124 protein-coding genes and 26 pseudogenes (2 of these 150 cut by a window edge) are annotated in these 107,280 nt (G+C 73.9%); 65 read left to right on the top strand and 85 right to left on the bottom strand.

Annotated elements, in window-relative coordinates:
- The 4 genes in view from U6N30_RS18995 to U6N30_RS18980 are tightly spaced (at most 55 nt apart) and all read right to left on the bottom strand, a layout consistent with a single transcriptional unit that may run on beyond the window.
- Positions 1 to 8, bottom strand: the beginning of a protein-coding gene (locus U6N30_RS18995) for a hypothetical protein (protein WP_324273486.1). Its footprint begins 238 nt before the window's first position; only the first 8 of its 246 coding nucleotides appear in the window; its start codon is at positions 6 to 8; its stop codon lies off the left edge, out of view.
- A gap of 55 nt (positions 9 to 63) precedes the next feature.
- Positions 64 to 561 (bottom strand): hypothetical protein, encoded by a 498-nt coding sequence (locus tag U6N30_RS18990; protein WP_324273485.1) that lies wholly within the window; start codon positions 559 to 561, stop codon positions 64 to 66.
- Complete coding sequence (locus U6N30_RS18985) at positions 558 to 980, bottom strand: hypothetical protein (RefSeq protein ID WP_324273484.1); 423 nt, start codon at positions 978 to 980, stop codon at positions 558 to 560. The genes U6N30_RS18990 and U6N30_RS18985 overlap by 4 nt, the downstream gene beginning before the upstream one ends.
- Positions 977 to 1,327, bottom strand: a complete 351-nt coding sequence (locus tag U6N30_RS18980; RefSeq protein WP_324273483.1) for a hypothetical protein — start codon at positions 1,325 to 1,327, stop codon at positions 977 to 979. The genes U6N30_RS18985 and U6N30_RS18980 overlap by 4 nt, the downstream gene beginning before the upstream one ends.
- Positions 1,328 to 1,424: 97 nt before the next feature.
- Here U6N30_RS18980 and U6N30_RS18975 point away from each other — a divergent pair, with 97 nt between their 5' ends.
- On the top strand, positions 1,425 to 2,006 hold the full coding sequence (locus U6N30_RS18975; protein ID WP_324273482.1) for a DUF4234 domain-containing protein: 582 nt from the start codon (positions 1,425 to 1,427) through the stop codon (positions 2,004 to 2,006).
- Between the two features lie 64 nt (positions 2,007 to 2,070).
- On the opposite strand, the gene U6N30_RS18970 is transcribed toward U6N30_RS18975, so the two are convergent.
- Complete coding sequence (locus U6N30_RS18970) at positions 2,071 to 2,967, bottom strand: isocitrate lyase/PEP mutase family protein (protein ID WP_324273481.1); 897 nt, start codon at positions 2,965 to 2,967, stop codon at positions 2,071 to 2,073.
- 103 nt (positions 2,968 to 3,070) lie between these two features.
- On the opposite strand from U6N30_RS18970, the gene U6N30_RS18965 reads away from it, so the two are divergent.
- The 9 genes and pseudogenes from U6N30_RS18965 to U6N30_RS18925 all read left to right on the top strand — a co-directional run bounded on the left by U6N30_RS18965 (position 3,071) and on the right by U6N30_RS18925 (position 9,164).
- Positions 3,071 to 3,775: a GntR family transcriptional regulator gene (locus tag U6N30_RS18965; RefSeq protein ID WP_324273480.1), complete on the top strand. Its 705-nt coding sequence runs from the start codon at positions 3,071 to 3,073 to the stop codon at positions 3,773 to 3,775.
- Positions 3,772 to 4,263: a hydantoinase/oxoprolinase N-terminal domain-containing protein gene (locus U6N30_RS18960; RefSeq protein WP_324273479.1), complete on the top strand. Its 492-nt coding sequence runs from the start codon at positions 3,772 to 3,774 to the stop codon at positions 4,261 to 4,263. Before U6N30_RS18965 ends, U6N30_RS18960 begins: the two co-directional genes overlap by 4 nt.
- A gap of 285 nt (positions 4,264 to 4,548) precedes the next feature.
- A pseudogene (locus U6N30_RS18955) lies at positions 4,549 to 5,163 on the top strand (hydantoinase/oxoprolinase family protein); the annotation flags it as partial.
- Between the two features lie 428 nt (positions 5,164 to 5,591).
- The gene (locus U6N30_RS18950) at positions 5,592 to 5,831 is read left to right on the top strand and encodes a hypothetical protein (protein ID WP_324273478.1); all 240 of its coding nucleotides are present in this window, start codon (positions 5,592 to 5,594) and stop codon (positions 5,829 to 5,831) included.
- A 5-nt stretch (positions 5,832 to 5,836) separates the two neighbouring features.
- Positions 5,837 to 7,030: pseudogene (locus tag U6N30_RS35575) on the top strand (hydantoinase B/oxoprolinase family protein); the annotation flags it as partial.
- A gap of 32 nt (positions 7,031 to 7,062) precedes the next feature.
- Entirely contained in the window at positions 7,063 to 7,707 is a 645-nt protein-coding gene (locus U6N30_RS35570; RefSeq protein WP_479690518.1) for a hydantoinase B/oxoprolinase family protein, read from the top strand.
- 50 nt (positions 7,708 to 7,757) lie between these two features.
- Positions 7,758 to 8,327: an isochorismatase family protein gene (locus U6N30_RS18935; RefSeq protein ID WP_324273477.1), complete on the top strand. Its 570-nt coding sequence runs from the start codon at positions 7,758 to 7,760 to the stop codon at positions 8,325 to 8,327.
- A complete protein-coding gene (locus U6N30_RS18930) occupies positions 8,328 to 8,825 on the top strand; it encodes an NUDIX hydrolase (protein WP_324273476.1) in 498 nt (165 codons plus the stop codon).
- 135 nt (positions 8,826 to 8,960) lie between these two features.
- Entirely contained in the window at positions 8,961 to 9,164 is a 204-nt protein-coding gene (locus tag U6N30_RS18925) for a hypothetical protein (RefSeq protein WP_324273475.1), read from the top strand.
- Between the two features lie 101 nt (positions 9,165 to 9,265).
- Here U6N30_RS18925 and U6N30_RS18920 read toward each other — a convergent pair whose 3' ends face one another.
- Both U6N30_RS18920 and U6N30_RS18915 read right to left on the bottom strand, forming a co-directional pair.
- A complete protein-coding gene (locus U6N30_RS18920; protein WP_324273474.1) occupies positions 9,266 to 10,117 on the bottom strand; it encodes an MMPL family transporter in 852 nt (283 codons plus the stop codon).
- A 244-nt stretch (positions 10,118 to 10,361) separates the two neighbouring features.
- Entirely contained in the window at positions 10,362 to 11,471 is a 1,110-nt protein-coding gene (locus U6N30_RS18915; RefSeq protein ID WP_324273473.1) for an MMPL family transporter, read from the bottom strand.
- A gap of 103 nt (positions 11,472 to 11,574) precedes the next feature.
- Here U6N30_RS18915 and U6N30_RS34190 point away from each other — a divergent pair.
- The 3 genes and pseudogenes from U6N30_RS34190 to U6N30_RS18905 form a co-directional block, all read left to right on the top strand.
- Positions 11,575 to 11,769 (top strand): annotated as a pseudogene (locus U6N30_RS34190) (helix-turn-helix domain-containing protein); the annotation flags it as partial.
- Between the two features lie 122 nt (positions 11,770 to 11,891).
- Positions 11,892 to 12,323, top strand: a complete 432-nt coding sequence (locus U6N30_RS34185; protein WP_422678127.1) for a TetR-like C-terminal domain-containing protein — start codon at positions 11,892 to 11,894, stop codon at positions 12,321 to 12,323.
- A gap of 180 nt (positions 12,324 to 12,503) precedes the next feature.
- Complete coding sequence (locus U6N30_RS18905; protein WP_324273471.1) at positions 12,504 to 13,478, top strand: ferritin-like domain-containing protein; 975 nt, start codon at positions 12,504 to 12,506, stop codon at positions 13,476 to 13,478.
- A gap of 579 nt (positions 13,479 to 14,057) precedes the next feature.
- On the opposite strand, the gene U6N30_RS18900 is transcribed toward U6N30_RS18905, so the two are convergent.
- On the bottom strand, positions 14,058 to 14,339 hold the full coding sequence (locus U6N30_RS18900) for a DUF427 domain-containing protein (protein WP_324273470.1): 282 nt from the start codon (positions 14,337 to 14,339) through the stop codon (positions 14,058 to 14,060).
- A 529-nt stretch (positions 14,340 to 14,868) separates the two neighbouring features.
- The gene (locus U6N30_RS18895) at positions 14,869 to 15,135 is read right to left on the bottom strand and encodes a PaaI family thioesterase (RefSeq protein WP_324273469.1); all 267 of its coding nucleotides are present in this window, start codon (positions 15,133 to 15,135) and stop codon (positions 14,869 to 14,871) included.
- A 261-nt stretch (positions 15,136 to 15,396) separates the two neighbouring features.
- On the opposite strand from U6N30_RS18895, the gene U6N30_RS18890 reads away from it, so the two are divergent.
- Positions 15,397 to 16,290 carry a potassium channel family protein gene (locus tag U6N30_RS18890; protein ID WP_324273468.1) on the top strand — a complete coding sequence of 298 codons (894 nt, stop codon included), beginning with the start codon at positions 15,397 to 15,399 and terminating at the stop codon, positions 16,288 to 16,290.
- On the opposite strand, the gene U6N30_RS18885 is transcribed toward U6N30_RS18890, so the two are convergent.
- On the bottom strand, positions 16,269 to 16,946 hold the full coding sequence (locus U6N30_RS18885) for a hypothetical protein (protein ID WP_324273467.1): 678 nt from the start codon (positions 16,944 to 16,946) through the stop codon (positions 16,269 to 16,271). The two genes, U6N30_RS18890 and U6N30_RS18885, sit on opposite strands and share 22 nt — an antisense overlap.
- 184 nt (positions 16,947 to 17,130) lie before the next feature.
- Between U6N30_RS18885 and U6N30_RS18880 the strand changes: the two genes are divergently transcribed.
- From U6N30_RS18880 to U6N30_RS18870, 3 genes are read left to right on the top strand one after another with little or no spacing between them, the layout of a single operon-like run.
- Positions 17,131 to 17,556 carry a YciI family protein gene (locus U6N30_RS18880; protein ID WP_324273466.1) on the top strand — a complete coding sequence of 142 codons (426 nt, stop codon included), beginning with the start codon at positions 17,131 to 17,133 and terminating at the stop codon, positions 17,554 to 17,556.
- Between the two features lie 55 nt (positions 17,557 to 17,611).
- Complete coding sequence (locus U6N30_RS18875) at positions 17,612 to 18,220, top strand: RNA polymerase sigma factor (RefSeq protein ID WP_324273465.1); 609 nt, start codon at positions 17,612 to 17,614, stop codon at positions 18,218 to 18,220.
- Between the two features lie 26 nt (positions 18,221 to 18,246).
- Positions 18,247 to 18,858, top strand: coding sequence for an RNA polymerase sigma factor (locus U6N30_RS18870; protein ID WP_324273464.1), 612 nt, complete (start codon positions 18,247 to 18,249; stop codon positions 18,856 to 18,858).
- Positions 18,859 to 18,965: 107 nt separating this feature from the next.
- Here the strand turns inward: U6N30_RS18870 and U6N30_RS34180 are convergent.
- From U6N30_RS34180 to U6N30_RS18850, 4 genes and pseudogenes are all read right to left on the bottom strand, one after another.
- Positions 18,966 to 19,373 (bottom strand): annotated as a pseudogene (locus U6N30_RS34180) (SRPBCC family protein); the annotation flags it as partial.
- Positions 19,292 to 19,567 carry a hypothetical protein gene (locus U6N30_RS18860; RefSeq protein ID WP_324273462.1) on the bottom strand — a complete coding sequence of 92 codons (276 nt, stop codon included), beginning with the start codon at positions 19,565 to 19,567 and terminating at the stop codon, positions 19,292 to 19,294. The gene U6N30_RS18860 and the pseudogene U6N30_RS34180, both read right to left, overlap by 82 nt.
- Positions 19,489 to 20,007: a TetR/AcrR family transcriptional regulator gene (locus U6N30_RS18855; protein ID WP_324273461.1), complete on the bottom strand. Its 519-nt coding sequence runs from the start codon at positions 20,005 to 20,007 to the stop codon at positions 19,489 to 19,491. The genes U6N30_RS18860 and U6N30_RS18855 overlap by 79 nt, the downstream gene beginning before the upstream one ends.
- 40 nt (positions 20,008 to 20,047) lie before the next feature.
- Positions 20,048 to 20,476, bottom strand: a complete 429-nt coding sequence (locus tag U6N30_RS18850) for a MarR family winged helix-turn-helix transcriptional regulator (protein ID WP_324273460.1) — start codon at positions 20,474 to 20,476, stop codon at positions 20,048 to 20,050.
- Between the two features lie 333 nt (positions 20,477 to 20,809).
- Here U6N30_RS18850 and U6N30_RS18845 point away from each other — a divergent pair, with 333 nt between their 5' ends.
- The 3 genes from U6N30_RS18845 (at position 20,810) to U6N30_RS18835 (ending at position 22,690) form a co-directional block, all read left to right on the top strand.
- Positions 20,810 to 21,322: a SigE family RNA polymerase sigma factor gene (locus U6N30_RS18845; RefSeq protein ID WP_324273459.1), complete on the top strand. Its 513-nt coding sequence runs from the start codon at positions 20,810 to 20,812 to the stop codon at positions 21,320 to 21,322.
- Complete coding sequence (locus U6N30_RS18840) at positions 21,319 to 22,203, top strand: hypothetical protein (protein ID WP_324273458.1); 885 nt, start codon at positions 21,319 to 21,321, stop codon at positions 22,201 to 22,203. The genes U6N30_RS18845 and U6N30_RS18840 overlap by 4 nt, the downstream gene beginning before the upstream one ends.
- 79 nt (positions 22,204 to 22,282) lie before the next feature.
- Positions 22,283 to 22,690: a hypothetical protein gene (locus U6N30_RS18835; protein ID WP_324273457.1), complete on the top strand. Its 408-nt coding sequence runs from the start codon at positions 22,283 to 22,285 to the stop codon at positions 22,688 to 22,690.
- A 7-nt stretch (positions 22,691 to 22,697) separates the two neighbouring features.
- Here the strand turns inward: U6N30_RS18835 and U6N30_RS18830 are convergent, their stop codons facing one another.
- Together U6N30_RS18830 and U6N30_RS18825 are read right to left on the bottom strand one after the other, a co-directional pair.
- Positions 22,698 to 22,820 (bottom strand): hypothetical protein, encoded by a 123-nt coding sequence (locus tag U6N30_RS18830; RefSeq protein ID WP_324273456.1) that lies wholly within the window; start codon positions 22,818 to 22,820, stop codon positions 22,698 to 22,700.
- Positions 22,821 to 23,013: 193 nt separating this feature from the next.
- Positions 23,014 to 23,376, bottom strand: coding sequence for a GNAT family N-acetyltransferase (locus tag U6N30_RS18825; protein WP_324273455.1), 363 nt, complete (start codon positions 23,374 to 23,376; stop codon positions 23,014 to 23,016).
- Between the two features lie 205 nt (positions 23,377 to 23,581).
- On the opposite strand from U6N30_RS18825, the gene U6N30_RS18820 reads away from it, so the two are divergent.
- The 10 genes from U6N30_RS18820 (at position 23,582) to U6N30_RS18775 (ending at position 29,683) form a co-directional block, all read left to right on the top strand.
- Positions 23,582 to 23,848: a hypothetical protein gene (locus U6N30_RS18820; protein ID WP_324273454.1), complete on the top strand. Its 267-nt coding sequence runs from the start codon at positions 23,582 to 23,584 to the stop codon at positions 23,846 to 23,848.
- Positions 23,839 to 24,606 (top strand): extracellular solute-binding protein, encoded by a 768-nt coding sequence (locus tag U6N30_RS18815; protein ID WP_324273453.1) that lies wholly within the window; start codon positions 23,839 to 23,841, stop codon positions 24,604 to 24,606. The genes U6N30_RS18820 and U6N30_RS18815 overlap by 10 nt, the downstream gene beginning before the upstream one ends.
- 186 nt (positions 24,607 to 24,792) lie before the next feature.
- The gene (locus U6N30_RS18810) at positions 24,793 to 26,211 is read left to right on the top strand and encodes an ABC transporter permease (protein ID WP_324273452.1); all 1,419 of its coding nucleotides are present in this window, start codon (positions 24,793 to 24,795) and stop codon (positions 26,209 to 26,211) included.
- Entirely contained in the window at positions 26,208 to 27,152 is a 945-nt protein-coding gene (locus U6N30_RS18805) for an ABC transporter ATP-binding protein (RefSeq protein WP_324273451.1), read from the top strand. Before U6N30_RS18810 ends, U6N30_RS18805 begins: the two co-directional genes overlap by 4 nt.
- Positions 27,071 to 27,280 carry a TOBE domain-containing protein gene (locus U6N30_RS18800; RefSeq protein ID WP_324273450.1) on the top strand — a complete coding sequence of 70 codons (210 nt, stop codon included), beginning with the start codon at positions 27,071 to 27,073 and terminating at the stop codon, positions 27,278 to 27,280. Before U6N30_RS18805 ends, U6N30_RS18800 begins: the two co-directional genes overlap by 82 nt.
- 110 nt (positions 27,281 to 27,390) lie before the next feature.
- Complete coding sequence (locus U6N30_RS18795) at positions 27,391 to 27,852, top strand: hypothetical protein (protein WP_324273449.1); 462 nt, start codon at positions 27,391 to 27,393, stop codon at positions 27,850 to 27,852.
- A 49-nt stretch (positions 27,853 to 27,901) separates the two neighbouring features.
- Entirely contained in the window at positions 27,902 to 28,141 is a 240-nt protein-coding gene (locus tag U6N30_RS18790; protein WP_324273448.1) for a hypothetical protein, read from the top strand.
- Positions 28,138 to 28,365, top strand: a complete 228-nt coding sequence (locus U6N30_RS18785; RefSeq protein WP_324273447.1) for an NAD-dependent epimerase/dehydratase family protein — start codon at positions 28,138 to 28,140, stop codon at positions 28,363 to 28,365. The genes U6N30_RS18790 and U6N30_RS18785 overlap by 4 nt, the downstream gene beginning before the upstream one ends.
- On the top strand, positions 28,362 to 29,000 hold the full coding sequence (locus tag U6N30_RS18780; protein ID WP_324273446.1) for an NAD-dependent epimerase/dehydratase family protein: 639 nt from the start codon (positions 28,362 to 28,364) through the stop codon (positions 28,998 to 29,000). Before U6N30_RS18785 ends, U6N30_RS18780 begins: the two co-directional genes overlap by 4 nt.
- Positions 28,997 to 29,683: a glycosyltransferase gene (locus tag U6N30_RS18775; RefSeq protein ID WP_324273445.1), complete on the top strand. Its 687-nt coding sequence runs from the start codon at positions 28,997 to 28,999 to the stop codon at positions 29,681 to 29,683. The genes U6N30_RS18780 and U6N30_RS18775 overlap by 4 nt, the downstream gene beginning before the upstream one ends.
- Position 29,684: 1 nt before the next feature.
- Here U6N30_RS18775 and U6N30_RS18770 read toward each other — a convergent pair whose 3' ends face one another.
- The 4 genes from U6N30_RS18770 to U6N30_RS18755 all read right to left on the bottom strand — a co-directional run bounded on the left by U6N30_RS18770 (position 29,685) and on the right by U6N30_RS18755 (position 33,373).
- A complete protein-coding gene (locus U6N30_RS18770; protein ID WP_324273444.1) occupies positions 29,685 to 31,133 on the bottom strand; it encodes a glycosyltransferase family 39 protein in 1,449 nt (482 codons plus the stop codon).
- Positions 31,134 to 31,238: 105 nt separating this feature from the next.
- Complete coding sequence (locus tag U6N30_RS18765; RefSeq protein WP_324273443.1) at positions 31,239 to 32,330, bottom strand: PGPGW domain-containing protein; 1,092 nt, start codon at positions 32,328 to 32,330, stop codon at positions 31,239 to 31,241.
- A gap of 86 nt (positions 32,331 to 32,416) precedes the next feature.
- Entirely contained in the window at positions 32,417 to 32,686 is a 270-nt protein-coding gene (locus U6N30_RS18760) for a DUF2277 domain-containing protein (RefSeq protein WP_324273442.1), read from the bottom strand.
- 33 nt (positions 32,687 to 32,719) lie between these two features.
- Complete coding sequence (locus tag U6N30_RS18755) at positions 32,720 to 33,373, bottom strand: hypothetical protein (RefSeq protein WP_324273441.1); 654 nt, start codon at positions 33,371 to 33,373, stop codon at positions 32,720 to 32,722.
- A 140-nt stretch (positions 33,374 to 33,513) separates the two neighbouring features.
- Between U6N30_RS18755 and U6N30_RS18750 the strand changes: the two genes are divergently transcribed.
- Positions 33,514 to 33,867, top strand: a complete 354-nt coding sequence (locus U6N30_RS18750; protein ID WP_324273440.1) for a hypothetical protein — start codon at positions 33,514 to 33,516, stop codon at positions 33,865 to 33,867.
- A gap of 42 nt (positions 33,868 to 33,909) precedes the next feature.
- Positions 33,910 to 34,563 (top strand): annotated as a pseudogene (locus U6N30_RS18745) (SDR family NAD(P)-dependent oxidoreductase); the annotation flags it as partial.
- Here the strand turns inward: U6N30_RS18745 and U6N30_RS34175 are convergent.
- The 3 genes and pseudogenes from U6N30_RS34175 to U6N30_RS34165 form a co-directional block, all read right to left on the bottom strand.
- Complete coding sequence (locus tag U6N30_RS34175; protein ID WP_422678126.1) at positions 34,451 to 35,578, bottom strand: response regulator; 1,128 nt, start codon at positions 35,576 to 35,578, stop codon at positions 34,451 to 34,453. The pseudogene U6N30_RS18745 and the gene U6N30_RS34175 overlap by 113 nt on opposite strands.
- Before the next feature lie 157 nt (positions 35,579 to 35,735).
- Positions 35,736 to 36,302 (bottom strand): annotated as a pseudogene (locus U6N30_RS34170) (sensor histidine kinase); the annotation flags it as partial.
- A 505-nt stretch (positions 36,303 to 36,807) separates the two neighbouring features.
- Positions 36,808 to 37,230, bottom strand: a pseudogene (locus U6N30_RS34165) (hypothetical protein); the annotation flags it as partial.
- Between the two features lie 161 nt (positions 37,231 to 37,391).
- On the opposite strand from U6N30_RS34165, the pseudogene U6N30_RS18730 reads away from it, so the two are divergent.
- The 3 genes and pseudogenes from U6N30_RS18730 (at position 37,392) to U6N30_RS18705 (ending at position 40,913) form a co-directional block, all read left to right on the top strand.
- Positions 37,392 to 38,419, top strand: a pseudogene (locus U6N30_RS18730) (Bug family tripartite tricarboxylate transporter substrate binding protein).
- A 90-nt stretch (positions 38,420 to 38,509) separates the two neighbouring features.
- Positions 38,510 to 40,502 (top strand): annotated as a pseudogene (locus U6N30_RS34160) (tripartite tricarboxylate transporter permease).
- 168 nt (positions 40,503 to 40,670) lie between these two features.
- Positions 40,671 to 40,913 (top strand): universal stress protein, encoded by a 243-nt coding sequence (locus U6N30_RS18705; protein WP_324273435.1) that lies wholly within the window; start codon positions 40,671 to 40,673, stop codon positions 40,911 to 40,913.
- Positions 40,914 to 40,979: 66 nt separating this feature from the next.
- Here U6N30_RS18705 and U6N30_RS18700 read toward each other — a convergent pair whose 3' ends face one another.
- The 4 genes and pseudogenes from U6N30_RS18700 to U6N30_RS18685 all read right to left on the bottom strand — a co-directional run bounded on the left by U6N30_RS18700 (position 40,980) and on the right by U6N30_RS18685 (position 43,843).
- The gene (locus U6N30_RS18700; RefSeq protein WP_324273434.1) at positions 40,980 to 42,335 is read right to left on the bottom strand and encodes a sugar phosphate isomerase/epimerase and 4-hydroxyphenylpyruvate domain-containing protein; all 1,356 of its coding nucleotides are present in this window, start codon (positions 42,333 to 42,335) and stop codon (positions 40,980 to 40,982) included.
- A 112-nt stretch (positions 42,336 to 42,447) separates the two neighbouring features.
- A pseudogene (locus U6N30_RS18695) lies at positions 42,448 to 42,834 on the bottom strand (sugar phosphate isomerase/epimerase family protein); the annotation flags it as partial.
- Positions 42,831 to 43,532, bottom strand: a complete 702-nt coding sequence (locus U6N30_RS18690; protein WP_324273433.1) for a LacI family DNA-binding transcriptional regulator — start codon at positions 43,530 to 43,532, stop codon at positions 42,831 to 42,833. The pseudogene U6N30_RS18695 and the gene U6N30_RS18690, both read right to left, overlap by 4 nt.
- A complete protein-coding gene (locus tag U6N30_RS18685) occupies positions 43,445 to 43,843 on the bottom strand; it encodes a LacI family DNA-binding transcriptional regulator (RefSeq protein WP_324273432.1) in 399 nt (132 codons plus the stop codon). The genes U6N30_RS18690 and U6N30_RS18685 overlap by 88 nt, the downstream gene beginning before the upstream one ends.
- Before the next feature lie 123 nt (positions 43,844 to 43,966).
- On the opposite strand from U6N30_RS18685, the gene U6N30_RS18680 reads away from it, so the two are divergent.
- The 7 genes and pseudogenes from U6N30_RS18680 to U6N30_RS34155 all read left to right on the top strand — a co-directional run bounded on the left by U6N30_RS18680 (position 43,967) and on the right by U6N30_RS34155 (position 48,754).
- Entirely contained in the window at positions 43,967 to 44,383 is a 417-nt protein-coding gene (locus U6N30_RS18680) for a TRAP transporter small permease (RefSeq protein WP_324273431.1), read from the top strand.
- A 123-nt stretch (positions 44,384 to 44,506) separates the two neighbouring features.
- Positions 44,507 to 44,824, top strand: a complete 318-nt coding sequence (locus tag U6N30_RS18675; RefSeq protein WP_324278594.1) for a hypothetical protein — start codon at positions 44,507 to 44,509, stop codon at positions 44,822 to 44,824.
- Complete coding sequence (locus U6N30_RS18670) at positions 44,722 to 44,937, top strand: TRAP transporter large permease subunit (protein WP_324278372.1); 216 nt, start codon at positions 44,722 to 44,724, stop codon at positions 44,935 to 44,937. Before U6N30_RS18675 ends, U6N30_RS18670 begins: the two co-directional genes overlap by 103 nt.
- Positions 44,938 to 44,948: 11 nt before the next feature.
- A complete protein-coding gene (locus U6N30_RS18665; RefSeq protein WP_324273430.1) occupies positions 44,949 to 45,779 on the top strand; it encodes a TRAP transporter large permease in 831 nt (276 codons plus the stop codon).
- Positions 45,776 to 46,657: a shikimate dehydrogenase gene (locus U6N30_RS18660; RefSeq protein WP_324273429.1), complete on the top strand. Its 882-nt coding sequence runs from the start codon at positions 45,776 to 45,778 to the stop codon at positions 46,655 to 46,657. Before U6N30_RS18665 ends, U6N30_RS18660 begins: the two co-directional genes overlap by 4 nt.
- Positions 46,658 to 46,704: 47 nt before the next feature.
- Positions 46,705 to 47,736 (top strand): DctP family TRAP transporter solute-binding subunit, encoded by a 1,032-nt coding sequence (locus U6N30_RS18655; RefSeq protein ID WP_324273428.1) that lies wholly within the window; start codon positions 46,705 to 46,707, stop codon positions 47,734 to 47,736.
- A pseudogene (locus U6N30_RS34155) lies at positions 47,733 to 48,754 on the top strand (phosphotriesterase family protein). The gene U6N30_RS18655 and the pseudogene U6N30_RS34155 overlap by 4 nt, the downstream one beginning before the upstream one ends.
- A gap of 125 nt (positions 48,755 to 48,879) precedes the next feature.
- On the opposite strand, the gene U6N30_RS18640 reads toward U6N30_RS34155, so the two are convergent.
- Complete coding sequence (locus tag U6N30_RS18640; RefSeq protein ID WP_324273426.1) at positions 48,880 to 49,059, bottom strand: hypothetical protein; 180 nt, start codon at positions 49,057 to 49,059, stop codon at positions 48,880 to 48,882.
- Between the two features lie 32 nt (positions 49,060 to 49,091).
- On the opposite strand from U6N30_RS18640, the gene U6N30_RS18635 reads away from it, so the two are divergent.
- Positions 49,092 to 49,724, top strand: coding sequence for a hypothetical protein (locus U6N30_RS18635; RefSeq protein ID WP_324273425.1), 633 nt, complete (start codon positions 49,092 to 49,094; stop codon positions 49,722 to 49,724).
- 7 nt (positions 49,725 to 49,731) lie between these two features.
- Here the strand turns inward: U6N30_RS18635 and U6N30_RS18630 are convergent, their stop codons facing one another.
- The 10 genes and pseudogenes from U6N30_RS18630 to U6N30_RS18585 form a co-directional block, all read right to left on the bottom strand.
- Positions 49,732 to 50,286 (bottom strand): dihydrofolate reductase family protein, encoded by a 555-nt coding sequence (locus U6N30_RS18630; RefSeq protein ID WP_324273424.1) that lies wholly within the window; start codon positions 50,284 to 50,286, stop codon positions 49,732 to 49,734.
- A gap of 31 nt (positions 50,287 to 50,317) precedes the next feature.
- Positions 50,318 to 50,839, bottom strand: a complete 522-nt coding sequence (locus tag U6N30_RS18625; RefSeq protein WP_324278370.1) for an ATP-binding cassette domain-containing protein — start codon at positions 50,837 to 50,839, stop codon at positions 50,318 to 50,320.
- A complete protein-coding gene (locus tag U6N30_RS18620) occupies positions 50,776 to 52,266 on the bottom strand; it encodes a hypothetical protein (RefSeq protein ID WP_324273423.1) in 1,491 nt (496 codons plus the stop codon). Before U6N30_RS18620 ends, U6N30_RS18625 begins: the two co-directional genes overlap by 64 nt.
- Before the next feature lie 195 nt (positions 52,267 to 52,461).
- Positions 52,462 to 52,551 (bottom strand): annotated as a pseudogene (locus U6N30_RS34150) (ATP-binding cassette domain-containing protein); the annotation flags it as partial.
- 55 nt (positions 52,552 to 52,606) lie between these two features.
- Positions 52,607 to 53,176, bottom strand: a complete 570-nt coding sequence (locus U6N30_RS18610) for an ABC transporter transmembrane domain-containing protein (RefSeq protein ID WP_324273422.1) — start codon at positions 53,174 to 53,176, stop codon at positions 52,607 to 52,609.
- A complete protein-coding gene (locus tag U6N30_RS18605) occupies positions 53,131 to 53,274 on the bottom strand; it encodes a hypothetical protein (protein WP_324273421.1) in 144 nt (47 codons plus the stop codon). Before U6N30_RS18605 ends, U6N30_RS18610 begins: the two co-directional genes overlap by 46 nt.
- Before the next feature lie 29 nt (positions 53,275 to 53,303).
- Positions 53,304 to 53,642: a hypothetical protein gene (locus U6N30_RS18600; protein WP_324273420.1), complete on the bottom strand. Its 339-nt coding sequence runs from the start codon at positions 53,640 to 53,642 to the stop codon at positions 53,304 to 53,306.
- Complete coding sequence (gene cydB / locus U6N30_RS18595; protein ID WP_324273419.1) at positions 53,639 to 54,655, bottom strand: cytochrome d ubiquinol oxidase subunit II; 1,017 nt, start codon at positions 54,653 to 54,655, stop codon at positions 53,639 to 53,641. The genes U6N30_RS18600 and cydB overlap by 4 nt, the downstream gene beginning before the upstream one ends.
- Before the next feature lie 16 nt (positions 54,656 to 54,671).
- On the bottom strand, positions 54,672 to 54,899 hold the full coding sequence (locus U6N30_RS18590; RefSeq protein WP_324273418.1) for a hypothetical protein: 228 nt from the start codon (positions 54,897 to 54,899) through the stop codon (positions 54,672 to 54,674).
- Positions 54,896 to 56,260 (bottom strand): cytochrome ubiquinol oxidase subunit I, encoded by a 1,365-nt coding sequence (locus tag U6N30_RS18585; RefSeq protein ID WP_324273417.1) that lies wholly within the window; start codon positions 56,258 to 56,260, stop codon positions 54,896 to 54,898. The genes U6N30_RS18590 and U6N30_RS18585 overlap by 4 nt, the downstream gene beginning before the upstream one ends.
- Before the next feature lie 125 nt (positions 56,261 to 56,385).
- Here U6N30_RS18585 and U6N30_RS18580 point away from each other — a divergent pair, with 125 nt between their 5' ends.
- Both U6N30_RS18580 and U6N30_RS18575 read left to right on the top strand, forming a co-directional pair.
- A complete protein-coding gene (locus tag U6N30_RS18580; protein ID WP_324273416.1) occupies positions 56,386 to 56,769 on the top strand; it encodes a BlaI/MecI/CopY family transcriptional regulator in 384 nt (127 codons plus the stop codon).
- A 249-nt stretch (positions 56,770 to 57,018) separates the two neighbouring features.
- Positions 57,019 to 57,324 (top strand): annotated as a pseudogene (locus U6N30_RS18575) (M48 family metalloprotease); the annotation flags it as partial.
- Positions 57,325 to 57,729: 405 nt separating this feature from the next.
- Here the strand turns inward: U6N30_RS18575 and U6N30_RS18570 are convergent.
- The 9 genes and pseudogenes from U6N30_RS18570 to U6N30_RS18530 all read right to left on the bottom strand — a co-directional run bounded on the left by U6N30_RS18570 (position 57,730) and on the right by U6N30_RS18530 (position 63,223).
- Positions 57,730 to 58,101, bottom strand: a complete 372-nt coding sequence (locus tag U6N30_RS18570) for a hypothetical protein (RefSeq protein ID WP_324278593.1) — start codon at positions 58,099 to 58,101, stop codon at positions 57,730 to 57,732.
- On the bottom strand, positions 58,065 to 59,033 hold the full coding sequence (locus U6N30_RS18565; RefSeq protein WP_324273415.1) for an HAD-IC family P-type ATPase: 969 nt from the start codon (positions 59,031 to 59,033) through the stop codon (positions 58,065 to 58,067). The genes U6N30_RS18570 and U6N30_RS18565 overlap by 37 nt, the downstream gene beginning before the upstream one ends.
- Before the next feature lie 229 nt (positions 59,034 to 59,262).
- Positions 59,263 to 60,033 (bottom strand): annotated as a pseudogene (locus U6N30_RS18560) (HAD-IC family P-type ATPase); the annotation flags it as partial.
- A gap of 239 nt (positions 60,034 to 60,272) precedes the next feature.
- Positions 60,273 to 60,614: a heavy metal-associated domain-containing protein gene (locus U6N30_RS18555; protein ID WP_324273414.1), complete on the bottom strand. Its 342-nt coding sequence runs from the start codon at positions 60,612 to 60,614 to the stop codon at positions 60,273 to 60,275.
- Positions 60,615 to 60,821: 207 nt separating this feature from the next.
- Positions 60,822 to 61,541, bottom strand: coding sequence for a hypothetical protein (locus tag U6N30_RS18550; RefSeq protein ID WP_324273413.1), 720 nt, complete (start codon positions 61,539 to 61,541; stop codon positions 60,822 to 60,824).
- 32 nt (positions 61,542 to 61,573) lie between these two features.
- The gene (locus U6N30_RS18545; RefSeq protein WP_324273412.1) at positions 61,574 to 61,786 is read right to left on the bottom strand and encodes a heavy-metal-associated domain-containing protein; all 213 of its coding nucleotides are present in this window, start codon (positions 61,784 to 61,786) and stop codon (positions 61,574 to 61,576) included.
- A 29-nt stretch (positions 61,787 to 61,815) separates the two neighbouring features.
- Entirely contained in the window at positions 61,816 to 62,085 is a 270-nt protein-coding gene (locus tag U6N30_RS18540) for a metal-sensitive transcriptional regulator (protein WP_200814702.1), read from the bottom strand.
- A 133-nt stretch (positions 62,086 to 62,218) separates the two neighbouring features.
- Positions 62,219 to 62,629, bottom strand: coding sequence for a helix-turn-helix domain-containing protein (locus U6N30_RS18535; RefSeq protein ID WP_324273411.1), 411 nt, complete (start codon positions 62,627 to 62,629; stop codon positions 62,219 to 62,221).
- Between the two features lie 78 nt (positions 62,630 to 62,707).
- Positions 62,708 to 63,223, bottom strand: coding sequence for an Hsp20/alpha crystallin family protein (locus U6N30_RS18530; protein WP_324273410.1), 516 nt, complete (start codon positions 63,221 to 63,223; stop codon positions 62,708 to 62,710).
- 179 nt (positions 63,224 to 63,402) lie between these two features.
- Between U6N30_RS18530 and U6N30_RS18525 the strand changes: the two genes are divergently transcribed.
- From U6N30_RS18525 to U6N30_RS18500, 6 genes are all read left to right on the top strand, one after another.
- Positions 63,403 to 63,531 (top strand): hypothetical protein, encoded by a 129-nt coding sequence (locus tag U6N30_RS18525; RefSeq protein ID WP_324273409.1) that lies wholly within the window; start codon positions 63,403 to 63,405, stop codon positions 63,529 to 63,531.
- On the top strand, positions 63,528 to 63,764 hold the full coding sequence (locus U6N30_RS18520; protein WP_324273408.1) for an STAS domain-containing protein: 237 nt from the start codon (positions 63,528 to 63,530) through the stop codon (positions 63,762 to 63,764). The genes U6N30_RS18525 and U6N30_RS18520 overlap by 4 nt, the downstream gene beginning before the upstream one ends.
- A gap of 148 nt (positions 63,765 to 63,912) precedes the next feature.
- Positions 63,913 to 64,224: a hypothetical protein gene (locus U6N30_RS18515; RefSeq protein WP_324273407.1), complete on the top strand. Its 312-nt coding sequence runs from the start codon at positions 63,913 to 63,915 to the stop codon at positions 64,222 to 64,224.
- The gene (locus U6N30_RS18510; protein ID WP_324273406.1) at positions 64,218 to 65,090 is read left to right on the top strand and encodes a YibE/F family protein; all 873 of its coding nucleotides are present in this window, start codon (positions 64,218 to 64,220) and stop codon (positions 65,088 to 65,090) included. The genes U6N30_RS18515 and U6N30_RS18510 overlap by 7 nt, the downstream gene beginning before the upstream one ends.
- A 184-nt stretch (positions 65,091 to 65,274) precedes the next feature.
- Positions 65,275 to 65,766, top strand: coding sequence for a class I SAM-dependent methyltransferase (locus tag U6N30_RS18505; protein ID WP_324273405.1), 492 nt, complete (start codon positions 65,275 to 65,277; stop codon positions 65,764 to 65,766).
- Positions 65,763 to 66,089, top strand: a complete 327-nt coding sequence (locus U6N30_RS18500) for a TraR/DksA family transcriptional regulator (RefSeq protein ID WP_324273404.1) — start codon at positions 65,763 to 65,765, stop codon at positions 66,087 to 66,089. The genes U6N30_RS18505 and U6N30_RS18500 overlap by 4 nt, the downstream gene beginning before the upstream one ends.
- A gap of 52 nt (positions 66,090 to 66,141) precedes the next feature.
- On the opposite strand, the gene U6N30_RS18495 is transcribed toward U6N30_RS18500, so the two are convergent.
- The 8 genes and pseudogenes from U6N30_RS18495 to U6N30_RS18460 all read right to left on the bottom strand — a co-directional run.
- A complete protein-coding gene (locus tag U6N30_RS18495; protein WP_324273403.1) occupies positions 66,142 to 66,522 on the bottom strand; it encodes a hypothetical protein in 381 nt (126 codons plus the stop codon).
- On the bottom strand, positions 66,519 to 66,893 hold the full coding sequence (locus U6N30_RS18490) for a hypothetical protein (RefSeq protein ID WP_324273402.1): 375 nt from the start codon (positions 66,891 to 66,893) through the stop codon (positions 66,519 to 66,521). Before U6N30_RS18490 ends, U6N30_RS18495 begins: the two co-directional genes overlap by 4 nt.
- On the bottom strand, positions 66,776 to 67,102 hold the full coding sequence (locus U6N30_RS18485; protein ID WP_324278592.1) for a glycosyltransferase family 2 protein: 327 nt from the start codon (positions 67,100 to 67,102) through the stop codon (positions 66,776 to 66,778). The genes U6N30_RS18490 and U6N30_RS18485 overlap by 118 nt, the downstream gene beginning before the upstream one ends.
- Positions 67,099 to 68,133, bottom strand: a complete 1,035-nt coding sequence (locus U6N30_RS18480) for a prenyltransferase/squalene oxidase repeat-containing protein (protein WP_324273401.1) — start codon at positions 68,131 to 68,133, stop codon at positions 67,099 to 67,101. The genes U6N30_RS18485 and U6N30_RS18480 overlap by 4 nt, the downstream gene beginning before the upstream one ends.
- Before the next feature lie 49 nt (positions 68,134 to 68,182).
- Positions 68,183 to 68,407 (bottom strand): hypothetical protein, encoded by a 225-nt coding sequence (locus U6N30_RS18475; protein ID WP_324273400.1) that lies wholly within the window; start codon positions 68,405 to 68,407, stop codon positions 68,183 to 68,185.
- 14 nt (positions 68,408 to 68,421) lie between these two features.
- A complete protein-coding gene (locus tag U6N30_RS18470) occupies positions 68,422 to 68,871 on the bottom strand; it encodes a class I SAM-dependent methyltransferase (protein ID WP_324273399.1) in 450 nt (149 codons plus the stop codon).
- A 103-nt stretch (positions 68,872 to 68,974) separates the two neighbouring features.
- Positions 68,975 to 69,621: pseudogene (locus U6N30_RS18465) on the bottom strand (glycosyltransferase family 4 protein).
- Between the two features lie 6 nt (positions 69,622 to 69,627).
- A pseudogene (locus tag U6N30_RS18460) lies at positions 69,628 to 69,966 on the bottom strand (glycosyltransferase family 4 protein); the annotation flags it as partial.
- Between the two features lie 356 nt (positions 69,967 to 70,322).
- Here U6N30_RS18460 and U6N30_RS18455 point away from each other — a divergent pair.
- From U6N30_RS18455 to U6N30_RS34145, 3 genes and pseudogenes are all read left to right on the top strand, one after another.
- The gene (locus U6N30_RS18455) at positions 70,323 to 70,616 is read left to right on the top strand and encodes a Dabb family protein (RefSeq protein WP_324273398.1); all 294 of its coding nucleotides are present in this window, start codon (positions 70,323 to 70,325) and stop codon (positions 70,614 to 70,616) included.
- Between the two features lie 347 nt (positions 70,617 to 70,963).
- Entirely contained in the window at positions 70,964 to 71,428 is a 465-nt protein-coding gene (locus tag U6N30_RS18450; protein ID WP_324273397.1) for a hypothetical protein, read from the top strand.
- 94 nt (positions 71,429 to 71,522) lie between these two features.
- A pseudogene (locus tag U6N30_RS34145) lies at positions 71,523 to 72,585 on the top strand (DUF4192 domain-containing protein).
- Between the two features lie 31 nt (positions 72,586 to 72,616).
- Here the strand turns inward: U6N30_RS34145 and U6N30_RS18430 are convergent.
- From U6N30_RS18430 to U6N30_RS32975, 6 genes are all read right to left on the bottom strand, one after another.
- Positions 72,617 to 73,804: a S9 family peptidase gene (locus tag U6N30_RS18430; protein WP_324273393.1), complete on the bottom strand. Its 1,188-nt coding sequence runs from the start codon at positions 73,802 to 73,804 to the stop codon at positions 72,617 to 72,619.
- A 222-nt stretch (positions 73,805 to 74,026) separates the two neighbouring features.
- Entirely contained in the window at positions 74,027 to 74,680 is a 654-nt protein-coding gene (locus tag U6N30_RS18425) for a TolB family protein (protein ID WP_324273392.1), read from the bottom strand.
- Positions 74,681 to 74,730: 50 nt separating this feature from the next.
- Positions 74,731 to 75,144, bottom strand: a complete 414-nt coding sequence (locus U6N30_RS18420; protein ID WP_324273391.1) for a hypothetical protein — start codon at positions 75,142 to 75,144, stop codon at positions 74,731 to 74,733.
- 28 nt (positions 75,145 to 75,172) lie between these two features.
- Positions 75,173 to 75,526, bottom strand: coding sequence for a VOC family protein (locus U6N30_RS18415; protein WP_324273390.1), 354 nt, complete (start codon positions 75,524 to 75,526; stop codon positions 75,173 to 75,175).
- Between the two features lie 45 nt (positions 75,527 to 75,571).
- Entirely contained in the window at positions 75,572 to 75,703 is a 132-nt protein-coding gene (locus tag U6N30_RS35565; RefSeq protein WP_324273389.1) for a hypothetical protein, read from the bottom strand.
- On the bottom strand, positions 75,700 to 76,296 hold the full coding sequence (locus U6N30_RS32975) for a metal-dependent transcriptional regulator (protein WP_340371371.1): 597 nt from the start codon (positions 76,294 to 76,296) through the stop codon (positions 75,700 to 75,702). The genes U6N30_RS35565 and U6N30_RS32975 overlap by 4 nt, the downstream gene beginning before the upstream one ends.
- Before the next feature lie 258 nt (positions 76,297 to 76,554).
- Between U6N30_RS32975 and U6N30_RS34140 the strand changes: the two are divergent.
- Both U6N30_RS34140 and U6N30_RS18385 read left to right on the top strand, forming a co-directional pair.
- Positions 76,555 to 77,686: pseudogene (locus tag U6N30_RS34140) on the top strand (acetoin utilization protein AcuC).
- A gap of 111 nt (positions 77,687 to 77,797) precedes the next feature.
- Positions 77,798 to 80,355: pseudogene (locus U6N30_RS18385) on the top strand (bifunctional acetate--CoA ligase family protein/GNAT family N-acetyltransferase).
- 152 nt (positions 80,356 to 80,507) lie between these two features.
- Here the strand turns inward: U6N30_RS18385 and sigB are convergent.
- From sigB to U6N30_RS18370, 3 genes and pseudogenes are all read right to left on the bottom strand, one after another.
- A complete protein-coding gene (gene sigB, locus U6N30_RS18380; protein ID WP_324273386.1) occupies positions 80,508 to 81,494 on the bottom strand; it encodes an RNA polymerase sigma factor SigB in 987 nt (328 codons plus the stop codon).
- Between the two features lie 273 nt (positions 81,495 to 81,767).
- Positions 81,768 to 82,229, bottom strand: coding sequence for a D-aminoacyl-tRNA deacylase (dtd, locus tag U6N30_RS18375; protein ID WP_324273385.1), 462 nt, complete (start codon positions 82,227 to 82,229; stop codon positions 81,768 to 81,770).
- 1,090 nt (positions 82,230 to 83,319) lie between these two features.
- A pseudogene (locus tag U6N30_RS18370) lies at positions 83,320 to 83,382 on the bottom strand (DUF305 domain-containing protein); the annotation flags it as partial.
- A 562-nt stretch (positions 83,383 to 83,944) separates the two neighbouring features.
- Here U6N30_RS18370 and U6N30_RS18365 point away from each other — a divergent pair.
- The 3 genes and pseudogenes from U6N30_RS18365 to U6N30_RS18350 all read left to right on the top strand — a co-directional run bounded on the left by U6N30_RS18365 (position 83,945) and on the right by U6N30_RS18350 (position 87,496).
- Entirely contained in the window at positions 83,945 to 84,322 is a 378-nt protein-coding gene (locus U6N30_RS18365) for an ArsR/SmtB family transcription factor (RefSeq protein WP_324273384.1), read from the top strand.
- A gap of 151 nt (positions 84,323 to 84,473) precedes the next feature.
- Positions 84,474 to 84,725, top strand: a pseudogene (locus U6N30_RS34135) (AfsR/SARP family transcriptional regulator); the annotation flags it as partial.
- Positions 84,653 to 87,496, top strand: a complete 2,844-nt coding sequence (locus tag U6N30_RS18350; RefSeq protein ID WP_422677955.1) for an ATP-binding protein — start codon at positions 84,653 to 84,655, stop codon at positions 87,494 to 87,496. The pseudogene U6N30_RS34135 and the gene U6N30_RS18350, both read left to right, overlap by 73 nt.
- 43 nt (positions 87,497 to 87,539) lie before the next feature.
- Here U6N30_RS18350 and U6N30_RS18345 read toward each other — a convergent pair whose 3' ends face one another.
- Complete coding sequence (locus tag U6N30_RS18345) at positions 87,540 to 88,610, bottom strand: methyltransferase domain-containing protein (protein WP_324273383.1); 1,071 nt, start codon at positions 88,608 to 88,610, stop codon at positions 87,540 to 87,542.
- Between the two features lie 169 nt (positions 88,611 to 88,779).
- Between U6N30_RS18345 and U6N30_RS18340 the strand changes: the two genes are divergently transcribed.
- Both U6N30_RS18340 and U6N30_RS18335 read left to right on the top strand, forming a co-directional pair.
- Complete coding sequence (locus U6N30_RS18340; protein WP_324273382.1) at positions 88,780 to 89,370, top strand: HhH-GPD-type base excision DNA repair protein; 591 nt, start codon at positions 88,780 to 88,782, stop codon at positions 89,368 to 89,370.
- 115 nt (positions 89,371 to 89,485) lie between these two features.
- The gene (locus U6N30_RS18335; RefSeq protein ID WP_324273381.1) at positions 89,486 to 89,824 is read left to right on the top strand and encodes a DUF3099 domain-containing protein; all 339 of its coding nucleotides are present in this window, start codon (positions 89,486 to 89,488) and stop codon (positions 89,822 to 89,824) included.
- A 14-nt stretch (positions 89,825 to 89,838) separates the two neighbouring features.
- Here the strand turns inward: U6N30_RS18335 and U6N30_RS18330 are convergent, their stop codons facing one another.
- The 10 genes and pseudogenes from U6N30_RS18330 to U6N30_RS18285 form a co-directional block, all read right to left on the bottom strand.
- The gene (locus U6N30_RS18330) at positions 89,839 to 90,147 is read right to left on the bottom strand and encodes an ABC transporter ATP-binding protein (protein WP_324278590.1); all 309 of its coding nucleotides are present in this window, start codon (positions 90,145 to 90,147) and stop codon (positions 89,839 to 89,841) included.
- A 69-nt stretch (positions 90,148 to 90,216) separates the two neighbouring features.
- Positions 90,217 to 90,557 (bottom strand): annotated as a pseudogene (locus U6N30_RS18325) (ABC transporter ATP-binding protein); the annotation flags it as partial.
- A gap of 163 nt (positions 90,558 to 90,720) precedes the next feature.
- Positions 90,721 to 91,791: a FecCD family ABC transporter permease gene (locus tag U6N30_RS18320; RefSeq protein ID WP_324273380.1), complete on the bottom strand. Its 1,071-nt coding sequence runs from the start codon at positions 91,789 to 91,791 to the stop codon at positions 90,721 to 90,723.
- Positions 91,788 to 92,243 carry a FecCD family ABC transporter permease gene (locus U6N30_RS18315; protein WP_324278367.1) on the bottom strand — a complete coding sequence of 152 codons (456 nt, stop codon included), beginning with the start codon at positions 92,241 to 92,243 and terminating at the stop codon, positions 91,788 to 91,790. Before U6N30_RS18315 ends, U6N30_RS18320 begins: the two co-directional genes overlap by 4 nt.
- On the bottom strand, positions 92,144 to 92,593 hold the full coding sequence (locus tag U6N30_RS18310) for an iron chelate uptake ABC transporter family permease subunit (RefSeq protein WP_324273379.1): 450 nt from the start codon (positions 92,591 to 92,593) through the stop codon (positions 92,144 to 92,146). The genes U6N30_RS18315 and U6N30_RS18310 overlap by 100 nt, the downstream gene beginning before the upstream one ends.
- A complete protein-coding gene (locus U6N30_RS18305) occupies positions 92,554 to 92,763 on the bottom strand; it encodes a hypothetical protein (protein ID WP_324273378.1) in 210 nt (69 codons plus the stop codon). The genes U6N30_RS18310 and U6N30_RS18305 overlap by 40 nt, the downstream gene beginning before the upstream one ends.
- A 91-nt stretch (positions 92,764 to 92,854) precedes the next feature.
- The gene (locus tag U6N30_RS18300) at positions 92,855 to 93,883 is read right to left on the bottom strand and encodes an iron-siderophore ABC transporter substrate-binding protein (protein WP_324273377.1); all 1,029 of its coding nucleotides are present in this window, start codon (positions 93,881 to 93,883) and stop codon (positions 92,855 to 92,857) included.
- Between the two features lie 174 nt (positions 93,884 to 94,057).
- Positions 94,058 to 94,708: a carbohydrate kinase family protein gene (locus tag U6N30_RS18295; RefSeq protein ID WP_324273376.1), complete on the bottom strand. Its 651-nt coding sequence runs from the start codon at positions 94,706 to 94,708 to the stop codon at positions 94,058 to 94,060.
- Positions 94,709 to 94,815: 107 nt separating this feature from the next.
- A pseudogene (locus tag U6N30_RS18290) lies at positions 94,816 to 94,968 on the bottom strand (hypothetical protein); the annotation flags it as partial.
- A 140-nt stretch (positions 94,969 to 95,108) separates the two neighbouring features.
- The gene (locus tag U6N30_RS18285) at positions 95,109 to 95,861 is read right to left on the bottom strand and encodes a pseudouridine-5'-phosphate glycosidase (RefSeq protein WP_324278366.1); all 753 of its coding nucleotides are present in this window, start codon (positions 95,859 to 95,861) and stop codon (positions 95,109 to 95,111) included.
- Between the two features lie 196 nt (positions 95,862 to 96,057).
- On the opposite strand from U6N30_RS18285, the gene U6N30_RS18280 reads away from it, so the two are divergent.
- Complete coding sequence (locus tag U6N30_RS18280; RefSeq protein WP_142024936.1) at positions 96,058 to 96,285, top strand: DUF3039 domain-containing protein; 228 nt, start codon at positions 96,058 to 96,060, stop codon at positions 96,283 to 96,285.
- 72 nt (positions 96,286 to 96,357) lie between these two features.
- Here the strand turns inward: U6N30_RS18280 and U6N30_RS18275 are convergent, their stop codons facing one another.
- From U6N30_RS18275 to ppgK, 8 genes and pseudogenes are all read right to left on the bottom strand, one after another.
- A complete protein-coding gene (locus U6N30_RS18275) occupies positions 96,358 to 97,473 on the bottom strand; it encodes a YihY/virulence factor BrkB family protein (protein ID WP_324273375.1) in 1,116 nt (371 codons plus the stop codon).
- On the bottom strand, positions 97,470 to 97,760 hold the full coding sequence (locus U6N30_RS18270; protein WP_324273374.1) for a hypothetical protein: 291 nt from the start codon (positions 97,758 to 97,760) through the stop codon (positions 97,470 to 97,472). Before U6N30_RS18270 ends, U6N30_RS18275 begins: the two co-directional genes overlap by 4 nt.
- 119 nt (positions 97,761 to 97,879) lie before the next feature.
- Positions 97,880 to 99,055, bottom strand: a pseudogene (locus U6N30_RS18265) (VanW family protein); the annotation flags it as partial.
- Complete coding sequence (locus tag U6N30_RS18260; RefSeq protein WP_324273373.1) at positions 99,052 to 99,249, bottom strand: hypothetical protein; 198 nt, start codon at positions 99,247 to 99,249, stop codon at positions 99,052 to 99,054. The gene U6N30_RS18260 and the pseudogene U6N30_RS18265, both read right to left, overlap by 4 nt.
- 150 nt (positions 99,250 to 99,399) lie before the next feature.
- Positions 99,400 to 99,717, bottom strand: coding sequence for a hypothetical protein (locus tag U6N30_RS18255; protein WP_324273372.1), 318 nt, complete (start codon positions 99,715 to 99,717; stop codon positions 99,400 to 99,402).
- A gap of 138 nt (positions 99,718 to 99,855) precedes the next feature.
- Positions 99,856 to 100,071 (bottom strand): DUF7455 domain-containing protein, encoded by a 216-nt coding sequence (locus U6N30_RS18250; RefSeq protein WP_170182566.1) that lies wholly within the window; start codon positions 100,069 to 100,071, stop codon positions 99,856 to 99,858.
- Between the two features lie 517 nt (positions 100,072 to 100,588).
- Positions 100,589 to 101,962 (bottom strand): RNA polymerase sigma factor, encoded by a 1,374-nt coding sequence (locus U6N30_RS18245; RefSeq protein ID WP_324273371.1) that lies wholly within the window; start codon positions 101,960 to 101,962, stop codon positions 100,589 to 100,591.
- A 360-nt stretch (positions 101,963 to 102,322) separates the two neighbouring features.
- Positions 102,323 to 103,066 (bottom strand): polyphosphate--glucose phosphotransferase, encoded by a 744-nt coding sequence (gene ppgK / locus U6N30_RS18240; protein WP_324273370.1) that lies wholly within the window; start codon positions 103,064 to 103,066, stop codon positions 102,323 to 102,325.
- Positions 103,067 to 103,211: 145 nt separating this feature from the next.
- Here ppgK and U6N30_RS18235 point away from each other — a divergent pair.
- Positions 103,212 to 104,029, top strand: a pseudogene (locus U6N30_RS18235) (inositol monophosphatase family protein).
- Positions 104,030 to 104,045: 16 nt separating this feature from the next.
- On the opposite strand, the gene U6N30_RS18230 reads toward U6N30_RS18235, so the two are convergent.
- Positions 104,046 to 104,588, bottom strand: a complete 543-nt coding sequence (locus tag U6N30_RS18230; RefSeq protein ID WP_324273369.1) for a LytR C-terminal domain-containing protein — start codon at positions 104,586 to 104,588, stop codon at positions 104,046 to 104,048.
- 114 nt (positions 104,589 to 104,702) lie between these two features.
- Positions 104,703 to 105,652, bottom strand: a pseudogene (locus U6N30_RS18225) (phosphotransferase family protein).
- Positions 105,653 to 106,113: 461 nt separating this feature from the next.
- Here U6N30_RS18225 and U6N30_RS18220 point away from each other — a divergent pair.
- Positions 106,114 to 106,413 (top strand): DUF4193 domain-containing protein, encoded by a 300-nt coding sequence (locus tag U6N30_RS18220; protein WP_026855473.1) that lies wholly within the window; start codon positions 106,114 to 106,116, stop codon positions 106,411 to 106,413.
- Between the two features lie 26 nt (positions 106,414 to 106,439).
- On the top strand, positions 106,440 to 107,280 hold the 5' portion of the coding sequence (locus tag U6N30_RS18215) for a hypothetical protein (protein WP_324273368.1). 104 nt of this gene lie beyond the right edge of the window; 841 of the gene's 945 nt are visible here — the first part of the coding sequence; its start codon is at positions 106,440 to 106,442; its stop codon lies beyond the right edge, outside the window.

Raw genomic sequence — 107,280 nt, 5'->3', positions numbered from 1 at the left:
GCCAGCATGGGACGCAGATCCTGGGCGACCACCCCGGCTGAACGATCCGCGCGCCAGGAATCCTCACGGGCCCAGGAACCACAGCAGCTGGGTGTCCTCGCGCTCGTCGTCGCACTCGCCGATGGCCAGCGTCCCGGACTCCGCGGGGTAGAGGGCCCGGACGTCGAGCCGCCGATCGCAGCCGAGGTCGAGCGGCGGCAGCGCCTCGCCGGTCGTGAGGTCCACCGCCCGCACCCCCACCGGGGCCGGCAGCACCGCCCACACCTGCGCCGGCTCCACGGTCAGCGCATAGCCGTAGACCCGGTCCTCCAGCTGGGCGAGCAGCGGCCCCGCGCCGCCGCCGTCGGGCACTGCCAGCAACCACGAGCCGTGCTGCACCGCGGCGAGGACGAAGACGGTGCCGTCGGCCGTGCCGGCGACCGACCGGGTCTCGGCGCCCTCGGCCAGGCCGGTCGTGCGCACCGCCGGCCCCGCCGGCTGCAGATCGGCCTCGTACCGGAGCAGTGTCGGGATCCGGTCCTCCGCGATCTCGGTGGGGGACGCGTCGAACACCAGGGTCACGCCGCCCGAGGGGCGGGGAGGAGCCCGGCGAGCTGGTCGGCGACCGGGTACGCCGAGGCGGACGCGACGTCGTCGGTCAGGTCCCGCTCGGCCAGGACCCGGACGGTCGGGACGTCCACCGCCAGCAGCGCCTCGCGGATGCCCGTACCGGTGACGACGCTCAGGAAGACGTATAGCCGCGCCCCTCCGGGGGCCAGTGCCGACCGGCCCGTCGACGACCGGACGTCGTCGCGGGCGGGCAGCAGGACGGTCGTCCGCACGTCCCCGGTGGCCGGGGCGACGACCCGCATCCCGAGACCCCCGTCAGCGAGCCGTCCCGTGACGACCACCGACCCGTCGTCGAGCACGTGGAGCCCCCACACGTCCTCGACCCGCGGAACGGGGACGACGCCCGCGATCGCCGTGCCCCGCAGCGTCACCAGCGACTGGGGAGCGTGCGGTCCACCGGGCTCAGCAGGGCGAACGCCCCGCCGTCCGGCGCGGCCGCGGCCGAGACCACGCGGGCGAAGGTCCCCGGCGTCGCCGGCGTCAGGTCGACCGCCGCCCGCACCCGGGTCGGCGGACCCACGCTCGGCGGTCCGCCGGCCGGTGGACCGGCGTACGCGGGCAGGTCGGTGGAGGGATCGGTGGGGCGGGCCGGTCCGACGTCCACGGCCGACGGCGTCGGTCCCGGCGATCGGTCGCGATCCCCGGCCGGGCAGCCGCTCACCGCGAGCACCAGGCCGCCGGCGACCACCGCGATGGCCGCGCGACGCCACCGGGTCATCCCCGAGGTGTAGCACCCCGTGCCGAAAGGGGGTCACGGGAGCGTCGTGGCGGAGCAGGATGACTCGCTGCCGTCGGGGACCGCGAGAGGAGCAGCCATGACCATGCCGCAGAACCCGCCGCAGAACCCGCCGCCCCCGCCGCAGCACCCGCCGCCGCCCCCGGACGCCGGCCGGCCCGACGAGCGCGCGCCGTACGGCTACGCCGCACCGCCGGCCGGCTACGGCCCGCAGGGGTACGGCTCCCCGGCCTGGACCCAGCAGATGCCCGGCGTCCCCGCCTCCGAGCAGTACGGCCGCCCGCAAGGGCCGGTGGGCCAGGTCCGCCCGACCGGGATGATCATCCTGCTGTTCTTCGTGACGCTGGGCATCTGGGGTCTCGTCTACTACTTCCAGACCCACGAGGAGATGAAGCGGCACAGCGGCGAGGGTCTCGGCGGCGTCCTGGCCCTGGTCATCGCGTTCATCGTCGGCCTCGTCTCGCCGTTCCTGCTGAGCAACGAGGTCGGGCAGCTGTACGAGCGACGCGGGCAGGAGAAGCCGGTCAGCGCGCTCACCGCGCTGTGGTTCTTCCCCGGTCTCTTCATCCTGGTCGGCCCGTTCATCTGGTTCGTCCAGACCAACAACGCGCTCAACGCCTACTGGCAGAGCCTGGGTCAGACGCGGACGACGCTGGTCTGACCCGACATCGGGCGCAGATGCGCAGTTCCCGGCCGCGGAACTGCGCATCCGCGCCCACCGTCGGTCAGGCGCCCGAGAACCGTTGCTCGAGCCGCTGCACCTCGGGCAGGCCGACCAGGTCGGTGAACTCGGCGAAGGTCGGCACCGCGTCCAGCGCCGCCGTGGGCACGCCGTCGCGCTTCAGCGTGTCCAGCAGCGAGCGGATCCCGGCGGTCGCGGCCAGCAGCGTGCCGATCGGGTAGATCACCAGCGAGAAGCCGAGCTCGGCGATCCGCTCCAGCGACATCGGGGGCGTCTTGCCGCCCTCGGCCCAGTTGAAGACCAGCGGAGCCACTCCGCGCAGCTCGGTGGCCACGTGCTCGATGTCGGCCTCCGAGGTGGGCGCCTCCACGAAGAGGACGTCGGCCCCCGCGTCGGCGAAGGCCCGGGCCCGCGCGATGGCGTCGTCGGTCCCCGTGACGGCGACCGCGTCCGTGCGGGCGATGATCAGCAGGTCCGGGTCGCGACGCGCCTCGACGGCGGCCCGCAGCTTGCCGGCCATCTCGTCGGCCGGGATCAGCAGCTTGCCGCTCATGTGCCCGCACTTCTTGGGCATCACCTGGTCCTCGAGCTGGATCCCGGCGACCCCGGCCTGCTCGTAGAGCTGCACGGTCCGGACGACGTTGAGCGCGTTGCCGTACCCCGTGTCCGCGTCGGCGATGACCGGCACGTCGACGGCGGAGACGATCCGCCGGGCGTTGTCCACCATCTCGGCGCCGCTGAGCAGACCCACGTCGGGCCGGCCGATCAGCGACGCCGTCGTCCCGAACCCGGTCATGTAGACGGCGTCGAAGCCGGCCTGCTCGATCAGCCGAGCGCTCAGCGCGTCGTAGGCGCCGGGCGCGACGAGCGGAGCGGGCCCGGCCATCAGCTCTCGCAGCCGTGCCCTCGGCGTGCGCCCGTTGCTCAAGAACTCCGCCACGACGGCCCCTCTTGTATGCAGTCACCTGGAATTTACGGGCAGCCGTTGCCTCCTGGAACCCGGCGGCCCTAGGTTTGCACACAATCTTCGAGGGGTGTGACCCATGACACGACCGGTGACGTCCGCCGAGCGGGCGCTGCAGGAGCTGCGCGAGCTCATCCTCGGCGGTGCGCTCAGCCCCGGCGCGCGGCTCGGCGAGGTCGAGCTGGCCGAGCGGCTGGGCGTCAGCCGCACGCCCGTCCGGGAGGCACTGAGCCGGCTGGCGGCCGAGGGTCTGGTCGAGATCAGCCCCAACCGCGGCGCCCGGGTGGCCACCTGGACGGTCGCCGAGCTCGAGGGCGTCTTCGACCTGCGCATCTCCCTCGAGCCGCAGCTCACCGGCTTCGCGGTCCCGAACGCGTCCCCGGCCGACATCGAGGAGCTCGACGACCTCGCGCACCGCATGGTCGAGGTCGGCGGCCCCGGTCCCCGGCAGGACCTCGACGCCCTCGTGCCGCTCAACCGCGCCTTCCACGACCGGCTGGTCGCTCTCGCCGCCCACCCCACCCTGGCCACCGCCCTGGCGGCGGCCATCCATCCGCCGATCGTGCGCCGCAACTTCTCCGCGTACGACGCCGAGTCGCTGCGCCGCAGCCTCGCCCACCACGTGGAGATCGTCGCCGCGCTGCGGGCCGACGACCCCGGCTGGGCCCGCGCGGTCATGACCGCCCACATCTCCAACGCGCGGGCCGTCATGGTCCGCGCCGCACTGCACGAGACAGCACAGCACGTGAGCACGCAGGACCCCAGCGATGAGGAGGCCTCATGAGTTACCGGCTCGGAGTCGACGTCGGAGGAACGTTCACCGACGTCCTGCTGGTGGAGGAGGGCAGCGGCAGCACCTGGCGGGCCAAGACCGCCTCGACCCCCGCCGACCAGGCCGTCGGCGTCCTCAACGGCATCGGCCAGGTCTGCGCCGCGGCGGGGATCGCATTGTCCGAGGTCGCTCAGGTGCTGCACGGCACCACGGTCGCGACCAACGCCATCCTCGAGGGCAAGGGCGCGACCGTCGGCCTGGTCACGACCAAGGGGTTCCGGCAGGTCCTGCAGATCGCCCGGTCGTTCGTCCCCGGCGGGCTGGCCGGCTGGATCATCTGGCCCAAGCCCGAGCCGCTGGCCGACCTCGAGAACACCGTCGAGGTCGACGAGCGGATCGCCACCGACGGCACCGTCGTCCGGGAGCTGGACGAGGATGACGTCCGCGCCCGGCTGACCCGGCTCGCCGGCCGGGACATCCAGGCGCTGGCCGTCTCCTGATCAACTCCTTCGCCGACCCGGCGCACGAGCGGCGGATCGCCGAGATCGCCGCGGAGGTGCTGCCGGGCGTTCCGATCAGCCTGTCCTCCGACGTGCTGCCCGAGATGCGCGAGTACGAGCGCACGCTGACCACCGTGGCCAACGGCTACGTCCAGCCGCAGGTCAAGAAGTACGTGCAGACCCTGTCGGACCAGCTGGCCGAGGGTGGCGTGCAGGGGAGCTGGCGATCCTGCGCAGCGACGGCGGCCTGCAGTCGGCCGAGGGGCCATCGGTGCCCCGGTCACCATGCTGCTGTCCGGCCCGGCCGGCGGGGTGACCGGCGCGGTCTGGGTCGCCGAGCAGTGCGGCCACCGCGACCTGATCACCTTCGACATGGGCGGCACGTCCACCGACGTCGCGCTCGTCCAGGACCTCTCGCCGCGGATCGGCCGCGAGACCAAGGTCGGCGACCTCACCGTCCGGGCGTCCAGCGTGGACGTGCGGACGGTCGGCGCCGGCGGCGGCTCGATCGCGCACGTGCCCGAGCTGACCAAGGCTCTGCGCGTCGGCCCGCAGTCCGCCGGCGCCGACCCGGGCCCAGCCGCCTACGGCAAGGGCGGTGTCGAGCCGACGGTCACCGACGCCAACGTCGTCCTCGGGTACCTGCCCTCGTCGCTGGCCGGCGGCGAGATCACCCTGGACGTCGAGGCCGCTCGCGCCTCGGTGAGCAAGGTGGCCGAGGCCATCGGGCTGGAGTCCCCGGAGGCCGCGGCCGCCGGGATCGTCGACATCGTCAACGAGAACATGCTGGGCGGCCTGCGGCTGGTCTCGGTCCAGCAGGGTTTCGACCCGCGCGACTTCGCCCTCGTCGCCTTCGGGGGTGCCGGGCCCCTGCACGCCAACGCGCTCGGGAAGCTCACCGGCGCGTGGCCGGTCATCGTGCCGCCGTCGCCCGGCGTGCTGTGCGCCCTCGGTGACGCGACCACCGGCCGCCGCGACGAGTCGGCGCGCACCGTGCTGCGCCGCTTCGCCGACCTCAGCGGCGGCGACCTGGTCGGCATCCTCCGTGAGCTGGCCGACGACGCCGGGCAGCGGCTGGCCGACCAGGGCACCGCGCGCGAGGAGCAGACGGTCACCTACCAGGTGGACGTCCGGTACCACGGCCAGGGCTTCGAGATCCCGGTCGTCGTCGACCCCGCCTGGCTCGACGCCCCCGACCAGGCGTTCGGGAAGCTGGGGAGACCTTCGACGCCGAGCACGACCGGCTGTTCTCCTTCCTGCTCGACGTCGACCACGAGCTGGTCAACGCCCGCGCGACGGTCACCGGCCCAAAGCCCGACGTCGCCCCCGTGCGGCTCGAGGACGGCGACGGGGACCCCGGTCCCGCACTCATCACCGAGCACTCGATCCACGTCGGCGGCGAGCAGGTGCCCGCGAACGTCTACGACCGGGCCCGGCTGCGCGCCGGCGACGTCGTGCACGGCCCCGCGATCGTCACCGAGATGGACTCCACGACCCTCGTCCTGCCCGGGCACGCCGCCACCGTGCACCCCTCGGGCTCCCTGCTGATCAACCCGTCGGAGGGCTGAGCGCCATGGCGCAGATCATCGAGACCGCGACCGGCACGATCGAGAAGGGTGCCGTCGACCCGATCACCCTCGACCTCATCGAGAACGGCCTGCGCAACGCCCGCTACGAGATGGACGAGGTCCTCTTCCGGACGGCGCTGTCGCCGGGCATCCGCGAGCAGCACGACGAGTTCCCGCTGATCGCCGACCGCGACGGGAAGATGGTCGTCGGCCAGTTCGGCCTGTCCATCCCGGACTTCCTCGAGGGCTTCGACGGCACCATCGAGGAGGGCGACGTGCTGCTCACCTCGGACCCGTACTCCTGCGGTGCCGCGATCAGTCACGCCAACGACTGGCTGGTCGTCGTCCCGATCTTCCACGAGGGCGGGCTCGTGGGCTGGGCGTCGATGTTCGGGCACATGTCCGACGTGGGCGGCAAGACGCCGTCGTCCATGCCGACCGACGCCACCACCATCTACGAGGAGGGCGTGGTCATCCCGCCCTTCAAGCTCTACCAGCGGGGCGTGGCGAACGAGGACGCGCTGCGGATCATCCTCAACCAGGTCCGCAAGCCCGACTGGAACCGCGCCGATCTCAACGGTCTGGTCGCCGCCTGCCGCACCGCCGCCCGGCGGGTGGAGGAGATGTGCGACCGGTTCGGCACCGGCACCTACCTGTCCGCGCTCGACGCCCTGCTGCAGCGCAACTACGACGCCATGAAGGTGCTGCTGTCGATGGTGTTCGAGGAGGGCCGCACGCTCTCCTTCACCGACTACATCTGCGACGACGGCGTCGGCAACGGCCCGTACGAGCTCACGATGTCGCTCACCCGCACCGGCGACAAGGTGCACATCGACTTCACCGGCTCGTCCCCGCAGGCGGTGGGGCCGATCAACTACTACATCAACGAGAACCTGACCCGGATGTTCTTCGGGATCTACATGATCACCGTGGCCGATCCGCAGATCCTCTGGAACGACGGCTTCTACCCGCTGGTCGACGTCACGATCCCCGACGGCTCGTACTGGAAGCCAAAGTTCCCGGCGGCGTTGTCGGGCCGCAACCACGGCATCGGCCGGGTTTTCGACCTGTTCGGCGGCCTGCTCGGGCAGACCAACCCGGCGCTGCTCAACGCCGCCGGCTTCTCCTCGTCGCCGCACTTCATGTACTCCGGCCACTACTCGGGCGGCGAGCGGAAGGGGAGTGGTTCCAGCTGTACTCGATCGGCTTCGGCGGCATCCCCGGCCGGCCGATGGGCGACGGGCCGGACGGGCACTCGCTGTGGCCCAGCTTCACCAACATCCCGTGCGAGTACCTGGAGTCCTACTACCCGCTGCGGATCGAGCAGTGGGAGACCGTCGCCGACACCGGCGGAGCCGGCCTGCACCGTGGCGGCAACGGCGTCGACGTCGCCTACGTCTTCGAGGAGCCGGGCACGATCGCCATCCACGACGACCGGTGGCTGACCTACCCCTGGGGCGTCAACGGCGGGCACCCCGGTTCCCGCGGCACGAAGTGGCTCGAGCGCGCCGACGGCACCCGCTCGGTGCTGCCCAGCAAGTGCCACGACGTACCGGTCGCGCCGGGCGACGTGCTGCACTTCGTCACCTGGGGCGGCGGCGGCTGGGGCGATCCCCTCGAGCGCGATCCGGAGCTGGTGGCGAAGGAGGTGCGACGGGGCCTGGTGACGGCGAAGGGCGCCGAGTGCTACGGCGTCTGCGTGGACGAGGACGGCGCGGTGGACGCCGAGGCGACCGAGAACCGGCGCGACCAGATGCGCGCCGACCGGCCCGCCGAGCTGCCCGTCTTCGACATGGGACCGCCCCTCGAGGAGCTGCTGGCCCGCTGCGAGGAGGAGACCGGCCTGCCGGCGCCGAAGCGGCCCGTGTGGGTGTGAGTCAGCCGGAGCCGGTCCCCGGCCCGCACGGGTCGGCCTTCTCGGGCCGCGTGGGCTGGGGGTCGCGCCCCGCCGTCGTCGTCATCGACCTCGTCCGGGCCTACACCGAGCCGGACGGCCCGTTCGGGCTCCCCGATCCCGGACCGGCGGTCGAGGCGACGGCGGCGCTGGTCGACGCGGCCCGCTCTGCCGGGCACCCGGTGCTGTGGACCGTCGTCCGGTACCGCCCGGATCTCGCCGACGGTGGGTTGTTCGTCCGCAAGGTGCCCGCCCTGGCCGCCTTCGCCGAGGGCGCCCCGGGCAGCTGGGGCGACCTCACCCTCGCCCCGGGGCCAGGGGAGCCGGTGGTCGTCAAGCAGTACGCCTCGGCCTTCTTCGGGACGTCGCTGGCGCCCACGCTGCACGCGGCGGGTGTGGACACCGTCGTGCTCGCCGGCGTCTCCACCTCCGGGTGCGTCCGGGCCACCGCCATGGACGCGCTCAACTCCGGCTTCCGTCCCCAGGTGGTGCGCGAGGCGTGCGCGGACCGCACGCCGGCGGTGCACGAGAACAACCTCGCCGACCTCGACGCCAAGTACGCCGACGTCGTCGACCTCTCCGAGGCGCTGACGCACCTCTGATTGGCTGGCCCCGTGCCGAGGACGAGTGCGGGGATCCTGCTGTACCGGCGGGGACCGGACGGGCCCGAGGTGCTGCTCGGGCACATGGGCGGCCCGTTCTGGGCGAGGAAGGACGACGGTGCATGGTCGATCCCGAAGGGCGAGCACGGGCCGGACGAGGACCCGCTCGCCGTCGCCCGGCGGGAGTTCGCGGAAGAGCTCGGCTCGCCCGTGCCCGGCGGGGACCTCGTCCCGCTGGGGTCGGCGAAGGTGACCAGCGCCAAGGTGCTCACGGTGTGGGCCGCCGAGGGCGACCTGGACGCCACCGCGATCCGGAGCAACACGTTCCAGCTCGAGTGGCCGCCGCGTTCGGGGCGGCTGCAGGAGTTCCCCGAGATCGACGGGGCGGCCTGGTTCGGTCTCGACGAGGCGCGGGGCAAGCTGCTGACGGGCCAGGTGCCGTTCCTCGACCGGTTGCGGGACGACGTCCTGGGCGACCAGCCGTATCCGTGCCCGTGACGCAGATCTCCGGGTAGGTGACGGTCGGATTACGTGTCGTCCCACGGGTCGAGAACCGTCGAGATCCGTCGTCCCGAGCTGCGATCGTCCCCATCGAACGAGCCCGCGGGGGACGTCCGAGTTCGAGGAGGCACCATGACCTGCACCCACTGCAGCGCCGTCGAGCAGCGTGGCCGGTACTGCGTCGGCTGCGGCAAGCTGCTGCCGCCGTCCGCGCTGCCGGCCCGCCGGGTGCGGCTGGCGCCGCGCCATCTCCTGGACGACGACACCCAGCCGGTCCTCCGGTTCCGGGTGAACCCGCGCCTGTCCGTCGAGAACGAGATGCCGGCGAACGCCTGACCGTCGATCCGGGCGACCGCGTCAGGCAAAGGAACCTTTACCTGCGTCCTGGAGCCGAGAACGCAGGTAAAGGTTCCTTTGCCTGAGGGCAGGCGGATGCTTCAGCGGGCGCCGGCGAGTTCTGGTTCGCGCTGGGGAAGCGGTTCGCCGTCGGACTCGCGGATGCCGTAGCGCGCGTAGAGGCGGCCCAGCGGCCCGGGCGCCCACCAGTTCGCCCGGCCGAGCAGCCGCATGGTGGCCGGCACCAGCAGGATCCGGACGACGGTCGCGTCGACCACGATCGCGATCAGCATGGCGACGCCGATCATCTTGATGAAGGTGATCCCCGACAGCGAGAACGCGCCGATCACCACGAGCAGCAGCAACGCCGCGCTGGTGATGATCCCGCCGGTGCGCTGCAGCCCCGTCGCGACGGCGGTCGTGTTGTCGCCGGTCCGGTCGTACTCCTCCCGGATGCGGGACATGAGGAACACCTCGTAGTCCATCGAGAGCCCGAAGACGATGGCCAGCACCAGGATCGGCTGGGTCGCCTCCACGAACCCGGTCGGCGTGAAGTCCAGGAATCCGGACAGGTTGCCGTCCTGGAAGATCCAGACCAGCGCGCCGAACGAGGCACCCAGCGACAGCACGTTCATCACCACCGCCTTCACCGGCAGCACCAGCGAGCCGAAGGCCAGGAACAGCAGCACGAACGTCGTCGCCACCACGAACAGCGCCATCCAGGGCAGCAGCGAGGCGAGGCTGTCGAGCAGGTCCTCCAGCGCCGCCGTCTGCCCGCCGACGAGCACCTCGCCGCCCTCGGGCGCCGGGACGGCGCGGATCTCGCCGACGAGGTCGCGGGCCTCGGTGGACAGCGGGTCGCCGGCGTAGGCGATGTCGACCCGGGCGGTCTCCCCGGCCGCGCCGGCGATCGTCGCGCCGTCCACCCCCGGCACCGCGGCGACCCGCTCCACGTAGGCCTGCAGCGCGGCTCCGCCCGTGGGGAGTCGACGGCGTCGGGCAGGGTCACGACCGCGTCGATCGGGCCGCGCTCGCTGGGCGGGAAGTCGGCCTTCAGCGTCTCCGACACGACGCGGCTCTCGGTGCCCTCGGGAAGGGCCCGCTCGTCGACCCCGCCGAACTGCACCCGCAGGAAGGGCAGGGCGAGGAACACCAGGACGGCGGTGACGACGACGGCGTAGACGACCGGCCGGCGCATCACGCTGTGCGCGATCCGCGCCCACGCCCCGTGCTCGGCTCCCGCAGAGCTGGCCACGTCCGCGGGGGACGGCGGACGAGCCGCCGGAGCCACGGGCGCACCGACAGCGCGTCGACCTTCGGCCCGAGCATCGCCAGCAGCGCCGGCAGCAGGGTAAGGGCGGCGAGCATGGCGATGAGGACGGCGCTCATCCCGCCGAAGCCCATCGACCGCAGGAACACCTGCGGGAAGATCAGCAGCCCGGCCAGCGAGATCGCGACCGTGATGCCGGAGACGGCCACCGTCCGCCCGGCGGTCGCCATCGTGCGCGCCAGCGCCGTCTCGGTGTCCGGCTGCCGGCGGATCTCCTCGCGGAACCGGCTCACCATGAACAGGCCGTAGTCGATGGCCAACCCCAGGCCGGTGATGGTGACGACGTTGACGGCGAAGATCGAGACGTCGGTGACCATCGAGAAGCCGCGCAGCGCCGCGAACGAGCCGAGGATCGCGACCACGCCGATCGCCAGCGGCAGGCCGGCCGCCGCGAAGCTGCCGAAGATGACGACCAGCAGCACCGCCAGGATCGGCAGCGAGATCATCTCCGCCCGCGCGATGTCGGCGCTCACCTGCTCGTTGATGTCGCGGTTGATCGTCGTCCCGCCGCCGATCTGCGTCTCCAGCCCCTCGGCGGTCAGGTCGTCCTCGATCGCCTCCAGGCCCTCGGTGCGCTGGTCCTCGTCGCCGGCCAGCGTGAGCAGGGCGTAGGTGGCGGTCCGGTCCTCGCTGACCAGCTGGGGCGCGCCGGTGCCGAAGAAGGTCACCGCCTCCTCGACGACGTCGTCCGGGAGCCGCGCCAGGCTCTCCTCGACGGCGGAGGCGTAGGCACCGTCGTCGACGGTCAGCCCGTCGCTGGAGTACAGGACGACGACGTCGCCGCCGCCGCGACCGAGCTCCCGCTCGGCGACCTCGCCGGCCTGCGAGCTCTCGCTGTCGGGATCCTCGAACCCGCCGCCGGTCATGGCGCCGAAGACCCCGGTTCCCCAGATCCCGGCGAAGGCGAGGAACGCCAGCGCCAGTGCCACCACCCAGCGACGGCGGCGGTACATCACCCGGCCGAGGGCCTCGAACATGGCGTCTCCAGTGCTAGCGTCGGTCCGGCAGTGAACGGTGTTAGCGAACGGCGATCACTCTGCTAACGGTGTTCACACCTGTCAAGAGAAATGACGAGGAACGATGACCGAACTGCCGGCCGAGCCGCTGAGCCGCCGTGATCGCGCGCGCGCCGACACGGTGCGCGAGATCCGCGCGACGGCGCGCAAGGTGCTCGTCGACCAGGGGGTCGACGGTCTGGCCCTGCGCGCGGTCGCCCGCGAGATGGGCATGACCGCGCCCGGGCTCTACCGCTACTTCGCCAGCCGCGAGGACCTGGTCGAGCACGTCGTCGCCGACATCTACGACGAGCTCAGCGACGAGCTCGAGGCCGTGCGCGACGCCACCGAGCCGGCGAGCCCTCCGGCGCAACTGCTCGCCGTCGCCCGGGCCTTCCGCACCTGGGCAACCACGCACCACCCGGAGTTCGGCCTGCTGTTCGGCAGCGCGGGGAGCGGCTGCTGCCCTCCGGCGAGGTCGACGAGAGCAGGCCCGCGCGGGTCGCCGGAGCGCGCTTCGGTGGGGTCTTCGCCGAACTGGTCGCGCGGATCTACCTCGAGCGCGGCTTCGCCGTGCCGGCCGACGACGACATCGAGCCGGAGCTGCAGCAGCAGCTGCAGGCGTGGTGCGCGAAGCTCCCGGTCCCGCTGCCGCTGGGCGTGGTGCACGTCTTCCTGTCCTGCTGGATCCGGCTCTACGGGATGGTCTGCATGGAGGTCTTCGGCCACCTGCGCTTCGCGCTGGACGACGCCGCACCGATGTTCGAGGCCGAGCTGCGAGCCCTGAGCGAGGTGCTGGGCGTGTCGGCGGAGTACCGCCCGCCGTCCGGGTGAGCACCCAGGACGCCGTGACGGGGCTCACTGCTAGCAATCCGCTTGCTGGAGTTAGCACCCTGGATCCGCGGGGCATGGAGAGGACCGTCAGCGCAAGGACCCCGCTGCCCCCGGCCCTCGCGAGCTCGCGCCGGGACCCTGCACCGGGGCCATCCAGATCCCAGGAGTTGTTCCTTCGTCATGACCGACACCACCAGCAAGCTCATCAACCAGCTGCGCGCCCTCGTTCTGCTCACGCAGACCGAGGAGCAGGTCGCACGCACCCGCATCTCGCAGGCCCGCACCGAGGCCGTGCGCCGCGAGCTCACCGAGAACGCCGAGAACGCCGCGGCCCGCACCCTGGAGATCACCGAGCAGCTCCGCTCGCTCGGTGGCGTCCCGGACGTCGTCACCCCGGCCGTCGGCCGCCTCTCGGCGACGCTGAAGGCCACCTTCGAGCAGGCCGCCCCGTTCGAGGAGGCGCTGTTCACCGACCTGCAGCTCGAGCACCAGCTGCTCGACCGCGCCACCTACGTCAAGGTGCTGGCCGACCAGGCCGGCAAGACCGACGTGCGCAAGCTCGCCGAGAAGCTCGTCGACGCCCACAAGGCGACCGTCGAGTGGCTGACCGTCGTCCTCGCCGAGGAGGCCATGGGCGGCCCCGTCGCCCTCGTGCCGACCCCGGTGCAGAAGGTCGCCGGCGGCGTGGCCCGTGCGGTCAACGCCCCCGTCCGCTTCTGGGCCAACACGGTCAACAACGCCGTCGACACGGTCAAGCACGCCGGTGAGGAGACCTCCGACCGGTTCTCCGCCGTCACCGACCGCGCCGCCGCGCTGACCGACGCCGTCCGCGAGAGCCTGACCGCCGGCCGCAGCGCCACGCTGCGCCGCGCCGAGCAGGTCGCTGCCCGCGAGGGCAACAAGGACGCCGCCGAGGCCGCCAAGTCCGCCCGCGAAGAGCTCGGCGACGTCTCCGCCGACGAGCTGCCGATCAAGAACTACGACAACCTCTCGGTGGGCGACGCCATCAAGGCCATCAAGGGCCTGAAGGAGCCGCGCGACATCCACGTGGTCATCAACTACGAGGAGGCCCACAAGAACCGGGCCAACGTCGCGAGCGCCGCGCAGACCCAGCTGGCCGCCCTGGCCAAGGAGGCCGTGGGCGTCTCCAGCTGAACCACGTGACGCCGCAAGGGCCCGCACCCCGCAAGGGGTGCGGGCCCTTCCGCGTGTGCGCCCGGGTCCGCTCCGTAGCGCCCCGCTGGGGTACCGGGGGGTATCGAGGGTCACCCGGGGCGGGAGTTTGGCGCGCCGGGACGGGCGGGGAAGTCTGCGGGTATGAGCATCACCCCGGAGGTCCTCGAAGCGGAGTTCTCGCTTTCGACGGCCGCGACCCGACTCGACTTCCTCAGCAGACGCGACAGCGGAGAGACCACCCTCAACACCGTCCGGCAGCAGGACGACGACGACTGGGCGTCCTCGCTCAAGGACGTCGACACATCCCTGGACACCTACGAGGCACTGGAGCTCCTGGCGCTCGGCGAGGTGGTCGCGCGCAAGGCGCACGACAGCCAGCTGATCGGCATCCGGGCGGCCCTGCGCGGCGGTGCCGGGTGGGAGGAGATCGGGACGGCGCTGGGCACCACGCCCGACACCGCCTACGACTCCTTCCAGGAGGCGATCGCCCGCCAGCTGGACGCCGACGCCGCCTCCGCGGCCCGGGAACTGGCCGGCGCCCGCCCCGCTGACCGCGGGTCAGCGGATCTCGACGCCCTTCCAGAAGGCCACCCGCCCGGCGATCTCCTGCGCGGCATCCTTCGGCTCGGGGTAGTACCAGGCGGCGGCCCCGTTGACCTGACCGCCGACCTCGAGGTCGAAGTAGGACGCGGTGCCCTTCCAGGGGCAGACTGTCTGCTTCGCCGACGGACGCAGCACGTCCTCGCGGACGGCGTCGCGCGGGAAGTAGGCGTTGCCCTCGACGGTCACGATGTCGTCGGACTCGGCGACGACGGTTCCGTTCCAGCTCGCGGTGGTCATGCCCCGATGGTCCTCCGGTTCCGTCACCGGGACCAGCTCACCAGCGGAGGGGTACATCTCCCGCGACTGCGCCGTGCGGCAGGCCCGGCAGTGGCCCCAGCTGACGATGCTCAGCGGGGTTGTGGCCGCGCCGCACTCGGGGCAGTCGACGGATTCCGCCGCATGGGCCCGTGCCTCGGTGATCTCCTTCGAGCGCTCCTCGTGGATCGTCTGGTCGCCCCGGCAGGGGCAGCCCAGATGGGCTTCGGCGCAGCGTCCGGACCGCATAACGACGGGGTGCCTCCCAGGCAGCAGAGATGTCGTCCTCGACGCTACTCAGGTGCGCCAGCCCCGCGTCCCCCGCACGGGTCCTCCGTCACCGGCCGGTCGACGTGTCGACAGGTCGACATGGCGACCGGCGGCCGGCCGGTTCAGGGGTGCAGCAGGGCGAAGGTCGCGACGGCGTGGACCAGGCTCTTCCCGTCCTGCTCGACGTCGGCCTCGGTGACCGTCAGGTGCTCGCCGCGGGTCCGCAGCCGCGCCGTGACGGTCAGGTCGCCGGGCTTCCCGGCCGCAGGTAGGTGACGGTCAACTGGCTGGTCGCCGGCACGTCGCCGGCGTCGACCGCGGAACGCACGGCGGCACCCATCGCGGTGTCGACGAGCGTCGCGAGGACGCCGCCGTGCAGCGCGCCCGCCTGGTTGAGGTGCTCCTCCAGCACCGTGAAGCTCATCCGGGCCGACCCGTCGTCGGCGACCTCCGCCCGCGCGCCGAGCTGCTCGGCGAAACCGCCCTGACCTGCCCCGTCGTCGCTCATGCGGCCGTCCCTACCCGGGTCCCGGCCGCTCACGCGGACCGGTGCCCCGGGGTGGGTGAGGTGGTCGGGACGACGGGAACGCATCGTTACCGCATCGAGGCCTGGAGGGTTCCGCGTCGGGCCGGGGCGCGCGCGCCAGCGGCGATCTGACCTCCGTTCCTCGTCCGGGTGCCCCGCCGGTCCACCGGCGGGGCACTCGTCGTCCGGGGGCGGCACACCCTCGGGAGGCCCCGGGCGCGCTGGTTTGGCAGGCTCGACCCGATGGCGTACTGGGCGGACTGGCTGATCACCGGCGCCGGGGTCGTGCTCGTCCTCGTCGCGCTGCGGGACATCTTCCACACCATCTGGCACCCGAGCGGCCGCGGTGACCTGAGCCACCTCGTCATGCGCGGCCTCTGGCGGCTCGGTCAGCGCCGGCGCGAGCGCGGCACGGCGGGAGTGCTGACCGGCCCGATCGCCCTGGCCCTGGTGATCGGGATGTGGCTGTTGCTGCTCATCGGGGGCGGTGCGCTGGTGTACGCGCCGCACCTGCCCGAAGGGTTCGTCTACCAGAGCGGTCTGGACGTGAGCGAGCGCAGCCAGGTGCTCGACGCGGTCTACCTGTCCACGGTCACGCTCGCCACGCTCGGCTTCGGCGACATCGTCCCGGCGGCGGGCTGGCTGCGGATCGCCGTCCCGGTGCAGGCGCTGATCGGCTTCGCGCTGCTCACCGGATCGGTGACCTGGGTGCTGCAGGTGTACCCCGCCCTCATCCGCCGCCGCTCGCTCGCCGTGCGGCTCGCGCAGCTGCGCACGGTGCCCGCGGAGGACCTGCTGCACGACCCGGGGTCGACGCTGGCCGCGCCGCTGCTCGACGGCCTCGCGGGCGGGCTGGTCCAGGCCCGGGTCGACGTGACCCAGTACAACGAGACGTACTACTTCCGCGACGGCATGGAGGATGCGTCGCTGCCGGCCATGCTGTCCGTCGCGTCCCGCCTTGGCGCGGCAGGCCGATTGGCGCCGCGGAAGGACGTCCGCCTGGCCGCCGGCTTGCTCGCCACCGCGATCGACGACTTCGCGCACGTGCTCGACGAGCAGTTCCTGGGAGTGGGTGGGTCGACCGCGGACATCCTCACCGCCTACGCGCGGGCCCATCACCACGGCGGTGAGGGCTGAGCCACCGCCGCATCCGACCGGTTGCGGTCCAGGAAGTAGGCGCCCAGGGCGCCGGCCACGGTGGCGAAGACGGCGACCGAGTAGACGGCCAGGACGACGTCGAGGAAGCGCGCCAGCCCACCGGGGGCCGAGAGCGGTTCCCCGCTGACGGTCGCCAGCGCGGCGTCGTGGAGGGCCGGGCCGTAGCTGTCATAGGCGCCCACGACGTACAGCAGCTGGCTCGATGCCAGGACGACGACACCGGTGATCGCGGTCAGCCAGCCGATCCGTCCCGTGAGGAGCCGGCCGGCCGAGCGCGACCCGCGGACCGCCGCGGACAGCACCCCGCCCACGCGCGCGGCCCGCAGGAACGTGAGCGCCCGGGCGAACCGGAGGAACGGCACCGCCAGGAAGATCACCTGCCACCAGTTCCGGGCCCAGAACCGGCGCTTGTCCGTGGCCTTCAGCGCCCGGTAGGCGAACTCGGCCACGAAGACCGCCCAGGCCAGCCAGCCGAGCACGGTCAGCGTCGTCACCAGCCAGGCCTCCCGGGCCAGCGACTGGCCGAGGACGACCAGCACGAACACCAGGCCGAGCACGCCCATCGGCTTGTCCAGCCTGCGGGCCAGTCCTTCGGTCTCGGGGGCGTGGTCCGGCTTCGGTGGCGGGCGGTCCATGCTCTGCGCCTACCCACGAGGGTGCGCGCACCCCGTGGGACGCCGTTCGACCACCATCGAGAAAAATGTCGGGAGGACGTGTCGATCCAGGTGCCGGTCGTTCGACGTGTCAGTAGAGCGGGGTTCGCGCCGGTCGCGACGATCGGCCTCCGCTCACCGGACAGGACACGAAGGAGAACCAGCGATGCGGTTCATGGTGATCGTCAAGGCGACCGAGGACAGCGAGAAGGGTGCGCTGCCGAGCACAGGCATGCTCGAGGCGATGGGTGCCTACAACGAGGAGCTGGTGAAGGCCGGCATCATGCTCGACGGCGACGGCCTGCGGCCGAGCAGGCACGGCGCCCGGGTGCAGTTCGACGAGGCCGGCAACGCCACCGTCATCGACGGGCCGTTCACCGAGACCAAGGAGCTGGTCTCGGGGTACTGGGTGTTCGAGGTCTCCTCCCGGGAGGAGGCGATCGAGTGGGCGCGCAAGGCGCCGTTCCGCGGTGGCGAGCTCGAGATCCGCCCGTTCTCCACGGCGGAGGACTTCGGCGAGGCCTTCACCCCCGAGCTCCAGGAGCAGGAGAACGCGCTGCGCGAGACCGTCGCCCAGCAGCGGGGCGAGTGACCGGCGAGTGGCCACCCCACCGGCCCGGACGGCGTCGACCGCGGACCTGCACCGCGTGGTCGACGCCGTCTGGCGCATGGAGTCCGCCCGCATCGTCGGTGCCCTGACCCGCGTGACCGGAGACGTCGGACTGGCCGAGGACCTGGCGCAGGACGCCCTGGTCGCGGCCCTCGAGCAGTGGCAGGACACCGGCGTGCCGGCCAAGCCGGGGGCGTGGCTGATGGCCGCCGCCAAGCACCGGGCGATCGACTCCTTCCGGAGGGCGCAGAACCTCCAGCGCAAGACGGAGGAGCTCGGTCGGGATCTCGTGGACCGCGAGGACGTCGAGGAGGACTGGGCCGCCGCGCTCGACGAGGTCGTCGAGGACGACGTCCTGCGGCTGGTGTTCATCGCCTGCCACCCGGTGCTCTCGCGGGAGGCCCGCGTGGCCCTCACGCTGCGGCTGGTCGGCGGTCTGGCGACCGACGAGATCGCCCGGGCGTTCCTCGTGCCGGAGAAGACGCTCGCGCAGCGGATCGTGCGCGCCAAGCGCACCCTGACCGCCGCCCACGTGCCGTTCGAGACACCGGCCGGGCCCGAGTTCAGCGCCCGGGTCGGCTCGGTCCTCGAGGTGCTCTACCTCATCTTCAACGAGGGGTACTCGGCGACGGCGGGGAGGACCTGATCCGCCCGTCGCTGTGCCAGGAGGCCATGCGGCTCGGCCGGATCCTGGCGGGGCTGGTGCCCGGGGAGCCGGAGGTGCACGGGCTGGTGGCGCTCATGGAGATCCAGGCGTCGCGGCTGGCAGCCCGGGTCGGGCCCGACGGCCAGGCGATCACCCTGACCGACCAGAACCGCGCGGCCTGGGACCGGGTCCTCATCGGACGTGGGCTGGCCGCCCTGCGGCGCGCCGAGGAGGTCGGCGAGGTGCTCGGCCCGTACGCGCTGCAGGCGTCGATCGCCGCCTGCCACGCGCGCGCGACCAGCGTGGAGGACACCGACTGGGTGCGGATCGCCGCGCTGTACGAGGCGCTGGCGGGGCTCACCCGCTCGCCGGTGGTCGAGCTCAACCGCGCGGTGGCCGTCTCGCGCGCGTACGGCGCCGAGTCCGGCCTGGAGCTGGTCGACGCGCTGAGCGAGGACCGTGCGCTCGCCGGGTACCACCTCCTCCCCACCGTGCGCGGCGACCTGCTCGAGCAGCTGGGACGACGGGACGAGGCGCGCGCGGAGTTCGAGCGGGCCGCGGACATGACCCGCAACGAGCGGGAGCGCACCCTCCTGCTCCAGCGGGCAGCCGCGTGCGCCCGGGAGCTGGGCACCTGAGGGCGGACTTGGCCCTGTCCGCCCTCAGGAGGCGTCGGGGAGCCCGCCTCGGCAGCCGTCCGCAGCCGGTCCAGGGTGGTCCGCATCCCGGCGTTCAGGGCCCCGCGCCGGTCGCGGTCGCCGAAGATCCGCTCGATCACGAACCAGCCGATCCGGCTCACCGGCCGCTCCACCTCGTAGCTCTCGACCACCCGCGTGCCGCCGTCGACCCGTTCGAAGCGGTAGCGCCAGGTGATCGTGCCGGCGAACGGTTCGGTGCGGGTGACGGCGAATGCCCGGCCGGGCTCCGCCACCGTCACGACCGGCCGGTTCTTCCAGCTCTTGCCCCGCGCGTTGGTGTTGACCGCCTCGAAGCGCGCGCCGACCGCCGGGCCGGTGGCGCCGTCCAGCCAGCGGCAGCTGCTGATCTCGGGGCTGAACTCGGGCGTCCGGGTCACGTCGGCGACGAGGTCGTAGACGACCTCGGGCGGGGCTGCGACGACCGTGCTGACCTCGTCGCGGTCCAGTGTCTGCATGGCGACTCCTCAGGGGGATAGGCGGAGAGGAACTGGTCGATCGCGGTGTCGGTGAGCCGGCTGAAGACGCCGTCGGCGAAGGAGGTGCCCGGCTGGTTGGCCAGCTGCTGGGAGATCAGCCCGCCCAGGACGACGGTCCAGAGGCGGACCGCGACGTCGGAGTCGGCCGCCGGCGCCAGCTGGCCGAGCCGCACGGATTCGGCGAACACCGCCCGCACGTCGGCCATCTCCTCGACCGCCGGCTCGAACACGGTGGGGAGGGCTCGAAGCCCGGGACCGGGCGCCAGTGCAGCAGCTGGGCGAGCGCCGGGTGCTCGACCGCCCAGCGCACGACGGCCCGGCCGCCGGCGCGGAGAGCCGCCACACCCCGGGCGTCGCCGACGGCGGCGCGGACGGCGGCCTGCTGGGTCGCCAGACCGCGGGCGAACAGTGCGTCGTACAACGCGTGCCGGCTGGGGAAGTACTTGTACAGCGACGGTCCGCGGATCCCCATGCGCCGGGCCACCTCCGTGACCGTCAGCGCACCGACACCCTCCTCGGTCATCAGGGCGAGAGCGTGGTCCAGCGCCTCGTCGCGCACGGCGGCCCGGCGGCGCTCGATCCGCGTCGGCGGAAGGCTCTGCTCCGTAGCCACGGCTAGAGGGTGTAGCCGGAATGGGCGCCCGTCAAGGGGTTCAGTCCGGGCGGGCGTTCTCCGCCAGCTGGGCGAGCACGCGGCGCAGCTCCGCCACGTCGCCGTCGGTCAGGCCGGCGCGCAGCCGGCCGTCGAAGGAGGCCGCGGCCCGGCGGAGCCGCAGGAACAGCTGGCGGCCGGGTTCCGTCACGGTGACGACCTGCACCCGGCGGTTGCCGTCCGCCCGCTCCCGGATGACGAGGCCGGCGCGCTCCATCGCGTCGAGGTGATGGGTGAGCGTGGGCTGGCGCACCCCGATGGCGGCGGCCAGGTCGGCCTGCGTGCGGTGCGAGCCCGCCTCCAGCGCGCGGAGCACCTGCCAGGCGGGTGCGGAGCCGCCCGCGGCGACGAGCACGTCGTCGAAGGACCGGCTCAATTCCTTGGCCGCGCGGCCGATCAGAAGGCTGAGCGACTCCTCGTCAGGCGGCACCAGTGCAGCTTAGACGTCTAATCGTTAGACGTCTCATCCTCCTGGAGGGGCTCGACCCGCCGCAGGAAGGACCGGATCGCCAGGTGGTGGGAGAGGGGATCCCGGTGCCCGTCGCAGGCGGCCCAGACCTTCTCGCGGTCCGGGGTGTGCACCCGGGGTTGTTCCAGACCAGCCGCCACCGGGCCGCGGCCCGGCAGCCCTTGGCGGAGCACAGCGCGTTCTCGTCCTGCGGCTCGTCCACGACACCAGTGTGGCGTCCCGATCTCGCGCACCCGTCCTGTCAACCTTCCGGAACCCCCGCGGCGTGTAAGGGGTGGACGGGAGAGGAGCGCGGTGGACATCGACGCTGAGGCGGGGTTCCGCGAGTTCGTGGTGCACCGGAGGGCCGGGCTCCTGCGGACGGCTTACCTGCTGACCGGGGACGACGGCCACGCGGAGGACCTCGTGCAGACCGCGCTGCTCAAGACCTACCGGCACTGGAACCGCATCGCCGCGCAGGGCGAGCCGATCGCGTACGTGCGCCGGGTCCTCGTGACGACCGCGACGAGTTGGCGGCGGCGGCTCCTCTCGACCGAGCAGGTCATGGACGCCGTCCCCGAGCAGGCCCACTACGACCGCTACCCGGAGAGGAGCGCCGCCGTGATCGACGCCCTCCACGCCCTGCCCCCGCGGATGCGCGCGGTGGTCGTCCTCCGCTTCTACGAGGACCTGACCGAGGCGCAGACCGCCGAGCTGCTCGGCTGCTCCGTCGGCACCGTCAAGACCCAGTCGTCCCGGGCGATGACCCGGCTCCGGTCGGCGCTCGCCGCCGACCCCGCCCTGCGACCCACCGGAGGTGTGGCGTGACCGAGGACGAACTGCGCGACCTGCTGCACGGCGCCGCCGGCCGCGGCGGTGTCGCGCTGCTGGACGACGACACCGCGGTGGACGCCGTCGTGGAGACGGCCGCGACCCAGCGACGGCGCCGGACCGCCGTGCTCGCCGTGGCCGCCTGCCTCGCGCTGATCGCCGTGACGGTGCCCACGGTCTGGCCCTCCGGCCGCACCGCGCCCGACCGGGAGGTCGCCTCGGCGTCGGCCGCGGTGCTGGAGTGGCCGGTGCGCGGCTCGCTCGCCGACGACACGGCCGCTCTCGAGGCGGTTCGGGGACTGGACTGGAGCGAACCACTGTGGGCGCCGGCGATCGAGAACCGCCGGGTGGCGTACCTGGGCGACGTCGAGGGCAGCCGGCGCGCGCTGGTGGTCGGCCGCACCGACGTGAGCGGCGCGGTGACCGGGCAGTGGTTCACCGGCGCGCCCGGCGCCGATCCCGCGACGCTCGTCGCGGAGGGCGCCGTCGAGCGGCTCGAGGACGCCGCCTCGGCGAGCCACGTCGCCGCCCCGGGGGACGTGCTCGTCGTCCTGACCGCGCCCGACGACGCCGTCGAGCTCTCGCCCCGCGTCGAGGTGGGGGCCGACGGGTCGGTGGCTCGTGACTTCGCGCCGGTGGAGACCGACGACGGCGTGGCCGTCACCGGCGTCGACCGGCCCACGGTCCACGGCAGCGCCGGGCTCTACCGGGTGCTCCGCGACGGCGCCGTCGTCGAGAGCCGGCCGGTGCCGGTCAGTTTCGGCGGCGAGCACGTGTGGGACCCGCCGCTGCTCGCCCCGCTGGACCCGGCCGGCGAGGAACCGGTGCCGGAGGCGGTCGACCTGGCGCTGCAGGGGTGCTGGCGCAGACCGGGCTGACCCGGGAGCAGGTGCGGCTGGACCTGCTGTTCTCCGGGCCGCTGCCGGGGGTGAGGGTGCCGACGGGGTGGTGCTGGCGGTGACGCTGCCGAACGGGGCGGTCGTGGTGAGCGTCGCCTGGGCCGACATGCAGCCCTCGGGGTCGGGCACCGGGCGAGGGTGCGGCATGCAGGCACATCCGGCCGGCACACCGCTCGACACGCTGGGCGCCGCCGTCGTCTGTGAGGTCGAGCTCTCGGACGGCGGCGAGGGTCCGACCCTGCTGATGTACGGCGCGGGCGGCGTCGCCCGGTACACGGTCACCGGCCGCGACGGGACGGGCGCGGAGGCCGGTGTCGGCATGACGGGCTTCCTCGTCACCCGGCCCGCCCCGGAGAACGGGGTGATGCGCCTCGACCTCGTCGACGGAGGCAGCCGCGAGTGGGCGGTCGTCGGGCGCAGCCCGGACGAGATCGTGGACCGGGCGGGGTGGGGCGCCCTGGACTGACCGGGGTCTACGGCAGGCGCTGCAGGAGCGTCCGGGCGACCGCCACGGCGGCGGGATCGGGCGCGTCGGCCGCCGCGCGCAGCCACGCGGCCAGCGGTGTCGCCAGAGCGGGGAGAGGGCCGAGATCCACGCCGCGGTGCGTCGACGGGCCTCGGCGACGTGCTCGGTGCCGCCGTCCGCCGCGTGCGCGATCACCTCCGGCCGGGAGGCCAGCAGGCCGCCGAGCCGCCAGTCGCCCGGGGTGGTCCGGGCGGCCAGGGTCTCGAGCCGGTCGGCCGCCGTCCGGAGCAGCGTTGCGTCTTCCCGAGCCATGTCGTCCGCGGTCACGACGGCTCGCGCCGCATCGGCACGTGCGGGATGCCGTCCTCGATGTAGCCCGGACCGCTGAGCCGGAAGCCGAACTGCTCGTACCAGCCCTGGAGGTGGGCCTGGGCGCCGAGCGTCACGGGGAAGCCGTCGCAGAGGGCGATGCCCTCGTGCATCAGGCGGGCCGCCAGGCCCTGGCCGCGGAAGCCCGCCGCGGTCGCCACCCGGCCGATCGCCCTGGTCGCGCCGTCGTCGAGGACCCGGATCGTCGCCGCGACCTCGCCGTCGGACTCGACCCACAGGTGCACGGTCGCCGGTTCGGTGTCCCGGCCGTCCAGCTCGGGATAGGGGCACTCCTGCTCGACGACGAAGACGTCCACCCGCAGCCGGCACAGGGCGTAGACCTCGAAAGGGGTCAGCTCGGCGAACAGCGCCCGGCGCAGGGAGGGGAGGTCATGCCCCAGTTGTAGCCGACGGCCCGGAGGTGGGTGCCGATCGCGTGTCCGGCGGGAGGCGCATCATGATTAGGTGTGCCTTGCCTACAGGCGAGGTCGAGCACCGGGCGAACGCAGGAGGAACCACGACGTGAGCATGTCCCGCCGGGCGATCGGCACCGTCCTGACCGCGGCCGGGGTGCTGGGCGCCGGAACGGCGTGCGGCAACTCCGCGGCGTCCGACGAGGGCGGGGCGCTCACCGTCTACAGCGCCCAGCACGAGAGCCTGGTCCGCACGATGGTCGAGGGCTTCACCGAGGAGACCGGCATCGAGCTGGAGTTCCGCGACGCCAACGACTCCGAGCTGGCCAACCAGATCGTGCAGGAGGGGAGGCCTCGCCGGCCGACGTGTTCCTGACCGAGAACAGCCCGGCGATCGCCGTCGTCGACGAGGCGGGCCTCCTCGAGCCGATCGACGCGGGGACCCTGGACCAGGTCGAGGCGGCCTACCGGCCGGCGTCGGGCACCTGGGTCGGGTTCGCCGCCCGGTCGACCGCGCTCATCCACAACCCGTCGGAGATCGCCGAGGACGAGCTCCCGGCGTCGATGCTCGACCTCGCCGACCCGGAGTGGCAGGGCCGTGTCGCCATCGCCGCCGGGGGCGCGGACTTCCAGGCGATCGTCAGCGCCGTGCTGGCGCTGGAGGGCGAGGACGCCACCCGCGAGTGGCTGACCGGCCTGGAGCGCAACGCCGAGATCTACTCGAGCAACACCGCGATCATGAAGGCCGTCGACGAGGGCGAGGTCCCGGTCGGCATCACCTACCACTACTACTGGTTCCGCGACCAGGCCCAGGACGGCCTCGTCGGCGACGACGCCGAGCTGCACTACTTCCGCAACCAGGACGCGGGCGCGTTCGTCAGCGTCTCCGGGGCCGCGGTGCTCGCCTCGTCCGACCAGAAGGACGACGCCCAGCGCCTGGTCGAGTGGCTGACCAGCCGCGAGGCGCAGGAGCGGCTGGCCGGCAGCACGGCGCTGGAGTACGCCGTCGGCGTCGGGGTGCCCTCCGCCGAGGAGCTCCCGCCGCTGGCCGAGCTGCAGGCGCCCGCGGTCGATCCCGGTTCGCTCGATGCCCCGACGGTCACCGAGCTGATGCAGGAGGTCGGCCTCCTCTGAGCACACCCACGCTGCCGGTCCCGGGCCCCGGGGCGCCGGTCGTCCCGGCGGCCCGGGGTTCGCGGCCGTCCGCGTCGCCCGCCCGCCCCTCCGCCGCTCGCCGATCACCCTGGCGCTGGCCGTGGGAGTGGCGGCGCTGGCGCTGCTGCCGCTGGGCTACATCGCCTGGTACACCGCCGACCTCGGGTGGGACGGCGTGCGCGACCTGGTGCTGCGGCCGCGGGTGGGGAGCTGCTGTGGAACACCGTCCGGCTGGCCGTGGGCACGGTGCTGTGCTGCGCGGCGCTCGGTGTCGGGGCGGCCTGGCTGGTCGAGCGCTCGTCCGTGCCGGCCCGCCGCGTGTGGCACGTGCTGCTCGTCGCGCCGCTCGCGGTGCCGGCCTTCGTGAACAGCTACGCGTGGATCTCGCTGCAGCCGGGCCTGGACACCTACGCCGGTGCGCTGCTGGTCGTGACGCTCTCCTACTTCCCGTTCGTCTACCTGCCGGTCGCCGCGGCCTTCCGCGGGCTGGACCCGGCGCTCGAGGACACCGCCCGCGGGCTGGGCCTGTCCAGCTGGGCGGTGTTCCGCCGGGTGCAGCTGCCGCAGCTCCGGGTGGCCCTGCTGGGCGGCAGCCTGCTGGTCGCCCTGCACCTGCTCGCCGAGTTCGGCGCGCTGCAGATGCTGCGCTACCCGACCTTCACCACGGCCATCTACGACCAGTACCGCGCCACGTTCAACGGGCCGGGCGCCACCATGCTGGCCGGGGTCCTCGTCCTGCTCTGCCTCGGCCTGCTGCTGGCCGAGATCCGGCTGCGCGGCCGCCGCGGCTACGCCCGCACCGCCCGCGGCGCCGCCCGGCCCCTCCGGCCGGTCGCCCTGCGGGGGCTGACCGCGCCGGCCCTGCTCGCGCTGGGCACGCTCGTCGGGCTCGCCCTCGTCGTGCCGCTGGGCAGCCTCGCCTACTGGCTGACCAGCGGTCGTCCGGCGAGCGTCGACTGGGCGGCGCTGACCACCACGACGGGGACGACGCTGGCGCTGGCCACCGCTGCCGCCGTCGTCACCACCGCGATGGCGCTGCCCACCGGCTGGCTCGCCGTCCGGGCCCGCGGGCGCCTCTCGACCCTGCTCGAGCGGAGCACCTACCTCGGCAGCTCGGTACCCGGCATCGTGGTCGCCCTGGCCCTGGTCACGCTCAGCATCCGGGCGACGCCGTGGCTGTACCAGACCGTTCCGGTGCTGCTGGCCGCCTACGCGATCCTGTTCCTGCCCCGGGCGATCGTTCCGGTCCGGTCGGCGGTCGAGCAGGCTCCGCCGCTGTACGACGACGTCGCGGCGTCCCTCGGCTCGTCGGCGCCCGACCGGCTGCGCCGCATCACGCTGCCGCTGCTGGCGCCGGGCATCGGCGCCGGTGCCGCGCTGGTGTTCCTCGCCGTCGTCACCGAGCTGACCGCGACGCTGCTGCTGGCCCCGACGGGAACGACCACCCTGGCGACCGCGTTCTGGTCGGCCAGCAGCTCGCTGGAGTACGGCGCGGCGGCGCCCTACGCCGTGGTCATGGTGCTGCTGTCCGCTCCCGCCACCGTGCTGCTGTCCCGAGATGCCCGACGAGGACCGACCCCATGAGCTCGCTGACCGTCACGGCCCTCACCAAGGCCTTCGGCGCCACCCCGGTCCTCACCGGGGTGGACCTGCACGTGCCCGAGGGGAGCCTCACCGCGCTGCTGGGTCCCTCGGGCTGCGGCAAGACGACGCTGCTGCGCCTTGTCGCCGGCTTCGAGGACCCCGACTCCGGCACCGTCGCACTGGCCGACCGCATCGTGGCAGGCGAGGGGCGCAGCGTCGCCGCGCGGCGACGGGGCATCGGGTTCGTGCCGCAGGAGGGCGGGCTCTTCCCGCACCTGACCGTGGCCGGCAACATCAGCTTCGGGCTGCCCCGGGGACAGCGGCGCGACGGCGGCCGGGTCGGTGAGCTGCTCCGGCTCGTGGGCCTGGACCCCTCGCTGGCCGACCGCTCGCCGCACCAGCTCTCCGGCGGGCAGCAGCAACGCGTCGCCCTGGCCCGCGCCCTGGCGCCCGCGCCGTCGCTGGTGCTCCTCGACGAGCCGTTCTCCTCCCTGGACGCCGGGCTGCGCGAGGAGACCCGGCAGGCGGTCTCCGCGGCCCTCGCCGCGACCGGGGCGACCGCGGTGCTTGTCACCCACGACCAGGCCGAGGCGCTGTCGATGGCCGACCAGGTGGCGGTGCTCCGCAGCGGCCGGCTCGTGCAGCTCACCGATCCGCGCACGCTGTACCGCAGCCCGAGCGACCTCGACGTCGCCACCTTCGTCGGCGAGGCGGTCGTGCTGGACGCCGACGTGAGGGGCGGCACCGCGCACTGCGCCCTGGGCGCGGTGCCGTGCGAGGGGCGGTGGCCGACGGCCGGGCCCGGGTGCTCCTGCGCCCGGAGCAGCTGCGGCTGGCGTCGGCCGGGCAGGCCGGCGCCGTGGTCGCCCGGGTCCGCGGCGTCGACTTCTACGGCCACGACTCGCGCGTCCGCCTGGCCCTCTCCGACGGGGCCACGGTGAGCGCGCGCGTCGACGGCGCAGACCTGCCGGCGGTCGGTGACGACGTCGTGGTGACGGTGCGGGGGATCGCGCTGGCGTTCCCCGTGGATGCGGCGGGCCGCTCGGCTCCGTTGCAGCCCTCCGTCTGAGGGTCCGGTCCACCGCGCCGAGACCAGTGCACCCGCTGAGGTTTAGGGAAGCCTAAGCTCCGCTGCGTGGACCTCTTCCTCTTCACGGTCGACCCCGCCTGGGGAACGACGTGGTCGCCGCCGGAGCAGCCGGCATCGTCGTCGACTGGGAGCGCCGCGGCAAGGCGCGGCGGCAGCAGGGCGAGAACACCCAGATCAACGAGGACACCCCCGAGGACCTCTCGCGGATGCGCGCGGCCACCCCGGGCCGGCTGGTGTGCCGGATCAACGGGTACGGCCCCTGGACCGCGGCGGAGGTCGGCGAGGCCGTCGCCCGCGGTGCGGACGAGGTGCTGCTGCCGATGGTGCGCACGGTCGAGGAGGTGGACCGCACCCTCGACCTGGTGGCGGGCCGCTGCGGCGTCGGGATCCTGGTCGAGACCCAGGACGCGGTCGACCGGTCGGCCGAGCTCGCCCTGCGCCCCCTGTCCCGCATCTACGTCGGGCTCAACGACCTGCGCATCGACCGCGGTTCCGACGAGCTGTTCCGTCCCTGGTCGACGGCACGGTCGACGCCGTGCGCGCAGCGGTGACCCAGTCGTTCGGCGCGGCCGGCCTGACGCTGCCGGGGAGGGGTTCCCGGTGAGCTCCGATCTGCTGGCGGCCGAGCTGGTGCGCCTGCGGACCGACTTCACCTTCCTCCGTCGCTCGTTCACCGCCGACATGGCCGGCCGCGACCCGTTCACCGAGGTGCCGCGCCTGCTGCAGTCGCTGGCCACGCTGCGGGGCGGTGACGCCGCCGAGGCGGCCGGGCGCCGGTCGCGGTTCGTCGAGGCCGTCACCGGGAGGCCGGTCGCCGCGGCGGTGCCGGCTCCGGCGTGAGGGCGCTGGTCACCGGTGCCGGCGGCTTCGTCGGGCGGCACCTGGTCGACCGGCTGACCGCCGACGGCTGGGACGTCGTCGGGCTCACCCGCCAGCAGGTCGATCTGGCCGACCCCGTGGCCGGCGCGGCGGCGGTGCGCGCGGCCGACCCGGACGTGGTCTTCGCGCTGGCCGCGGGCCGCGCGAAGGCCACCCCGCGGAGCGGGCGGCGACGACGGCGGTGAACACCAGTCCCTGGCTGGTCGACGCGCTGCCCGACCGCTGCCGCGCCGTCATCCGGCTCGGGTCCTCCACCGAGTACGCCGCGTCCCCACGTCCGCTCACGGAGGCGGCCGCCCTGGAGCCGCGGGGCTTCTTCGGCGCCACCAAGGCCGCCGGCTCGCTGCTGCTGCTGGGCGCCGCGGTCGAACGCGGGGTCCGGGCCGCCGTGCTGCGCGCCTTCCAGGTCTACGGGCCGGGCGACCACTCCACCCGGCTGGTCCCGGTCGTCCTCTCCGCCGCACGCACCGGCGGCACCGTGCCGCTCCCGGCCCGGGTGAGCCGGCGCGACTGGATCTGGGTCGGCGACGTCGTCGACGCCTGCGTGCGGGCCGCCACCGACGACGCGCTGCCGCCCGGCACGGTGCTCAACCTCGGCACGGGGAGGCAGACGAGCACCGAGGAACTCGTCGACACGGCCGCGCGGGTGACCGGCCGGCCGATCGCCACCGCGGCCGGCGCGCACCCGGGCCGGGAGTGGGACACCGCCGACTGGGTCAGCGACCCGTCCGCCGCCCGCCGGCTGCTGGGCTGGGCGCCGACCGTGGACCTCGCCGAGGGGCTGGCCCGCACGTGGGCGGCCGACGGGGGACCGGCGTGACGGAGGCGAGGATCGCGATCGTCGTCCCCGTGCACGGCAACGCCGCCACCCTGCGGCCGCTGGCCGAGCGGCTGGCGACCGCTCTCGCCGGCCGGGACTGGCGGCTGCGGCTGGTCATCGACGCGTCGCCCGACGACAGCGCCGCAGTGGCAGGGACGCTCGCGGCGGCGGACGGCCGGATCGCGGTCACGGAGCTGCGCGTCAACGTCGGCCAGCACGCCGCCCTGGCCCAGGGTCTGGCCGACGAGCCGGACGCCGACGCGTGGGTCTGCCTCGACGCCGATCTGCAGGACCCGCCCGAGGCGGTCCCGCTGCTGCTCGACCGGCTGGCCCGGGGCGACGTGGGTGCGGTCTTCGCCGGCCGGCGCGGGCGCTACGAGTCCCCGGCGCGGCGGCTGACGGGCACCGTCCACCGGCGGGTCGCCGCGCGGCTCACCGGACTGCCACCGGACGCCGGTGCCTTCCTGGCGATGGACCCGCAGGTGCGCGACGCCGTCGTCCCCGCCGTCCGCGACCAGGGCGCGCCCAGCGTCGTCCTGGCGGTGGTCCGGGCCCGGCGGCCGGTGACCAGCATCCCGGTCGCGCGCGACCGCCGGCCGGAAGGCCGGTCGGCGTGGACCGGGCGCTCGCGTGCCCGCCAGTCCGCACGGTCCCTGGCGTGGGCGGTGCGGTCCGGCCGCTGACTCACTTCTCCCAGAGCTGCAGCACCAGGTGCGTCTTGCTGGCGGAGAAGTTGTGCACGTCGGTCATGCGCAACCCGGCCTCGCGCATGATCTCGTCGTCGTCGGTGGGCTCGGGGACGCGGTCGATGAGCCGGCGGACCAGCCAGACCCGGTCGGCGTCGGCCGGGGCGTCGTCCGGCGGCAGCACGACGTCGGGGCGCAGCTGCGGGGCCAGGGTGCGCACGTAGTGGTCCAGCCCCATCGCCGAGCGCTGGTCGGCGGCGACGATCGGCTCCCCGGCGCGGTGCAGGTCGGCCAGCGTGGCGACGAGCTCATCGGAGCGCTCCCGCGGTCCCCGCTCGGCCATCGGCGCGACGGTGAGCAGCGAGCACGCCAGCACCAGCGCCGCCACGGGCACCCGGGCGAGCCGCGGCAGGGCGAACGTGCCGGCGGCGGCCAGCACGCCCACGCCCAGCAGCCCGACGAGCAGGTAGCGGGGCAGGTACACCGGCCGCACGAGCTCGGCGAGGACGAGCAGCAGCAGCGGGACCACCGCCCACGCCGTGGCGACGACGCGGACACCGCGTGCGCGCACCGCGCCGACGGCGGCGAGGCCGACGGTGAGGGCGAGCAGCGGGGTCCAGCCGCCGGCCCAGGCGTGCACGGCCAGGGCGGGTAGGGCGCCGCCGGTGCCGGCGAGGTGCTCGGCGTTGCGCCCGCCGGTCCCGTTGAGCAGGTTCAGCAGCACCATGGCGGCCGTGGGCGCCACGGCGAGGGCGCCGGTCAGCACCACCGGCACCGCCCGCCGGCCGCGCAGCGCGACCCCGGCGACCACGAACGCGGCCAGGGCGGTGACCGCGTACCAGTGCATGAGGCCCATGGCCGCGCCGGCCAGGCCGAACAGCAGCAGGCCCCGCGGCGGGTCCTGGAGCCAGCGGGCCAGCCCCAGCAGTGCGGCGCCGGTGGCCAGCACCGCGAGCCCGTAGCTGCGTGCCTCCACCGACTGCTCGAGCACCAGCGGGCTCGCGGCCAGCAGCAGACCGGCCAGGACCCCGGTGCCGTGTCCCGCCAGCCGCGTGACGCCCCGCGTGATGAGGGCCAGGCCCCCGGCCGTGCCGAGCAGGGAGAGCACGCGCAGCGAGGTGTCGCCGCCGAGCCCGGGCAGCGACAGCCAGGCGTGCGCGACCACGTAGTACGGGGCGTTGTACGACGGCGGGACGGTCGCCAGGTAGTCGGCGGTCCCGCGTCCGGACACCACCGCCTCGAGGATGTCGCCCAGCGGCAGCCGGCCCACCTCGGCGGTGAACAGCTCGTCGAACCACAGGCCGTGCCCCGGGCGGAGCAGCACGAGGCCGAGGACCAGCACCAGGAGCGGGGGCAGCAGCTCGACCGGGGACCAGCGGGCGCCGGCCGGATTGGCTTCTTCGGACGCGGGACTGCGTGCGTCGTCCCGGGTCGCCGTCGCGGTCACGCCGAAAGGTTAGGCGGGCCCGGCCCGCGGCCCCGCCCGGTGCCCCGGCATGTCGACCGGTCGACCGGTCGACCGGTCGATCTGGCGACATGTCGACTTCTCGGCTCAGAGCCCCAGGGCCACCTTCGCCTGATCCACGAGCTGGTAGTGCCCGACCGCCCAGAAGGCGACGCCGGCTGCGGCGAGGCCGCCCACGGTCACGGCCGTGGAGGAGATCGGGTGCTGCTTGGCGTGCTGCCAGGCGTCCTTGGCCTTGCGCTTGAACACGGCGAAGAAGCGCGCAGCCCACTCGAACTCGCTCGACCACACCCACAGGCCCAGCAGGACGGGCGGGATCGTGAGCGGGCCGGGCAGGGCGGTGAGCGCGATGCCCAGCAGGATGAACAGCAGCCCGGTGATGAAGACGGCGACCCGGAAGGGCACGACCAGACCGGGCTTGCCGTGGATGCGTTCACGCAGCGAGCCGGGCTTCGCCGGTCGCGGCTTGCCGAGCCCGTCGGTGCAATGGGGGCAGCGGGTGGCGCCCATCGACGGGGGCGCGGCGGGGTCGGCCGCGGGATGGTCGGTGGTCGCTGTGCCGGTCTGGGTCATGAGCTTTCCTCTGAGGACATCGGGCGTGGTGGGCCGTCGGTGGTGGCCTGCGACTGGCTCAGCCGGGCGTGATGCCCGCGGCCACCTCGGAGGGCGCTGCTGCTCGCCGGCGTAGGAGCTGATCGCGACGAGGGCGCCGGTGAGGGCGGGGATGACCCACTGGAGGGTGTCGAGCTGCTGCTGAGCGGCCGCGACGTCGGGCGCCAGTGCCTTGGCCCGCCGGCTCGGCTTGGTGCCCCGCTTGGACGGCGGGTTCTCGGCGGCGGAGACCCGCTGACCCAGCACCCGGCTGTAGGCGGTGGCGCCGAGGGCAGCCGCGGTGAGCAGCGTCTTGAGGGTCGACATGCCGGCGACGCCCTGCTGGGCCGCCACGCGCTCCTTGTTCGCGCGCAGCTGGCCGACGCTGCCGATGAGGTGCGCCCCGATGGCGGCGGCGTTGACCGGCGTCCAGCGGTCCCAGCCGGCGTTGGCCACGCGGCCGGTGGCCGAGTCGCTCCCGGCCTCGCCGGCGGCGGCGTTCAGCGCGACGGCGTTGGCGAGCGTGCCGCCGAACCAGGCGGACAGACCGAGGTCGTGCAGCGAGCGGGACAGGGTGTTGCGCGCCATGACGAACTCCTAGGGCAGGGGAGGGACGCCCCGCTCCTACCCTCGCCGCCGGACGTCTAGTCGATTGTGTGCAACACGTCGCGAGCTCAGGTGCCGTAGCGCAGGGCCGCGCGTTCGCGGGCCTTGGCGGCCTCGACGTCGCGGTCCTTGGGTGGGGCGCTGGTCACCAGGGCGTCCAGGAGCCGGGTGGACGCCGCGGCGACCTCGGCCACGGCGCGGCCGAACGCGTCGGCGTTGGCCCGGGACGGCTTCGTCGTCCCGCTGATCTTGCGCACGTACTGCAGGGCCGCGGCCTGGATCTCGTCGTCCGTCGCCGGCGGCTCGAAGTTGGAGAGCGGGCGGATGTTCCGGCACATGCCCGGGAGCCTAGAGAAACGCCGGGGTCGCGCCTAGGCGTCGAAGCCGGCGCGGTCGACCTTGCGGTGGAAGCGCTCGCCCAGCTTGCCGCCGATCAGCGCACCCAGCAGCGTGGCCAGGAGGATGGCCAGCAGCGTGATGATCCCGGCGGTGGTGGCGGTGCCCTCGTCGATCGGGATGCGAGGCAGGTTCAGCTGCTGCAGCACGTTGTACTGGGCACCCAGGAGGGCGCCCGCCGCGGCCAGCACGAGGACGACCACGAGGCCGATCAGCCACACGGCGAGGCCCTGCCGGGCGCCGTCGAAGCGGGACATCCGGCCGGCCACGTACCCGCCGGCGAGGTACGCGAGGAAGAGGACGACGAGGATGGCGATCCCGCCCCCGATGCCGATGGCATCGGCCTGCTCCGCCGCCTCGTCGGCGGTGTCCACGCCCTGGGCGAGGCCGAGTGCCACCCCGGCCGCCGAGAGCAGGGCGACGAGCAGCACCGCGAGGCCGTTGGCCGACAGCCAGCCGAAGAACGCCGCGCCCCACTTGATGCCGCCGAAGACGGCGCGCTGGGCGGCCACGGCCTCCCGGGGCGTGGCGCGCGAGACCGTCGTCCCGTCGGTCGCGAGCGGTGCCGTGGGCTCGCGGTGGGCCCCGTGCTGGGAGCCGTCGTGCCTGGTGTGGTCGGTGCCGGCCATGCTGGGTCTCCTCTGGGCGGGTGGGTCTGCGTCGATCCCCTGCGATCCGGAGCCGGGTGTCCGCGGGTGTCCCGGGCAAACCACGGGCGGGGACGGGTCGTCCGTCCGGGTGACCTGCGCCACCCGGTCGGAGTACGGCGATGACGGTCCTGCTGGTCGACACGGCCAACGTCGTCGGTTCCCGTCCGGACGGCTGGTGGCGCGACCGCGCCGGTGCGGCCACCCGACTGCTGGCCCGTCTGGCCGCGGTGCCCGGACGCACGCTGACCGCCCCGGACGGCGGCGTGCTGGCGTGCGCGGAGGTCGTCGCCGTCGTCGAGGGCAGGCCCGCGACGTGCCCGCCCCGGACGGCGTGCGGGCGGAGCGCGCCGCCGGCAGCGGGGACGACACGCTCGCCGCGTGCGCCGCGCGGCTCGTGGAGGACGGGGTCGCGCTGCTGGTCGTCACCGCGGACCGCGGGCTGCGCACCCGGCTGCCCGCCGGGACACCCGTGACCGGGCCGGGATGGCTCCTGGCGGTGCTCGACGACATCGGTTGTGCACCACCCGCATGAGCCCGTGGGCCCCCGGGTAGCGGGACCGGGACGCCGAGCGGAGGTGGGTGGGTCGATCGCCCTCCCCGTCCTGCCCCGAGGAGCTGACCACGTGCCCACACCCACCGATCCCGACGGCCCGCAGCGGGTCCTGATCACCGGAGCCTCCAGCGGCATCGGCCGGGCGACCGCCGTGGAACTCGCCGGCCGCGGCGCCCGCCTGGTCCTGGTGGCCCGGGGGCGCGAGTCGCTGCAGGAGGCCGCCGCGGAGGTGCTCGCCGCCGGCGCGGGGGCCGCGCTCGTGCGCCCCGCGGACGTCACCGACGAGGCCGCGGTCCAGGCCGCCGTCGCCGACGCGGTCGCCGAGTTCGGCGGTCTCGACGTCGTCGTGCACGCCGCGCAGGTGATGGCGTACGGCCGCATCGAGGACGTGCCGAAGGAGGTCTACGAGCGGGTCGTGAACGTCTCCCTGCACGGCACGGCGAACGTGGCGCGCGCCGTCCTGGCGGTGTTCCGGAAGCAGGGCGCCGGGCACCTCGTCGTCGTCAACTCGCTGCTGGGGAACATCGCCACTCCGCTGCTCGGCAGCTACGTGACGGCGAAGTGGGGCCAGCTCGGCCTGATCCGGGTCCTGCAGCTGGAGACCCGGGACGAGCCCGGCATCTCCGTGTCGGCCGTCCAGCCGGGCGGCGTGGACACGCCGATCTATGTCCAGGCCGGGTCGTGGACCGGCAACACCGGCCGGCCCCGCCGCCGGTGTACTCGCCGCAGCGCGTGGCCCGCGCGGTGCTGTCGACGGTCGACCGGCCGCGGCGGATCGTGCAGGCCGGGCTGTTCAACCCGCTCATCACCGCGGGCTTCCGGCTGCTCCCGGAGTGTTCGACATGCTGGTCGGGCCGCTGCTGCAGCGGATGGCGATCTCGACCGACGAGGTGCCGGCCACGGAGGGCAACGTCTTCGAGTCCAAGCCGGCGGGCAACGCCACCGAGGGTCGCTGGCACAGCATCTAGGCCGTCGGCAGCCCTCGCGCCGGCTAGTGCACCCAGCGGTAGCCGTTCTCCGGTCGCCCGGTGCCGCCGTACCGGGGAAGACGGCCGCCCGGCCGGTGCGCTCCAGGTGCTCCAGGTACCGGCGGGCGCTGACCCGTGCGAGGCCGCACCGCTCGGCCACCTGGCCGGCGGACAGGTCCTCGTCGGAGGCGGTGCGCAGCGCACGGGCCACCGACTCCAGGGTGCGGGGCGAGAGCCCCTTGGGCAGGTCCGCGACGGTCGCCGGGAGGCCGGCACGGCGGGAGTGCAGCATCCGGTCGACGTCCCGCTGCTCGAGCGACGTGGAGGAGTCCTCGCTGCGACGCAGCAGTTCCGTGCGGTGGGCGCGGTAGACCTCCAGCCGCTCGCGGAAGGTGGCCAGCGAGAAGGGTTTGACCAGGTAGTCGACGACTCCGCCGGCCATGGCCTGCCGGACGGTTTCGACCTCCCGCGCCGCGGTGATCGCCAGCACGTCGGGCTGCGGCCCCGGTTCGACCGGATCCGCCGGAGCACCTCGATGCCGGAGATGTCGGGCAGGTAGACGTCGAGGAGCAGCAGGTCCGGCTGCAGGACGCGCACGGCCTCCACCGCCCGTTCCCCGCGGTGCACCTCGCCCACCACCTCGAATCCCGGGAGGGACTCCACGTAGCCCCGGTGCACCGAGGCGACGGCGAAGTCGTCGTCGACCACGAGCACCCGCACCGTGCCGCCGGCGGTCACGGCGCCACCAGCGCGCCCGGCGCGGGCTGCCTGGACACGGGCAGCCGCACGGTGACGCGCGCGCCGCCGGCGGGGAGTCGGTGACCGTCGCCGTCCCGCCCCGGCGCGCCGCGATGCGGGCCACGAGGGCCAGTCCGATACCGCGGCCGTGGTTGCCGTCCGGTCGGCCCTTCGTCGTCACGCCCACGTCGAACACCCGGGCCCGGTCGGCCGGCGCCACCCCGGGCCCGTCGTCGTCGACCCGCACCAGCACGGTCCCGTCGTCGTCCTGGCGCACCAGGACGTGCACCTCGCCGCCGTGGCCCGCGGCGTCGACCGCGTTGTCCACCAGGTTGCCGACCACCGTCACGACGTCGTCGCCGAGGCCGGCCGGCAGCCGGCTGCCGGCGCCGAGCACCAGCCGGACGCCCTGCTCGCGGGCCACCGCGGCCTTGGCCAGGAGGAGAGCGGTCACACCCGGATCCGCGACATCGGTCAGCGGCGCCCCGCTCAGCAGGCGACCGCCTCCGATGCGCTCGATGAAGGAGATGGCGTCGGCCCGCCGGTCGAGCTCGATCAGTCCCTGGACGACGTGCAGCTGATTGCTGAACTCGTGCGCCTGGGCCCGTAGCGTGTTGGTGAGGTTGCGCTGGCCGTCGAGCTCGCGCATCGCGCTGAACAGCTCGGTGCGGTCGCGCAGGGTGAGCACCTCGGCGATCCGGCGACCACTGACGACCGCGGGCGTGCGGTTGGCGACCAGCAGGCGCTCGCCGGAGAGCACCAGCTCGTCGGTGACGTCCCGCTTCCCGAGCACGAGCGGGAGCATGGCGGTGTCGAGCACGTCGGCGGCCGGCCGGCCGGCGACGTCCGGGGCAGGTCCAGCAGCCGTGACGCCTCGTCGTTGACCAGGACCACCCGACCCTTCTCGTCGACGGCGACCAGCCCTCGCGGATGCCGTGCAGCATCGCCTCGCGGGTCTCCAGCAGCCGGGCGATCTCCTCGGGCTCCAGGCCGAAGATGCGGCGGCGCAGCAGCCGGACGACGAGGACCGATCCCAGCGCGCCGACGAGCGCGGCGCCGCCGAGCCAGGCGACGAGGACGGGCGCCTCGCGGTCGAACTCAGCGGCCAGCTCGCGTTCCAGGATGCCGACCGAGACGGCACCGATCACCCTGCCGTCCGCGCCGCGCACCGGCACCTTGGCGCGCAGCGACTCCCCGAGGGTGCCGGTCTCGGTGCCGACGAACACCTCGCCGGCCAGCGTGGTGCTCGGATCGGTCGACACCCGTTCACCGATGCGGTCGGGGTCGGGGTGGGAGAGGCGGATCCCGTCCCGGTCGGTGATGACGACGAAGGTGACCGCCGAGGCCTTCCGGATGAGCTCCGCGAGGGGCTGCAGCGTCTGGCTGGGCTCGGCCGTCCCGTAGGCGTCCACCACGCTGGGCAGCCGGGCGGTGCTGTTGGCCACCGTGAGCACCTGCTGGCGGTAGGCGTCCCGGATCTGCTCCTGCTGGTGGTGCACGGCGACGGCGCCGGCGAGCAGCAGCGTCCCGAGCACGATGCCCACCTGCAGCAGCAGCAGCTGCGCTCCCAGGGTCATGGTCCGACGCACCCGCCCATTGTCACCGTCCGGACCTCGGATGTGACCGCGACCACAACGACCAATACGACCGCTACGACCGCAGGATTCTGCTGCCGTCCCGGCGCTCCTAGCGTCCGTCGCACCACGAGCCGTCCGGCTCCGGGACGAGGAGGTCTCCCATGACAGTCGCCCATCGAGCGGTCCACCGGCCGGCCCGCCGGCGCCTGCGCTCGGCATCGGTCGCGGCGGCAGCCGCGGTCGCCGTCGTCGCGACCGGTTGCAGCGACGGCGGCAGCGGCGGCGCCGGCGGAGGGGGCGCCGACCGGATCAACCGGCTCGCGGTGATGGCACCGGCCGACCCCGGCGGTGGCTGGGACCAGACGGCCCGGGCCATGGCCGCGGCGCTGGAGAGCGAGGAGCTCGTCGGCAGCACCCGCGTGACCAACGTGGGCGGGGCGGGCGGCACCGTCGGTCTCGCGGAGCTCGCCAACGAGCGCAGCGAGGACTTCCTCATGGTCATGGGGCTGGTCATGGTCGGCGCCGTCGAGACCAACCAGTCGCAGGCCACCCTCGACGACGTCACCCCGCTGGCCCGGCTGACCACCGAGGACGAGATCATCGTCGTCCCGGCGGACTCGCCGTTCGAGACGGTCGACGACCTCGTCGAGGCCGTCCGCGCCGAGGGCCGGGGCGTCTCGATCGCCGGCGGCTCGGCCGGCGGCACCGACCACATCGCGGCCGGGCTGCTCTTCCAGGCGGCGGACCTGCCCATCGAGGACCTCAACTACGTGGCGTTCTCCGGTGGCGGCGAGTCGCTGGCCGCGCTGCTCGGTGACCAGGTCGACGCCGGCATCTCCGGCGTCGGCGAGTACGCCCAGCAGATCGAGGCGGGGAGCTGCGGGCCCTGGCGGTCACCGGGTCGGAGCCCGTCGAGGGCATCGACGCGCCCACCTTGACCGAGGCCGGCTACGACGTGGAGCTGACCAACTGGCGGGGCGTCGTGGCGCCGCCCGGCATCTCCGACGAGGCGCGTGAGCGGCTGCTCGCCCTGGTGGCGCAGATGCAGGAGTCGGAGGCCTGGCAAGCCGAAGTCGAGGAGCGCGGCTGGGCGGACGCCTACCTCGCCGGCGACGAGTTCGACGCCTTCCTGGCCGAGGAGCGCCAGCGCGTCCGTGGCGTGCTGGAGGACATCGGGCTGGTCCAGTGAGCACCGCCTCCGGCTCCGACGCCGCCCCCGCAGGGAGCGGCGCCGGAGCGGGGCGGTCGCACCCGGACGTGGTCCTGGGGCGAGGCCGCCATCGCGGTCGGGCTGTTCGCCGTGGGGGTGTTCACCCTCGTGGAGACGACGACCATCACCGTTCCCGGCTCGGCGAACGTGCTGGGCCCCCGGGCCTTCCCGTACGCGGTCGGCGTGCTCCTGGTCGGCGCCTCCGTGGCCCTCGCGGTCAGCCTGCTGCGGGGGCAGCACGGCCGTGCCGAGGAGGGTGAGGACGTCGACGCCTCCGCCCGCACCGACTGGGTGACCGTCGCGAAACTGGTCGCCTCCTTCGCCGCGCTGGTGCTGCTGATCGAGCCGCTGGGCTGGCCCATCGCGGCCACCCTGCTGTTCGCGGGGACGGCCTGGGCCCTCGGCGCACGCATCTGGCGCGCCGCCGTCGTCGGCGCGGTGCTCAACGTCGCCGTCCACGTGCTGTTCGTGCAGGTCCTCGGGCTGTTCCTGCCTGCGGGGCCGTTGGAGGGGTGCCTTTCTTTGGGTGACATCGGCCTGCTGATGGACGGCTTCGCGGCCGTTCTCCAACCGCTCTACCTGCTGTACGCGCTGATCGGCGTCACGGTGGGCACTGCCGTCGGCGTGCTCCCGGGCATCGGCCCGGCCATGACCGTGGCCCTGCTCCTTCCGCTGACCTACAGCCTGGAGCCCGCCGCCGCCCTGATCCTGTTCGCCGGCATCTACTACGGCGGCATGTACGGCGGCTCCACGACGTCGATCCTGCTCAACACCCCCGGCGAGGCGGCGTCGATCGTCACCGCGTTGGAAGGCAACGCGATGGCCCGGGCCGGGCGGGGGCGTCGGCGCTGGCGACGGCGGCGATCGGCTCGTTCGTCGCGGGCACCATCGCCACCGTCGCGCTCACCTTCCTGGCGCCGCTGGTCGCCGACCTCGCCGTCCAGCTCGGCCCGCAGGACTTCGTGGCGCTCACGGTGCTCGCCTTCCTCACCGTGGCGGCGATGTTCGGTGCCTCGCCGGCGCGGGGATCGCGGCGCTGGCGGTCGGGTTGCTCCTGGCCATGGTCGGCACCGACTCGCTCACCGGGCAGCAGCGCTTCACCTTCGGGCTGCCGGCTCTCGCCGACGGCATCGACGTGGTCGTGGTGGCGGTCGGCATCTTCGCCGTCGGCGAGGCGCTCTACGTCGCGTCCCGGATGCGGCGGGGGCCCCTGCCCCTGGTGCCGATCGGTGGCAGCTGGATGAGCCGCGAGGACTTCCGGCGTTCGTGGAAGCCGTGGTTGCGCGGCGCTGCGGTCGGGTTCCCCATCGGCACCATCCCGGCCGGTGGTGCCGACGTCGCGACGTTCCTCTCCTACTCGATGGAGCGGAAGCTCTCCACGCGGAAGGAGGAGTTCGGCCACGGCGCGATCGAGGGCGTGGCCGGCCCGGAGTCGGCGAACAACGCGGCGGCCGCCGGCGTGCTGGTGCCGCTGCTGACCCTCGGGCTCCCGACCTCGGCGACGGCGGCGATCATCATCGTGGCCTTCCAGAGCTACGGCATCCAGCCCGGTCCGCTGCTGTTCGAGCAGGAGGCGCCGCTGGTGTGGACGCTGATCGCCAGCCTCTACATCGGCAACCTGCTGCTGCTGGTGCTGAACCTGCCGCTGGTGGGCGTCTGGGTGAAGCTGCTGCAGATCCCGCGCCCCTACCTGTACGCCGGCATCCTGACCTTCGCCGCGCTGGGCAGCTACGCGGTCGGTGCCTCGACCGCGGACATGATCCTGCTGTTCCTCGTGGGGGTGCTCGGCTGGGGCATGCGGCAGTTCGGCTTCCCCGTCGCACCGGCCGTCGTCGGCCTCATCCTGGGGCCGATCGCCGAGGAGCAGTTGCGGCGCACGCTGGCGATCAGCCAGGGCGACCCGAGCGCGCTGATCACCAGCCCGTTCGCCGCGGTCGTCTACACCCTGCTCCTCGTCTTCCTCGCCGTCGGCGTGTACCTCAAGCGTCGGCAGTCCCGGGTCGAGGAGGAGCTCAGCCACTCCCGGGCGGAGCCCGTGACGACAGAAGGGACCCACTCGTGACCATCGTCGTCGGATACGTGCCGAAGCCCGAGGGCGTGCGGCGCTGCGCGCTGCGGTGGAGGAGGCGGACCTGCGGAACCAGCCGCTGCACGTGCTCAACACCTCCCGGGGGACGCCTACGTCGATCCGTCCTACGCGACAGCCGAGGACCTGGCCGAGGTCCGGCGGTTGCTGGAGGAGTCCGGCATCCCGTTCGAGCTCGAGCAGCTCGTCGGGGGCCGCGACGGCGCCGAGGAGGTGGTGGCGGCGGCGGAGCGGCTCGGTGCCTCGCTGATCGTGATCGGTCTGCGACGGCGGACGCCGACCGGCAAGTTGATCTTCGGCAGCGACGCGCAGCGGATCCTGCTCGATGCCCATTGCCAGGTGCTGGCGGTCAAGGCCGCTCCGGGCGGCGAGCACGGCCAGGGATGAGGTGCCGCTGATCGACGCCGGTGGAGCCGCCGGGTCGCGGTCGCGGTCGCGCTGCGCCGGGCCCGGTCAGCCGGCGTCAGCGGCGGCGAGCCGGGCCCGCCGGTGCGCGGTCATGCGCACGGGGGCGTCCACCGCGCCGTAGGCGTCGTAGCCGCCGATCCGCTGGACCACCTCGAGGTAGACGCGGTCGCCCAGCACCGGCGTGCACAGGTGGAGGTAGGCGCCCTGCTCGTCCTCGTCGTAGAGCAGGCCGTGCTCGCGGAGGTCGGCGAGCAGCTGCGGGTCGAGATCGAAGCGGGCGTCGAGGTCGTCGTGGTAGTTCGCCGGGATGGGCAGGACGGGGGCGCCGGCGGCCCGCAGGGCGCGGGCGGTGGCGACGAGGTCGTCGGTGGCGAATGCGACGTACTGCGGCGCCGGCACCCCGGGGCCCACCCGCCCCGCCGCAGCAGCGACACCGACAGCGCCAGCCGCACGGTGCGGTCGGGGTTGGTGACCGCGCGGTTGCGCACGAGCCCGTACGGCGCGGGGATCTCGGTGATCGCACCGGTCCGGAGGCCCAGGACCTCGCGGTAGAAGAGGCCGGCCTCGTCGAAGGAGTCGAAGGGCTGGGTGAGCCCGACGTGGTCCACCGCGGTGATGCCCGCTCCCGCGCCGGGGTCGGCGCCGGTGGGCAGGAAGTCGGCCGGCCAGCCCTCCGGGACGGTGCGGGTGAAGAAGACCTGGGTGCCGTCCGGCGCCGCGACCGCCGACAGGTCGGCCTCGGCGGCCCCCGGGTGCGGGGAGCACCGGGGCCAGGAGCGCGGTCGCGCGGTGCGCCGAGCGGGTCGGGTCCTCGCTCTCCAGGCCGAGGGCGGTCACCTCGGCGGTGCCCGCCGCAGCCGGACGCACGACCGACGCGTTGACCAGCACCCGGGCGGTGCCCTGCTCCCACAGCTGCACCGGCTTGGAGCGGTGCTGCCCCGTGTGGGCGAACCCCAGGGCGGCCAGCAACTGGGCGACCTGCGGCCCGGAGACCCCGTCGACGGCCAGCTCGGTGAAGGCGTAGCCGGTCAGATCGGGCGCGGGCGGCGGAGCGGTCAGGCCCAGGTCGGGACATCGCCCGGCCAGCTGCTCCTCCAGCCACAGCAGCGAGCGCATGGCGTCGACGGCCGTTCGACCGGGGTCGGCCTGGCGGAAGACGTCGTTGAACACCTCGAGCGACAGCGGCCCCGCATAGCCGGCGTCGAGCACGGCGGCCAGGAAGCCGGGCAGGTCGAACGCGCCCTGGCCGGGGAAGAGCCGGTGGTGGCGGCTCCACTGGAGGACGTCCATCTGCAGCTGGGGCGCATCGGCCAGCTGGAGGAAGAACAGCTTCTCGCCGGGGACGGCCGCGAAACCGGCCGGGTCCCCTGGCGGGACAGCACGTGGAAGCTGTCCAGGCACAGTCCCAGAGCCGGGTGGTCGGCCCGCCGGACGGCGTCCCACGAGCGGTCCCAGGTGGACACGTGCTTCCCCAGGCCAGCGCCTCGTAGGCGATCCGGAGTCCGCGGGCCGCCGCCCGGTCGGCTGCCGCCGCCAGCTGCTCGGCGAGCCGGTCGGGGTCGTCCACGGCGTCCGCGCCGACCGAGGAGCAGACCAGCACCGTGGAGGTGCCCAGCGCGGCCATGACGTCGAACTTCCGCTCCGCGCGGCGCAGGTTGCGGCCGAAGCGGTGCGGATCGGTCGAGTCGAGGTCCCGGAAGGGCTGGTACAGGTCGATCGAGAGGCCCAGGTCGGCGCACCGCAGGGCGACCTCCGCCGGCGACCAGGGCGAGGCGAGCAGATCCGGTTCGAACACCTCGACCCCGTCGAAGCTCGCGCCGACAGCGGCGGCGAGCTTGTCCTCCAGCGTGCCCGACAGGCAGACCGTGGCGATGGCGCGGCGGAAACGCGTCGGGGTCATGGGTGGTCCTCTCGAGGGGTGGAACCGGGGGCACCGGTGGAGTCGCGCAGGACCAGCTCGGAGGGCAGTGCGATCTCGGGGGCGAGGCGGAGGTCACGGGGCGCGCCGACCGCCTCGAGCAGGATCTCGACGGCCGCTCGGCCGACGTTCTCGTGCGCGCCGCCGAGCGTGGTCAGCCGCGGCGTGCAGAGGTCGGCGGCGAAGATGTCGTCGAAGCCGACGACGCTCACGTCGCCCGGCACGCGGACGGCGCGGTCGGCCAGCCGGCGCAGCACCCCGATGGCCAGCAGGTCGTTGTGCGCGATGACCGCCGTCGCCCCCGTGCGCAGCGCCGCGTCCGCCGCGGCGCCGCCGTGCGCCACCGTCGGGGTGAACGGTCCGGCCCGGACCGCGGACAGCCCGTGCTCGGCCGCCGCGTCACCGATCGCCTCCCACCGGCTGGCCGCCATCCAGGAGTTCTGCGGTCCGGCCAGGTAGACGACCGACGAGTGCCCGAGCGAGGCCAGGTGGGCCACCATCTGCCGGCAGCCCTCGGTGTGCTCCACCACCACGCTGGCCAGGCCCGGGACGCGACGGTTGACCATGACCACCGGGTGGTCGACGGCCAGCTTCACCAGGATGTCGGTGGGCTGGCGGCTGGCGGCGAGCAGGAAGCCGTCGACCGACCGGGACAGCCGGCGCACCTGCTCCAGCTCCATCCGGGGGATTCCTCGGCGTTGACCAGCACGAGGGTGTACTCGGCCGCCTTGGCCCGCATCTCCGCGCCCCGGATGAGCTCGAAGAAGTGCGGGTTCGTGATGTCGGAGACCACCATCGCCAGCGTCTGCGTCCGGCGGGAGGTCAGCGCCCGCGCGTGCGGATTGGGCGCGTACCCCAGCTCCCTGGCGACCTGGAGCACATGGGTGCGGGTCGCCTCCCCGAGGCGGCCGCGGTTGCTGAACGCGCGCGACACCGTGGAGGTCGCCACCCCGGCCGTGCGGGCGACGTCGTAGATCGTCGGGTTGCTCACGGCGTCATCGAACCGTGACCTGGGCAACTTGCGCAACCGCTTGCTCGGGTTGATCTCCGGCTCCTACGGTCCCGGCATGGCTGTGACCGCCGGCACACCGGCGTGGACCGAGAGGAGGGCGTGGTGAGCGAACGGACCGCGTCCGAGGCGCCCCCGCGCTGGTGGACCCCGTGGGTCCGCTGGATCACCAGGATCGAGCTCGCCCTCGGCGCGGTGGCCCTGGTGATCATGTTCGTGCTGGTGCTCGTGCAGGCCGGCCAGCGCTACCTGCCGGTGGACGGCTGGTCCTGGACCGGCGAGCTCTCGCGCTTCAGCCTGGTCTGGCTGACCTTCACCGTGGCCGGCGTCCTGGTGACGTCCGACTCGCACATCGCCCTGCAGCTGGTCGACTCGATCAGGAAGCCGATCGTCGTCCGGGCCGTCCGCATCTTCGCGTGCGCCACGGTCGCGGTCATCAGCGTGGGCTTCGCCATCGAGGCGTGGGAGCTCATGACCGGCCCGGGGGCGACGTGCGCTCGCCGTCGCTGCGCATGCCGCTGACCCTGCTCTACCTCTTCCCGTTCCTGGGCTTCGTCAGCACCGCAGTCCGGGGGCTGTCGCCGCGGTGGTCTTCGCCGTCCGTGGCGTCCCGGCCGCGCCCGAGCACACCGAGGTGCGCGCCTGATGGAACTGCTGCTGCTGTCGATCGCCATCGTCGTCCTGCTGGTCCTGCGGGTACCCGTCGCCTTCGCGTTCCTGGGACCGTCGCTGGGCTACATGTGGCTCACCGACCAGTCCGTGGGTCTGGCGCTGCGGCTGATCATCAACGCCACGGCGAGCTTCCCCTGCTGGCCGTCCCGCTCTTCGTGCTGCTGGGTGTCGTCGCCAACCGGGGTGGCATCGCCGACCGGCTCTTCGACTTCGCCCTCGCCCTGCTGGGCCGGGTCCGCGGCGGGCTGGGCTACGTCAGCGTCGGGGTCAGCCTGGGTTTCTCGTGGATGAGCGGGTCGGCGGTCGCCGACGCCGCGGCCCTGGGCAAGGTGCAGATCCCGGCCATGCTGCGCAACGGCTATCCGCTGAAGTTCGGGGTCGGCGTCACCGGGGCGGCCTCCTGATCGCACCGGTCATGCCGCCGAGCATCCCCGCGGTCATCTTCGCCGGCCTCGCCGCCGTCTCGACCGGTGCGCTCTTCGCCGCCTCCGTCGTCCCGGCGATGCTGATGGCGGTGGGGCTGTGCATCGTGGTCTTCGTCCTGGTGCGCCGGATGCCCGACATCCAGCGCACCCCGTTCTCGATGCAGCACCTGCTGGCCACCGGGAAGCGGGTGGCCGGCCCGCTCCTGGCGCCGGTGATCATCCTGGGCGGGATCCTGGGCGGCTTCTTCACCCCGACCGAGGCCGCCGCGGTCGGCGCCGCGTACATGCTGCTGCTCTGCCTGATCTACCGGAGCCTGCACGTCCGCGAGCTGCCCAAGGTGCTCACCGAGACCGTCACCACGACGGCGGCGATCATGATCATCGTCTCCTCGGCGTCGCTGCTGGGCTACATCCTGGCCCGCGAGCGGGTGCCCCAGCTGCTGGCCGAGAACGTCTTCGGGTTCACCGAGAACGCCACGGTGTTCCTGGCGATGACCGCCGTGCTGATGCTGATCCTCGGCACGGTCATCGACCCGACCGCCGTCCTCGTGCTGGTCGTGCCGATCCTGCTGCCGATCAGCGCGAGCTTCGGCGTCGACCCCATCGTGCTCGGCGTCCTGATGATCGTCTCGCTGATGATCGGGCTGCTGACCCCGCCGGTCGGCACCGTGCTCTACGTCCTGAGCCACGTGGCGGAGACCAAGGTGAGCGTGGTCTTCCGCGGGTCGCTGCCGTTCATCGTGCCGCTCGTCGCGATCTGCGTGCTGATCGTCCTCTTCCCCGACGCCGTGCTGTGGCTGCCGGAGGTGCTCGGACTGTGAGCCGCTCCTATCTCGCCGGCCTGTTCGGGCAGGGCATCGGGCCCTCCCTCTCCCCGGAGCTGCACGAGCGCGAGGGGCTCCGGCAGGACCTCCGCTACGTCTACCGGTCGATCGAGCTGGACGACGCCCAGCTGGCCCCGGAACGGCTGCGCGGGCTGCTCGCCCACGCCGTCGAACTCGGCTTCGACGGCCTCAACGTCACCCACCCGGTCAAGCACGTGATGACGCCGCTGGTCGACGAGCTGTCCCCGGGGGCGGCCGCCATCGGGGCGATCAACACGGTGGTCATCCGCGACGGCACGACCACGGGGCACAACACCGACGTCACCGGCTTCGCGGCCGCGGTGCGCCAGGGCCTGCCGGGTGCCGACCTCGACGACATCGTGCTGGTCGGCGCGGGCGGCGCGGGCACGGCCGTCGCGCATGCGCTCGCCGACCTGGGCGCCGGCGCCCTGCACGTGGTCGACACCGACCGGGGCCGTGCCGAGCGGCTGCTGGCGACGCTGGGCCCAGGGCACGCCGGACGCGGCAGCACCGACACCCCCGACCGGCTGCCCGCACTGCTGTCGCGGGCGTCCGGACTGGTCAACGCCACGCCCATGGGGATGGCCGCGCACCCGGGCGCGCCGGTGGAGGCGGCCCTGCTGCACGACCGCCTGTGGGTCGCCGACATCGTCTACCGCCCGCTGGTGACCGCCCTCGTGCGGTCGGCGACGGAGCGGGGCTGCCGGGTGCTGACCGGCGCCGGCATGGCGGTCAACCAGGCCGCCGACTCCTTCGAACTCTTCACCGGCCGTCCCGCCTCCCGGGCGGCGATGGTCACCGATTTCGACGAGCTCGTCGCCGGCGAGCTCGAGCTCCCCGGGCGGTCGGCATGACCGCCCGCTCCGCACGAACCCACCGGACCCCGACGAAGGGAATTCCCATGTCCAGTCGCACCCGATACCGGCACCCGCTCCTCGCGGCCGCCCTCCTCGCGCCCCTGGTCCTCACCGCCTGCGGCGGCGACGACGGCGACACCGGCGGTGGCGGCGGAGGTGCTGGTGGCGAGGTCGAGCTGACCCTCGCGCACAGCTACACCGAGCAGCAGCCCCAGCACCGGTGCGGTGCGCAGGTGATCGCCGACGAGGTCGAGGCCGCCGACGTCGGGATGACCGTCGAGGTCTTCTCGAGCAGCCAGCTCGGCGGCGACGCCGACCGCATCCAGTCGGTCGTCTCCGGCGACATCGACATCGACATCCAGGGCGCGTCGGCCCTCGGCGCGGTGTACGAGCCGATGAGCGTCGTCGACGCGGCCTACGCCTTCGACGACGGCGAGCACCTGGCCCGGTTCTTCGGCAGCGAGGCCTCCGACGAGCTGAAGCAGGGCTTCGCCGAGGAGACCGGCGTGAACGTGCTCGGCGCGTGGTCTGCCGGGGCCCGCCACTTCACGGCCAACACGGCGATCCGCACCCCCGAGGACCTCGACGGCCTGCGGATGCGGTTCCCGAACTCGCCGCAGTTCCTGATGAACGCCGAGGCCCTGGGCGCCAGCGCCACCGAGGTCGCCTACGAGGAGCTGTACCTGGCGCTGCAGCAGGGGATCGTCGACGGCCAGGAGAACCCGATCGTCAACATCTCGGCCTCCAACCTCGGTGAGGTGCAGGACTACCTGAGCCTGTCCGCGCACCAGGAGAACTCCAACCTGGTCATCGTCGGGCCCGTGTGGGACGAGCTCTCCAGCGAGCAGCAGGACGCCCTGAGCGCCGCCATCGACACCGCGGTCGAGCAGGTGCCCGGCTGCGTGGAGGAGGACGAGCAGACGATCCTCGACGAGTGGGAGGCCGCCGGCGACTTCGAGATCGTCGACGACGTCGACACCGACGCCTTCCGCACCCAGGTGGAGGAGTACCTCCGGGCGAACCTCAGCGAGGAGCAGCTGCCCGTCTACGAGGCCATCCGCGACTCCGCCGAGTGACCGACGGCACACCCGCACCCGACCGGGGCGGCCGCGTCGGCGGCCGCCCCGGCGGCGGGGTGCAGACCTTCCGCGGCCCGGTGGATCCCGGGTCGCTCGGCCGCACGCTGATCCACGAGCACGTCTTCGTGGGCAGCACCGAGCTCGACGTCAACCACCCGCACCCGGACTGGGACGAGGACGCGGCCGTCGCCCGCGCCGCCCGCCAGCTCACCGCGCTCTACCGGCTGGGGGTGCGCACCGTCGTGGACCTCACCGTGCTCGGGCTCGGCCGCGACGTCGGCCGGGTCGCCCGCGTCGCGCAGCAGGTGCCGGTGCACCTCGTGGCGTCGACCGGCTACTACACCGACGACGTCCTGCCGCCGTTCTTCCGCACTCACGGGCCGGGCCGGCTGGTGGGCGGTCCCGACCCGCTGGTCGAGTTCTTCGTCGGCGACATCGAGGAGGGCATCGCGGGCACCGGCGTGCGCGCCGGGATGCTCAAGGTGGTCACGGACGCCCCGGGATCACCGACGACGTGGCCCGGGTGATGAGCGCAGCGGCGGTAGTGCACCAGCAGACCGGCGTGCCGATCACGACCCACAGCCGGCCGGACCTGCGCAACGGACTGGACCAGCAGGCGTTCCTGCGCGCGGCCGGGGTCGACCTGTCCCGCGTCGTCATCGGGCACTGCGGCGACTCCGAGGACGTCGCCTACCTGCGGACCCTGATGGACGCCGGCTCGACGATCGGCATGGACCGGTTCGGGATGGAGCACGTGCTGCCCGACGAGCGCCGGGTGGCCGTCGTCCTCGACCTGCTGCGCCTGGGCTACGCCGACCGGATGGTGCTCTCGCACGACGCGGCGACCTTCAGCCGGGTCACCCCGCCGTCGTGGCGCGCGGTGCACGCGCCGCACTGGCACGTCGAGAACATCCCGCGGCGCATCGTCCCGATGCTGCTCGCGGGCGGCGCGTCCCCGGAGGACGTCGACCGGATGATGGTGGCCAACCCGGCGCGGATCCTGACCCCTGCGTGACCGGCGGCCCGGGTGCCGAGCGGCGGGTCAGCCGAAGTACTCGCCGTCGAGGTCCCAGCCGGCCGAGGCCCTGCGGGCCCGGCGACGCCGGATCTCGGCGGCCAGCCGGTGCCGTCGTCCGCCGATCAGCTCCGCGGGGGAGCCGGCGCCGGCTGCTGCTCGGCCGACGCCGCCCGCTCGTGCAGCCGGGCCCGGACGCCGTCGGGCGTGTAGGCGCGTCGCTGGCGCTCGTTGCGGGCCAGCACGACACTCCCGGCCGCGACTCCCGCGAGCCCGGCAACTCCCAGCAGCTTCCAGATGCGCACGGTCGGTAACCTACGCGCTCTAGGTTGGGGGCATGCCCGACCTTTCCTTGGACGACGCGGTGGACCTCACCCGCACCGGCGACGTGTGGGTCTTCCGCGGCCCCTCCGTGGCCGACCGCGCCATCCGAGCGCTGACCAACGCCCCGGTCAACCACGTCGGCATGGCCGTCGTGCTGGAGGACCTGCCGCCGCTGCTCTGGCACGCCGAGCTCGGGAGGTCGCTGCCCGACGCGTGGACCGGCGAGCACCAGCGCGGGGTGCAGCTGCACGACCTGCGCGACGCCGTCCTGACCTGGCGCCGCCGCTACGGCCAGAAGGCGTGGCTGCGGCAGCTCGTGGGCCCGGCCGCGGACGGCGGTGTCACCCCGGCGATGGAGGACGCCGTCCTGCGCACGATCGCCCGGCTGGACGGCCGCCCGTTCCCGACCACCCGCGGCCTCGTGCGCGGCTGGGTCAACGGACGGCTCCGGCGGCAGACCGCCGCCGAGACGGTGTTCTGCGCCGAGCTGGTCGCCGCGACCTACACCGCGATGGAGCTGCTGCCGGGGGACCGGCCGCTCAACGCCTACGACCCGGGCAGCTTCTGGTCCGGCGACGACCTCGAGCTGCTGCAGGGCGCCCGCCTCGGCCCGGAGATCCCGGTCTCGGTGCCCCTCGCCGAGTGAGACCCGCTCACCGACCGGCCACCCGGTAGGTGGACTGCACCATGCCGCCGCGGAAGGTCTGCGTGCGCACGTGCTCCAGCGGGATGTCGGCCGCCAGCTCGCCGAACGGAGTGAGTCCCGTCCCGATCAGGACCGGCACCCGCGAGAGGGTGAGGTCGGCGATCAGGCCGGCACGCAGGAAGGCGTGCACCGTCCGCCCGCCGTCGACGTACGCCCGCCGGACGCCGCCCGCGGTCAGCGCGGCCACCGCGTCGTCCAGCGACCGGTGCACGGTGATCCGCGGATCGGCGCCCGGATCCAGGGTCGTGCTGAGCACGTGCACCGGCCGGCCCTGGTAGGGCCAGTCGTCGAACGGCGCGATGAAGTCGTAGGTGCTGCGGCCCATGACGATCGCGTCGACGCCGGCCACGAAGTCGGCGAAGCCGAAGTCACCGCCCTCGCCGTCGTCCGGCGGCCCGCCGCCGCCGTCCGCGTCGAGGAAGGAGAGGGTGCCGTCGAGCCGGGCGATGAACCCGTCGACGCTCATGCCCAGGAAGACGTGTCCGGTGAATGCAGCAGCCATGACCGACACCTTGGCGCACGGGTACGACGGATCAGACCCCCGCGCCCACGCTGCTGAGCCGGACGACGGCGTCGCCGGGGCGCTCGAGCTCGTCGTGGGTCACGCACACCACCACCCGGCCGGCGAGCGCCCGCCGCAGGTCGTCGACGAGCGCGGCGGCGGTCGGCGGGTCGAGATGGGCCGTCGGCTCGTCGAGCAGGACGACGTCGCGGTCGGCCAGCAGCGCGCGGGCCGCGGCCAGCCGCCGGCGCTCCCCACCGGACAGTGCCGTGCCGCCGGCGCCGACGGGGGTGTCCAGCCCGTGGGGCAGACCGGCGAGCAGGCCGCCCAGCCCGGCGACCGCGAGCGCCGCGCGCATCCGGGCCTCGCCGTCCGGGCCGGCCAGCTCGCCGCGCGGCGCGGCCACCGCCAGGTTGGCGCGGATCGACGACGCGAAGACGTGCGACTCCTGGGGCAGCCAGGCGATGCGGGACCGCACAGCGGCCCCGGTCAGCCGGGCGGTGTCGATCCCGTCCAGTGCGTAGCTGCCCGCGCGAGGCCGCAGCGCCGCCATGAGCACGGCGAGCAGCGTCGACTTGCCCGCCCCGGAGGGGCCGCGGACGACGAGCCACCCGTCCCCGGCGCGAGCGGTGGCGGCCAGCCCGCGCAGGACGTCGGGGCCGGTCGGCCAGCCGGCGGCGAGGTCGTCCACGGCGAGCTCCCGCACCGCCGCCGGGACCGGCAGGGGCTCGGGGGATCGGCCGGCACCGGCGCGGTGAGCACGGCGTCGAGGCGGGCCCGGGCGTCGGCCAGCGCGCCCCGGCGCTGCAGGGCCCCGACGAACCCGGCCAGCGGCTCGGCGAGGGCCAGCGGCGCCAGTGCGAGGACGGCGAGCGCCGGCCCGTCGAGTCGGCCCGCGCCGACGGCCGTCGCCAGGACCGCCGCCAGGCCCGTGCCGAGGCCGATCAGCCCGGTGCCCATGGCTGCGGCCCGGCTGCCGGTGCGGGCGGCCGCCGCCTGCCGGTCGGCCAGCCGGTCGAGGTCGCCGGCCACCCGGTCGGCGAGGCCGTGCGCCCGGAGGTCGGGCAGGGCGTGCAGGACGGTCGTCGTCTCCTCCAGCGCGGCCACCCGGAGCGTGCTGTCCGCGCGTGCCGCTCCGGCGTCGACCCGGCGGTGCAGCAGCACGACGAGCCCGGCGGTGAGGGCGAGGACGACCGCCACGGCGCCGGCGGCGCCCGGGTCGACGAGCGCGAGCGCGGCCGCCGTCCCGGTGGTGACCGCGCCGGCGACGAGCATCGGTGTGCGGACCCGGACGGTGAGGTCCTGCACGACGCCCACGTCCCCGACGACCCGGGCCAGCGCCGAGCCGGGGTGCGGTCGGCGGCGAGGCCCTGCGCGGCGAGGGCGGCCCAGATCCTGACCCGGGTGGCGGCGGCGACGCGCAGCGCGGCGTCGTGCGCGGTGAGCCGTTCCAGCCAGCGCAGCAGCGCCCGGCCCATGCCGAAGAAGCGCACGCCGACGATCGCGACCAACAAGGTGAGGATCGGCGGCATCTCGGCGGCCCGGACGATCAGCCAGCCCGACACCGCGGTCAGCGCGACCCCGGCGCCCGAGGAGAGCGTCCCCGCGACCACGGCCCGCCGCATCGCCCCGCGAACCGGTGCCGTTCCGCCGTCCGGAGCCTCGTCGTGCGGCATCGCGGCGGAGCCCCCGGTGGCGCGGGACGCTCGGCGCCGGCAGTTCCTCCGGGGTGGCCTCGGGTGCCGGGAGGTCGACGGTGCGGTCGGCCAGGGCGGCCAGGGCCGGGTCGTGGGTCACCAGCAGCGTCGTCACGGTGCCGCGCAGGGCGAGCAGGATCTCGGCGACGAGGGCGCGGGCGGCGTCGTCGAGGTGGGCCGTCGGCTCGTCCAGCAGCAGGAGCCGGGCCCCCGCCGGATCCGCACCAGGGCCCTGGCGAACGCCACCTTCTGCAGTTCGCCGGGGAGAGGGACCCGGGTGCACGCCCGGCCAGTTCCGCCGCGCCGAGCCGGGTCAGCGCCTCGACGACGTACGCCTCGCCGACCACCTCGTCGATCCCGGGCCCGGACCCCGCGTGCCGCCGCAGCTCGTCGGCCACGGTCGCGCCGCTGGTCCGGGGAACTGCGGCACGGAGGCCACCGATGCGGGGACGCCGTCGACAGTTCCGGCGAGCGTCGCGTCCGGGCCGACCAGCCCCGCCAGGACGGCGAGCAGCGTCGACTTCCCCGAGCCGCTGCGCCCGCGCACCGCGACCAGCTCCCCGGGGCGGACGGCGAGGTCCACGGGGGCAGCGCCAGGACCGGCCGCCCCGGATAGCCGACCGTCAGCCCGCGGACGGTGAGGTCGGCGCCGCGCGGGTCGTCGTCCGTGGCCGCCGGCGGGGAGCCGGAGCCGGGGCCGCCAGGACCGCGCGCGCCTCGGCCGCCGCCAGCGCCGCGTCCTCCGAGGCGTGGTGGGCCGAGCCCAGCGAGCGCAGCGGGGCGAACGCCTCCGGCGCCAGGACCAGCGCCGTCAGCCCGACCGCGAGCGCCATGTCCCCGTGCACCAGGCGGATCCCGACGGTGACCGCGACCAGCGCCACCGACAGCATCGCGATCAGTTCGAGCACCAGCGCGGAGAGGAAGGCGATCCGCAGCGTGGCGAGCGTGCGGATGCGGTGCGCCTCGCCGAGCCGGGCCAGGGCGGACGCCTGGTCGGCGGCGCGGCCGAGCCCGACGAGCACCGGCAGCCCGCGCACCAGTTCGGCCACGTGGGCGGCGATCCGGTCCAGGGCGCGGGCGGAGTCGGCGGTCGCGGACTGCGTGTACTTCCCGACCAGCACCATGAACAGCGGCACCAGCGGCAGGGTCACCGCGACCAGCACCGCCGACAACAGGTCGGTCCAGGCGAGCACCAGCAGCAGCGCCGGGGGACGACGAGCGTCTGCGCCAGCGCGGGCAGGTAGGTCGACAGGGCAGGACCGAGGTCGTGCAGCCGCGTGGTGGCGAGCACTGCGGCGGGCGCGGGGCCCCCGGCGACGGTCAGCGCCGCGGGGAGGCGGTGAGGCGGTCGAGCAGGTCGCGGCGCAGCCGGTCCTCCGCGCGGCGCGCGTCGCGGGCGGCGAGCACCTCGCCGACGGTGCCGGCGAGCGCACGCAGCACGGCGCCGGCGGCGGCGAGCGCCAGCGGGGTGCCGATCCCGCCGTCGGCGTTGCCGGTCGCCCGGGCGATCGCGTGCGCCAGTCCCGCGGCGAGCAGCACCAGGCCGGTGCTCTGGACGAGCGCGGCCGCCGCCGCCTGGGCCAGCGCGCCGGTCAGCCCCGGGACGCCGGCGAGCGCGCCGAGCGGCCCCTTCCCCGCCGGGCCCGCGGAGGTGCTCATGCGTGGGCCTCGGCCGGCTGCTCGTGCGCCGGCTCGGCGGTGAGCCGCTTCCGGAACACCCAGTAGGTCCACGCCTGGTAGCCGAGCACCACCGGCAGGCCGAACCCGGCCGCCCAGGTCATGACGGTCAGCGTGTAGTCGCTGACCGAGGCGTCGGCGATCGTCACGTCGAAGGCGGCGTCGATCGTCGAGGGGACGACGACCGGGTAGGCCGCACCGAAGATGGTGGCCGCGGCGGCGACCAGCATCGCGCCCCAGGCGGCGAACGCCTGGCCCTCGCGCCCGACCACGATCCGCGCCCAGGCGACGAGCACGGCCAGGGCGGCGACCACCCAGAGCGCGGCGGTGATCGCCGTCCCGGAGCGCAGGTGCACGAGGCCGGCCCAGAGCAGCAGCGGCACCGCGGCCACCGGAGCCCACCGCCGGGCGACGGTGCCGGCCGCGGCCCGCAGCGGCCCGTCGGTCTTCAGCGCCAGGAACATCGCGCCGTGCACGAGCGAGAACGCCAGCACGGCGACCCCGCCGAGCACGGCGGGCCAGCCGACCCCTGCGAAGGCGCCGCCCAGCCGGTTGCCGTCGGCGTCGATCGGCAGCCCGAGCGTGGTCGCGCCCAGTGCGGCGCCGATGCCGAGGGCGGCGATCAGGGATCCGGTGGTGATCACCCAGGTCCAGCTCGCGTCCCACGCCGGCGTGTGGTGGGAGTGCCGCCACTCGAAGGCGACCGCGCGGATGATCAGGCCGAACAGCACCAGCACGAACGGCAGGTAGAGGGCCGGCAGCCAGGTGGCGTACCACCCGGGGAAGGCGGCGAACACCGCGCCGACGGCGGTGATCAACCACACCTCGTTGCCGTCCCAGAGCGGGCCGATGCTGCGCAGCATCAGGTGCCGGTCCTGGGTGCGCCGGCCGAGCACGGGCAGCAGTGCGGCCACGCCGAAGTCGAAGCCCTCGAGCAGCAGGAAGCCGGTCCAGAGCACCGCGACGGCGGCGAACCAGAGGGTCTGGAGGTCCATGGTCAGCGATCCGTTCTCAGTAGGCGAACGAGAGGACGTCGTCGTCGCGCGTGGAACCGTCGGCGCCGCCCGGCACGTCGTCGTCGGGGGTCCCCTCGGGCGGGGAGCCCGGGGCCGGTGCGCCGTCGCCGGTGGTGACGCCCGCGCGGACGAACCGGGTGAGCAGCCAGAGCTCGACGACCGCGAGCGCGCCGTACACGAGGGTGAGGGAGATCAGCGACGTCCAGACCTCCCCGGCGCTCACGCCGGGGAGACGGCCTGGGCGGTGAAGAAGTAGACCTGGTCCTCGACCGGGACGTCGGGGTTCGGGTACACGACGAACGGCTGGCGGCCCATCTCGGTGAAGATCCAGCCGGTCGCGTTGGCGACGAAGGGCGCCGCCACCGCGAGCAGGGAGCCGTAGACGCCGATCCGGGACGTCGGCACCCGGCCCTTGCGGGTGGCCCACAGCGCATAGGCGGCCACGCCGGCCGAGACGGCGCCCATGCCGATCATCAGCCGGAAGCTCCAGTAGGTGACGGCGAGCACCGGCGTGTAGTCGATCGGCTCGCCGGCCTTGTCCCCGAACGACGGGTCGTCGGGATAGGTCTCGCCGTAGACCGCCGCGTACTCCTCCTGCAGCTCGTTGACGCCGGGGACGGCGGTCGAGAAGTCGCCGTGCGCGAGGTAGCTCAGCAGGTACGGGACGGTGATCGAGTGGACGTCGTCGCACTCGTTCGAGCCGAGCTTGCCCCAGGCGAAGATCGAGAAGGACGCCGGCGCCTCGGTCTCGCAGAGCGCCTCGGCCGAGCTCATCTTCAACGGCTGCTGCTCGTACATGAGCTTGCCCTGCCAGTCGCCGGTGACGGCGACGAGGACGAAGGCCGCCAGCGACACCCACCCGCCGAGCCGCACCGAGCGGCGCCACACCATGTGATCTGGATGCTGGCGCGCGGCATCCGTGGTCGGCTGCCCGGCCAGCTTCCGCTGCCGCAGGTGCCACAGGCCGATGCCGACCAGCAGCGCCCCGGCGACCATCAGGGCGGCGACGATGGCGTGGCTGAACGCGGCCAGGGCCGTGTTGTTGGTCAGGACGGCGAGGAAGTCCACCTGCAGCGGGCGGCCGGTCTCGTCGTCGGTGACGACGCCGACCGGGTGCTGCATCCAGGAGTTGGCCGCGATGATGAAGTAGGCGCTGACGATCGAGCCGATGACGGCGGCCCACAGCGTGGCCAGGTGCACCTTCTTCGGGATGCGTCCCCACCCGAAGATCCACAGGCCGAGGAAGGTCGACTCGAGGAAGAACGCCAGCAGCGCCTCCAGGGCCAGCAGCGAGCCGAAGACGTCGCCGACGAAGCGGGAGTACGCGCTCCACGCCAGGCCGAACTGGAACTCCTGGACCAGGCCGGTGGCCACGCCGAGCACGAAGTTGATCAGGTAGATCCGGCCCCAGAAGCGCGTCATGCGCAGCCACTCGGGCTTGTCGGTGCGCACCCACATCGTGTGCATGACCGCGACCAGGATCCCCAGCCCGATGGTCAGCGGGACCATCAGGAAGTGGTAGACGGTCGTGATCCCGAACTGCCAGCGCGCGATGTCCAGTACGTCGAGGTCCAGGACGTCCACGTTCCCCGCTCCTCCACCCTCGGCAGCGACCGTCGTACGATCGACACGTTCTTTCTACGCCGAGTAGAAGAGTTCTTCTACGAGACGTAGAAGAATGTCGTGTGAGACGGACGACAGGAGGGGCGATGGCCTCGCTGGGGGACCTGGAGCGGGCGGTCATGGAGCGGTTGTGGGCCGCCGGCGGTCCGGTCGCCGCGACGACGCTGCGCGACGAGCTGGCCGACCGCGCGGTCGCGCTGACGACCGTGCACACCGTGCTGACCCGGCTGGAGCAGAAGGGTTTCGTCGTCCACGACGACGCGCGTCCCAGGGGCTTCTCCGCGCGGTCGAGCCGTGCCGATCACGCGGCCGAGCTGATGCACGAGGTGCTCGGCCAGGCGGGGGACCGGCAGGCCGTGCTGGCCCGCTTCGTGGGCAGCGTGAACGCCGACGAGGCGCGGTTGCTGCGCGAGCTGCTGGCCGGCGGCGCCGACCCCGCCGACGCCGACGCCGCCGCTCCCGTCCGCTGATCGCGTAGCCGAACCCGACCTCGACCCCGCCGCCCGTGCTGCCCGCGACCGCTGCCTCGCTCGCCGTCCTGGCGGCGCTGCTGGCGTGGCCCGTGCCCGCGCTGCTGGCGCGGGCCCGCTGGCCGCGTCGGGACCCGCTGGTCGCCCTGGTCTGCTGGCAGGCGGTCGGGCTGGCCGGTGGCCTGTCGATGATCGGAGCGCTGCTCGTCCACGGGCTGGCTCCTGGGGACACTCGCTGCCGGAGGCGGTGTGGTCGGTGGTCACGGCGCATCCGGCGGCCGAGCCGGTCCGTGGGGACCACTGGGTCGCCCTCACCCTGGCGGCCGTGCTGGCCGCCGAGCTGCTCGGTGTGCTGGCGCTGTCCTGGATCCGGACGGCGCGGGCCGCCGGCGGCACCGGGAGCTGCTGGAGCTGGTGGTGCAGCCCTCGGCGGAGCTGCCCGATGCGCGACTGCTCGAGCATCCCGCCCCGGTGGCCTTCTGCCTGCCGGGGGCCCGGCCGCTGCTGGTCCTCTCGTCGGGGATGGTCGCGGAGCTGGACGCGGACCAGCTGGCCGCGGTCGTCGCCCACGAGCGCGCGCACCTCGCCGAGCACCACCACCTGCTGCTGCTGCCGTTCGTCGCGTGGGAGGCCGCCCTCCCGGTGCTGCCGGCGGCCGCACGGGCGCACGCGGCCGTGCGTGAGCTCGTCGAGATGCGGGCCGACGACGTCGCCCTCGCCGCGCTGTCCGGGACGGCGCCGCGACGCACGCTGGCGAGGGCCATCGTCGCGGCCGCCGGCGGAGCCGGGGAGGGGCGTGCCGAGCGGCGCGCTCGCCGTCTCCGGGAGTGCGACGGCGGCGCGGGTGGTGCGCCTGCTGGAGCCGCCGTCCCCGCTGCCCGCAGCCGCCCGCGGTGCGCTGCTGGCCGGGGCCGGTCTGCTGCTGCTCCTGCCGACCGCGTTGCTGCTGGTCCCGGCGTTCTAGCTCCGGGGCCGGGCAGCGACGCCCAGCGCCACCGCCGCGTACGCCGCCGCCAGCCCGCCACTGATCCGGGCCGCACGGCCGTATCTCGGCGAGGCGAGGAACGGCACCATGCTGGCGGCGTGCAGCAGGTCCACCGCCGAGCCCACGCGGACCAGCCGGGGACCGGGAGCGACGAGGACCGCCCCGTGCTGCGTGAGCAGCCGCGCGCCGAGGGCGCGGACGAGCCAGACGCGTTCCCGCGGGAACGCGGGAGCGACGGCGTCGACGATGCGCTGCGGCCGCGCCAGCAGGGCGATGCCCGAGGCGGCGCCGGCACCGGCCATCACCCGGGTCACGGCTCGCTGGCGACGCATGGTGTTCCTGCGCATGCTGGCTCCTCCGCCGGATTCGTGGTCGCTCGCCGGTGACGTCGTGCTCTGCTCACCGGAGGGAAGCAGAGCACAAGCATCCGCGGGCATCGAAGGGGCCGCCGGGAAGGGCTCGTCGCGAACGCTTGTGCTCTGCCCCGCTGAGCGGGGCAGAGCACAAGGTTGCCGGGACGGTCAGCCCCGCGACGGCTCCGTCGCGCGTCCGGTGGGCCGACCGGCGGGGACGGCGGTGGTGGCGTCGCGGTTCTCGACCAGGGAGCGAAGCCGCGCAGTCGCAGGCTGTTGGTCACCACGAAGACCGAGCTGAACGCCATGGCCGCGCCGGCGATCATCGGGTTGAGCAGCCCGGCCGCGGCCAGCGGGATCGCGGCCACGTTGTAGGCGAAGGCCCAGAACAGGTTGCCCTTGATGGTCGACAGCGTGCGCCGGGACAGCCGGATGGCATCGGCGGCCACCCGCAGGTCACCGCGCACCAGGGTCAGGTCGCTCGCCTGGATGGCGACGTCCGTGCCGGTGCCCATGGCCAGCCCGAGGTCGGCCTGCGCCAGGGCGGGGGCGTCGTTGACCCCGTCGCCCACCATGGCCACGGTCCGGCCCTCGTCCTGCAGCCGGCGGACGACGTCGACCTTGTCCGTCGGCAGGACCTCGGCGATCACGGTGTCGATGCCCACCTCGGCCGCGACCGTCCGCGCCACGGTCTCGTTGTCGCCGGTCAGCAGGACCGGCGTGAGCCCGAGGTCGCGCAGCTGCCGGACGGCGGCGGCCGACCCCGGCTTCACCGCGTCCGCGACGACCAGGACCCCGCGTGCGGCGCCGTCCCAGCCGACGGCGATCGCGGTGCGGCCGGCGGCCTCCGCGTCGGCGGCCGCCCGCTCGAGGTCCGCGGGGAGCGGGAGCGACCAGTCGGCGAGCAGCCGACGCTGACCGACCACGAGGGCTGATCCCTCGACGACCCCGGTGACGCCCAGGCCCTCGACGTTGGCGAAGCCCTCGACCGGGGAGGGCGCCGGTGCGCTCGGCCGCGCCACGCGCCACTGCCTGCGCGATCGGGTGCTCCGAGGCCGACTCCAGGGCGCCGGCCAGCCGCAGCAGCCGGTCGGCGTCCTCGCCGTCCGCGGGGACGACGTCGAGCAGCGTCATCCGGCCGGTGGTGACCGTGCCGGTCTTGTCGAGGACGACCGTGTCCACCCGGCGCGTGTTCTCCAGCACCTCGGGGCCCTTGATGAGGATGCCCAGCTGGGCGCCGCGGCCGGTGCCCACCATGAGCGCGGTCGGCGTGGCCAGGCCCAGGGCACAGGGGCAGGCGATGATGAGGACGGCGACCGCGGCGGTGAACGCCGCAGGCAGCCCCGCGCCGGTGCCGATCCAGAAGCCCAACGTCGCGACCGTGAGGGCGAGCACGACCGGCACGAAGATCCCGGAGATCCGGTCGGCCAGCCGCTGCACGTCGGCCTTGCCGTTCTGGGCGTCCTCGACCAGCCGCGCCATCTGCGCGAGCTGGGTCTCCGCGCCCACCCGGGTGGCCCGCACGACCAGCCGGCCGCCCGCGTTGACCGTCGCGCCGGCGACGGTGTCGCCCGGCCCGACCTCGACGGGCACCGACTCCCCGGTGAGCATGGAGGCGTCCACGGCCGAGGACCCCTCGGTCACCTCGCCGTCCGCCGCGATCTTCTCGCCCGGCCGGACGACGAACAGGTCGCCGACGGCCAGCTCGACCACCGGGATGCGCCGCTCGGTGCCGTCCCGCAGGACCGAGACCTCCTTGGCGCCCAGCTCCAGCAGCGCTCGCAGGGCCGCGCCCGCCTGACGCTTGGAGCGCGCCTCGAAGTAGCGCCCGGCGAGGATGAACGTGGTCACCCCGGCGGCGGCTTCGAGGTAGATGTTGGCGCTGCCGTCGGTCCGCGCGATGGTGAACTCGAACGGATGGGTCATCCCCGGCACCCCGGCGGTGCCGAGGAACAGGGCGTACAGCGACCAGCCGAACGCCGCGAGCGTGCCGAGCGAGACCAGGGTGTCCATGGTGGCCGCGCCGTGCCGGAGGTTGGTCCAGGCCGCCCGGTGGAACGGAGCGCCGCCCCACACCACGACCGGCGCGGCCAGGGTGAGCGAGAGCCACTGCCAGTACTCGAACTGCAGCGCGGGGATCATGGCCATCGCGACGACCGGGACGGTCAGCGCCGTCGACACGAGCAGTCGCGTGCGCAACGAACGCACGGGATCAGCCGGCTCCTCGGCCGGCTCCTCGGCACGGGGCCGGGGAGTTCAGCGGTGTAGCCGGTCTTCTCGACCGTCGCGATCAGGTCCTCCGGTGTGACGCCGTCACCGAAGGTGACCTTCGCCTTCTCCGTCGCGTAGTTCACCGTCGCGCTCACGCCGTCGAGCTTGTTGAGCTTCTTCTCGATCCGGTTCGCGCAGGACGCGCACGTCATGCCGCCGATCAGCAGCTCCAGGTCGGTCGTGGAGCTGTCGGTGGTGGCGTTGCCGGTCGTGAAGCTGCCCGGCGGGGTGCTCATGCGTGGTCCTCCTCGGGCGCGTGGGCCGGGAGCGTGAACTCCGCCGTCCGGACGACCCCGTCGTGCTGGAAGTCCAGGAACAGCCGGTAGCTGCCCGCGGACGGAGCCGTGGTGGCGAACCTGATGTGCGGTCCCGGCGCGGCCGGGGCTCCCCTGGCTCGTCGAGCGGGTGGGCGTGCAGGTAGGCGAGATCGCCGTCGCGCAGCACTACCAGGTGCCCGAAGGCCCCAGGTAGGGCTGCAGGTCGGTAACCGGCCGGCCGTCCTGGCTCACGCTGAGCGTCAGCTCCGACTCGCGGCCGGGTGCCAGCGAGCCGGTCAGGACGACGGTGTGGCCGTCCACCTCCGCGGTCCGGGTCTCGGACGGGAGCGGTGCCGGTGCGTACTCACCAGGGACGGCGAGGTCGGCGCCGAGCGTCAGGTTCTCGCCGAGGCCGGTGGGCGTGAAGTCGGCGAACAGCCGCCAGCTGCCCGGGTCGAGGTCCAGCGGCGCCCGCCACGTGCCGTCCGGTCCCAGCTCCGGGTGCACGTGCTGGTACCCGGTGACGTCACGGCGCACCGCGATGAGGTGCAGGTCGACGTCGTGCTCGACGTCGTATCCGGTGACCGCCTCCCCATCGGGACCCAGGATCCGGAACGCGACCGGCGTCGCATCGCCCGCCGGGAGCTCGGGATCGACCAGGTCGAGGGTGTAGCCGCGCTCGGAGACCATCAGTCCGCCGGGCAGATCGGGAGGCGCCGCGTCGTGGGTGGCCGCGTCGTGCCCGGCGGCCGACCGGGAGCCCACGTCCTCACCACCCATCTCGTGCCCGTCGGCCGCTTCGGCGGTGGACCCGATCGGGCCGACCGCGTTCCCGACGCCCAGGGCGGCGCCGAACGCGGCGACCAGCCCGACACCGAAACCGGCGAGCTTGAGCGGGGTGTTCATGGGGAGCCCTTCAGCAGAGTGCGGGGACTGCGTCAGCGGCCGGCGGTCATCTCGTAGCCGGCTTCCTCGACGGCGGCACGGACGGCGTCCTCGTCGACCGGGGCGTCACCGGTGATGGTGAGCCCGCCGCTGGCCAGGTCGACGTCGACAGCGGTGACGCCGGGGACCTGGGAGACCTCCTCGGTCACCGCGCTGACGCAGTGGCCGCAGGTCATGCCGACGACGGAGTAGGTGCTGGTGCTCATGAGGGTCCTCTCGGGAACGGGGATGGAGGTCAGGAGCGGACGAGGCGGGCGATGGCCTCGGAGGCCTCGCGGATCTTCTCGTCGGCCTCGCGGCCGCCGGCGCGGGCAGCGTCGACGACGCAGTGGCTCATGTGCTCCTCGAGCAGGCCGAGCGCGACCGACTGCAGGGCCTTCGTCATCGCCGAGACCTGGGTGAGGATGTCGATGCAGTACTTCTCGTCCTCCACCATGCGCTGCAGCCCGCGGGCCTGCCCCTCGATGCGCCGGAGTCGCTTGAGGTAGTCGTCCTTGCGGTGGATGTAGCCGTGGTGGTGGCCGGGGGCTGCGTCCTCGTGGACGGTGGCGGAACTGTCCTGCTCGACGGTCTCCACGCCGCTCCTCCCTGTCGGCCGCGCGGGTCGCGGCACGAAGGGGAACTATACCCCCTACGGTTTACGTCGCCAGTGGACCGCGGGGCCCCGTCGCGGGATCGGCGCGCAGCTGCGCGACGTCGGAGCGGAGGCGGTCGGCGGCCACGCGGTGCCGGTCGGCGTCGGCGCGGGCGGAGGCGAGCTCGTCCTGCAGGCCGACGATGGTCTCGGCCGAGGCGAGGGAGTGGCCGTCGTCGAGGAGGCCGCGCATCCGCGCGGCGAGGTTCAGCTGGTGGCGCGAGTACCGGCGGTGGCCGCCGGGGGAGCGGTGCGGCTGGAGGACGCCGGAGGTGTCGAGACTGCGCAGGAAGGCGGCCTGGACGCCGAGCAGCTCGGCGGCCTGGCTCATGGTGAGCGTCGGGAAGTCGGGATCGTCGAGCCGGCTGACCGGGTCGGGGTCCGGGATGTCGGGGTGTGGTGCGTCGGCGGTCATCGCCGTCCCTCCTGTCGGCTCGGGAGACGGCCGGGGGCCGGGCCCGTGGCATGGACCCGGCCCCCGGACGGGGGTCGATCAGCTCTCGACCGCCCTCGCCTCGTGCTGCGAGGCCCTGTCATCGGTGGTCTCGCCCTCGATGGTGCGGCCCTCGACGGCCTGCGGTACGTCGGCCCGCGTCACCGTGATCTTGCGCGCCTTGGCCTTCTCCGCGACCGGGATGCTCAGGGTGAGCACGCCGTCGTGGTAGCTGGCCTCGAGGCGGTCGGTGTCGAGGCTGTGACCGAGCACCAGCTGGCGGGTGTAGCTGCCGAAGGGGCGCTCGGCGATCGTCCACTCGGCGTTCTCCAGCTGCGGGATCGAGCGCTCGGCGCTCACCGTCAGCGTGGTGCCCTCGATCGACAGGTCGATGGAGCCGGGGTCGACGCCGGGAAGGTCGAAATGGGCGACGAAGTTGTCGCCGACGCGGTAGGCGTCCATCGGCATGCCCGACAGGGGTCGTGCGGTGCTCGAGCCCGTGCGGCCGGTCAGCTGGTCCAGCGCGCGGAAGGCGGCGGACGTCGCGGCGAACGGGTCGTAGGCGGTCAGCATCATGGGTCTCCTACCTCCGTGATGGCTCGGTGGTGTTCGCTGCCCGAGGGGTAACCTCTAGCGGCAACTGGAGATTACCTCGCGCAGACGCATGAGTAAAGACCGAGTCGTCCGGAAGATTCCGGCGGTCCGGCCAGGATCGCGGCGCGTGAAGGAGGCCGCTCCGGGGAAGGTCTGCGGGTGTGGAGGACACGACCGGCCCCGCTGCCGCAGACCCCGAGGTGACCCATCGCGTCGAGGACGGCATCGCCCGCCTCGTGCTCACCGGGGAGCTGACCGATGCCGCCCGCCGCCCCTGGTCCGGGTGGTGACCGAGCTGCTGCTGGCCCAGCGCGCCCCGACCCGCATCGAGCTCGACCTCTCCGCCACGGCCTTCATGAACTCGGGCGGCCTGGCCGTGCTGGTCCAGCTCCAGCGGCTCGCCGCGCCCCGCGGCATCGAGGTGGCGCTCGTCGATCCGCCACCCGCCGTCGTGCGTCCGCTGCAGCTCAGCGGGCTGTGGCACCGCTTCCCGATCGAGGGGGCGGGAGCGGCCGGGGCCTGACCCGCGGTGTCGGCGGTGCGGTCGACGCGTCACCTCCTAGCCTGACCGGGTGCCGCCCAGCAGTCACGACCACAGCCACGGACCCGACCCGGACGCCCCGCCGCCGACCGCCGAGGCATTGACCAGACGACGGCGCGCGGTCTGGCTCATGCTCCTGCTCCTCGTCCCGGTCGGACTGGCGACGGTCATCGGGCTGTTCGTCCTCTGGCCCAGCGGCGAGCCGACGCGGGCCGAGCAAGCGGCCGCCGTGGCCTTTCCGCCAGGGACGACCTATCCCGACGGCCGCGTCGTCTCGGTCGAGACCTTCGACTGCGGCCTCGATCCCGCGGGCCCGCCGCAGACGTGCGCGAACGTCGTCCTGGAGATCCTCGACGGCGACGCGGCCGGGGAATTCGCGGCCGTGGAGCTCCCGCCGGAGGTGGTCGCCGCCGGCGTCGCCGAGGGGACACGCTCGTGCTGACCCGCGATGCGGGCGCCGAGGGCGGGCCGGCGTACGGCTTCTACGACTACGAGCGGGACACGCCGATCGTCGTCCTGGCCATCACGTTCGCCGTCGTCGTCGGCCTGGTCGCCCGGCTGCGCGGGCTGGCGTCCCTGCTGGGGCTGGCCTTCGCGTTCGTCGTGCTGCTCCAGTTCGTGTTGCCCGGGTTGCTCAGCGAGAACTCGCCGACCCTGGTCAGCCTGGTCGGGTCCGCGGCGATCATGTTCGTCGTCCTGTACCTCGCCCACGGCTTCTCCGCCCGCACGACGACCGCGCTGGTGGGCACCCTCTTCGGTCTGACCCTGGTGGCCGTCATGGGATCGATCGCCGTCAGCGCCGCCCGGCTCACCGGTCTCACCAGCGAGGAGACGGTGCGGCTGCAGGGCTACGACCCGACGCTGGCCTTCTCCGGCCTGGTGCTCGCCGGCATCGTGGTCGCCGGCCTCGGGGTGCTCAACGACGTCACCATCACCCAGGCGTCGGCGATCTGGCAGCTGCACGAGGTGTCGCCGGAGATGACCTGGCGGGAGCTCTACTCCCGCGGCATGGCGGTGGGGCGCGACCACATCGCCTCCACCGTCTACACGATCGTCTTCGCCTACGCGGGCGCGGCGCTGCCGCTGCTGCTCATCTTCGAGCTCTCCCCGACGCCGATGTGGACGCTGGTCACCAGCTCCGCGCTGGCGGAGGAGGTCATCCGCACCTTCGTGGGGGCGATCGCACTGGTGCTCGCCGTCCCCGTCACGACGGCGGCCGGCGCGTTCTTCGCCAAGGCCTCCGACACCGAGACCGGCGCCGCGACCGAGCGCCGGGTGACCGCGCTGCGAGCTAGGTTCGCGCGATGACGACGCCCCGACCCCGTCCAGAGGCTCGCGCCGAGCCTGCGAGGGGTGAGGAGGACGGGGTCCTTCTGCTCCTGGCCGCCGCCCAGGCCGCCCCGGGCTTCATGCCCGACGACGAGGGCGTGCGCTGTACGAGGCGGCGCGGAGCGTTGCCGTCCCGGGGCCGTTGCTCGAGGTGGGCAGCTGGATGGGCAAGTCCGCGCTGTACCTGGCGGCCGCGGCACGGGAGACGGGCCGCCAGGTGGTGACCGTCGACCACCACCGCGGTTCGGAGGAGCACCAGCCGGGCTGGGAGTACCACGACCCGACGCTCGTCGATCCCGTCGTGGGGCGCATCGACACGCTGCCGCATTTCCGCCGCACCGTCGCCGACGCCGGCGCGGAGGACGTCGTCGTCGCCGTCGTCACCCGGTCGGAGACCCTGGCGCCGCTGTGGGGCACGCCGCTCGCGCTGCTGTTCCTGGACGGCAGCCACACCGAGGAGTCCGCCCGGCGCGACCAGGACGCGTGGGTGGCCAAGCTGTCGGTCGGCGGGACCCTGGCGATCCACGACGTCTTCCCCGACCCCGCGGACGGCGGGCAGGCGCCCTACGGCGTCTACCGCCGGGTGGTGGAGTCCGGCGACTTCGAGGAGCTGCGGGGCACCGGCTCGCTCCGGCTGCTGCGCCGGCTCCGATGACGGATCCGCTCGACGCCGAGCGGGCGGCGGCGCTGGCCCAGATCGAGTCGCTGACCCGGGAGTTCGACGAGGTGGTGGCGGCGTCGAAGGCGTCCAACGCCGACGACGAGCACGACCCGGAGGGCGCCACGATCGCCTTCGAGCGGCAGCAGGTCGTGGCGCTGCTGGACCAGGCCCGGAGGCGGCTCGACGACGTCGATGCGGCCCTGGCCCGCCGGGACGCCGGCGGTTACGGGACGTGCGAGACGTGCGGCGGCCCCATCGCTGCCGAGCGGCTGGCCGCCCGGCCCGCGGCGCGGACCTGCATCTCCTGCGCCCGCTGAAGCGTCCCGCGCTGCCCACTGTCGACTGGGAACCGGTCGACCGCCACGGCCATCAGCCCGCCGCTCGAGGAGGGTGGGTGATGACGACGACGGCGACCCGGTCGTCCGCCCGGCCCTCCAGCGGCGACGCGCCGCGGGTCGGCGAGCGGTGGGGGCCGGGGCGGTCACACGGTCTCCCCGGCGAGGACCTCCAGGTCTGCGCGCACCCGCTCGGGGAGGGGCGACGTCGGCGGAGCGCGGCCGGCAGGTCGGGCAGGGAGCGCGCCAGTCCCTCCAACCCGGGACGGCCGGACCGCACCGCTCTTCCGACGACGCGCGCGACCTGCGGCCCCGGGTGGCGCATGACGGCGGTCAGCACCTGGCTCCGCGCGATCCCCGCCTGCCGCCGTCGGCGGTTGTGCCGATTGGTGGACGGGTGGTGGTGCACGGTCACGGAGTCGACGTAGGCCAGCCCCCAGCCGGCCGCCGCCAGGTCCAGCGCCAGGCGTTCCTCCTCACCCGGAAACCGGACGACGGGGTCGAAGCCGCCGGCGGCCTCGAAGGCCTCTGTCCGCACGAGGGCCCCGCAGGCGACGAAGCCGAGCAGCGAGGGCCCGGGCAGGTCGGGGGCGGTCCCCAGGGGCTGGCGGCCATCTCGGCGCACACGGCGTCCATCCGCTCCTCCGGGCCGACCAGGATGCGGGCGTTCAGCACCGCCAGCCTCGGGTGGGCGCGCATGATGTCGACGGCGCGGGCCAGGTGACCGGGCGCCCACCACGAGTCGTCGTCCGCGAATGCGACGAACGGCGTCCCCGCCCGGGCCACCCCCAGCGTGCGGCCGTAGGCGCCCTCGTTGCGGGGAGCGCCAGGACGTCGACGTCGGGGTGGGCGGCCCGCACGGCCTCGACGGTGCCGTCGGTGGAGGCGTTGTCCACCAGGACGACCGGGGCCTCGTGCCGAGGGAGCGTGGCAAGCAGGTCGGTGCGCCGGTTCTGGCTGGCGACGACCACGGTGAGGTCGGAGGCAGGAGTCACGGCAGTGCCGTGCCCGCTCCTCCCGTCAGCGAACCGATCGCCGGCATTCCCGCAGTGGGCAGGGCGGCCGGATCGGTGAACAAGCCGGCAGCCGTCGTGGCGCCGCTGAGGGCGTCCGCGGCCAGGACGACGGCCGCGGCGGTCCAGGTGGTGCGCTCCACCGGCCAGCGGACGCCGTCGGCGAAGACCAGCCCGGTCCAGTAGGAGCCGTCGTCGTGGCGCAGGTGCTGCATCGCGGTCAGCTGCTCGAGAGCGGCGTCGCGCCGGCCGGCCGCCGCCAGCGCCAGCGCCAGCTCGCACGTCTCGGCCCCGGTGACCCACGGCCGGTCCGCCACGCAGCGGGCGCCCAGCCCCGGGACGACGAACCGGTCCCAGTCGAGGGCCAGCCGGTCGGTGGCCGCCGCTCCGGTCAGCGCTCCGCCGAGCACCGGGTAGTACCAGTCCATCGAGTAGCGGGACCGGTCGGCGAAGGCGTCGGGGCGGGTGCGCAACGCCGCGCCCAGGTCGGTGACGGCGACCTCCCAGTCCGGCTGCATCTCACCCACGAGGCCCGCGAGGGCGGTGCCGCACCGCAGCGCCTGGAAGAGGCTCGCGTTGCCGGTCAGCAGCGCCGTGTCGTCCGCCGTCCCGTCCGGCCGGAGCGCCCAGCCGACGGCGCCGCCGGGCAGCTGCATCCGGGTGACCAGGTCCAGTCCGCCGCGGACCGCCGGCCAGAGCTCGGTGACCAGCTGCTCGTCGCCGGTCGACAGCCAGCTGTGCCAGACGCCGACGGCCAGGTAACCGGCGTGGTTGCTCTCCGCGGCCGAGGCCGTCTCGCTGCCGTCGCGGTACTCGGCGGCCCAGGACCCGTCCGGGCGCTGGCGCCCGGCCAGCCACCGGTACGCGGCCGCGGCGCGGTCGTGGGCGCCACCGGTGTCGAGCGCCATGGCCGCCTCGACGGAATCCCAGGGATCGAGCTGCGCACCCGTGGACCAGGGCAGCGCGCCGTCGGGCGCCTGCTGGGCGGCGATCCACCCGACGGTGGCGCGCACCTGGTCCGCGGTCAGGACGCCGGGCAGCTCCGGCAGGGGCCCGAGCCGGTCAGCGCGCGGCAGCGGTCTGCTCCTGCCCGGCGTGGGCCGCGCCGCCGGCACCGGCGTCGCGCAGACCGGTCACGGTCGCGGGCTTGTCCGCGTAGACGACGAGGCTCTTGCCGAACAGCGGGTCGAGCAGGCGCTCGGCCGTCCTGGTCAGCCACGGCCGCGTCGTCAGGTCCCACACCAACAGCCGGTGGTAGGCGCGGACGACGGCGGAGTCCTTGTCCACGCCGACGGCGCACTTCAGCCACCAGTACGGCGCGTGCAGGAGTGCGCGTGGTGCGTGGCCCCGGGCACCAGGCCCACCGCCGCGAGCCGCGTGCGGACCACCGACCTGGTGTAGATCCGGATGTGCCCGCCCTCGTTGGCGTGGTACTCGTCCGACAGGGCCCAGCAGATCCGCTCCGGCCCGTAGCGCGGAACGGTGACCACCATCCGGCCGCCCGGCTTCAGCACGCGGAAGATCTCGGCCATCGCGGGAACGTCGTCGGGGATGTGCTCGAGGACCTCCGAGGCCATGACGCGGTCGACGCTGGCGTCGGGGAACGGCAGGTGCAGGAGGTCGCCGCGTACCACCTCGTAGCGAGCAGCCGTGCCGTCGTCCGTCCACCCGGCCTCGCCGGCCTCGGCGATGGCGCCCAGCCAGCGCTTCGTCGTCTCGACCTCGGACACGCCCCGGTCGACGGCGATCACGTCCGCGCCCCGGCGGTAGGCCTCGAAGGCGTGCCGTCCTCGCCGCAGCCAAGGTCGAGGACGGTCATCCCCGGCCGGAGGTCGAGGAGGTCGTAGTCGACGGTCAGCAAGTGAACCCCTTGCGCTCGAGGGTCGCGGCGTACCAGTCGGCGGTGCGCTGCGCCGTCGACCGCCAGGTGAACATGTCCAGGACCCGCCGCCGGCCGGCCCGGCCCAGCTGCTCGGCCAGCAACGGGGAGTCCAGCACCAGGGCGAGGGCGGCGGTCAGCTCGCCGACGTCGCCGGTCCGCACCCGCAGGCCGGCCTTGGTGCCGACCACCTCGGGGAGGGCGCCGGCGTCGGTCGTGACCAACGGCGTCGCGCAGGCCATCGCCTCGACCGCCGGCAGCGAGAAGCCCTCGTAGAGAGAGGGATCGCGACGACCGTCGCCCGCTGCAGGAGGTCCACGAGCTGCGTCTCCGGCACGGGGCCGGTGAAGCGCACGGCCTCCCGGAGGCCGAGCCGGTCCAGCGCGGCCTCGGCCGGGCCGCCCGGGCGCGCGGTGCCGACGACGGTGAGCCGCACCGACCGCTCCGTGCGCAGCTTGGCCAACGCCTCCAGCAGGTGCACCAGTCCCTTGAGCGCGACGTCGGCGCTGGTGATCGCCAGGATCGAGTCGGGGTCGCGCCGCCGGCCCTCGGGCGGCGGCCGGAACTCCTCGGGGTCGATCCCGACGGGGATGACGTCCACTCCCGCGGCCGGCACCTGCATGTGGGTGGCGATGTCGCGCCGGGAGTTCTCCGACACCGTGGTGACGGCGTCCAGCCGGCGGGCCACGCGGGCCTGCATCCCGGTGAAGCCGTACCAGCGGTGCAGGGTGAGCCGCCGTCGCAGGGAGGGAGCGGCCGCCAGCTCCAGCCGGCGGTCGATCGCGATCGGGTGGTGGATGGTGGCGACGGTCGGGATCCCGGCCCGGGTGAGGCGCAGCAGCCCCCAGCCGAGCGACTGGTTGTCGTGGACGATGTCGAACTCGCCCGCGCGGGGAGCAGGTGCCGGGCGGCCCGCAGGCTGAAGGTCATCGGCTCGGGGAAGCCGGCCGTGCACATGGCCGCCCATTCGGCGACGTCGATCCAGTCGCGGAACTCCGAGGGCCGCGGCGTGCGGAAGGGGTCGGGCTCGCGGTAGAGGTCCAGGCTGGGCAGCGGCGTCAGCGGGACGCCGACGTCCAGCTCGGGGTAGGGCTGGCCGCTGAGGACCTCGACCCGGTGCCCCAGCTCGGTAAGCTCGCGCGAGAGCGCCCGGACGTAGATGCCCTGGCCACCGCTGTGCGGCTTGCTGCGGTAGGACAGCAGTGCGATGCGCAGCGACCGTCCCATGCCGGGGACTCTAACGAGCAGGACGGAGCACCCGGCTACCAGCCGGTAACCGTGTCCGCCGGGCCACCCCACCGGGCGACTGGCAGGGTGCGGGCCATGATCCGTCACGTCGTGGTCTTCACCTGGTCCCCGGACGCCGACGCCGCGCAGCGGACGGCGGTCGTCGAGGCCCTGCGCGGGCTGTGGGAGGCGGTCGGAGGCATGACCGCCCTCGAGGTGGCCGAGGATGCGGGCCTCTCCGACGGCAACGCCGACGCCGTCCTGATCGCCGACTTCCCGGACGTCGAGGCGTTCCACCGCTACGCCCAGGACGCCCGGCACCAGGCCGTGCTGACCGAGCACGTACGGCCTCACCTCGCCGGCCGGAGCGCCGTCCAGTACGAGCTCTGACGGCGGCCGGCGGGTCGTCGCAGGTCCTGCGCAGCGGTGAGGTTCGGTCGCATGCGCAGCTCGGTCCGACGCCCCGGTGCCGCCCTCGCCCTGGCCGCGGCCGTCGCGTCCGTGCCCGCCTGCGGGGGCGGGGACGCCGGCGAGGAGGCCGCTCGACCTCGGCCACCTCGTCCAGCGCCGAGGAGACCGCGGCTCCCGACCTCGCCTCCGGGCTGCTGCCGGCCGATGCGTTCGGCGCCGACGCCTCGGTCGTCGCGGTCACCGCCGAGCAGCTGCGGCAGGGCGCCGGCCTGGCCGCGGCCGGCGCCGAGGACGTACAGGTCGAGCCGGAGACGTGCGCGGTCGCCGTGGAGGGCACCCAGGCGCAGTTCGACGACTTCGAGGACGTCGCCGCGCAGAGCGCGACCACCGGGTCGTCCACCACCGTCGAGGTGCTGGTGCGGGGCGGCCCCACGGGGGACACCGTCGACCAGCTGGCCGCTGCCGCCGAGCGCTGCCCGCAGGCCACGATCACCGGGCCGCAGTTCGGGCAGGCGCAGATCACCTTCGAGTCGCTCCCGGTCGACGACCTGGGCGACGGCTCCGCGCTGCTGAGCTACACCACGGTCGTCACCCTGCCCGACGGCACGCAGGTCACGGTCCCGGCGCTCATCGGTGCCGTGCAGGACGCCGACCGGCTGCTGATCCTGATGAACCTCGAGACCTCGGCCCTGGGCGCCGGCCCCGCGCCGGGTGCCGCCCCGGTCGATCCGGCGGCGTTCGCCGACCCGCTGGCGCAGGCCTACGAGGCGCAGGCGGAGGCGCTCGACTGATCGTCCGACCGGTCGGCGTCCACAGTCGCCTGCGGCATCCACAGATCGCGCCGGCGGGTCCGCTGCGGGGGCGCCCGGGGTCAGGGTTTCCGGCATGGACGCACCCACCGGCCGGCCGGCTCGCCGCGATCCCGGACGCATCGACGTCCGGGTCTCCGACGTCGGCGAGCTCGCCGCGTCGATCCCGCACCTGCTGAGCTTCCGCCCCCGCGAGTCGGTCGTGCTGATCAGCCTGACCGGCTCGAGCGGACGCCGCGTCGGGGTGACGGTGCGCGTCGACATCCCACCACCCGAGCACTCCGGCGCGACCGCGCGCGATCTGGCGCGCAAGGTGCTGACCGACCGGCCGCGCGCCGTGGTGGTCGCGATCGTCTCCGAGACGCCGGAGCCGGGGACGGCACGCTCCCGCACCAGGATGTGGTGCGCGAGGTGGTGGTCGCACTGGCCGGGCACGGCGTCCCGGTCCAGGACGCCCTCCTGCTCCGGGCCGATCGCTGGTGGTCCTACGACTGCCCCGACCCCTGCTGCGCGCCCGGGCGGGGCACCCCCTGCCGGGCGGCGTGACCGAGCTGGAGGTGGCCACGGTGGCCTCCGGCATGGTGGTGGAGCCGGACCGGGAGGCGCTGGCCGCCCGGATCTCGCCACCCGGACCGGATGCGCGGGCGGCGATCGCCGAGGCCTGCGCGCGCTCCGCCGGAGCGCACGCCGACGACATCCTGCGGCTCGGTTGGGAGGCGGTGGCCGAGCGGTCCTGGGGGCGGTGCTGAGCGCTCTGGAGCGTTCGCGGCCGGGTGCGCGCGCCGTCCGGCTGACCGACGTCGAACTGGCCCGGCTGCTGTGGGGTCTCCGCGACACCGCCGTCCGCGACCGGGCGCTCCAGCTCGCCCTATGTGACGACGCCCCTGCTGCCGAGCAGCTCTGGACGGAGTGCACGCGGCGGGCCCCGCTCCACTGGACGCAGCCCCGCGACGCTGCTCGCGGTCAGCAGCTGGCTGCGCGGTGACGGCGCGATGGCCGACATCGCCCTGACCCGCGCCCTCGCCGGCTCTCCGGACTACGTGCTCGCCCGCCTGCTCGCCCAGGCGCTGTCGGAGTGCGTGCGCCCGGCGGAGCTGCGGGAGCTGATCGGGCGGACCGCGACCGACCGGACGGCCTGACGCCGGTGGGGGAGCCGACGCGGTGCGGGGGTCACAGCAACTCTGGGCGCTGCCATTCCCCGTCCAGCACGTGCTCGGCGAGGAACGCCAGCACCGTCGAGTACCAGACCTGGCTGTTCCCCGGCGTGAGCACCCAGTGGTTCTCGTCGGGGAAGTAGAGGAACTTCGACGGGACGCCACGCTTCTGCAGGTCGTACCAGAGCCGCAGCGCCTCGCCGACGGGCACGCGGTAGTCCTTGTCCCCGTGCACGACCAGCATGGGCGTGCGGATGGCATCGGCGAAGCGGTGCGGGGAGTTCTGCGCGTAGCGCTTCGGGTCGTGGAGCGGGTCGCCCCATTCCTTCTCCCAGAAGTACGCGGCGTCCGTCGTGCCGGTGAAGGAGTCGAGGTCCCAGAGGCTGGCGTGGGTGACGATCGCCCGGAACCGGTCGGTCTGCGTGGCGATCCAGTTGGCCATGTAGCCACCGAAGGAGCCGCCCATGGCGGCGGTCCGGGAGGCATCGAGATCGGGCCGCTGCAGCGCAGCGTCGACGGCGGTCATCAGGTCGGCGTACGGCGCGCCGCCCCACTCGCCCCAGCCCCGGCGCACGAAGTCCTGACCGAAGCCCTGGGAGAGGGCGGGGTTGGGCAGCAGCACCGCGTAGCCGCGGGCCGCCAGCACCCAGGGGCACCACCGCCAGGACCACGAGTTCCAGCTCATCAGCGGGCCACCGTGCACCCAGAGGACCAGCGGCGCGGGGCTGTCGGCGGATGCGCCCTCCGGGAGGACCAGCCACGACTGGATGCGGGTTCCGTCGGCGGCGGTGGCCTCGACCTCGTGCAGGGTCCCGGGCAGCCCGTCCAGCCGGCCCGGGGCGGGCAGGACGACGGGGTCCTGGAGCGGGGCCAGCGGGTCGAGCCGCACGGGCGTCGGGGGCGAGTCGTAGGCCGAGCGCAACGCGTAGAGGGCGCTGCCGTCCCGTGCCACCTGCAGGTCGCTGTAGGCGCCGTCGGCGGTGATGCGCACGGGGGCGCCGCCGTCCACCGCGACGCGGAACACCGCGTGCCGGCCGTCGTCGTCGGCGAGGAAGAACACCGCGGCGCCGTCGGCGCTGAACCGGGGCGCGCTGGGCCACCGGTCGAAGGCCGGCGTGAGGTCGCGGGCGGTCCCGTCGGACACGTCGACGAGCAGCAGCGTGTAGTCCGGAGGCTCCGTGTAGTTCGACAGCGTCTCGCGCACGCAGACCAGGGCGGTGCCGTCGGGGAGAAGCGGGGCGCGTAGACGTCGGCGAGCGGGTCGTCGACGAGCGGCCGGGTCCGCCCGTCGGCCGTCGTGGTGAGCACCACCCGGGTGCGCCGGCCGGCGGGGCCGTCGGGCACCTGCTCGGCGCGGGCGAGCACCCGCCCGTCAGGGAGAGGGCGAACTCGTCGCCGGCCCCGCCGGGCGGACCGGCCTCCGGGGTCAGGTCGCGCAGCTCGGGGGCCCCGCTTCGTCGGTGGGCAGCGGGCCGGCCCAGAACAGGTGCGCCGAGGCCGGCCCGAGGTCGTGGTCCCAGTAGCGCACCGGGTAGGCCTCGTGCAGGACCGCGGAGACCCCGGCGTCCGATCGCTTCTTCCGGCGCTCCTCGTCCGCCCCGGCGTCGGAGCCCCCGGGCATCGTCGCCGCCGAGACGACGACGTCGCCGGTGTCGGCGGCGACGTGCACTCCGGAGATGCCGCCGGGGCGGCTGAGCACCAGGCGGGCCTCGCCGCCGTCGGCCGGGAGACTCCAGAGCGCGGGCTTCGGCTCGCCGTCCTCGGTCGCGTCCGGGTCGGGGCGGGCGGAGGTGAACAGCAGCGATCCGTCCGGCACCCACGTCGGCGCGGACTCACCCGGGGCGCTGCGGGTCAGCCGCCGTGCGGGCCGGCCGGCGGCCGGATCGACCTCCCAGATCGCCGACTGCCACTTCTTCCGCTGCGGGTCCAGGGTCTGGACGGCGACGGCGAGCCGCGTGCCGTCCGCCGACAGCGCCAGCCCGCCCAGTCGTGGAAGGGCCACGAACCGCTCGAGATCGGCGAACGGGCTGCTCGGTGTCCCGCCCGCGGGCTCGCCGGAGTCTGCGTCGGTCGGGCTCACCGGGGCCTTCTCTCTCGAGGTCGCGGGCGGGTCGGGCGGTGCCGGCCACCCTAGTGAGACCGGCTGCCCCGACTGCCGGGGAGCACCCGAGGAGGGTGGTGCTCAGGACGACGGCGGGCGCGCCGACCAGCTCTCCAGGCCGACCAGCTCTCCAGGAAGGTCGCGGGGTCCAGGCGCTCCAGCTCGTCCCGGACCTGCGCCAGGAGCTCTCCGGCGTGCAGCGGCTCACCGGCGGGCTCGCGGAGCACCTCCGTGCCGTCGTCCCGCCGCGTCACCACGACGTCGTGCACGGACGGGGAGGGGAACAGGCCCGTGAACAATTCGGAGAGGGCCGCCCCGGGCAGCCGGACGCCCTGCAGCAGCCACCCGCCCGGACGGGATCGGAGGTCGGCGACGAACACGTCCGCAGCGCGGATGCCGTCTCCCGCACCACGGTCCGACTGGTCGTCCGCGGGCGGTGGCATGGGGTGCATCGTGACCGCCGGGCCCCGATCAGTCGCGGTGGTCCACGACGTTGATCACGGTGCCGTCCGGTGCCCGGAGGAAGAACCGGCGCACGCCCCACGCCTCCGTGGTCAACGGGTGCACGATCTCGTAGCCGAGCTCCCGGGCCTCGGCATGGGCGCCGTCCACGTCGTCGGTGACCACGGAGATCGCCGGTACCTCGGGTGCCGTCGCGTCGCGCGACACGAGCTGGAGGTCGGCGCCGGTGTTCGGGGAGGTGCAGCGGGCGACCCAGCCCAGGTCGAACTCCTCGACGCTCAGTCCGAGGAAGCCGGTGTAGAAGGCCTTCGCCGTCGCCACGTCCGGCACGTGGAGGTCGGCGATGATCCGGGTGACGCGCATGCGGCCCTCCTCACCGGGGCGCAGGGGATGGCCCCACGCTGCTGCTCAGAGCAGCGGCGCGGCCTCCAGCGGGGAGAGCTTCTCGTCGACGGCGCTGACGAACAGGTGCTGCGCCACGCCGACGGGGAGCAGCTGGTCGTCCAGCGCGACCGACCCGTCGACCAGGCGCGCGGTCATGGTCGCACCGGGCCGGATCCCCTGGTCGGCGAGGACCCGGAGCAGGTCGGTGTTCTCCTGCAGCTGCTCGCTGATCCGGCGGATGACCACCGGGCGGCCCTCCGCGGTGGCGGTCGCGCTGAGCAGCGTGAGCGAGTCCAGCACCGCCGAGGTCTCCCCACCCAGGGGCTCCTCCCGCGCAGCGCCTCCAGGCCGGGGATGGGGTTGCCGAACGGGGAGACGGACGGGTTGCCCAGCAGCGTGAGCAGCTTGCGCTCCACCGCTTCGCTCATGACGTGCTCCCAGCGGCACGCCTCCTCGTGGACGTCCGCGTAGTCCAGCCCGATCACGTCCACGAGCAGGCACTCGGCCAGCCGGTGCTTGCGCATGACCGCGGTCGCCAGCTGACGGCCCTCGTCGGACAGCTGCAGGTGACGGTCGCCCTCGACGGTCAGCAGCCCGTCGCGCTCCATCCGGGCCACGGTCTGGCTGACCGTGGGACCGCTCTGGTGCAGCCGTTCGGCGATCCGGGCGCGGAGAGGGGTGATCCCCTCCTCCTCCAGCTCGAAGATCGTGCGGAGGTACATCTCGGTGGTGTCGATGAGGTCGTTCACAGGTACTCCTCCGGGTCGGCGCAAGTCTACGGGGCCGCGGCGTCCCCGCCGGTCAGCCGGACGGGTGGTGCGGGCGCAGGCCGGCGCGCGGGCCACCCGGTAGCGTCCGGGGCCCAGGGTGGGTGCGCAGGCTCACGTCCGGCGGAAGTGCTGAGGGGGCGGGATGAGCGACGCGGTCACCGTGGTCTGGGACGAGTCGCTCCTGGGCTACACGATGGGTGGGGACCACCCCTGCACCCGGTGCGGCTGGACCTGACGATGCGCCTCGCCGACGGTCTCGGCGTCCTGTCCAGCGACCGGATCCAGGTGCTCGAGCCCACTCCGGCCGACGTCGACCTCCTCACGCTCGTGCACGACCCGGCCTACCTCGAGGCCGTACGCCGCGCCCCGGCCGACCCGGGCGTCGGCCACGGCCTGGGGACGGCCGACAACCCGATCTTCGAGGGCATGTACGACGCGGCCGCTCTCATCACCGGCGGCAGCGTGCTCGCCGCCCAGCGGGTCCACGAGGGCAGCGCGCAGCACGCGGTGAACATCTCCGGGGGCTGCACCACGCGATGCGCGACTCGGCGTCGGGCTTCTGCGTGTTCAACGACGCCGCGATCGCGATCGCGTGGCTGCTCGGCAAGGGGTACGAGCGGATCGCCTACGTCGACCTCGACGTGCACCACGGCGACGGCGTCCAGACGGCCTTCTACGAGGACCCCGCGTCCTCACGGTGAGCATCCACCAGACCCCGCTCACCCTGTTCCCGGGTACGGGCTACCCCGAGGAGACCGGGGACGCCGACAAGGCGCTCGGCAGCGCGGTCAACCTCGCCCTGCCCAACGGCACCGACGACTCCGCGTGGCTGCGGGCCTTCACCGCCGTCGTCCCCAGCGTGCTGCGGGCCTTCCAGCCGCAGGTTCTCCTCACCCAGTGCGGCTGCGACGCCCACCACGAGGACCCGCTCGCCGACCTCGCGCTCACGGTCGACGGCCAGCGGGCCAGCTACAAGGCCATGCACGAGCTGGCCCACGAGCTCTGCGACGGCAAGTGGGTGGTGCTGGGCGGCGGCGGCTACGGGCTGGTCCGCTGCGTCCCGCGGGCCTGGACCCACCTGCTCGCGGAGGTGGCCGGCAGCCCGCTGGACCCCGCCACCGAGATCCCCGAGTCCTGGCGGGAGGACGTCGCCCGGCGCGGCCTGCGCGCGCGTCCGCCGACCCACATGACCGAAGGCGGCTACACCGGCTTCTCCCGCTGGGACACCTTCACCGAGACCCGCGTCGACCGCGCGATCATGCGCACCCGCCGCGCGGCCTTCCCCTACTTCGGCCTCGACCCGGACGACCCCGTGATTGAGCCAGGACCCCCTTCCCCCGCCGCTCGCACGCTCGCAGCGGGACCCTGAAGGGGGCCGACGCCGCCGCCGCACTGGGAGGCCGACATCGTGGCCGCCGACGGTGGCACGGTCCACCTGCGCCCGATCTGCCCCGAGGACGCCGACGGCATCAACGGGCTGATGGAGCGCAGCAGCGACCAGACCCGCTACTACCGGTTCTTCGGCCCGATGAAGCGGTTGTCCGAGAAGGACCTGCACCGGTTCACCCACGTCGACCACGTCGACCGGGTGGCGTTCGTCGTGCTGCTGGGTGACCAGATCGTCGCGGTCGGCCGGTTCGACCGGTACCCGGGCACCGACGACGCCGAGATCGCCTTCCTGGTCGAGGACGCGCACCAGGGCCGCGGGCTCGGGTCCGTGCTGCTCGAGCACCTCGCCGCCGCGGCGCGGGAGCGCGGGATCAAGAATTTCGTGGCCGAGGTGCTGGCCCAGAACAGCAAGATGGTGCGGGTCTTCCAGGACGCCGGCTACAAGTCCGAGCGGTCCTTCGAGGACGGCGTCGTGCACCTGTCGTTCCCGATCGAGCAGACCGAGGACGCCCTGGCCGTGGCCTACGAGCGCGAGCAGCGCAGCGAGTCCCGGTCCATCGCCCGGCTGCTGCGGCCCTCGTCGGTCGCGGTGGTCGGGGCCAGCAACGACGCCGGCAAGATCGGCAACGCGCTGCTGCGGCACCTGCTCGACTACGGGTTCGCCGGCCCGGTGTACCCGGTCAACCCCGGTTCCCGGCACGTGCGCGGGGTTCCGGCGTACGCGGGCATCGAGTCGATCCCCGACGACGTGGACCTCGCCGTCCTGGCGGTGCCGGCCGACGAGGTGGCCGGCGTGGTCGAGGCCTGCCGGCGCAAGCGGGTGCGCGGTCTGGTGGTCGTCTCGGGCGGCTTCGGCGAGACCGGGGCGGAGGGCCGGGACGCCGAGCGCCGGCTGGTCGCGGCCGCCCGGGCGTCGGGCATGCGGGTGGTCGGCCCCAACTGCCTGGGCATGGTCAACACCGACCCGGAGGTCTGCCTCAACGCCAGTCTCGCGCCGATGATCCCGGGCCGGGGACGGGTGGGCTTCTTCGCCCAGTCCGGTGCGCTGGGCGTCGCGCTGCTCGAGAACGCGCGCAGCCGCAACCTCGGCCTGTCCACCTTCGTCTCCGCCGGCAACCGGGCCGACGTCAGCGGCAACGACCTGCTCCAGTACTGGGCGACCGACGCAGCGACCGAGGTCGTCCTCCTGCACCTGGAGAGCTTCGGCAATCCCCGCAAGTTCGCCCGGCTCGCCCGCAGCGTCGGGCGGACGAAGCCGGTGGTGGCGGTGAAGAGCGGTCGGCACGTGAACGTCACCCCGGGCCTGGCCGGCACCTCCGTCGCCGTGCCGGAGCAGTCGGTGGCGGCGCTGTTCGCGTCGGCCGGCGTCATCCGCGTGGAGACGGTGGCGCAGATGTTCGACGTGGGCACGCTGCTCGCCCACCAGCCCCTGCCCGAGGGCCCGCGCGTCGCCGTCGTCGGGAACTCCACGGCGATCGGGGTCCTGGTGGCCGACGCCGTCCTCGAGGAAGGGCTGGAGCTCGCTCACGACGCCCCGGTCGACATCGGGGTCGCCGGCAGCCCCGAGGAGTTCCGGGCCGCGCTGCAGGCGGCGATCGACGACGACGGGGTGGACGCCGTGGTGGCCGTGTTCCTGCCGCCGCTGCGGGCCGGGTCGCAGGAGTACGGCCCGGCGCTCCGAGAGGTGGCGCAGGGCTCGTCGAAGCCCGTGGTGGCCAGCTTCCTGTCCACCGAGGGCATCCCGGCCGAACTCGCCGTCCTCGACGAGGAGGGCATGCCGGCGCGCGGCTCGGTGCCTTCCTACTCCACCCCGGAACGGGCGGTCACCGCGCTCGCCAAGGTCGCGGAGTACGCCCGCTGGCGGCGGCGCCCGGTCGGCGAGCTGCCGGAGCTGCCCGACGTCGACGAGACCGCGGCCAGGGCGCTCGTGAAGCAGGTGCTGTCCGACGCCCCCGCCGGGCGCGAGCTCACCGACGACGAACTCATCGCGCTGCTGGCCGCCTACGGCGTCCCGCTGCTCGGTACCCGGACGGTGACCGACGCCGACGATGCCGTCGCGGCGGCCGGCCAGGTCGGGTACCCGGTGGTGCTGAAGTCGACCGCCCCGTGGCTGCGGCACCGCTCCGATCTCGGCGGCGTGCGCCTGGACCTGGCCGATGCCGAGGCGGTGCGCACCGCGTTCGCGGCCATCCCCTCGGGCGATCCGGTGATCGTCCAGGAGATGGCGGCGCCCGGCGTCGCGACGGTGGTGGAGATCGTCGACGACCCGTCGTTCGGGGCGCTGGTCAGCTTCGGCCTCGGGGAGTGGCCACCGACCTGCTGGGCGACCGTGCGTACCGAACGTTGCCGCTGACCGACCTGGACGCAGCGGAGCTGGTGCGGGCGCCGCGGGCGTTCCCGCTGCTCGACGGCTACCGGGGGTCCGAGCCGGTCGACCTCGCCGCGCTGGAGGAGCTGCTGCTGCGGGTCGCCCGGCTCGCCGACGACCTGCCCGAGGTGCTGCGGCTGACGCTGGAGCCGGTCATCGTCGGCCCGGCCAATCCGTGGCACGGCGGCCGCTCGCTGGTCGTCGCCGGAGGCAGCGGCCACATCGGTCCGCCCACCGCCCGCGTCGACCCCGGCCCCCGGCGCATGCGCTCGCCGGTCTAGCGCCGCCGTCCTGGGGGCACGCCGTCCTCCCTCACGAAAACGGATCCTCCCTCACTGTCGACGGCGAGGGAGGACCCCTCATGATCAGGGACCCTGATCATCAACGGCGAGCCCGCCCCTGGGCAGGGGACGGGCTCTCGGGGTGCCTGGAATCAGGCGAGGTAGTCGCGCAGGGCGTCGGCACGCTCGGGGTCGCGGAGCTTCGCCATCGTCTCCCGCTCGATCTGCCGGACGCGCTCCCGGGACAGGCCGAACTGCTTGCCGATCTGCTCCAGCGTCCGCGGCTGGTGGCCGTCCAGGCCGAAGCGCAGGACGACGACGTCGCGCTCGCGGTCCTCCAACGTGGAGAGCACGCTGCGCACGTCCCCCTTCATCATCTGGAAGGCGACGGCGTCCTCGGCCACGGCGGCGTCGGCGTCCTCGATGAAGTCACCGAGGCGGGACTCCTCGTCGGCCCCGACGGTCTGGTCGAGGGAGACCAGGTCCCGGCTGTACTCCAGCAGTTCGACGATCCGAGCCTCGGGGATGTCCAGCTCGAGGCCGAGCTCCTCCGCGGTGGGCTCGCGCTCCAGCTCCTGGTGCATGCGCCGGCGGGTGCGGACCACCTTGTTGACCTGCTCGGCCAGGTGGACGGGCAGCCGGATGGTGCGCCCGGAGTCGGCCATGGCCCGGGTGATGGCCTGACGGATCCACCACGTGGCATAGGTCGAGAACTTGAAGCCCTTGGTGTAGTCGAACTTCTCGACCGCGCGGATCAGGCCGACGTTGCCCTCCTGGATGAGGTCCAGGAACGTCATGCCGTGGCCGGTGTACCGCTTGGCCACGGAGACGACGAGCCGGAGGTTGGCCTCCAGCAGGTGCGCCTTGGCGGCCTTGCCGTCGATGGCGAGCGTCTTGTAGTCCCGCTTCTTGGCGGGCGTGAGGTCGGGCTTCTCGGCGAGGAGACGCCCGGCGTACAGGCCGGCCTCGATCCGCTTGGCCAGCTCGACCTCCTGCTCGGCGGTCAGCAGCGCGGTCTTGCCGATGGTGTTGAGGTACACGCGCACGAGGTCGGTCGACACCAGGCCACTGGTGTCGGGCTCACGTCGGGGTGAGCGCACCTCGAGGGTGTCGTTGGGGGAAGACTGCAGCAGCGTCACGATGGGTCTTCGTCCTTGCCTTCGTTTCGGATGCGTCCGCCGCGTCTTCGCGGAACGCAGCGGTGCTTCCAGGCTCGAGTGGGGGCGGTGTCCGGGTCTCCGGACCGGTCCCTGCCTCTTCTGTCCGATGTGGTACGCCCTGCACAACGGCTCGGGCGGGGTCCCGTGTTCCACGATTCGGTCGTTCACAGCAAACCGACAGGGAGTGGGTTCCGTCACTGCCCTTACCCGCCGGACCCGGTCTGCACGCGGAGGATGACCGGATCGTGACCGTCAGACCTCGAGCAGCAGCGTCATCGGCCCCGCATTGACCGACGACACCAGCATCCGGGCCCCGAAGACACCGGTCGCGACGGTGCACCCCCGACGGCGCAGCTCGGCGACCACCTCGTCGACCAGCGGCTCGGCCACCGCCCCGGGGGCGGCGTCCTGCCACGACGGACGGCGTCCCTTGCGGGTGTCCGCGTAGAGGGTGAACTGGCTGACCACCAGGACGGGGAGGCCCAGGTCCGCCGCGGACACCTCGCCGTCGGGGCCAGGAAAGATGCGCAGCTCGTGGATCTTGCGGGCCAGCGCCCGGGCGGTGGGGGCGTCGTCGGTGTGCGTCACTCCGACCAGTGACAGCACTCCCGCGCCGATCTCCCCGACCACCGCACCGTCGATCGTTACAGCAGCTGTATCGACCCTGCTCACGACGGCGCGCACCCCGCGATTCTCCACGGGCAGCTCGGGCACCGGGGCGGCGGATGTGCACGGTCGGCGGGCTCCCTCGCGCCGGTCGGGCCGCGTAGGGTTCCCGGCACGAGCCCGTGGCGCGTACCGGATGCCGGCGATTGCCTCCCTGACGTCGGCCGTCGTCGGCGGGTGAGGGGCGCCCATGGACGCGGACCAGGCCCTGCGGCCGCCTGCCGGGGCGATCACGATCGAGGCCGAGGCGCCTGACCGGCGGGTGCTGTGCCTGCGCGGGGACGTCGACACCGCGGTCGCGACGCGGTTCGCGAGCACGCAGCGCCGTGACCGGGTCGTGGTCGACGCGATCGACGCCGGCGCCGTGACGTTCGTCAGCTCCTCCGGGCTCGCCCTCATGCTCATGTGCGCCGAGGCCTCCGTCGCCGCCGGCCGTCGGCCGGTGCTGCGCAGCGCGTCCCATCAGGTGGAGCGGGCCCTGGAGTTGGCCGGGATCCAGGCCCTCTTCCTGCGCCCCGCGCCCCAGGACGGGGAGTTCTCCTCCGCCCCGGACGCGTCCGGTGGATCTGCCGCATCTCCGGCGGGGAGATCCCGCCCGAGCACCGGTAGGTCGCGAGCGTCCGCGGTGGCGGCACCGTCGTGGCCAGCTCGTGGGGTGCCATGGTGGTGGCCGTCCGGGTCCACCGATCCTCCCGGACGGGCTGCCGAAGGCGGCTGGAGGCACGCCTTCCTCGTCGCGCTGGCCGGACTGCTGGCGTACTACGCGGCGCTCGTCTGGGTCCAGGACCGGGACCGCCGTGCGCAGGAGGAGCTGGGCGGCACGCCGACCCGTGGCCGTTCTGGGCGAGTCCGGCCCGGTACCTCGTCCTCGACTACCTGCCGGAGCACCAGGTCCGGCGGTCGGCCTCGGGAACGCCGCCGTGAGCGTCTCCTCCGCGCCGCGCCATGCGAGCCATGCCGGGTCAGCCCGCCGGAGGACAGTCGCGCAGCGCGGACCCGCCGAACTCGGGGACGGGCCGTTCCTCGCCTCCTCGAGCGTCTCCGCCTCGCCGTTCTCCTCGATGTCCTGGATCAGCCACTCCATCTCGCTGATCTCGCGTTCCTGCGCCTCGATGATCTCGACGGCCAGCTGGCACACGCGGACGTCGTCGATGTCGGCGCGCTCGGACCTGGTGATGGCCAGGGAGTGGTGCGGGATCATCGCGCTCATCCAGTTGCGGTCGTCCACCGTGACCTGGCTCCGGTCGAGGGCGATGCCCCCACCCAGCAGCAGCAGGCTCGCCGCGACGATGGCGATGTTGCCCTTTCCGTTCTTGTACATGCCGAGCATCCAGCCGAGCATGATCAGCCCCATGGTCCCGCCCATGGTGAGCGCCATGAACAGGCGGCTCTCGCTGAACCGGACGTGGCTCCACTCCCACGTGCCGGCGAACATCGTGAAGTACATGACGACCATGGACGTGGTGATCATGGCGGCGAAACGCAGGTACATCGTCGCCTCGTGCGACATGCCGCCGCCGTGACCGTTCTGGTCGGCCTCGTCGATCCGCTTCCTCGCCATGGACCAGGTCTCCGTTCCTCGTCGTCGGTGTGCGAGCGCAGCGCCCGTCTGCGACGCCGCAGGCGTCGCCCGGATGCCCGTACGGTCGTACGGACAAACTCGCCGTATCCCTCCGTCGACGAGCCGCACGGCTCCCCACGTCGGCGGGCCGGCATAGCCGGAGTCCGTGCGGGCACTGGAGGTCCAGGAGGTGGATGTCCCGATGCCCGCGCCCGACCACGCGCACCCCGTCGACCCCGAGCGGGTCGCCCATGCCCGCGCCAGGCTCCCCGGCCGGGAGGAGACCGCACGGTTGACGAGCGTGCTGAGCCTCATGGCCGATCCGACCCGGGCCCGGGTCCTGTTCGCCCTCGACCTGGTCGAGGAACTCTGCGTCGGAGATCTCGCGCTGGCGCTGGAGGCCACCGAGGACGCGGTCGGCTACGCCCTGCGGCTGCTGCGCACAGCGGGGCTCGTGGCCAACCGGAAGCAGGGGCGGGTCGTCTACTACCGGCTGGCCGAAGGCTTTCCCGAGCCCCTGCGGGACCACTGCCTCCGTCAGCTGGTCGTCCTGTCGGAAGCCGCACCCGACGACGACTGACGAGCCCAGCTCGGCATCGCCCGGAATCCGGCGCCGTCGGGGCTCCTCGGGCCCGACCCGCTCCGCTCCTGATCGGGACGCCACTGGACCAGCGCGAGGAGAGGACGAAGGGCGCTCCGTCGCGGCCGGCCCCGATACCGTCGGCAGCGCCATGAACGTGCGGTCACGTCCGGGAGGGCCGGAGCTCCGGTTCGGGATCCTGGGTGAGCTGCGCGTCGACGTCGGCGGCCACGAGGTCCGGCTCGGCAGCCGGACGCAGCGCGTCCTGCTGGCAGCGCTGCTGGCCGAGGCCGGATCGGTCGTCCCGAACGACCGGCTGGCCGACATCCTGTGGGGCGACGGCCAACCCGACGATCCGGCCGGCGCGATCCAGACGCAGGTCTCCCGGCTGCGAGGGCTGCTCCAGCAGAGGGGCGGCGCGCCCGCCCGAGACGTGCTCGTCACGCGCCCCGGGGGCTACGCAGTGATCGTCGAGCCCGACCGGATCGACGCCGGTCGCTTCGAGCGGCTGGTCGGCGAGGCGCGCGCCGCCGCGGCACCGCATGCCGGTGTCGAGCTGACGGGGAGGCGCTGGGGCTGTGGCGGGGACCGCCCTTGCCGGAGCTCGAGCACGAGCGCGCGCTCGTGGAGGGAACACGTCTGGCGGAGCTGCGCTGGGCGGCGGTGGAGCTCCGCGCCGAAGCGCTGCTGATCCTGGGGCGCCACGCGGATGTCGTGGCAGAACTCGAGGTGCCGATCGCCGGCAATCCGCTCCGCGAGCAGCTCCGCGGCCTGCTGATGGTGGCGCTGTACCGCACCGGACGGCAGGCGGACGCGCTCGCCGTCTACCGGGACCTGCGCGACACGCTGGTCGGGGACCTGGGGATCGAGCCGTCGGCGGCCTTGCGCGAGCTCGAGCGGGCGATCCTCGACCAGAGCGAGCACCTCCCGTGGCCGGCCCCGTCGGTCGAGGGCGGGGTGGACGTGCGCCGGTCGGCAGGAGGGCAGCGTGCGTCGAGGGGGACGATCGGCACCCTGCCCGGGGAGGTGACGAGCTTCGTCGGTCGGCAGGCGGATCTCCGGGGCGTTGCGGCAGCGCTGGCGGAGAACCGGGTCGTGGTCCTGACCGGCGTGGGTGGGGTGGGCAAGAGCCGGCTGGCCCGGCACGTCGCCCGCGAACTGGCCGAGGACTACGCCGACGGCGTGGTGCTCTGCGACCTCGTCGGTGCCGACGACTCGAGTGGGGTGCCCGACGTCGTCGCGACCGCGCTGGGTGTGCTGCCGTCCGAGCGCGGCGCGATCGACGGCCTGTCCGAGGTCCTCCGGGCCCAGCAGGTGCTCTTGGTGGTCGACAATTGCGAACACGTCCTGGCGGGCGCGTCCGGTCTGGTGAATCGGCTCCGGGATCGATGCCCGGACGTGCGCGTGCTGGCCACCAGCCGGCAGCCGCTCGACGTCTCCGGCCAGCAGGTGTGGCCGGTCGCACCCCTGGACGTCGTGGAAGAGGGGCCGGGCACCGCGGTGCAGCTGTTCCGCGAACGGGCGGCGTCGGCCGATCCCACCGTCGTGTGGACCCCGGAGGACCGGGAGGACGTGCTGGAGGTCTGCCGCCGGCTCGACGGTCTGCCGCTGGCGATCGAGCTGGCTGCGGCACGGACGAGGTCCATGACTCCTGCCGACATCGCCGAGCGGCTCGACTCGCGGCTGGACGTGCTGACCGAGCACTCCGGCAGCGCCCCACCGCGGCACCGGAGCCTGCAGGCCGCCCTGGACTGGTCCTACGAGCTCCTCCCGGTCATGACGCAGCGGCTCTTCGATCGGCTCGCGGTGTTCGCCGGCGGGTTCGATCTCGACGCCGCGGTCCGGGTCTGCGCCGGGGACGGCGTACCGGCAGGGGCCGTGGCCGGCCGGTTGGCCGAACTGGTCGACCACTCGCTCGTGGCCGTCGACCGCTCGGACCGGCACGCGCGCTACCGCCTGCTGGAGAGCCTCCAGGCCTACGCCGAGGCCCACCTCGAGGAGCGGGGCGAGCTGCGGTCCTGGCGTCGCCGTCACGCCGAGCACTACCTCTCCCTGGTGGAGCACGTCGCGGACGGCCTGCGGGGTCCGGACGAGGCGCAGTGGGTGCACCTCGTCGACACCGAACTGGCCAACGTCCGTGCCGCGCAGAACCGGGCGTGCGTGTCCGGCCGGCTGGAGGTGGCACTGCGGCTGCCCGGTCTGCTGTGCGACTACGCGTACTACCGGCTCCGTGACGAGGTGTACGGGTGGGCGGAGCGCGCGCTCGAGCTACCGGGAGCCTCCGCCCACCCCGCCCGCCCGGCTGCCCTGCTCACGGCTGCGGTCGGCCGCATGCAGCGGGGTGAGCTGGACCGGGCGCTCGAGGACGGCGCGCGGGTGCTCGCGGCGACCTCCGACGATCGCCTGGTGCTGCGGGCCACGCAGCTGTCCGCGGAGATCGCCCTCTACCAGGGGCGCCTGGACGACGTCGACCGGCGAGGGGAAGAGGTCCTCGAACGGGCGCGCGCGGCGGGGATCCCTACGTCGAGGCGCTGGGCCACCTCTACCGCGTGCACGCGGCCGCCTACCGCGGGCAGCCGGAGCAGGCGCGGTCACGTCTCGACGCCGGTTGGCGGGCCGTGGAGAGAGCCGGCGCCCCGAGCCTGCGGGCGGGATTCAGCTACCTCGAGGGGAGATCCGGCTGGACGCCGCGCCCGAGGTGGCGCTCGCCGCCTTCTCCCAGGCCATCGAGGCCACCCGCCCGGTGGGCAACCGGTTCGTGGCCGGGGTGGCACGGGTGTCGGTCGCCTCGCTGGCGGCGCGGCACGGGAAGCCGGACGAGGCGCTGCGCGCCTTCCGCGAGATCGTCCACTACTGGCGGACGAGCGGCGACTGGGTCCATCTGTGGACCACGCTGCACAACCTCGTGGTCCTGTTCGAGCGCGTCGGCGCAGGCGAGGCCGCCGCGGTCCTGCACGGCGCGGTGCGCACCGCCACCACCGGCGCCGCGCCCTTCGGCGCGGACGCCGACCGTCTGCGCGCCGCAGCCGCCGCGCTGCGGCGGTCATCGGGGAGGAGGCGTTCGCGGCCGCCGAGACGCGCGGTCGGTGCATGAGCGACGTGGACGTCGTCACGTTCGTGGTCGACGAGATCGAGCGCCTGCTGGCAGCCCGGCCGGCCGAGGGGCGCGGGTAGTCCCCGGGTCGGTGGGGGCAGCGTGCGCCTCGGGATCTCTCGCCTACGGACGGGCCTCGAGCACCTGGTGGATCGGGGCCTCGGCGACCTTCCGGAACCGCGTGAAGCCGGCCTTCTCGAAGATCTCGCCGATCGCCGCGGGCCCGGCCTGCCCGCCCAGCGCGAAGCCGCCCTGCTGGGAGAGCGCATGGGGCGTGCAGACGAACGTGGACATGCCGTACGCGAGCCGTCCCAGCGGGTTCAGGTTGTCCTCGATGCGGTCACCGGAACGGATCTCGACGAGCATCACGGCGCCGTCCTCGACGAGCGACTCGCGCGCGTGCACGGCCGCTGACAGCGGGTCGCCGAAGTCGTGCAGGGCGTCGAAGAAGCAGATCAGGTCGTAGCCGTCGCCGGGGGCCGGGTACCCGCTCGCGTCCGCCACCTCGAACCGGAGCCGGTCGCCGACGTCGAGCCCGGCTCCGGCAGCACGTCGCCGGGCGGTCCGGACGGAGGCGTCGTGATAGTCGAATCCCGACACGGTGGCGTTCGGGAAGGCCTGGGCGAGCAGGATCGTCGACGCGCCGTGGCCGCAACCCACGTCGGCGACGTGCCCACCCTCCCGCAGCTTCGCCTGCACGCCGTCGAGCGCGGGAAGCCAGCTCCCGACGAGGTGCGTCCGGTAGGCAGGGGCGAAGATCGCTTCCGTGGACCCGAAGAGCCCGGGGCTCTGCTCGTGCCAGCCCACGCCGTCTCCCGACCGGAACGCCGACCGGAGTTTCTCCTCGATCGCCCAGACCGCAGCCATCTGCTCGAAGCCCGGCGCCAGGTGGACCGGGCTGTCCTCGTCGGCCAGCACCAGAGCGTGCTCAGGTGGCAGTTCGTAGGTGCCGCGCGCGGGGTCGTACTCCACGTAGCCTCCGGCCGCCTGGTCGGCCAGCCACTCCCGCAGGTAGCGCTCGTGCACCCCGGTGCGCCGCGCCAGCTCTCCGGGCGTCAGGGGTCCCGCACCGGCCATCGCCCGGTACAGGCCCAGCCGAGCGCCGATGTGCGCCAGGGCGGTCGAGACCGTGGCGCCGAGGTCGCCGACGACCTGCCCCACGAACCGCTCGACCTTCTGCTCGTCGATGGACATGTCCACTCCTCGTCCTCGAGTTCCGACGTCTCGGAGCGTTCCTCCACCGGCTCTCATGCCGCTTTCAGGCACCTGTCACCTCCAGTGGTGCGCCGCACGCGCCGGCGCCGGGTCCGGCCTGGGGCCGCGGGCGTCGTGCCCCGTTCCCGGGTCGGGCAGGATCGGCCCCGTGCCGAACCTCCGCATCGCCCAGGACGCCGCCGCCGACGAGCTCCTCGGTCGCGACCCGCTCGCCCTGCTGATCGGGATGCTGCTGGACCAGCAGTTCCCGATGGAGCGCGCCTTCGGCGCTCCCCGGCTGCTGGCCGACCGTCTCGGGGTGGACCAGCTGGACGCCGCCCGGCTGGCCGAGATGGACGGCGAGGAGCTGACCCGCGTCTTCCAGGGGCCACCGGCGCTGCACCGCTATCCGGGCTCCATGGCCGGGCGGGCCCAGGAGCTGTGCCGGCTGCTCGTCGAGCGCTACGACGGCCGTGCCGAGAACCTGTGGGGCGACGCTCCGGACGGGCCGGCGTTGCTGGAGCGACTCACCGCGCTGCCCGGCTTCGGTGCCCAGAAGTCGAAGATCTTCCTGGCCCTGCTCGGCAAGCAGTACGGCGTCGCGCCTCCCGGCTGGCGCGAGGCCGCGGGGGACTACGGGCAGGAGGGCTCCCGGCGCTCGGTCGCCGACATCACCGGCCCGGAGTCGCTGGCGGAGGTCCGGGCGTTCAAGCAGGAGCAGAAGCAGGCGGCCAAGGCGGCGAAGCAGCCCGCGACGTAGCCGGGAGAAGTAGCAGCGGGCAGCAGCGTCGACGGCGCGACGGTGGCACGATGGGTTGTGCACCGCGCACTGCCCGGGAATCCCCAGGGCGCACGGTCGGAGAGGGATGGAGCCCGTGGCCTCGAGCCAGCAGTTCCCGCGTCACCGCCGGTCGGAGCCCGAGCCCGTGCTCATCACCGAGGCCGAGCCGAGCATGGCCGAGCAGCACGCGTTCCGGAAGAAGCGGTACGCGATCACCATGGGGATCCGTGCCGTCTTCATCGTGCTCGCGGCGTCGTTCTACCAGGTCGTCTGGCTCATGCTGATCTTCGCCTTCCTGGGCACTGTCCTGCCCTGGGTCGCCGTGCTCATGGCCAACGACCGGCCGCCCAAGAAGCGCCTGCACGTCAACCGGTACGACGCCCGTCCCGACCGCGTGCTGGAGAGCCGCCCCGTCCGCGTCATCGACGGCTGAGACGCGGAGCGGGGTCAGCCCATCCGGTCGCCGGCGGCGACCGGCGCCGCCATGTGGTGGCGGCCGATCGGCAGCATCAGCGGTGCCCCCGACGTCGGGTCGACGATCACCCGGGAGTCCAGACCGAACACCGCGCGCACGTTCTCCGTGGTCAGCACCTCCGCCGGGGTGCCGGTGGCGTGCACCCGGCCGGCGGACAGCGCCACGAGGTGGTGGGCGTAGCGCGCGGCCATGTTCAGGTCGTGCAGGACCATCACGACGGTCGTGCCGCGGGCCCGGTTGAGGTCGGTGAGCAGGTCGAGCACCTCGATCTGGTGACTCACGTCGAGGAACGTGGTCGGTTCGTCGAGCAGCAGCAGGTCCGTCTCCTGGGCCAGGGCCATGGCGATCCACACCCGCTGGCGCTGCCCCCGGAGAGCTCGTCGACGGCGCGGGCGGCCAGCTCCGTCGTCTGCGTCGCCGCCAGGGCCGCGGCCACCGCGGCGTCGTCCTGCCTGCTCCACCGGGAGAAGAGGCCCTGGTGCGGGTGGCGACCGCGCCCGACCAGATCGGCGACGGTGATGCCCTCCGGCGCGATCGGCGACTGCGGCAGGAGGCCGAGCGTGCGGGCCAGCTCCTTGGCCGGCATGCGGTGGACCGACGTCCCGTCCAGCAGGACCTGCCCTGCGCGCGGAGCGAGCAGGCGGGACATCGAGCGCAGGAGGGTCGACTTCCCGCACGCGTTGGCACCCACGATGGCGGTGATGCGCCCGGCAGGGACGGCCAGGTCCAGGCCCTCGATGACCGTGCGCTCGCCGTACCCGAGCGCGAGGTCCTCGGCCGACAGCGAGTGGTCCCTGGTCACGGTGTTCCCCGTTCGCTCGCGTGCGGCGGAGCCGCCAGGTCAGCAGAGCCGCTCACAGCGAGCCTCCGGCGCGGTTGGTGCGGACGATCAGGTAGATCAGGTAGGGAGCGCCGAGCACTCCGGTGACCACTCCCACGGGGAAGCGGGTCCCGAGCGCGAACTGGCCGACGAGGTCCGCGACCAGGACGAGCAGCGCCCCGACGAGGGCGGCCGGGATCAGCAGCGAGCCGTTCGGACCCACGATCCGCGCGGCGATGGGCCCGGCGAGGAACGACACGAAGGCGATCGGGCCGCAGGCCGCCGTGGCGAAGGCGAGCAGGCCGACCGCGGCCACGATCGCCACGACGCGGGTGCGGTCGACGCGGATGCCCAGCGCCGAGGCGGTGTCGTCGCCGAGCTGCAGCGCCCCGAGCTGTCGCGTGAGCGCCAGCAGCACCGGCGCCAGGACCACCAGCGCGACCAGGGCGGGCACCGTGGCCTCCCACGTGCTGCCGTTGAGGCTGCCGGTCAGCCAGCGCAGCGCCTCGGCGAAGTCCCAGGCCCCGGCCTCGGACAGGACGTAGGAGGTGATGCTCCGCGCCATCGCGGCGATGCCGATGCCGATGAGGATCAGGCGGGTGCCCACCACGCCGTCGGTGAAGGCCAGGGCGTACATCAGCAGGGCCACACCCAGCGCGGCGAGGATCGCGGTGACCGAGACCGCCGTGCCGCTCCAGCCGAGGACCACGATGGCGAAGGCGGCCGCGGCGCCGGCCCCCGAGGTGATGCCGATGACGTCCGGGCTGGCCAGTGCGTTGCGCAGCATCGTCTGGAAGGTGACGCCGGCGAGGCCGAAGCTCAGCCCCGCCACGACCGCGAGGACCGCGCGCGGCAGCCGCAGCCGGCCGACGGTGAAGGAGGCGCCCTGGACGTCCTCGCCGAGCACCACGCGGATCACGTCGCCGGGCGGGTAGAAGGTCCGGCCGATCATCAGCGAGGCCGCGAACGAGACCACGACCAGCACGGTGAGGACGGCGATCACCAGGCGCCGGCGCGCGGCCCGGCGCACCCGGCTCCGGGTGACCGCGTCGACGGTGGCCGGGTCGACGCTGGAGGGGTCCGGCGGCGCGACGACGGCGGTCACAGCTCCCGCACCTTCTGCCGGCGGACGATGGCGATGAAGAAGGGCGCCCCGATCAGCGCGGTGATGATGCCGACGTCGATCTCGCTGGGGCGGGCGACGATGCGCCCGACCACGTCGGAGGCGGTGAGCAGACAGGCGCCGGTCAGTGCCGTGAACGGCAGCAGCCAGCGGTGGTCCACCCCGACGAGCAGCCGGCATACGTGCGGGACGACGAGCCCGACGAACCCGATGGGACCGGCGACCGCCGTGGCGGCCCCGCAGAGGAGGACGGAGCCGAGGGCCGCGACGGCCCGGGCGAGGACGACGCGCTCGCCCAGGCCGGCCGCCAGCTCGTCGCCCAGGGCGAGGGAGTTCAGCGCCCGGGCCGACAGCAGGCTGACGGCGAACCCCACCGCCAGGAACGGCACCACCGTCCCGAGCCCGCCGAAGCTGGCGCCGCCGACACCACCGATCTCCCACGACTGGATGCTCTCGGCGATGTCGCCGCGGGGAGGGCGACGGCGGTGAGGAACGAGATGAGTGCGGCCGAGGTCGCCGTGCCGGCCAGGGCGAGCTTCAACGGGGTCGGCCCGCCTCGTCCGAGGGAGCCCACGGCGTAGACGAACACCGCCGCCAGTGCTGCGCCGGCGATCGCCGTCCAGACGATGCTGGTCGCGGAGAACAGCCCGAACCAGGCGAAGCCGACGACGACGGCGAGCGAGGCACCCATGTTGATGCCGAGGACACCGGGGTCGGCCAGCGGGTTGCGGGTGACCCCCTGCATCACGGCGCCGGAGAGGCCGAGCGCGGCGCCGACGACCACCGCGAGCACCGTGCGGGGATCCGCTTGGTCACGGCGGCCTCCTCGATGGTGTCCGACGACCCGCCGAGCGCGGCGACGATGTCGGACCAGCCCACGCCCCGCGAGCCCACGGCGACCGAGGCCACCATGGTCGCGACCAGGACCGCGAGGACGACCAGCAGCCACAGCACCCGGACAGACCCCGGGCGCCGCACAGACCCCGGGCGCTGCGCGGTGGCGGCACCCGGGGTCCGGGAGGGAGCGAGGGTCACTGTGTGGTCGTCATGCAGCCTTGTCAGCTGCTTCGGCGAGCATTGCGACGTAGTCCTCGAGCACCCAGGAGATCGCCAGCGGCGTGGGGTTCGCCGCGGTGCCCAGCGGGGTGTCGGGGAGCAGGACGATCGCGCCGTCGGCGACGGCGGGCATCTTCGACAGCAGCGGGTCCGCCGTCAGGGCGTCGACCAGCTCCTGGTCGCCGTACGTCACGATGATCTGCACGTCGTCCAGCGTGTCGATCTGCTCGGCGCTGATCGTGCCCGAGAACTGCTCCGCGTCGGTCGAGGCGGCCTCGACGCTCGCGGGGGTGGCGAGCCCGAGGTCCGCGAAGAACGCGCTCCGGGTGTCGTAGGGCGTGTAGTAGCTGACCTCGCTGAGGTCGGTCGTGTCCACGTGCGTCAGGAACATGGTCGACATGCCCTCGAGCTGGGGGTACTCGGCGACGGTGTCGCCGATCTCCTGCTCGAGGTCGGCGATGAGTTCCGCGCCCTCCTCGGCCATCCCCATGCCGGCGGAGTTGATCTCGATCATCTCGCGCCACGGCGTCGCCCAGGGGGCCTCCGGGTAGGCGACGACCGGGGCGATCTCGCTGAGGGTGTCGTAGTCCTCCTGCGTCAGGCCCGAGTAGCCGGCGAGGATGACGTCGGGATCGGTGTCGGCGACCGCCTCGAAGTCGATGCCGTCGGTCTCGTCGAACAGGACCGGCACCTCGGCGTCCAGCTCCTCGAGCCGCTCGCTGACCCACGGCAGGAGGCCGTCGCCGTCGTCGTCGCCGAAGTTGGCGGCCGCCATGCCGACCGGGACGACACCGAGGGCGAGCGGGACCTCGTGGTTGGCCCACTGCACCGTCGCCACGCGCTCGGGCTCGGGCGGGATCGTCGTGGTCCCGAAGGCGTGCTCGACCGTCACGGGGGTGGAGCCGCCGGCGCCGCCCGTCGAGTCGTCGGCGGCCGAGGACTCCGTCCCGCAGGCGGCGAGACCGCCGGCTAGGAGCGCGGCGGTCGAGAGTGCGACCAGTCGTGGTGCGCGGAGCATGGTGTCCTTCCGTGTTCCGGACCGCTGTCGGTGACAGGCGGTCCTCCCGGCTGTCGGGGCGGCCCGACGTGGGCGCGCGTCAGCCGCGGACCGGCCGGGCACACGCATCGTCTGGACGCCGGAGCGGCACGCCGCCGAAGCCGGTTCGAGTGGTTGAGGTGAGGCTTGCCTAACCTAGATCCAACACGGCTCCGCTGACAACCACGATCTCGTCACGACGAGACAGGTGTGCCGGATCTCAGCGCGCCCCGGGCCTCCGCACGACCTCGGCGGCGCACGCCAGACCGGCGTCCAGCGCGTCCCCGGGTCGATCCCCGGATCGGGCAGCCAGGCGGCCAGCAACCCGGCGGCGAAGGCGTCACCCGCCCCGGTCGTGTCGACGACGTCGGTCGCGTGCGCAGGCCGGTGCACCAGCACCTCGCCGGAGGCCCAGAGGGCGCCGTCGGCACCGAGGCTCACCGCGACGATCCGGTGGCGCGTCGCCAGGGTCCGGGCGGCGTCGCCCGGGTCCGCGCACCCGGTGAGCAGGCGTGCCTCGTCCTCGTTGGGCAGCAGCACGGTCGCGCCTGCCGTGTCGGCCAGCCAGCGGTCCACCCCGTAGCCGGCGAGCGGGCCGGTGGACGCGGGGTCGAGGGAGACGGTGCACCCGGCGTCGACCGCTGAGGTCAGCGCCGCGATCCCCGCGGCCCGGGGGCCCGGGTCCAGCAGCGTGTAGCCGGACAGGTGCAGGTGCCGCCCGGGCACCGGTGGCGGGACGTCGTCGGGCCGCAGCCGCAGGTTCGCGCCCCGGTCGGCCAGCATGCTGCGCTGCCCGCCGGGCTCCACCAGGCTGACGATCGTGCCCGTGGCCGCCCCGGGACGGCACGGAGCAGCAGATCGACGCCGCCGGCGGCCAGCTCCGCGGCGAGCCCGGTGCCCGCGGCGTCGTCGCCGATGCAGCCGACCAGGCTCACCGGGGTGCCCAGCCGGGCGAGGTGCGCGGCGACGTTCGCGCCCGCGCCGCCCCGCGGGCGCGGATCGCCGCCGGCCGGTCCGAGCCCGGCGCCGGCTCCCGGACAGCACCACGACGACGTCGGTCGCGACATCCCCGACGACGACGACGCGCGGGCGATCGGTCAGCGGGACACCTCCGCCGGCCTTCGGAGCTCCGACGGCCCGCGGAGCTGAGCCAGTGCAGCCGCGATCTGCCCCGCGAGCTCGGCGTTGCGCAGCACCAGCCGCACGTTCACCGCCAGCGTCGCCCCTCGCTGGCGCGGTGGAGGTGGTCGAGGACGAAGGGGTGACGTCCTTCCCGCGCACGCCCGCCTCGTCCGCGGCGGCGAGCGCTCCGGCGATGACGCGGTCGTGCAGGGCGGGATCGAGCTGCTCGTCGAGGGGAGGGGTTGGCGACCACGACGGCCCCGGGCGCCAGCTCCCGGCGGGCGGCGAACACGCGGGCCGCCTCGGCCGGGTCGGCCACCGACCAGTCCAGCGTCGAGCCGGAGTCCGCGACGTAGAACCCGGGGAAGGCCGTCGTCCGGTAGCCGACGACCGTGACCGACAGGGACTCGAGGCGTTCCAGCGTGGCCGGCACGTCCAGGATCGACTTCACCCCGGCGCAGACGACGATCAGGGAGGTGCGCGAGAGCGCGGTCAGGTCGGCGGACTCGTCGAAGGTGTCGACGGACTCGCGGTGCACCCCGCCGAGACCGCCGGTGGCGAAGACGCCGACGCCGGCCGCCGCGGCCAGCAGGGCGGTGCTGGACACGGTGGTGGCGCCGCTGAGCCCCAGTGCGGCGGCCACCGGCAGGTCGCGGACGCCCAGCTTGGCGAGATCGGGATCGGCGCAGACGCGGTCCACCTCGTCGGCGGTCAGCCCCACGTGCGGGACGCCGTCCAGGACGGCGATGGTCGCGGGCACCGCGCCACCGGCGCGGACGGCAGCCTCCACGTCATCTGCGGCCGCGCGGTTCTCCGGCCGGGGCAGGCCGTGGGCCAGCAGCGTGCTCTCCAGGGCGACGACCGGCCGGCCGGCGTTCAGAGCGGCGGCGACCTCGGGGAGAGCACGGTGCCGGCAGGAAGATCGGGAGTCGACGAACCGGAGGGATGCACCCTGTCATCATGGATGCCCGGTGCGGTCGCATCGCCACCCCGGGGTGGTTGCCCGCGTTCCCCGCAGACGAGTAGGAGATCCCGTGAGCAGCAGCGACATCCTCGAGCGGCCGGACGTGCGTGATGCCGACACCGGCAACGCCAACGAGGTCTTCCACTACGTCAAGAAGAACAAGATCGCCGAGAGCGCCGTCATGGGCACCATGGTCGAGGCGCTGTGCGGCGAGGTCTTCCCGGTCACCAAGAGCCCGAAGCCCGGCAGCCCGGTGTGCCCCGCCTGCAAGGAGATCTACGAGCAGCTCAAGAAATGACCAGCCGCGTCAGTGGGCGCACATGCGCAGTTCCGAGCCCCGGAGCTGCGCATCAGCGCCCACTGACGGTTCTCACAGCAGTCCCAGCCTCCTGGCCTCCTGCTCGAGCTTGGCTGCCCGTCGTTCGCGGCGGCGGCGGTCGTGCCGGCGCAGCGGCGCCGGCCAGCGGGCCTGGATGGTGGCGTTCAGCTCGGCCCCCAGCAGGACGGCCATCCCGAAGAAGAAGCAGAACAGCAGGGCACCGATGGGCGCCGCCAGCGCTCCGTACGGCAGGGCCGTGATGAGGACGTCGGCCACGTAGCTCCGCAGGAGCAGCGCCGCGACGAGGAAGAACCCGACGGCGAGCAGCGTCCCCGGCAGGTGCCGGCGCCAGGGCAGCCGGTTCGGCAGCACCACGTTGTAGAAGCTCGTGAGCGCCAGGAACAGCCCGATCAGCACGACCGGCCAGTACACGGCGTTGACCAGGACCATGCCCGTCGACTGCCAGTCGGCCGGCATCAGCTCGACGAGGACCTCGCGGCCGAGCACCAGCAGCGGCAGGGTGAGGACCGCCATGAACATCCCCACCACGAACAGCCACAGGGCCTTCAGGCGGGTGCGTATCGGACCGCGCACGTCGCGCTGGTCGTAGGCGATGACGATCGTGTTCATGAAGGTCGCCGTCGCCGAGGAACCGGCCCACAGCGCCACCAGGAAGCCCAGGCTGACCACCTCGAGCCGCCCGGAGCCGAGGATGTCCGACAGGGTGGGTGCGACGAGGTCGTCGACGACGTCGGAGGTGAGCACCTCGGCGGAGGCGGTCAGCAGCTGGTCCTCGATCTGGCGGACGGCGTCGGCGCCGATCAGGGAACCGAGATAGCCCAGCGATCCGAGCAGTCCGATCAGCAGCGGCGGCACGGACAGGATCTGCCAGAACGCGGCCTCCGCCGACAGGCCCAGGATGCGGTCCTGCCACGCCTTGGCCAGGGTGCGGCCGAGGACCTGCAGCGGCACGCGGACCGGCGCCGGCCACCGGTCCAGCCGGCCGGGTGCGGCGTCGTCGTCCGGCACGTCGTCCCGGGGCACCCGGCCGTCCGGTCGGGCCTCGACCGACGTCGCCGGGTCGGGTTCGGCACCGGCCGTCGCGTCGTCGGCCGCCCGTGGCTCCCCGGCTCGCGCGGTGGAGCCGCTGGGCAGGACGGTGCTCACCGGCCCAGTGTGCACGTCCGGTACCGCGACGGGCGGTCTCCCGGGCCGCCGCAGGGGAGGATCGCCCGTGCGGGGGACGGGTCAGCCGCCCGGCGTCGGCTCCGCGGGGGCGCGGCCGGAGGCACGCACCGGATGACCGGCTCCGCGGCGTACCGGGTCTGGAAGTCCTCCCGCTTGATCTCGGCACCGGAAGCGAGGTCCCGGAAGATGCGCGTGACGGTGATGTCGAAGCCGGTCGATCCGGCCTGGGGGCTGCAGTTGCCGTCGTCGGGCTTCTCCTGCACCACGGGGAGCGCTGGTTGTAGCGGTTGCTGCTGATCGACTCGATCTCGTACCGCTTGGTCCCGTAGAAGGTCACCGTGATGGTGCCCGGTGTCCAGGCGGTGTCGATGAAGACGCCGGTGTCGCTGTCGTTGCGCCACTCGAGGTCGATCGAGTCGTAGTAGACGGTCGCCTCGCGCCCGGCCGGGTAGCGGCTGATGTAGTAGCTGTGCGGCTTGTGGAACACGTCCTCGAGCCCGGAGAAGAACACCGCGTTGAACATCGTGGTGGCGAACTGGCTGATGCCGCCGCCGACCGCGGTGGTGAACTCCCCGTTGTTGATGACACCGGCCTCGACGTAACCCTGGGCGGTGCCGCGGGGGCCGGTGAAGCCGTTGAGGCTGAACGTCTCGCCCGGCAGGACGACCGCGCCGTCGACCTCCTGGGCGACCACGCGGATGTTCTCCCCGCTGTTCGGGTTGCCGATGTTGGTGGTGAAGCTGCCGATCTCCTCGCGGATGCCGAGCGCCTGCGCCTCCTCCGTCGTGAAGTCGGCCGGCACCGGGCCCAGCTGGGCGGTCACCGTGCGCAGCGCCGGCTCGGTCAGCACCGGGAGGAGCTGCTCGGCCAGCGTCGCCGGTGCGACCCCGGTCCCGTCGACCGACGGGACGACGGTCACGGCGCCGCCGGACACCTCGAAGCGAGCGTCCTCCGCGCCGCTGCCGAACACGGCCAGCTCGTCGCCCAGCGCCGTCTGCAGGGCCGCCGGGTCGATGCCGACCGCCAGGCCGCCGTCCTCCTGAGGCGTGAACGTCAAGGAGGCCGCGATCGCCTCCACCGATACCTCTGCGGTGTCGTCGCTGCTCTCGACCACGACCGACACGGGAGCCGCCAGGGCGGGCTGCACGGTCTCCTCCAGCACCCGCTGGGCCTCCGCCGCGTCGACGTCGACGGGTTCCACGTCGACCGGCAGGTCGATGGGGGTGCTGGGGTCGGCGCCGGCCTGCAGCGCGTCGATGACCGCCTCCGCGGAGCCCTCGCGGTCCAGCGTGCGGCCGTCGGCCGGTTCGGTGATCGACGGGTTGGTCCCCTCGATGAGGATCGAGGCGTCGACCGGGGCGCGGTCCACCTGCTCGGCCAGCGCGTCGATCTGCGCCGCCAGGGCGGTCTCCTCGCCCGTGAAGGTCGGCTCGACCTCGCGGTCGCTGAAGAAGGACGCCAGCCGGGTCCAGGGGTTGAGCGGCTGGTCGTCGGCGGAGTCGATGGTCTCCTCGACGTCCAGGGTGATGCCGGCCGTGAGCGGGGAGAAGGGCGCCGTCACGTCGTCGGCGCGCACCACGTGCTCGGCGTCGACCCGCGGGGCCAGGTCCTCCTCCAGGGCCGTGGCGGCGGCTGCGGGGAGAGGCCACCGATGTCGACGCCGGCGACGACCGTCGACCGGGGGATGTCGCCGGAGGCGAGGGCCAGGTCCGCGCCGTACAGCACGGCGAGGGCGCCGACCACCCCGGCGGGCACCAGGACGGCCCGGCGACGCCACCAGGGACCGCGAGGGCCGCCGGAACCGTCGGCTGGCGGCTCGACGCCGGGGGAGGCACGTCCGGGGTGTCCCCGACGGGCGCGGTCTCCTGCACGGGGACCGCGCGACATCGGTGTTCGGCGCGCCGGTCACCGGGACCGTGTCCCTCGTCCCCCGGGCGGCAGGGCGTCGGACCTGCCGAGCGTCTGGGTGCGGTCCCCGCCGTCGGCCGGATCGTGCGGCGCGGCGCCGGTTGTGGTGGCGTCCTGCTCGGGCGCGCCCAGCAGCCAGTCGCGGGTGACCGGCCGGGTGTCGTCGTGATCGTCGACCTGCGCCGGAGGACCCTCGTCGGGCGCAGGACGGCTGCTGTCGGGGCCAGGGCGGGTGCCGTCCGGCGACGGGCGCCCGTCGGTGTCCTCCGGGCGCATCCGCACGGTCTCGTCGTGCACGGGCGGCTGCTGGGGCATGGGGGTTCCTCCGGTGTCGGTCGACCGGTGGTCCCGGGAACGACGAAGCCGCCGGCCCTCCCCGCGCGAGGCGGTGGGGAGGACGCGGCGGCGTCGTCGGGTGAGGCGGTCATCGCGGGCGCGACGATATCGCCTTCCTCACGCAGTCACGTGCTGCTCGCCGTCCGTGTCGATGATGTCGACAGCGATGTCACGCAGCTTGCTCTCGTACTCGCGGGCGTGGTGCCCGCAGAAGACGAGATCGCTGCCGCTCGCGAGAACGACGCGAACCTTTGCCAGGGCTCCACAGCGGTCGCAGTGGAACGGGACGACGAGGTCATCGGTGGGCGGGGTCGACGTCAGCGTCTGGGTCATCTGGCTCATCACTCGCTCTCTACCGCACGGACCCGCGGCTGCGGATCGGCCTCCTGCACAGCGCCAGGATGGCCCCTCGGATTCCCGTTCCCACCCGGTTCGTCGCGGACTCGCCGAAAGAGATGAGTCCGTAACACGCGGGTCGTGCTGGTACGGGTTCAGCAGGGGACGTCACTGGGGTGGAACCGGTGGTGCTCGTGCTGGTTGTCATCTGCCGGACCGGGGGACCGGTCCGACCGTGGGTCCGCTGCTGTTCTGACGACGCCCACGCTACGCCGTCTACCCGACACATGTCGGCGTACACCGGCGTGCAGCCCCTCCGGGTGACTCCGTGACAGAACCGATACCGGAGAACCGACGGCCGGCGACCCAGTGGATCGCCGGCCATCGAAAGCCGCCTGCGAGGTCACGCCGAGCGGGGCCCGGAGGGTCCCGCGCAGGCGTGACGCAGCGGCTCAGCTCACCAGGGGTACGGCAATTGGCCGCGGTGTCGTCCGGAGGACGACCGTGTCATCGCTCAGTCCAGGTAGTCGCGCAGGACCTGGGAGCGGCTCGGGTGGCGCAGCTTGCTCATCGTCTTGGACTCGATCTGGCGGATCCGCTCACGGGTGACCCCGTAGACCTGTCCGATCTCGTCCAGGGTGCGCGGCTGGCCGTCAGTGAGACCGAAGCGCAGGCGGACGACGCCGGCCTCCCGCTCGGAGAGGGTCTGCAGCACGCTGGTCAGCTGGTCCTGCATGAGCGTGAAGCTCACCGCATCCACGGCCACCACGGCTTCGGAGTCCTCGATGAAGTCACCGAGCTGGCTGTCGCCCTCGTCGCCGATGGTCTGGTCGAGACTGATCGGCTCCCGGGCGTACTGCTGGATCTCCAGCACCTTGTCCGGGGTGATGTCCATCTCCTTGGCGAGCTCCTCCGGCGTGGGCTCGCGGCCCAGGTCCTGGAGCAGCTCCCGCTGGATGCGGCCGAGCTTGTTGATGACCTCGACCATGTGCACCGGGATGCGGATGGTGCGGGCCTGGTCGGCCATGGCGCGGGTGATGGCCTGGCGGATCCACCACGTGGCGTAGGTCGAGAACTTGTAGCCCTTGGTGTAGTCGAACTTCTCGACCGCGCGGATCAGGCCGAGGTTGCCCTCCTGGATCAGGTCCAGGAACGCCATGCCGCGGCCGGTGTAGCGCTTGGCCAGGGAGACCACCAGGCGGAGGTTGGCCTCGAGCAGGTGGTTCTTGGCGCGCTCGCCGTCGCGGACGATCCAGTTGAGGTCCCGGCGCATCTGCGGCGAGATCTTCTGGCCCTCCTCCTCGACCTGGCGCAGCCGCTCGGAGCCGTAGAGCCCGGCCTCGATCCGCTTGGCGAGGTCGACCTCCTCCTCGGCGTTGAGCAGCGCCACCTTGCCGATCTGCTTGAGGTAGGCGCGGACGGAGTCGGCCGAGGCGGTGAGCTCGGCGTCCTTGCGGGCCTGGCGGAGCGCCTCGGACTCCTCCTCGTCGTCCCACTCGAAACCGGCCTCGGCCTCGGGGGTCTCCTCCTCGACGGCGGCGACCTCGACGCCGTCCTTGCCGGTCACGACCGTCTCGTCGAGCTTGAGACCTTCGGTGCCGGCATCGACCACGGCGACGGCGGACCCGTCCGTGGCCACGGCCGTCAGCACGGCGCCCTCACCGGCGCCGGGGGACGGGACGACGGCGGGCTTGCCCTTGGCGGTGGACTTTGCCGGCGCCTTCTTCCGGGCAGCGGGCTTCGCGCCCGGCTCCGCGGTGGCCGTCACCGTCTTCGCCGTCTTGGCTGCCGCGGCACTGGTCCGGGGAGCCGGGGTACCGGTCGCTGCCCTCACGCGCTTCGTGGTGCTCGCTTCGGCTGCTTCCGGTGCTGGCTTGTCGGCGGGCACTCAGGTTCCTTCCCGTGCTGGGTTCGTTCCCCGGGGGCCTTCTGGTCCCTGGGCAGCGGCTCCGGTCCTCGCACCTGTTCAGCGGCAGAGGTCCCGGCAGACCGGCGCGGCGTTTGGCCGCTGGACGGGCAGGGGATCCCTCCCGGCTGGAGGGCGACGGGGTGGGGCGCTCTCATTGTAACGACGTGTCCGGGCTTCTCCACCGTCTCCGATCCCGCAGCCTCGCTCCGACGGGGAGAACCGATGAGTTCCGGGGCGGTTCTCACTCTTCTTGGTGCATCGGTCGTCACGCTCGATCACTGAAGCCCCTGACCACTGGGACCCCTCCCGCCTCACCCGCTCCGGCGCCCGGCCCGGCTGTCAGCGGTCGGTTCGTTCCTGCGCGGCGAGGGCGGCACCGACGATGCCGGCGTCGTTCTGCAGTTCCGCCGGGACCACCGGCGTCCGGGTGGAGAGCAGCGGCACCCACTTGTGGGCCTTCTTGCTCACGCCCCCGCCCACGATGATCAGGTCGGGCCAGACCCCCGCCTCGAGCACGTCCAGGTACCGGTCGACCCGCTGGGCCCACTCCGGGTAGCTCAGTTCCTCGCGCTCCCGCGCGGCGGCGGAGGCGCGGCGCTCCCCGTCCTCGCCGTCGACCTGGATGTGGCCGAACTCGGTGTTGGGGACCAGGTGACCGTCGACGAACAGCGCGCTGCCGATCCCGGTGCCGAAGGTCAGCATGAGGACCACGCCGCGCTTGTCGCGCCCGGCGCCGTAGCGCATCTCGGCGATCCCGGCCGCGTCGGCGTCGTTGAGCGTCTCCACCGTCCCCGGGATCAGGGCATCGAGCCCCGCGTCGACGTCGGTGCCGATCCAGCTCTTGTCGACGTTGGCCGCGGTGTGGGCGACGCCGTGCTTCATCACCCCGGGGAAGGTGACCCCGATGCGCCCGGTCCAGCCGAAATGGGCGACGATCTGGGCCACCACGCCGTACACGGGCTCGGGCAGCGACGGCTGCGGCGTCTCTATCCGGAGCCGCTCGCCGATCAGCTTGCCCTGGTCCAGGTCGACCAGGCACCCCTTGATGCCGCTGCCGCCGATGTCCACTCCGAAGCCCTGCACGTCGACAGGGTAGTGAAAGGACCCCTCGCCCCCAACTGGAGAAGGACCCCGTCCCCTCCCCCTCGCACGCTCGGGCGAGCCTCCGGACGGGGCCGTACGGGCCCCAGCGAGGGCCGGGGGTGCGCGCTGCGGCAGGATCAGCCGGGTGAGCGATCCCGCGCCTGATCCCGGCCGGCTGCTCGCCCTCGCCGTCGACGTCGCCCGGGAGGCCGCGACGCTCGTCGCGCGGGGCAGGGCCTCGGCCGCCGACGAGGTCGACGTCAAGTTCAGCCCGGTGGACGTCGTCACCGAGGTGGACCGGGCCAGCGAGGAGCTCGTCAGCTCCCGGCTCCTGGCCGCCCGTCCCGGCGACGGGCTGCTGGGGGAGGAGGGGCGGACCGGGCCGGGACCAGCGGCGTGCGCTGGGTGGTGGACCCCATCGACGGCACGGTGAACTTCCTCTACGACCTGCCGGCCTACGCCGTGTCCATCGCCGCGGAGGTCGACGGTGTCGTGCGGGCCGGGGTCGTGCTCAACGTCGCGACCGGCGAGGTCTTCACGGCCACCTCCGGTGGCGGGGCCTTCCTGTCCGCACCGGCCCGGCCGGAGCCGGAGCGCCTGGCCGGCAGCCGGCCGTTCTCGCTGGAGCAGACGCTCGTCGCCACCGGGTTCGGCTACCGGGCCGAGCAGCGACGCAGGCAGGGCGCGGTCGTCGCCGAGCTGCTCCCGCGGGTGCGGGACATCCGCCGGCACGGCAGCGCGGCGCTGGAGCTGTGTGCCGTCGCCGCCGGTCGCGTCGACGCCTACTACGAACTGGACCTCAAGCCCTGGGACCACGCGGCCGGTGCCCTGGTGGCGGCCGAAGCCGGGCTCGTAGTCGCCGGGCTGGGCGGTCGGCCGTTCGCGGAGCCGATGGCCGTGGCCGTGGCGTCGTCGATCTCCGGCCCGTTCCTGGAGCTGCTGGAGGAGCTGCACCCCGGCTGATCGGCGGATCAGCCGGTCAGCACTCGGCGGCGGCGCCGGTCGGCGGGGCGAGCGCCGCGGCGACCTCCTCGGCGGACGCCAGCGTGGTGAAGTCCGGCCCGACGACGACGTCGACGCGAGCGTCCGCCCGGACGTCCTGGTAGTCACCGGCCTCGGGGAGGAACAGGCGCACGTACCGCGCGGCATCGGCCCCGCGCGCCCCGTACCGGAGCTCGCCGACCCCGGTGACCTCGCGCTCGCTGGTGTCGTTGGCGACCTCGTCGATGATGAAGCCGCGCTCGCCGAGGGCGGTGGCCACGGTCTGCGCGAGACCGGCCGTGGACGTGGCGTTGAACACCCGCAGGGTGATGTCGCCGGGCTCCAGCTCCGTCGGCGGCGCCACCTCGGCCACCGACTCGCAGGCGGCCGCCTGCTCGGCGGCCTCCTGCTTCTCGGTGCGCAGCACGTTCCACCACACGCCGAGCGCGGCGAGGGCGAGCACCAGCAGGAAGATCAGCGGCGGCAGCGGACGGCGGCCGCTGCGGGGCCGCACCGGCGGGCGTTCGGTCCGCAGTGTCACGTCTCTCCTCGGCAGGACCCGGTGGTCGCCCCCGGCAGCTGACCCCACGACGGGCCCGGCCGGACGGCGCCCCGGAGGTGGGCGTCGAGGGGAGCTTAGGGCCGGGAGCAGCCCCTAGATCGCACCATCTTCGAGTGCGGCGCGTCCCAGTTCGACGCAGGGATCGATGCGGGCGGCGTAACCACTGGTGTCCTTGCCCGCCATCGCGCCGGCCGCCGACCGGGCGACGATGCCGGCGATGATCGCGGCGAACTTGAAGAAGGCGAACCCGACGTACCAGTTGAGGTCGGCCAGGTCGGCGCCCGTGCGCCGGGCGTAGCGCTCGGCGACCTCGGCGCGGGTGGGGAAGCCGGGCAGCGTGGTCACCGGGCTCATCGTCGAGGCGCGCTCCTCGCCCGCCTGGGGCCAGTAGACGAACATCATCCCGATGTCGGTCAGCGGGTCGCCCAGCGTCGACATCTCCCAGTCCAGGACGGCCCTGATCCGGCCCGGCTCGTCCGGGTCCAGCAGGCAGTTGTCCAGCCGGTAGTCCCCGTGCACGATGCTCGACCGCTGCGTGGTCGGGACGGTCTCGGCCAGCCGCGCAGCCAGGGCGTCGAGGTTCGGGCGGTCCTGGTCGCGGGTGGCGTCCCACTGCTTGGTCCACCGGCGCACCTGCCGGGCGGCGAACCCTTCCGGTCGGCCGAAGTCGGCCAGCCCGACGGCCTCGTGGTCCACCGAGTGCAGGTCGGCCAGCACGTCGACGAGGCGTTCGCCGACGGCGCGGCGCTGGGCCGGCTCGTCGGCGTAGCCGGCGGGGAACTCCCGGACGACGTGGATGCCGACGACCCGCTCCATCACGTAGAACGGCGCACCGAGGACCGACTCGTCGGTGCAGAGGTGCAGCGTGCGGGGACCGGGACGTCGGTCGGACCGAGCGCGGAGATGACCCGGTGCTCGCGGGCCATGTCGTGCGCGGTGGCCAGCACCGCCCCCGTGGGCGGGCGCCGCAGGATCACCGCGGCGTCATCGTCGCGCCCCGTGCTGCCGCCCCGCGGCGTGACGACGTAGGTGAGGTTCGACATGCCCGCGGCGATGAGCTCGACGTCCACCGAGCCCCACCGCTCGTCGTTCAGGGCGGAGGCCAGGTACGGCCCGACGACAGCTGGATCAGCACCCACGGGAGTCGACACGGCGGCAGGGTAACCTCTGGCGCTCCGCGACCCGGGGGCCCGCTCGGAACTCGTTTCCGGGGACGGGCACAAACCGGGCCCGCGCCGCGTTGGGGGCTGGCCGGACCTTCCCGCTCGCCGTCCCCGGACGGCAGGCGGGGGCCCGGCCCGGACGGGACACCGCTCGCCCCCGCACCGCGGGAGCCGGCACCGGACCCGTCCGGGGCACCATCCGGCACCGGCAGCCCAGAAACGGCTGCCGGTCCACGATCCACCGGTCGCCACCGCGGCCGGCCAGGACGACGGCGCACACCCCGCGTCGTCGTCAGCACGAGCGGGCCGACACCCGCAGGAACCCCAGGGAGGGGCACCCCATGGCCACCGACTACGACGCCCCGCGCCGCAACGAGGCCGACGAGCTGGGTGAGGACTCGCTCGAGGAGCTCAAGGCACGACGGGCCGAGGCGCAGTCCGCGTCGGTCGACGTCGACGAGACCGATTTCAACGAGAACCTGGAGCTCCCGGGCGCCGACCTCTCCGGCGAGGAGCTGACCGTCCGCGTCCTGCCCAAGCAGGAGGACGAGTTCACCTGCTCGCGCTGCTTCCTGGTGCAGCACCGCAGCCGGCTGGCCTCCACCCGCGGCGACCAGCTGTTCTGCCGCGACTGCGCCTGAACGCCCACCCTGCCCCCACGGGGCGGGTGTGCGACAGCACGCTGACGGAGGGGACCGATGACCGGGAGCGACGCCCGGACCGGTGCGCCGCGGGACGTCCCGCCGCCACGCCCGGTGAGGACGCCCGAGCCGGCCCCGGAGGAGCCCGGGCTCGGGCGGGCGGCCCGGCTGGTCGCAGAGGCCGTCGCCGGGCTCGTCGGCCCGGGCACGGCGCGTCCCGACGGGCCGGCCGGGGACCAGCCGCGATCGACCGCCGGCGGGCTCCGGGACGTCGTCGGAGCGGTCGCCGGCGCCGTGGGGGCGGCGTTCGGTCCCGGCCGGGAGACCGGCACGCCGGCGGCCGGCCCCGCCGGTCCCCGGGTCGACCCGTCGGCGGAGACCCGGTCGCCGGGGCGCTCCTCGGCGACCTCCTCTCCGCCGCGGCGCCCCGGCTGCCCGTCCGGGACGCCGCACGGCTCCGCGAGGCGCACCCGGGGGCCTCCGACCGGGAGATCGCCGACGCGCTCGTCGCCCGGGCGGCCCGCCTCACGTCGACGATCGGTGCCGCGACCGGCGGGATCACCGCCGCACACTGGTTCGCGCCGCCGTCGCTGCTCGCGCTGCCCCTGGAGCTCGGGGCCGAGACCGTGCTGGTCGCGGGCGTCGAGGTCGTCCTCATCGGGGAGCTGCACGAGCTGTACGGCCGCCCCGCCCCGGGCGACGCCAGGGCGCGCGCCGCCGCCTACCTGGCGGTCTGGTCGGGGCAGCGGCCCGTCGACGGGGTCGGTACCGCGGGCCTGGGCACGCTCCTGAGCGCGGCCGGGATGCGTGCGCTCCAGCGGCGGGTCACCCGCCGGCTGGCCGGGGCGGTGCCGACCGCTGCGCCGT

The organism is Blastococcus brunescens (genome assembly GCF_035320885.1).
In the GTDB taxonomy this organism is placed as follows: Bacteria; Actinomycetota; Actinomycetes; order Mycobacteriales; family Geodermatophilaceae; genus Blastococcus_B; species Blastococcus_B brunescens.
Note: the sequence above shows the minus strand (reverse complement) of the source record. Positions and strands in the feature narration are given on the sequence as shown.

Coding starts and splice junctions, on each gene's coding strand:
- U6N30_RS18975 (WP_324273482.1), top strand. CDS start 1,425: ATGACCATGCCGCAGAACCCGCCGCAGAACCCGCCGCCCCCGCCGCAG.
- U6N30_RS18980 (WP_324273483.1), bottom strand. CDS start 1,327: ATGACCCGGTGGCGTCGCGCGGCCATCGCGGTGGTCGCCGGCGGCCTG.
- U6N30_RS18755 (WP_324273441.1), bottom strand. CDS start 33,373: ATGGCCGGCACCGACCACACCAGGCACGACGGCTCCCAGCACGGGGCC.
- U6N30_RS18630 (WP_324273424.1), bottom strand. CDS start 50,286: ATGGCTGCTGCATTCACCGGACACGTCTTCCTGGGCATGAGCGTCGAC.
- U6N30_RS18960 (WP_324273479.1), top strand. CDS start 3,772: ATGAGTTACCGGCTCGGAGTCGACGTCGGAGGAACGTTCACCGACGTC.
- U6N30_RS18665 (WP_324273430.1), top strand. CDS start 44,949: ATGCCGCCGAGCATCCCCGCGGTCATCTTCGCCGGCCTCGCCGCCGTC.
- U6N30_RS18500 (WP_324273404.1), top strand. CDS start 65,763: ATGACGGATCCGCTCGACGCCGAGCGGGCGGCGGCGCTGGCCCAGATC.
- U6N30_RS18515 (WP_324273407.1), top strand. CDS start 63,913: ATGCTCCTGCTCCTCGTCCCGGTCGGACTGGCGACGGTCATCGGGCTG.
- U6N30_RS18625 (WP_324278370.1), bottom strand. CDS start 50,839: ATGGCGGCGCTGCGGCCTCGCGCGGGCAGCTACGCACTGGACGGGATC.
- U6N30_RS18805 (WP_324273451.1), top strand. CDS start 26,208: ATGAGCTCGCTGACCGTCACGGCCCTCACCAAGGCCTTCGGCGCCACC.
- cydB (WP_324273419.1), bottom strand. CDS start 54,655: ATGGACCTCCAGACCCTCTGGTTCGCCGCCGTCGCGGTGCTCTGGACC.
- U6N30_RS18900 (WP_324273470.1), bottom strand. CDS start 14,339: ATGACCACCGCGAGCTGGAACGGAACCGTCGTCGCCGAGTCCGACGAC.
- U6N30_RS18455 (WP_324273398.1), top strand. CDS start 70,323: ATGATCCGTCACGTCGTGGTCTTCACCTGGTCCCCGGACGCCGACGCC.
- U6N30_RS18545 (WP_324273412.1), bottom strand. CDS start 61,786: ATGAGCACCAGCACCTACTCCGTCGTCGGCATGACCTGCGGCCACTGC.
- U6N30_RS18925 (WP_324273475.1), top strand. CDS start 8,961: ATGACCTGCACCCACTGCAGCGCCGTCGAGCAGCGTGGCCGGTACTGC.
- U6N30_RS18420 (WP_324273391.1), bottom strand. CDS start 75,144: ATGCCACCGCCCGCGGACGACCAGTCGGACCGTGGTGCGGGAGACGGC.
- U6N30_RS18555 (WP_324273414.1), bottom strand. CDS start 60,614: ATGAGCACCCCGCCGGGCAGCTTCACGACCGGCAACGCCACCACCGAC.
- U6N30_RS18965 (WP_324273480.1), top strand. CDS start 3,071: ATGACACGACCGGTGACGTCCGCCGAGCGGGCGCTGCAGGAGCTGCGC.
- U6N30_RS35565 (WP_324273389.1), bottom strand. CDS start 75,703: ATGACCGCGCGCCTGGTCGACGGGTCGGTCGCGCTGGACGACCAGCTG.
- U6N30_RS18580 (WP_324273416.1), top strand. CDS start 56,386: ATGGCCTCGCTGGGGGACCTGGAGCGGGCGGTCATGGAGCGGTTGTGG.
- U6N30_RS18915 (WP_324273473.1), bottom strand. CDS start 11,471: ATGTTCGAGGCCCTCGGCCGGGTGATGTACCGCCGCCGTCGCTGGGTG.
- U6N30_RS18690 (WP_324273433.1), bottom strand. CDS start 43,532: ATGGAGCTGGAGCAGGTGCGCCGGCTGTCCCGGTCGGTCGACGGCTTC.
- U6N30_RS18895 (WP_324273469.1), bottom strand. CDS start 15,135: ATGAGCGACGACGGGGCAGGTCAGGGCGGTTTCGCCGAGCAGCTCGGC.
- U6N30_RS18750 (WP_324273440.1), top strand. CDS start 33,514: ATGACGGTCCTGCTGGTCGACACGGCCAACGTCGTCGGTTCCCGTCCG.
- U6N30_RS18365 (WP_324273384.1), top strand. CDS start 83,945: ATGCCCGCGCCCGACCACGCGCACCCCGTCGACCCCGAGCGGGTCGCC.
- U6N30_RS18635 (WP_324273425.1), top strand. CDS start 49,092: ATGCCCGACCTTTCCTTGGACGACGCGGTGGACCTCACCCGCACCGGC.
- U6N30_RS35570 (WP_479690518.1), top strand. CDS start 7,063: ATGGGCGACGGGCCGGACGGGCACTCGCTGTGGCCCAGCTTCACCAAC.
- U6N30_RS18345 (WP_324273383.1), bottom strand. CDS start 88,610: ATGTCCATCGACGAGCAGAAGGTCGAGCGGTTCGTGGGGCAGGTCGTC.
- U6N30_RS18655 (WP_324273428.1), top strand. CDS start 46,705: ATGTCCAGTCGCACCCGATACCGGCACCCGCTCCTCGCGGCCGCCCTC.
- U6N30_RS18675 (WP_324278594.1), top strand. CDS start 44,507: ATGGAACTGCTGCTGCTGTCGATCGCCATCGTCGTCCTGCTGGTCCTG.
- U6N30_RS18760 (WP_324273442.1), bottom strand. CDS start 32,686: ATGTGCCGGAACATCCGCCCGCTCTCCAACTTCGAGCCGCCGGCGACG.
- U6N30_RS18505 (WP_324273405.1), top strand. CDS start 65,275: ATGGGCAAGTCCGCGCTGTACCTGGCGGCCGCGGCACGGGAGACGGGC.
- U6N30_RS18220 (WP_026855473.1), top strand. CDS start 106,114: ATGGCCACCGACTACGACGCCCCGCGCCGCAACGAGGCCGACGAGCTG.
- U6N30_RS18890 (WP_324273468.1), top strand. CDS start 15,397: ATGGCGTACTGGGCGGACTGGCTGATCACCGGCGCCGGGGTCGTGCTC.
- U6N30_RS18300 (WP_324273377.1), bottom strand. CDS start 93,883: ATGCTCCGCGCACCACGACTGGTCGCACTCTCGACCGCCGCGCTCCTA.
- U6N30_RS18880 (WP_324273466.1), top strand. CDS start 17,131: ATGCGGTTCATGGTGATCGTCAAGGCGACCGAGGACAGCGAGAAGGGT.
- U6N30_RS18885 (WP_324273467.1), bottom strand. CDS start 16,946: ATGGACCGCCCGCCACCGAAGCCGGACCACGCCCCCGAGACCGAAGGA.
- U6N30_RS18250 (WP_170182566.1), bottom strand. CDS start 100,071: ATGACCCAGACGCTGACGTCGACCCCGCCCACCGATGACCTCGTCGTC.
- U6N30_RS18550 (WP_324273413.1), bottom strand. CDS start 61,541: ATGAACACCCCGCTCAAGCTCGCCGGTTTCGGTGTCGGGCTGGTCGCC.
- U6N30_RS18570 (WP_324278593.1), bottom strand. CDS start 58,101: ATGCGCAGGAACACCATGCGTCGCCAGCGAGCCGTGACCCGGGTGATG.
- U6N30_RS18415 (WP_324273390.1), bottom strand. CDS start 75,526: ATGCGCGTCACCCGGATCATCGCCGACCTCCACGTGCCGGACGTGGCG.
- U6N30_RS18255 (WP_324273372.1), bottom strand. CDS start 99,717: ATGCCCCAGCAGCCGCCCGTGCACGACGAGACCGTGCGGATGCGCCCG.
- U6N30_RS18530 (WP_324273410.1), bottom strand. CDS start 63,223: ATGATGCTGACCGCCTACGACCCGTTCGCCGCGACGTCCGCCGCCTTC.
- U6N30_RS18905 (WP_324273471.1), top strand. CDS start 12,504: ATGACCGACACCACCAGCAAGCTCATCAACCAGCTGCGCGCCCTCGTT.
- U6N30_RS18870 (WP_324273464.1), top strand. CDS start 18,247: ATGCGGCTCGGCCGGATCCTGGCGGGGCTGGTGCCCGGGGAGCCGGAG.
- U6N30_RS18765 (WP_324273443.1), bottom strand. CDS start 32,330: ATGGCGCGCAACACCCTGTCCCGCTCGCTGCACGACCTCGGTCTGTCC.
- U6N30_RS18600 (WP_324273420.1), bottom strand. CDS start 53,642: ATGAGCACCTCCGCGGGCCCGGCGGGGAAGGGGCCGCTCGGCGCGCTC.
- U6N30_RS18535 (WP_324273411.1), bottom strand. CDS start 62,629: ATGACCGCCGACGCACCACACCCCGACATCCCGGACCCCGACCCGGTC.